Here is a 115,343-nt window from a genome sequence, read left to right as displayed (position 1 = left end):
TGCCGTCAGGCTCAGTTGCGCACCGAGGGCATCCGCGGCAGCCGTTGTGGCGCTACCACTCAGAGTCAGGTTGTTGCCCGCCTTGAGTTCACTGACCGAGGCGGCCTCGCCGGTCAGCAATGGCGTGCGCAGATTGAGATTGCCGCCGCTGTAACTGAACCCCTTGACCGCGTCATAAGCTCCTTGGGATTCGTACACCGCCAGGCTGCCCTTGTGGTTGGCGGTGATGCGCTCGCTGGCGTTGAAGTTGACGTCGGCAAATCCCAGGGCCAGTCGGTTATTGCGATCCAGGCCATTGGGCTGCGGGTTCGGGCCATAACCCAATTCGATCCGCTGCGCCTGAATATCCAGCGTGCCGTGCCCGTTGCCGGCGCCGTCGTTGACCACCGTACCCGGGGCCTGAGTCGCCCCGTTCCAGATCAGATTGCGGGTGCGGATCGTCGCGACATCGGTGGCAGCGCCCGAGCCGTAGATAGCCGGGCTACCCAACACCAGATTCTGCAAACGGCTCTGGCCGGTCTGCGGATCAATGGTGTCGAGGGTCACGCTGCCGAAAAAGTTGAACGCATCGCGGGCCACCAGACTCAGGGTTTCCAGCGCGGGGGCGCCAGATTGCGTGTCGCCCTGCAACAGGCGATCCAGCACGTTCTGGTTAAGCGTCAGGCCCGCGGGTGTGCGGCCGCTGGCTGCGGCCAGTGCTTGCGGACTGCCGGCATTGACCACACCGACTGAAAGCCCGAGTTGGCGAGTGCCAAAGCGCACGCTTTCGCCCAGTTCGAAGTTTTTGTCAGTGGCGGCGATGATGCTGCCGTTGGAGTACAGCAACGCCGCAGCGGTGCAATCGGCCGTCGGACAGTTGCCGATACGAATGCTCCCGCCCCCGCCATCGGAGGGCGCAAGCACCGGCGTCCAGCCGTTGGACACCACCAGCAGGCTGGAGCGCCCCGGTTCGTAGACGAAACCGGCTGCGGCATCATACGGGACGTTACCTCGCCCCAAGGTATTGACCCCCGCTCCCGCATCGATGGTGATGCCGCCATTGGCGCTGTTACTGCTCAACACAACCTCTGGCGCCGAGAGGATCGCGCCTTCGCGCAGACGAATCGCCGAGGTATTGCCGATCACCTTGATCGAGCCGCCCTCCGAACCGTAATACACGGTTGGGGTGCCACCGATGGTCAAACGTCCGGCATTCAAGCGGTTGAGGGTGTCGGCGTACAGCGATACACCGTCGAACCCTGGCGTTCGCGTATGCCCGGCACCGAGAATTTCAAACTCTGCGCCGGTATAACCGCCCTGAACGACCGCCGTACCAATAACCCCGCCGCTGGCAGGTTTGAACAGCACCTGCCCGTTGAAATCCAGGGCTGAGTCGTGCTCGCCGCCACTGACCATGCGCAGGTGCAGCGTGTTGCCGTCCAGCGGCGTGCGGGCGCGCGGCAGACCGCGGCGGGCAGCATCGTTGAGCACAAATTGGCTGAACCCGGTTTCGTTGTACTGTGAATAGCGCCGCAGCACATCGGCAGACGTCACGATGACCTGGCTGGGCAAACTGTCGCGGATACCGGTGTTGGCAATCGACAGCTGTCCGGCCGTGGTCCACGAGCCATTGCGCAACTTCAACGCACTGTCCATCGGCCCCGCAATCGCTTGACCATTGATTTCGACCCGGAAGGCGCCCGGTAACAAGGCAAAGGTCGATGGCAACAAGGTGTAGGTGCCGGGTGCCAGTCCGGCAACGCCGGTCCCGAGGGTGATCTGCTGGCCGATACGCGGATCGACCGCGCCGGCCTCGGCCAGCATCGGCGCATAGCGGCTCTGGTCACCGGCCACGATTGCATACACGGGGTTATTGGCCAGCCCCGGCAAACTGAAGGTGCCATCGGTGGCATTGCGTACCAGCGGATTGAAACGCGCATCGGTGGAGCCACCTCGTCCGGAGACAAAACCGGCACCGCGCAAATCGCCGCCGCCCGAAAGGTCGATCACCGCCCCGGCCTGCACATTGGTGTATTGCGCATCAAGGATGACCCCGGAGGTCGCTCCGGCGATGCCATTCAACATCACCGACTTACCGTTGTACCGATAGTCGATACCGTCGGTGGTTCCTCCATAGGGCATGACCAGTCCGGCGGCGCTGACTGAAGTCACGCTGCCCGGCAGAAGGTGAAGTTCACGGGTTTTGACAATGACGTCATCACCCAGGGATATCAGCCCCAAGGGCGCACGAATGACGCCGCCCTGCTCGATCTGTCCCGCACTGAGTGTCAGGCTGCCGAACACCGAGTAAGGCAAAGCGGTCGGCGCCGCCCCGTGATTGCCGATACGCAACGTATGCTCCGGCACCGATCCGGCCATACTTTGATAGCCCACTCGCACCTCAGCCGAGACGCCACTGGCCGGGTAGATCTGCGCAGCCCGCATGTGCATGTCACCCGCAGTCCACAGACGGCTGCGCTGCTGTTCATCGGTTGGCGCGAGGAAGCGCAGGTCGCCCTGGCTGTCGAGCGTGACCAGACCAAAGCCACGGCGGCTGACCGTCAGCGCCGGTGCGGCCGATTGCACGAGAGTCCCTTCGGTGCCGAATGAAAGCGAGTTGCCCACGTCCAGCAGGTTCGCGCTGGCGGTGAATTGCGCGCCGGACAACTGCGCTGTCGGATTGCTCATCACCCGCGGACGCACTTTGACTTCCGAGCTCAAATAGGTGCCCAGCCCTGACAGGCGCAGGTAAGGTGCGCTGAGGTTGACCCGGGCGCTGTCACTCGCCGACTCGGCCAATGAAAGAGAACCGGCGAACAGGCTCAGGCCCTGCCCCATATGCAGGTCGACATCGCCATCGAACGTCATCAGACCGTTGCTCAGCAGACTCACGCTGCCGAAGCCACCGCTCATCAGTTGATCGGCACTCAAGCGTGTACGCCCGTAGCGTAAAAGTGGCGAAGCCTCACCCGCTCGCAGCGGCTGCGGCAGTGCCGGCGCTGGCCCTTGGCCAATGATCATTTCACGCGGCACGCGCACCGCATTGCTCAAGTTCGCGGGACCGTACGCCGGTGTATCCAGAGCGATCTCCAGACGCCCGCCCGCCGCACCTGCACCGCCAGCATTGGCCTGCAGACTGCCCTCGATGAACAGACCATTGTAGGAACTCAGGGTGATCCGTCCGCCATCGGTGGCCACACGAGCGGGGCCTTGCCCACCGCTATCGAGCACGGCTTGCGCACCGGACGCTTCCAGTCGCGCACCTTGGCGGATGATGACGTAAGCATCGGCAGCGGTCGCCGTGATTTTCTTCACATCAATCTCGCCACCGACAATGATCGAGCCACCCTTGCCAACCTGGCCGTAGACGCGGCCCAGCGCATCGACAGCGGTCGCTGCCCGACCGGCAACATCGATCAAGGCATGTTCACCGATCCAGATCGAACGGTTGTGCGGGGTAGGATCGGCCTCTTGCAAGGACGTCGCCACATCAATCGCGCCGAACTGCTGTTGACGGATATCGACAATACCGCCCCAGGCGTTGAGTTCACCATCAAGCGTGATCTGGCCTGCCCCGCGCAAACCGATGCGCTGGCCGGGATCGACACTGATCCGTGAGCCTTCGCCAATCGACAACGGACTGCTGGCGGGATCAATCAAGCCAGCAAGCGTCGCGCCGGCCTGCAATGCGACAGAAGCGCCGGCCCTTTGCGTCAAGACGCCCTTGAGCGGGTCTTCCTGGAATAACGCGGGCGTCCATAGCTCCAGCGCAGCGCGCGGCGACATACCGGAGACAATGGTCGAGGCGGATTCGCCAAATCGATAGACCGGCATCTGCACATCGATCGCGCTTTGCGCGGCGACCTCCAGCCCCTTCAGACCGATGATGTTGTAGGCGCTGAACCCCGTGCGGAACAGCTCCGGCGTCAGGCGCAGGGTCTGTTCTTCGGACACTTCGCCGGAAGCGCCGATCCGCACCTTGCTGGCCTGCACGGTCAAGGTGCCGCCGCCGTTCACGCCATAGCCCTGCACCTCGCCATCGAGCACCATGCGCGACTGGCCTGGCGCACTGTTGGCGCTGGATTCAAGCGTCACGTCGCCACCCTTGCCGCCACGCATCTTGCCGTTGGCCAATACCGCACCGCCCGACGAAACATCGACCAGACTGCCACTGGCCAGCAGAATGTCGCCGGTACTGCGGATCGACACCGTCCCGCCATTGAGGTACGCCAGGCCGCCCGCGTCGTCCGGGTTACTCGACAGGTTGCGCCACAGACCGCGCGTCTGCAGCTGCACACCCTGCGCAACCGTCACTCGCGCTTGCTTGCCTGCTGAAACCTGGAGACTGGTGTCATCACGCCGATCGGTGGCGAGCTGGTTCAAAACGTTGCCCAATTGCAGGCTGCCGCCTTGCGCAATCAGATCGGCATTGACCTGCACGTCAGGGCTGAACAGGGTGATGTTGCCACCGTGATCCACCGTCACGCCTTCATTGACTTCAATCGTGTTTTTCGCCGAAATCTTCAGCGCGCCCAGCGCGAAACCATTGAGCAGCCCGGCATCGAGGAACAGTTTGCCTGCGCGTTCTGCCGCGACCGCATCGGTCAGCCCTGCGTTCGCTACGCTGGCATGCGCGCCCCCCACTTGCACCTGATCGAGCAACGGGTCGAGTTGATAGAGCAGGCCGGCACTGGCAGCGACATAAGCAGCATCGTAACTGCCAACCACCAACTGCCCTCGCCGCGCCCGGGCGGTCTGGGTCTGGGCATAGCCGTCCAGACCTGCCCGCGGTGCCTGGATTTGCCGTTCGCCCTGAAACACCTCACCCAACAGCTGGCCATCCAGCACGGCGTTGCCCGTGGCGATCACCAACTGGCCGGCATCCCGGCCAACGGTGTACCCCGCCTCCTGGCGACGCGTCGGCGCGATCAGCGGGCTATAGAAATAATCCGTCTGGCCCCAGCGCTCGCTGTGACTTTCGTAACCTTTGTAAAGACCGTTGTAGAGAATATCGCCCGGCGCACGCGACACTTCGTATAACCGCCCGTCCGCACCGCGCAGCCAGCTCTGGCGAATCTCGCCGCCCTGCACATCAAGCGTGCCGCCGGACACATTGATCAGCGAACCTTTTTCGCTGATCACGTCCTTTCCGGAAAACCGCACCTCACCGCCCTGCGCCATCCATTCACCAACGCCATGGCCCTGAGTGCCGAGGTATCCGCCGACCTCCAACAACCCACCGGCGGTGTACCAGCGGTCGGTGGCGTAACCGTTGGTGCCCGCCGGCACGAATACCAGCTCACGGACATCGACCCAGATGTCGTTACTGTTGAGCGCGCCGCTCTCGCGATTGACCGGCGCATCACGCTGCTCGTTGCCCTGGACGTTGATCTTGATGTTGTTGTTTGCCATCGCCACTTTGACGCCGAGGGCGCCGGACACGTCGATCACCGCCCCCTCGCGCAATAGACTGCGCTGTCCGGCGGCAACCGCCACCTGCCCACCGGTGGCAAGGGTGATCGAGCCGCTTTTGAATTCGACGGTGCCGCCGCTGCCGATGTCGATGCGTGACTGATCGCTGCGGATCCGGTTGTTGGCATTGACGCCGGTCAGCGCCGCCTCGCGCTGGCTGTCCAGGGCCGTGAGATCACTGCTGTCGAGCAGAATCGCACTGACGCCATTTTCGCCCAGGGTCACACGGCCTTGGGCATCGCTGGCCGGATTGAGCAGATGCACGGTGCCGCGCGTCGCCACCGAAGTGCTCGCCAGCAGCACACCGTTTTGCACAACATCGCGGCCGGTCAGGGTGATGTCGCCGGTGGATGCCTGGATCAGGCCGGTGTTGCTGACTTTGCCCGAGCTGTCAGCCTTGAAACCGGGAATGACCTCACTGCCGAAAGTGGTTGAATAACCATTGCCGTCAGTGCCCGAGCCCTTGCGGATATAGAAACGGTCCCCCGCACCCAGCACCGTCTGACCTTTGGCCGTACTGATCGAGCCGTCGTTCTGCACGTCCTGGCCGAGCAGCAAGGTATAGCCGCCGGCGTCGGTGGAGAGCGCAGGTTGATGCGTTTGTATGGTTGCGCCACGCTCCACCAGGACTTTGCCAGCAGCGTCGGTAAAGGTTGGCTGACTGCCGGTGCTGTCGAAATACAGACCCCGATCGCGAAATTGTGCATCGGTCATGTTCGCGGCTGCCGCTACCAGATTTCGTACATTGACCTGGCTGCCACCGCTGAAGACGATGCCGTTGCGGTTGATCAGCATCACCGTGCCGTCCGCTTTGATCTGCCCCTGAATCTGGCTGGCCCGTGCGCTCGGATCGTTGACGCGATTGAGCACCGCCCAGTTGGCCTGCTGGGCAAATTCCACTGTGGTATTGCGGCCGACGTTGAACGTTTCCCAATTGAGAATCGCCTTGTCGGCGGTCTGCTCGATCTTCACCGTGGTCTTGCCGTCGGCCTGGGTTTGTTGCGGGCCTTTGGCGTTCATCCAGCCCTGGCTCAGGCTGTTATCGACCTTAAGGCCGCCCTCGCCCAATCCGTCCGGAACCACTTGCAAACTGCCCAATGCGGCGGCACGTCCAGCGGCTTGTGCGGCCTGCTGAGCGGCAATCGCTGCAACGGTGTTATTGAGTGTCTGCAAAGAGCGCTGCAACTGCTGGCTGGCCCGTTGCTGCTGTGCCAGCGGTGGGGTCATCCCCGGCAGACCGCTCCCACCCGGACGCGACGCCGAAGCCTGCTGCGCTGCGCCCTTCGCGGCAAACCAGGTGGAACTGAACGCTGTCGCCGCCTCGGCACTGCCCGCCACCAGACACAAGGCGACAGCTTGCGCCAATGGCTTGAGCAGCCACTGTGCGGGATCGCCCGCGCCACGTTTGATCGGCCGGATACGGTTACTGTGACGGGAGGTGCGAGCAAGCATCACTACAGGTCCTTTTGGGTGGCAGGTCGGATCAGCCCTGCTGTTACGACATAGGCAGTTGGCGAGCCTCACGACCGAACGGATGTCACACAAACTTCATGTTCGAGGAGTAAATCGGCAAAAAAAAACAGCAGCCCGAAGGCTGCTGCCGTTTCATTGCAGTTGAGACAAGGCTTACAAAGGACGACCAATGCCGTTACAGGCGTTGGCGTTGTTGATGTCCAGGTTATTGCCCGAGGTGTTGGTGATGAAGTTGGCGGTCACAGCGGTTTTCCAGTTGTTGGGAACCGGCGTGAAGCTGTGGGCGACGGTGGCGACGTTGTTGCCCGGGTTGCTGTAGTGGGTGGTCAGGAAGTTGCGCACGGCGGTGGCCACGGCTGCATCTTTGTAGCACTGGCCGAAGATGAAGTTGGTGTAAGCCACAATCGGGTAACCGCTTGCCGGGTTAGGCACGACCGGGGCCCAGCCAGCCGGGTTGGCAGGTGCGCTTGGCACCGGTGCAGTGCTCAGCGCCAGCGTCACGTTAGCGTTGGTTGGCTGGACGCCATTGACGCGGGCAACCACAGCGTTGCTGGTGGCGTTCACGCCGTCCGGACCCACATAGCCGATCGAACCGTCCACGGCGTTCACCGCAGTGGCCACATCAGCGGTGTTGGCTACGCCGACCCAAGTCGATGGCAGCGCGGAACCGGCCGGCAAACGAGCGTTGGTGAAGGTGGAGTTGACGGCGAATTTGCCTGGGCAAACAGCGTTCAGGTGGCGACTGAGGATCTCAGTGGTGCCACTGGACACGCTGCGGTAAACCACACGGATCGGCGTGCTGTCGGCGTTACCCAGCAGAGCGCCCCAAGTGGTGGCGGTGCCCGACAGCGCATCGCACAGTTGAGCGCTGGTCAGATTGAGCGCGGTCTGACCGGTTTTTTTGTACGGAATGGCAACCGAAGTGGCCACCGATGGCAGCTGGATCAACGGGCCGTACGAAGCACCGAAGTTGCTGGTGTAGGTGCTGAGTTCCGAAGCGCTGAGGATCGAGTCGCTAGCGGCGAAGTGCACAGTACCGGTGGTGCTGAACTGGGCAGCGTTGTTGGTCAGGAAAGCGCTTTTGCCAATGCCGCTACCGGTTACGGCGTAGCTGAAGTTGGCTGGCAGGATGCTGTTGGCAGAACCTTTGTACAGAGCGGCAGGCAGGGAAGCACCACCACCGGTTACGGCCATGGCCTGGGCGGAAGCCAGAGCGGCGACGGTCAGTGAGGCGGCGATCAGAGTGCGCTTGAACATGAAGAATCTCCTTTTCAACTTGGTTTGGAACACAGGTTTCGGAAGGCTTGCATGACACCGGGAGGGTCCACCGCAGTGGAGCCGCAGGGAGAAATTCGCAGCTTCCGGTGACAGATAAAGGAAAAAACCTCGGGAGCTGCGCGGGGATTTTGGTGCGGATTTCTCGGGTGTTTGCGGTGGGTTGCGGCGCGTCTGGATCGGGGGTTTGGCTGAATCGGGCTGGAGCCGTTGGCGGATGGTTGCAGATGACAGAATGGAGAACCCGAGGACGGGCGGATTGGGGCTCGGGTGAGGGTCAGGCCGGTGCAAAATATTTGAGTTTTGTGTTGTCGGGACTGGCGCTTTCGCGAGCAGGCTCGCTCCCACAGTTGAAATGCGTTCCTCTGTGGGAGCGAGCCTGCTCGCGAAGAGGCCAGCCCGGCCAACATCAAAAGCGGCTACTGCACCAACTGGTTGATCTCAATAATCGGCAACAACACCGCCATCACGATCACCAGCACCACCCCGCCCATCACCACAATCATCAGCGGCTCGAGCAACGCGGTCATGCCCATCGCCCGCCGTTCGATATCCCGCGACAAGGTCTGTGCCGCGCGCTCGAGCATCGGTGGCAGCGAACCGGTTTTCTCGCCGCTGGCGATCAGGTGAATCAGCACCGGCGGAAACACATTCTCCACCCGCAGCGCGGCGGCGAGGTTGACGCCTTCGCGCACCTTTGCCGTGGCCTCGCTGACGCTCAGGCTCAAGCGGTCGTTGGACAAGGTCTGCCGCGCTGCTTCCAGCGCACGCAACAACGGCACCCCGGCGCCGCCGAGAATTGCCAGGGTCGAGGCGAATCGCGCGGTGTTCAGGCCGAGAATGAAACGCCCGAACAGCGGCAACTTCAGAACCCGGTGATGCCAGCTCAAGCGCGCCGCCGGATTGCGCAAATACAGACGCCAGCTCCAGAACGCCCCGGCCATCAGCGCCGCACACAACCAGCCCCAGGCGCGAATGAAATCACTGGCGGTGAGCATCGCCAGGGTCAACCCGGGCAAATCCTGCCGCGCCTGAGAAAACGCGCTGACCACCTGCGGTACCACGTAGCTGAGCAGGAAAATCACAATGCCGATCGACACCAGCCCGACCACGCCCGGATAGATGAACGCGGTAAGAATCTTGCCGCGCAGGTTGTTGCGTTCCTCGATGTAATCGGCCAGCCGTTCCATCACCTGCGCCAGATCGCCGGACTCTTCGCCAGCGGCAATCAGCGCGCGGTAAATCTCGGGAAAATCCCGTGGCCGCGACGCCAGCGATTCCGCCAGACGCATGCCGCTGCGCACATCGGCGCGCACGGCGCTAAGGGTCTGGGCGATGTGCTTTTTCTCGGCCTGCTCGACCGTGGCGCTCAGCGCTGCTTCCAATGGCAGGCTGGCACCGAGCAGGCTCGCCAGTTGCCGCGTGGCCCAGGCGAGGTCGTTGTCGGAGAGTCTGGCGCTGAACAAACCGCCGCCGCCGTGTCGGGCGACGTTGCTTTCCTCGTGCACCGACAGCGCCGTCAGGCCACGCCCGCGCAAGGCACTGAACGCCGCGCTCTGGCTGTCCGCCTCAAGGTGCCCGGACTCGATTTTCCCGGTGGCATCCGCCGCTTCAAAGCGATAGCGATTCATCAGGCGTCCCGTGTCACACGAAGGATTTCTTCCGGCGCGGTGGCACCGCTGCGAATCCAGCGCTCACCGTCCTCACGCAGGCTGAACATCCCCGCTTTCGACGCCGCCGCGCGCAGGGCCTGCTCCCCTGCTCCTTGGTGAATCAGCGTGCGGATGTTGTCGTCGATGCAGAACAATTCGTGGATGCCGGTGCGGCCGCTGTAACCGGTGTGATTGCACGCTGTGCAGCCGACCGGACGCCAGGTGCCGGGCGTGGCCGGGTCTTCCTGTTTGCACTGATTGCACAGGCGTCGCACCAAGCGCTGCGCAAGCACGCCGAGCATGGATGACGCTAGCAGAAACGGCTCAACGCCCATATCGATCAGGCGATTGACCGCCGACACCGCGTCGTTGGTGTGCAGCGTGGCCAGCACCAGATGCCCGGTGAGCGAGGCCTGCACGGCGATTTGCGCGGTCTCGAGATCGCGGATCTCGCCGATCATGATGATGTCCGGGTCCTGCCGCAGAATCGCCCGCAGTGCGAGGGCAAAGGTCATGTCGATCTTGGCGTTGACCTGAATCTGGCTGATCCCCGGCAAATCGTATTCCACCGGATCTTCCACGGTGAGGATGTTGCTGGTGCTCGCATCCAGCCGCGCCAGCGCCGCGTAGAGGCTGGTGGTTTTGCCGCTGCCGGTCGGCCCGGTGACCAGCACGATGCCGTGGGGCTGGCGAATCAAATGGTCGAGTTTGGCCAACACCTGCGCATCCATGCCCAAGGTTTCCAGATGCAAGCGCCCGGCCTGTTTGTCGAGCAGGCGCATCACCACGCGCTCGCCGTGGCCGGTAGGCACCGTCGACACACGAATATCGATCGGCCGCCCCGCTACGCGCAAAGCGATTCGGCCATCCTGCGGCAAGCGTTTTTCGGCGATGTCGAGCTGGGCCATGATCTTGATCCGCGATACCAGCGCACCGTGCAATGCCTTGCGCGGCGAGACCACATCGCGCAGGGTGCCGTCGACGCGGTAGCGCACCACCGAATGGGTTTCGAACGGTTCGATATGAATGTCGCTGGCCTCATCGCGCGCAGCCTGGGTGAGCAAGGCGTTGATCATGCGAATCACCGGCGCGCCGTCCTGGGTGTCGAGCAGGTCGGTGATCTCCGGCATGTCCTGCATCAGCCGATCGAGATCGACTTCGTTTTCCGCAGCACCCACCACCGCCGCCGCACTGCCGGTGTCGGCGTAAGCGCTGGCGAGCAAACCGTCGAGCTCGTCATCACGCACCCGCTCGACCTGCGTCGCGCCGAACTGCCGACGCACTTCGCTGATCGACCAGCCCGGCGTCGACGGGCACACCGTCAGCACATCATCGCGCAAAAGAATCCGCTGCGCCTTGGCCCATGCGTACGGCAATACACTCATCGTCCATGCTCCCCACAATCCACCGTGGCAATGAGATCCCCTGTGGCAATGAGATCCCTTGTGGCGAGGGGATTTATCCCCGTTGGGCTGCGAAGCAGACCCAAACCTTGAGAATCGGTTTTTACAGGCAAATCGCGTGTACCGGTTTTACGACTGCTGCGCAGCCGAGCGGGGATAAATCCCCTCGCCACCGTCATCATCTCAGTCAAAACCGGGTGCTCCCTTCAATCGGTACCGTGGCAATGCGATCCCCCGTGGCGAGGGGATTTATCCCCGTTGGGCTGCGCAGCAGACCCAAAACCTGAGAACCGGTTTCTCCAGGCAAATCGCGTGTACCGGTTTTACGACTGCTGCGCAGCCGAGCGGGGATGAATCCCCTCACCACAATCATCATCTCAGTCAAAACCGCGTGCTCCCTTCAATCGGTACCGTGGCAATGGGAGCCCTTGTGGCAATGCGATCCCTTGTGGCGAGGGGATTTATCCCCGCTGGGCTGCGAAGCAGACCCAAACCTTGAGAACCAGTTTCTCCAGGCAAATCGCGTGTACCGGTGTTACGACTGCTGCGCAGCCGAGCGGGGATAAATCCCCTCGCCACAGTCATCCTCTCAGTCAAAACCGGGTGCTCCCTTCGATCGGTACCGTGGCAATGGGATCCTCTGTAGCAATGCGATCCCCTGTGGCAATGCGATCCCCCGTGGCGAGGGGATTTATCCCCGCTGGGCTGCGAAGCAGACCCAAACCTTGAGAACCGGTTTCTCCAGGCAAATCGCATGTGCCCGGTTTACGACTGCTGCGCAGCCGAGCGGGGATAAATCCCCTCGCCACAGTCATCATCTCAGTCAAAACCGGGTGCTCCCTTCAATCGAGACTGTGGCAATGGGATCCCCTGTGGCAATGAGATCCTCTGAGGCAATGCGATCCCCTGTGGCGAGGGGATTTATCCCCGTTGGGCTGCGAAGCAGACCCAAAACTTGAGAACCGGTTTCTACAAGCAAGTCGCGTGTACCGGTTTTACGACTGCTGCGCAGCCGAGCGGGGATGAATCCCCTCGCCACAGTCATCATCTCAGTCAAAACCGGGTGCTCCCTTCAATCGGTACCGTGGCAATGGGAGCCTCTGAGGCAATGCGATCCTCAGTGGCAATGAGATCCCCTGTGGCAATGGGAACCTCTGTGGCGAGGGGATTTATCCCCGTTGGGCTGCGAAGCAGACCCAAAACCTGAGAACCAGTTTCTCCAGGCAAATCGCGTGTGCCCGGTTTACGACTGCTGCGCAGCCGAGCGGGGATAAATCCCCTCGCCACAGTCATCATCTCAGTCAAAACCGGGTGCTCCCTTCAATCGGTACCGTGGCAGTGGAATTCCCTGTGGCAATGAGATTCTCTGGGGCAATGCGATCCCCTGTGGCGAGGGGATTTATCCCCGTTGGGCTGCGAAGCAGACCCAAACCTTGAGAACCGGTTTCTACAAGCACATCGCGTGTACCGGTTTTACGACTGCTGCGCAGCCGAGCGGGGATAAATCCCCTCTCCACAGTCATCATCTCAGTCAAAACCGGGTGCTCCCCTTCAATCGGTACCGTGGCAATGGAATCCTCAGTGACAATGCGATCCTCTGTGGCAATGGGAGCCCTTGTGGCAATGCGATCCCTTGTGGCGAGGGGATTTATCCCCGTTGGGCTGCGAAGCAGACCCAAAACTTGAAAACCAGTTTCTACAGGCAAATCGCGTGTACCCGGTTTACGACTGCTGCGCAGCCGAGCGGGGATGAATCCCCTTACCACAGTCATCATCTCAGTCAAAACCGGGTGCTCCCTTCAATAGGTACGGCTTTGATCGTGGCGCGTGGGCCTGATGTCGGCCCCGGCCCCGCCCCCGGCGCTGGCACGCCTTGCGCGGTGCTTGGCAATTGCGGTGCCTGCATGTCGGGCATCGCCCAGCTGCGTTCCGGTTGCAAGCCGCCCTGGGCGCGGCGCATGAAGTCGTAGCGGTTGAGGGTGATGCTGCGCCCCGCTTCGCTGTCGCGGATGATGTACGGGCGCAGGAACACCATGAGGTTGGTCTTGGTGATCGCCCGGCGTTCGTTGCGAAACAGCGCGCCGATGCCCGGCAGGCTGCCCAGCCACGGCACCGCATCATTGCTCTGGCTGTAACCGTCCTGGAGCAACCCGCCGAGAACCATGATCTGCCCATCGTCGAGCAGAATGCTGGTGTCGATCGCCCGTTTGTTGGTGACGATGCCGGCGGCGGTCACGCTGTTGGACGCGCGCTCATCGATGCTGCTGACTTCCTGATAGATATCCAGCTTCACCGTGCCGCCCTCGGAAATCTGCGGGCGCACGTTGAGCTTGAGGCCGACCTCTTCGCGGGTGACGGTCTGGAACGGGTTGTTGCTGGTGCCCCCGCCGCCGGTGACGTAGCTGCCACTGACAAACGGGATGGTCTGGCCGACAAAAATGCTCGCCGCTTCGTTGTCCAGGGTCAGCAGGTTCGGCGTCGACAGCACGTTGGTGCCGCCCTTGCTCTTCAGCGCCCGCGCCAGCACTTTCAGGTCGAGAATCTTGCCGATGCCGGGGATGTCGACCGTGCCGTTGACGTAGCCGAGGTTCAAACCCTGCGGCAGCACGTCGATGCTGTTCTTGGCCCCCGTGTTGAGGCCCGCGCCACCCAGATTGGCGCCACCGATCACGCCCTTGCCGCCAAGATTGCCGGTCTGCCATTGCACACCGAATTCGCTAGCATCGTCCTCGCCAACCTCGACGATCAGGCTCTCGATCACCACTTGCGCACGGCGCTGGTCGAGCAGATCGATAACCTCACGCAGGTTGCGATACAGCGGTTCCGGCGCGGAAATCAGCAGTGTGTTGGTGGTGGCGTCAGCCTGAATCGTCACACCGCCAGCGCTGAAAGCAACGTTCTGTTCGCTGCTCTGCGTACCGCCACTGCTGCTGCCGCCGCCACTGCCCTGCGCATAGCTACCGCCGGTTGCGCCGCTGCCAGTCGTCGTTGAAGTGCCAGTGCTCGGCGTGCTGCTCTGGCCGTTCTGCCCGGCATTGCCGCCGGTGCTGCTGCCCATCGCGCTGAGCACCGACCGCGCCGCGTCGCTGCTGCCGCTATCACTTTCGCCGGTGAGCAAACCGCGCAGCGCCTGCGCCAGTTTCGCCGCTTGGGCGTTGCGCAGATAAACCACGTGCAGATTGCTCGGATTGCTCTGCGCGTTGTCGAGTTTGTAGATCAGGTTGCGCGCCAGCTCGGTACGCTCGGGGCTGCCGGCGCGGATGATGATGGTGTTGGAGCGCGGGTCGCCGATCACGGCGATTTTCTGCGTCGGATCATTGCCCGGCGCGTCGAGCAAGTCGGCCACCATCGGCGCGATATCGGCGGCAATGCCGTTCTGGATCTGCACCACATCGGTGTCGATCGCGCTCGGCGTGTCGATGCTCTCGATCAACTGCGCGACGCGGGTGAGGTTCTCGGCGTAATCGGTGATGACCACGGTGTTGTTGCCCGGGTAGGCGTTGATCGGATTGTTCGGCGAAACGATCGGGCGCAGCACCGGGATCAGGTTCACCGCGTTTTCGTATTGCAGGCGAAACGTGCGCGTGAGCATGCCGTTGCCGGCCGGTTTGTCGGCGCTGTAGATCGGCCCGCCGAGAAGTTTGGCGTCGGCCTCGGGAACCACCTGCGCCACGCCGCCGACATCGACCACGCTGAAGCCTTGCATGCGCAACGCCGCGAGCAACATGTCATAGGCCTGACGGGCCGGCACCTGACCTTCCGAGACCAACGTCAGATTGCCCTTGACCCGTGGATCGACGAGAAACTGCTGCCCGGTGGCCCGCGACAGCGCCCGCACCACCGCCTGAATGTCCGCCTCGACAAAATTCAGCGTCACCGGTTGCTCGCCCAACGGATTGCGCGCAACCGCATTGCTCGGCGCAGCGCCACCACTGCGTCCGCGCTGGCTGATATTGTGCAGCTGCTTCGGCACCGGCCGCGCCTGAGCCTGCGCCCGTTCGCGATCGGCCACCGCATCGCCGCTGCGCTGGGTGTTGGCCAGCGGCCGCCCAAGTTCGCTGTCGACCAATAGCGGCGGCTGATTCTGCGGCGCCGTGGTGCTGTTGCACGCGCTCAATGCCATCAGCAACAACGGCAGCGCCAGACGTGCCGGTTTGCAGCGTGACTCCTTCATGAAGCTTCCTTAGCGCCCTGCGCCTGATCCATGCGAACGGTGCCTGACAATGTGCCGGCGGTGACATCGGTCGAGGTTTCGTTTGCGCGTTGCAACTGCGCCTCGACCACCTGCAGAGAAAGTTGTGATGGCTGGCTGAGCAGCCAGTCGAGCAGCGCATCGGCCGGCGCGGCGTCGACATTCAACTGCCACGCGCTGCCCTCCGCCGCTTGTAATTGGTAATGCCCGGTGAGCCCCGCCGCTTGCAGACTTTGCTCCAGCGACTGGTCAACGCTCTGCCCCTGCGGCCGCACATTGACGCTGCGCAACAGCACTTCCAGCGCCTCGGTTTGCGCGCGCAACTTGGGCGTCTCGCTCTGCCAGAAAGTGATCCTGGCCAGCGGCGGCTTGACCAGCGTCAGCCAGATCAGCAGACCGACAAGCACCAGCGCCATGCCGCCGACCATGCGTTTTTCACGCAACGCCAACGGCTGCCAACGCGCCTGCAACTGACTGCTGAAGCGCTGCCAGCGTCCACGGTAAATCGCCAGCGTCGCCCTACTCATCGTCTGCTCCGCTGTCGTCGTCTGCGTTGGTGTTGGCGCTGGATTCATCGCTCGGGCGCAAGGTCCAGCCTGCGTCATCGGCAGTGACGCTGATGCCGGCCTGGGCCAAGGTGCTTTGCCAGTCCTTGTCGTTGCCGCCACGGTTTGCATCGCTGAGCAACGCCAGCTGCAAAGCGCCGTCGCGGTAACTCAGGCGCTCGACACTGCCAGCCATGAACGGCATGCCCGTGCCGGCCTGCAACACCAGTCGATTGAAATTCTGCGCCGGGTCATCGACCGCGCCTTTTTGCCGCTGCTCCAGTTGCTGACGCGCCTGTTGCAGCGGGTTGAGAATCACCGGCAATTCGGGGAACGCCTGCTTCACCCGCTGACTCATCTGCGCCTTGAGCTGCTGGCCCTGACGCGCTTCGCGGGCGGCATAAAGATTCAGGCCAATCACCCAAACGGCCACCGCCAAAGCCAGACACCCGACAGCACGACCCCAGCCACGTTGCTCGCCGCCGCTTTGCTGCAGACCACCGTGCAAACCCCAACCGGGCAAGGGGCCGATCCAGCGTTGTGTCGCGTCAGCTGCGAACGATGCCTCATCAACTTCGTCACCGAGCAACGGCTCAACCTGCGCACTGTTCAAACTCTCGCGCCGGAGCAAATGCCCGTCCGCCACACAAGCGACAACCCCCGGCAGCACTGGCAGGCTGTACGGCGCCGGATACAAACCGCGCAGCTTCAACCCCGCCTGCTTGAGTACCACAGCCAGACGCTGCAAGTGCTGCCGCGCCACCCAGGCGATTTGCACCTGCCCACTCGCATCACGAGGGCTGTGGCCGATATGCATTTGGCTGCTATCACCGAGCATCAACGCCTGCGCCGCGCACTGCACAGCGGCCGCCGTTTTGTTCGTGGGCAGCGGCGGCAGATCAATGCTGGCGAGCAGGCTGTCGGCCGGGTGCAGAAAGCACAGCAGCGGTGGTTGCTTCGGCCGTTGCCCCAACTCGCTCAGCGTAAGCCGCTCCTCACGACTGACCTGCCCCTGACTATCCAGCCAGGCGCAGCTCACTTCGCTGTGCAACTCCAGCTCCGCCAGCGGCGGCAACGCGACGCGCAACTGGCTCATGCGCCCACCCGCGACCAGATCACCTGCGGCAGCCGATCCTCGCTGCGGTGCAGCAAAGCGTCGAGACTGACCCGACGCTGATCGCGCCGCGCCTCACCACGCAAACGAAACCAGTCACTGGTGATGCCGACCTTGACGCTGCTCACTTCCAACTGCGGCATGCGCAAGCGGTTCACAAAATCGCCGCGATTGATAAACCAGCGCCCGGCGTCACGCTCCGCGATCAACGCCGTCGCCCGCTCCAGCGAAAGCCCCGGCACATACGCCGCCAGCAGCTGCGCCGTGGCGGTGTTGCCGTTGATCCACGTCGTCGCCGGAATCACCGTCACGTACGGCGCGAGTTGGCCGATCAGCGCATCGGTCACGCCTTCGACGCTGCGCAAATCATCCAGCGTGCGCAGCATCGGCACCTTCGGCGCTTGCGGTTTGTGATCGGCATCCGGCGAAGTGGCGCGGCCGCTGTCGAAACCGGCTTTGGCCGTCGCACCAATCTGCGCATTCAGCAGATGCGGATAACCGGCAATCACCCGCTGACGAATGCGCTGCCCGACAACGGCGCTCACACCGATCAACTCGCACAACCGCTCGAACGCCTGCACCTGCGCCTCATCGATGCGCTCATTGGCGACCAGATTGCGCAGGTTGAACTTGCCCTGCTCGTCCTCCAGCCGCCCGGCAAAACCCGCCGCCAGCAACGGCTGCGCCCAAGGCTGATCACGCCGGGTCAACGGATCACGCAGGCGCGCATCCCAGAGCAACTGCCGGCTGATCTCCAGACCACCCTGCGCGATCCAGCGCCCCTGCACCCGCTGCTGATCGGCCTCCAGCGCCCGGGTCGCCACGCTCTGACGCGTCAACATCCCCGCCGCAATCACCGCCACCACGGCGGCAATCAACAACGCGCTGATAATCGCCATGCCCCGTTGCTTCGCCCCGTTGAGCGAACCTGTGTTCACGGCCGGCCTTACAACTGCCAGGAACCGATATCGGCATTCACGCCATCGCCGTCAGGCTGGCCATCGGCGCCGAGGGAAAAGATATCGACCTCACCATTCGCGCCCGGGTTGAGGTACTGATAAGGCCGGCCCCACGGGTCATTCGGCAAACGCTCCAGATACGAACGCCAGTTGCTGTTCTTCGCATCCGCCGGCCGCTCGACCAACACCTTCAGCCCCTGATTCATGCTCGGATACGTGCCGTGATCGAGGCGATACAACTTCAACGCCTGCATCAACCCGCCAATATCCTGCTTCGCCGCCGTCGCCCGCGCCTGATCCGGCCGATCGAGCACCTTGGGCACCACCATCGCCGCCAGAATCCCCAGAATCACCACCACCACCATGATCTCGATCAAGGTAAAACCCTGCTGACTCCGCGGCATGCGCGGCGACTGACTGAGCGTTTTCAAAGGTGCGATATCCATCTCGACATTCCCTGGCTTGATCCGAATTCGACGCGCAGTGTTGCAAGAAGATATGTCAGGGATGTTGAAAATCCTCGGGTGTTTCCGTCGTCAAGCCGTCAAGGACGGGGGTTAGCGTCGAGGGCTGGGTTTTGGTTTTGGGCCATGTATGCGCGCGCGTTCGCGAGAGGAAGGATTCACCCTGATCGAAGTGCTGGTGGCACTGGCAATCATCGCCGTCGCCATGTCCGCCGCCGTACGTGTGGCGGGGTTGATGACGCAGAGCAGTGGGGTTTTAAGGGATCGGTCGGTGGCGATGATTGCCGCGCAGAGCCGGATGGCTGAGCTAAGGCTGGAAGGTCGATTGCCGAATGGGATGAAGGCTGTTGAATGTGATCAAGGACGGCTTATGTTGCGCTGTGAACAGATGATTGCCAGCGCAGAGAATGGGCGACTGCTCAAGGTTGGAATCCAGGTATTTGACCGCAACCAGGATGCGCCGCCGTTGGCCAGACTGGAGACCCTGTTGTCACGGCCAGGAAGCCCCTCACCCTAGCCCTCTCCCGAGGGAGAGGGAACCGATACGGGGATATTCGAGAGATACGCCGACCTGAACGCATCGCTCTGAATCCAGCATCGCTGAAGCCCAGCAAAGCCATAGCCGCTAAGGTCTTCCAGGTCGATGTATAACGCAAAACACCTCGGTCGGCTCCCTCTCCCTCCGGGAGAGGGCTGGGGTGAGGGGCTCTTCTGCCGCGGTGCATAAGCATCAAAAATCCATAATCAACACGCTCGTCCAGGTCGATGCACAACGCAAGACACCTCGGTCGGCTCCCTCTCCCTCCGGGAGAGGGCTGGGGTGAGGGGCTTTTCTGCCGCACCTAAAATCCCAAGGCCCAGCGCCGGATCAAGGCCAACGACATCACCCCGCCACCTCCAAATTATCCATCACCCGATTCACCGCCAACTCCCCCAACATGATCAGTTGAGCAACCCCTAACAACGCCCGCCGCTGCGGCGCCGGCAGCAAACTGGAAATGTCCTGAGCAATCGTCTTCGCCGAAGCAAGCGTTTCACTCGCATCCGCCAGCAGTTCTTCATTCTTGGTATCCGCCGTCACCGCATACATCCCACGCGCCTTACGCGGCGGAGGCAGGAGATTGTTTGGCGACAGGTAATGATCGAGCGCGCGGTCGGCGGCTTCGTGGAGCTTGTTTGAATCGAGGGATTCGTACGGGGATGTGGGATCGGTTTCGGGTGGGTTGGGTGTTGGTTTGATCATGAGTGAATCTCCAAATCATAGAAAAGGAGCCATCATCTTTTCGCTACCAAACGAAGGGGTGGTGGCCATACGAAGGTTGGTAGACCGGTGACTTGGAAAACCGGCGCGCCCGAAGACGCCCTGCGCATGGCCACCATAAAGACACAGCCCCAAAAAGGACTGAATCGGGTGACGCTATGCGCCAAGTCTAAACCGGGCTACCAAACCCGATCGCTGATTCGTCAGCGACCCGACCACAATAGAACCCGGCCACTAGGCACACAAGCCGGCGGATTCTGGCGTAGCTGTAGGCAAAGGCGCAAGGATGTGTAGCCTGAGAGAGTGTTTGGAGATGTCTTTTTAAACATTTGTGTTTATAGGCGCCATTGCGTCGCGTACACACCGGATAAATCCATCCCGTATCCCACCCTCTGAGCCACCTTCAACGGATGAAAACGACGATAGCTTTCGGCCAAAAGCGGACGTTCAGGTCTCGACCGTACGCCCTTCTGCAAGCTCACGCCGTGTGGATTCTATGTATATATATTGAAGATTGGTTACGGCTGGATCACTAGGGACACAACGGCAACATGATCCACCAGCGCTACGGGACGAGGTTCAGCGAGACAACCCGGTCGTTGTTGGTATGCTGCAGAACGCCTAAACCCCGTAGTCAGATGGGAAGTGCTGTGAAATGATCGAAGCTATCGACTGATACTCCAAGCGAAGGGACTGCTTATGCCTGTGATGCATTTGTTCATAGATACAAATATTTTCTTGAATTTCTATACCTACCCCGACGACGACGACGGAGTCATAGATGAATTATTAGAGAATATCGGTCCGAACAAGATAGTTTTGCATCTTCCAAAACAGGTAGAAAATGAATTTGAGCGAAACCGAGAGTCAAAGCTTCATGGTGCTGTTACAGAATTCCAGAGTAGCAAGTTCCCTAATGCGGTTCCAAACCACATGCGAGGAACGGAGGTCGCGCGAAATTATCAGGAAGCTATAAAAATTGCAGAGTCGGCGAAGAAGACTTTAATAGCGAACGCCACAGGTTTAGCACTGCAGAATGACTTACCTGTCGACAAAAAAATAACCGAAATTTTCAGTAAATCACAAAAATACGGCGAAGATGATGCCAGCTTTAAACTTGCGATTGAGCGCTCCCAACGAGGCAATCCTCCGGGCAAAGGAGAAAGCGTTGGCGACAGATACAATTGGGAGGTTTTACTTAAGCATGTGCCAGCGGGAGATCTACATATCGTCTCTAAGGACGGTGACTATGCATCACCTCTCGCAAACCTAGACAAAAGGACAGTCAAAGCCAAGCGCTACCTTGCCGAGGAGTGGTCAAAGAAAAAAGAAGATGGATCTCTCCATATCTATACAAATATCAAGTCTGTGATTGCACATTATAAAAAACTAGTACAACAGCCTGAGCTCCCAGAGCCGCCGCCGGTGGAACTTGACGCACCGCCGCCAACAATCCCAATCCCTGTTCCACCTCCGCCTCCGGTGCATGGATTGGCAGCGGCTGGTGAACTACAGAGAGCGCTGGACCAATTACAAAGCCCAGAGCATTTAGCTGTTATTAATCAGAAAAATGAAGCGATTGAATACCTAAAAGAAAGTGGCAGCTTCTCTACAACTCATATGGCCATCTCTAAACTTTCCCAATATTTTGGATATTTTGATGTGTCCGACGCAACTAAGCTTTTCAATGCGGCCTTAGAAAACGCTCAAGTGGGGTGGATAATTTCCGATGACGATGTTTATGACTTTTATGTGAAGCTAGCGAACGAGTTTCTAACAGCTGTTGAGCCTGATCTCGCAAGTCAAATTGTTGATCTGATGGGACTTGTGCCAGCCCCTCCGCCACCGCCACCCTTGCAATCGTAGAAGCGCCGCGTAATTCCTAAAGTCCAGCAAGACGTACGGCCTCTCGTTCAACTCAGAGCTGGGCTAGGCTAAGCGGCGCTGCACTTAGGCCGGCGAATTGCTAGCCGAGGTGCGTAGTCTGTATCGACCGGATTCGACTTAAAAGGCCTGATAAAAATCTGGTTAGCCAGGTCGCTCGAAGCGTCAAGGGTGGAGGCCATGCGTAAACCAGGACCCCACCTAGCGGTATGTATACTTCATGGAGCGCTTGCGTTTATTCTTGGCAAGGTCAACGTGTGACAATGCGGATAAAAATCGCTCACTGGACGCCCAAAAGCTGCGCTTTTTTCTGCTGGTTAGCTCAAAATTTGCGGTCAGCCTAGGTCGAGTTTTTAAGGAAGTCATATGAGAAAGCCAAGAATATTTATAGCTTCAGCAGTAGAGAGCTTGGATGTGGCTGATGCGTTCAACGTAAACCTAGATCATCAGGCAGAGGTAACGGTTTGGAAACATGGTTTTAACCTTTCTCAGAACACTATTGACTCTCTGGTAAAAATGGCGGAATCCGTGGATTTCGCAATTTTTATTTTTACACCAGATGATATCGCAGAAATCAGAGACCAAAAAAAGCACATCGTACGAGACAATGTGCTTTTTGAACTTGGCCTATTTGTCGGTACGCTAGGTAAAGAGAGATGCTTCATCGTTAAACCTAGAGACACCGAGTTGCATTTCCCGACTGATCTTTTGGGACTTACACCCGCGGATTACAATGGCGAAAGGTCTGATGGAAATTTGGAGGCCGCTGTAAATCACCCGTGCGTACTAATCAAGAAGGAAGTTGCAAATTTAAGCTTGCTTTCACAAGATCTAAATATTCAGAAAAAGCCGCGCAGAAAGGCTGGATACAATTATAAACTGGGTGACGTGGAACATCGCCTTTTGGCAAAAGTTCTTGAAAGTTACGCCAGCTCACCGAATGGCGTATCTGTATGGAGTACATTCAACGACCTGAAAGGTGTTGAGCAAGGGATACTGAGTTTAGCGGCGATTAAGCTAGAAAGAGTAGGCTTTCTAGATAAGAGCATCGCTATCGACGAAGAGTATAACGGCTCTGAATATTATGCATTCTCAATAACTGCCGACGGGATAGATTATCTTCTTGAAAATGAGGAGCTGCTCCACAAGGCAAATAAAAAAGTAGGTACAGTTAATTTCGACACAGATATTCCATTCTGATTTATTTGCTAGCTTTTAGCTTTCGCGGATTGCTTCTGCGGTAAAGTAAAAACAATTCGTAGTGAGTTGTATATAAAAAAACGCTCACGCGCTAACTTGCGTGAACTGAAGCGCGCCCATCACATTTAAGATTATGCAAACAAGAAGAGCACTCCAAGGGGACTGATATATTACCAGACAACAATTCAGCCTCCGTTCCCGATAGAAAAGTCTCAGTATAAAAATCTCCAAACACGTCACATTTCCTCCCAAACTCTAGATCCGAGTACAAAATGACGACAAATTACTGGCTTGTAGGTGCTACATGGGGAGGATCAAAAGACGTCCTACCTAAATTTTTACAACGGGGATACTGGTATTGCTGGGATGCAAATAAATTCGAGAATGAGGAGGCCGGAGTAGGAAACTCCATAAAAAATCAACAAGAACGATTTACGCACGTAAAGACAGGTGATCGTATTGCAGTCAAACGCTTACTAGGGAAAGGATCATCAGAAATGGCAATCCTTGCAATAGGGAAAGTTAAAGACGTAGATATTTCCGAATGGAGAATCTATGTTGACTGGATTATTTCAGACATTAGAGATCGCAACGTTCCGCTAAGAGGTTGCGCGGCCTCAATTCATGGCCCTTTCTCCAAACTTGGAAAGGATGAAGAATGGATTCAAAAAATATTTTGCCTCTAAAACGGACAACACAATAAAAAATGTGCAAATCAATTTACAGGCGTTCACTTTTCGGCAAATAAATTGACGCCAACGCGAAAGGTCTTGGATTTGCTTCCAGAGAGCAAATCCGCTCCAACCTTCTAATTTTCTTTTGATTTGCGTAATTCATTTTTTAAAGCATCGACCTGAGCGTGCAACCTTTCATTCTCATTCATTAGGAAGCTTTTCGATGGACTCTCAGGGTTATGATAAGAAGGAATATCATACAACAACTCCAACTCATCCTTATAAGGCATCAAAGGCTGATAAAGTTGATAAAAAGCACGCCCTACTGCTCTTCGAAATAGTTCAAGTATTGGCTTCCTTGCACCGACAGAAAGAATATGATCAGTAGCAATACCTGGATAGGGATCGATGTATATTATTTTAGTGACACCCAGTTGATACGCTTTTTTTGCACAAAGTTCACAGGGGCTAGCGGTAGTAAACAAAACACCCCCTATAAGTTTTTGCCCACCAAATTTTGCAATTTGCAAAAAAGCATTTTCTTCTGCATGAAGTGATCTCGTGTGAACTTGATTCTTTTCACCCTCAATTTCATTTTGTAGCGCTTTGAAGCAAAACGGGATATTTCGTTTTTGAGTGGCGCCAGTTCTTATCAAATCAAAATACTTATCACTTAAAGCTTTGCGGAACACATTATCGTTTTTTTCATACTCACTATAATCGGCACCATTAATTCCGCTCAGTAAGTCCTCGGCACTTCTTAACAGGCATGGAGTTTGTCCTTGGGGAGTGCTGTTCCAGCCGACACTCTTTACACTGTAACCAGTATCTGTTACCACAGCCCCAACCTGTCGCGAAATACAGCCAGAGCTTTGCTTGACCGTATAAGCTATTTGCATACAGTTTTCAACTGACGTCGGCATCACTAACCCAGGATGCATCATAAGCGCTAGGTACCATGCTAGCTGACTCACCAAGTCATTTTGATTGAACTCGCTAGTTTTGGAGTTGTGAATATGAATATCAGCAATCTCGATACAAGCCTGAATATTTTGCGCGATAAATTTATTCGCCCCGGAAAGTTTTCCAGGATACTCCTTGTTATCGAGATCCGAAATCTCCCTTATTGAAAGCTTTCTATATTCATGCAAACTACTCAATCTTTTCGAATTAGGCGTATTCACGGATATCAGATAGAAGTTTGCATACCTCCTTTTTAAAAAGAATGCCTCATACGGATTTCTAATCGCATCTATAACAACCCTGCACGGAACTCCTTTTGCTATTGTGGATTTTCGAACAAGCTTAATCAAAAAATTTAAATGCTTTGGAAAATTAAATATCTTGCCGGCGTCAAAGATATTACTATTTGCAAGACCTGAGGATCTAATATTGTCACCAGAGTTTTGGTAAAGCTTGGTAAAACCAGCCCCACCTAAGCTTTCCCTTAAACTCTCAGCAACACGCGGCAAGGTTGAAAAATAAAGCTCTATCCATGACTCTAACTCGCTAGGATCAACCTTCCCATTAAACGAATGAAGCCGGAGAATTTCCTCTCGCACCTTATTTGAGTCATCATAAATCGCTGCTGCGGACTCTTGCTTAATGCCTGCACCCGAGACCCCTACTAAGTACGAGACAAACGGTTCTCTTTCTAAAAGCAATAGGTGATATGTAATTAAGGATCGCACCTCAATCTTATAAAAAGAAGTCCAGTCATTACCCTTTAAGTACTTATGAATTATTTTATGTTTTTTTAACTCGTTCTCCGTGAGCCCTTCATAGCCGTCCGCAGGAAATTCGAAACTTGTGCCGCCCAGCTTGCTAGCGGCCGTAGAGCATCCTGAACCAGTACGCCCCGTCAGGCCAATTATCAGAAAGTTATTTGCGTCACTGTAAACCCCACTTATTGCTTCACCGGTCTTTATCGACATTCCCTCTCCCCTTTACCCTGTAATCTACGAACAGAAAAATGAAAAATACGTCTATCTCATTACAAATGTAGCCTGCTTTTTGGCGCACATTAAAGTTTTCCACTACGCGTTCCTCCAACCCTTCAAGGATGTTCTACTAAGAAAATGGCTGCTAAAACGCATGTAGGACTGCCTTCAAGGTCCCATCAATGAGTAGATTGCTTTTCTGTAGGATAGCGGTACGTCGTGACATGATTGCTCTTGCCGAAAGCAATCAAATGCTTTGTTTATTCACCTTACTCTCTCGTCGAGCCGCTTGAACGGGCAGGCCAAGAGGGGCAGCAGCAAAATGGCTGACTCGATCTTTCAATTCAAGGCCTCACCAACCTAGGCAAAACCACCCCCTCCCCCAACCTCTCCACCCCCAACCTCACCCTCTCCCCACCCCGCTCAATCACCACCCCATCCCCCTCAACCCCCACCAACTTCACCCCAACCCCAACCTTCTCCCCCACCAAAAAACTCCTCGGCGCGCCATCGTTCAAACTCAATATCGCCACCGTCCCACTCCCGCCCGCGATCACCCCGCTCACCTTGATATCCACCGGTGCGGTCTCATTGGAAAACCACTGCAACGCCGGGCTATCGCTCCTCGCCGCGAGTACTTGCGGGGCGGCTGCGGGTGTGTGGGATTCCGCCGTGGTCAGCAGCAGCGACGACCACGTCGCGACGCCAACCAGGGCGGCGAGCAGGGCCAGGGCCTGGACGGTTTGCGCCGGGGTGATCCGTGCGGTGAATTTCATGGGTTGTCGCTCCTTGTTGTCCCTGTTGCCAGCCTACGCGGCAATTCTCTCCGTTTTATTTCACATGCCTTACATGTTCGCCGGGCACGATGGGGTGGGACGCCAAGGAGCGCGCGGGTGATGAGCAGGCAGCAGGGTTTTACGTTGATCGAGTTGATGGTGGTGCTGGTGATTATTGGCATTGCCAGTGCGGCGATCAGTTTGAGTATCAGGCCCGATCCGTTGCAGTTGTTGCGCAAGGATGCCGAGCGGGTTGCGCAGTTGTTGCAGGTGGCGCAGGCGGAGGCTCGCACCGATGGGCGGCCGATTGTGTGGGTGGCGGATGCCAAGGGGTTTCGCTTTGGGCGGCGTGGGGATGATGGCGTGGGGTTTGAGTCGTTCATGGAGGATGCGCAGTTGCGCCCGCGTGCGTGGCAGAGCCCGAAGATCGAGGTGCGTGTGGAGCCTCGGCAGACGGTGGTGCTGAATGCCGAGTGGATCAATCCGCCGTTGCGGCTGATTTTGTCGGATGGGGCCAATCGGCTGAGTGTGCTGCGCGATGGCAGTGGGCGGATCAGTATTCAATGAAGACTCAGCAAGGGTTCACTCTGATTGAGGTGATGGTCGCGATTCTGCTGATGGCGGTGGTGAGTCTGATTGCCTGGCGCGGGCTGAACAGTGTGACGCGAGCGGACAGTCATTTGCAGGCGAGCAGTGAGCAGAGCGATGGCTTGTTGCGGGTGTTGAATCAGTTGCAGCGAGATGTGGACATGCGCGCGGGGGTGGAGTTGAGCGAGCCGCGCAAGGTCGGGGCTGAGGATGAGGCGCCGACCGCGCCGCCGGCGGTGACGGTGCGCAGTAGTGATAGCAAGGGGTTTCGGCTGGACATTATTCGTAGCGCGGCGGATCAGCCGGGGGCGTTGCAGCGGGTTCGCTGGTGGGTCAAGGGGGATACGTTGTATCGGGCGGTGGCTGAGGCGCGCAGTCGCTATCCGTTGCCGGCGCCTGGGAATGGGGTTGCGGTGTTGAGTGGGGTGAGTGATGTGCAGGTGCGGGTTTGGGAGATCGATAAAGGCTGGCGGCAGTTGAGCGGGAATCGGCGGGAGGATCCGTTGGGGTTGGAGATTAGCTTGAGTCGGCAGACGGCGCAGGGGGTTGAGCGGTATCGGCAGGTGATTGGGTTGTTGCAATAGCCGGGATCACCGCAGTTTTTTTGTAGGAGTGAGCCTGCTCGCGATTGCGGTGGGTCAGTCAATGTTGTTGTTACTGGTAGACCGCTTTCGCGAGCAGGCTCGCTCCCACAATTGAATTGGGGGCAGTCAGCTTTAGGTTGGGTGGCTGTTAGGCCGTTATCGCTGGCAAGCCAGCTCCCACAGGGATCGAGTGCGACCGGAAGATATTGGTCAGTTGGGCAACCGCTTTCGCGAGCAGGCTCGCTCCCACAATTGAATTGGGGGCGGTCTGTTAGGCCGTCATCGCTGGCAAGCCAGCTCCCACAGGGTTCGAGTGCGACCGGAAGATATTGGTCAGCTGGGAAACTGCTTTCGCGAGCAGGCTCGCTCCCACAGAAAGCAAAAGCAAGATCAGAAGATCGCAGCCTTCCGGCAGCTCCTACATTTGGATTGCGCTGGGCTTTGGTTAGCTGAGCACGACCACGCCGCCGGGGAGTTCGGTACATTTGACGCCGTAGGCGTCGCGGATCAGCAGGGCGACGCCGGCGAGTTGGTCGAGGTTGAAGCGGGCCTGGACGCGGCGTTGGCCGAGTTCGCGGTTGAGCAGCAGGAGCATGCCGGGGCGGTAGCGGTTGATTTCGTCGATCATCTGGCTGAGGGTGGCGCCGTTGAACACCAGCACTTGTTGGCGCCAGTTCATCACGGCGGCGGTGTCGACGGTTTGCACGTTGCCGATTTGCCGTGCGTCGTAGGTGACTTGCTGGCCCGCTTCGAGGCGCAGGTTGCGGCCTTCGATGGCGACGTCGACCGTGCCGTCGAGGCAGGTCACGCAGACTTGCTGGTCGGTGTTGCGTAGGTTGAAGCGGGCCTGGCTGGCGCGCAACCACCCTGCTCCGGCCTGCATTGCCAGTGGCAGGCGTGCGGTTTGTACTTCGACTTCGCCGCTGACCAGTTCAAAACCCTGCACGCCGTTTTCGACGCTGCGCTGATTGATGCGGGTTTGGGTGTTGAGTTCGAGGCTGACGCCTTGTGCCGGTTCGACCCGGCGTTGCTCGCCGACTTCAGTGATGTAGTCGGCGCCCAGTCCTTCGAAACCACCGGGAATGGTGCCGCGCACCAGCAGGAATGCGGCGGATGCGGCAATCGCGCCGCCGAGGAATGCCCGTCGACCGAAGCCGCGTCGGCCCTGCAACGCTTCGGCGGCCGGTTGCAGGTGATGCCACAGCCGCTTGGCTTCTTCGAACGCCCGGGCGTGTTCGCCACTCTGCGCGCACCATTCGCGCAGGGCGCGGGCGTCGGCGACGGTGGCGCGGCCCGAGGTCAGCAGGATCAGCCAATCTTGGGCTTCGCTGTGCAGAGACTCGGTGGCCGAAGGCTCGGCGGGTTTCAGTCGAAAGATGTTCAAACGCGCAAATTCTCAACGGATTAATCGGGTCACTATTCGCTAGACGGTTTTCCGGCCCCGCGACCGAACCGCTGAAACACTTTTCTTTCCAGTTTTGCTGCGCAGAAGCCCAGCGCGGCTTTGATTTCCTTCTCGACCATGCGCGTGGAAATGCCGAAACGCTGGGAGATTTCCAGGTGCGGCGCTTCTTCCAGCCGCGCGGCGATGAAGATCCGCCGACGTCGTGCGGGCAGTTCGTACAAGGCGCTGAGCAGGGCCTGCATTTCCTTTTGCCCGCCGACCACCCGCGCCGGGTCGAGGGCTTCGTCGCCCAGTTGCAGCAGTTCCTCGACTTCGGTGCCGGTGAGCAGGCGCGCATCGGCCTGACGGCGGTCGGCGGCGATGTTCAGGGCCATGCGATACAGGTAGGCGTTGGGCTTGAGCAGGTTCGGCGGGGTTTCCATGCGATCGACCCGCAGCCAGGTTTCGTGCAGCACGTCGTTGGCCAGGTCCTCGGAACCGAGGCGGCGGCGCAGGCGCACGCGAAAGTCCTCGTAAGAGCTGAGGAACAGCTGGCCCATCGTGCTTTGTCCGGCGTCTTTCATCCCCCGGAAACTCCTTCCCATCTCGTGCATTCCATGCGCTTCCCTGACGACTCCGGTAACAACAGCAACGTGACCGGCTGGCGCAAGGCGCTGGGCGTCGGCCGATCGATTGTGAGGTTGCGAAAACTTTCCACCAGCGCGTTATCGCGCCGTACATCGCCGGTCGAAGTAACCAACCGGTTGTGCTGCACCACGCCGTCGCGCCCGACCCACACCTGCAACACCGCGCGATAACTGCCCGGCCGTGTCAGCGGCGAGCGGCACAGCTTGCGCTCGATCGCCGCTTGCACCGCCGTCGCATAACTGCGGTTGACCGCGACAGCGGCCGGCGTGGGTTTGTCCGTCGGCACCGGCAGATCTTCCACCTGCGCCGCTTGCAGGGTGAACGCGTCGGCGCGGGCGTAACGCGCCATCAACCCGGTGCCGCCGAGCAAATGGCGCAAGGCATCGGCGGCGGTGAATTCGCCATCCACGGCGAGGGAGCGGCGGCCCCGGCTCAACTGGCTGTCGACCAGCACCGCGACGCCCGTGGCGCGGCTGTATTGATCCAGCGCCCGAGCGAGTTCCTGCGCCGGGATGTGCAAGGTCAGGCGCATATCCGCCGCCGGATCAGCATTGGCCGCGCAGGTCAGCAGACCGAGCAGCCACCCCAGACCCGCGCGGCGCACAAGCGTCGCCGAGCGCTGAAGACTGATCCGCGAACTGCCTCGCTGCACGACTGGCGCACCCCTGAAAATCGCTATCCTGCGGGGCATTTATGACTCTGGTATGACGGGCGGTGCAAAAAAACCATCACGGGTTTTGCGCCGCGCTTGCACTAGACTCAAACCCCAGAGCGGCCCATTCGGGCGGGCCAGGAGGCGGACATGAAAACGCGGTGGATGTGGGTCTTGCTGATGACGGTGGGCGCGGCGCAGGCCGAAGAGCCGCTGGGCTGTGTCGAGGTCACGGTCGGCGGTTACAAGGCGCCGAATTACGATTGCCTGAGCCAGCAGATGGGCAACAATCCCGACGGCGCGGCGGCGGCGCAGAAGAACATGGAAGCGTTGAATGTGCCGGTGCACAAGCGCGCGCCGAATCAGGTCGGACTGGCGACCCCGGCTGCGACCAGTACGCGGATGGGGAATACGTTTGGCACCTCGGTGAAACCGCAGCGGCCGGCGAATTGAATCGCACTGTGGGTGCTGAGGGATTTAGCACCTGTGGTGAGGGGATTCATCCCCGTTGGGTTGCGCAGCAGCCCCGAAGTCGCCTGACTCTGATCTGTCAGATAAACCGATTTCACCGTTTTGGCGTCTGCTGCGCAGCCGAACGGGGATAAATCCCCTCGCCACAGGGAGGGGGGCTTTTCAGTCACTCGGGGTCTGACGGAAGCTGACAGCCAAACGATTCCAGCTGTTGATGTTGCTGACCGCAACCGTCAAGTCCACCAGTTCACCTTCATCAAATTGCTCGCGCGCTTGCTGGTAGACGTCATCCGGCACGTGGCTTTCGGCCAACAGCGTCACCGCCTCGGCCCAGACCAGCGCCGCCCGTTCGCGAGGGTTGAAGAAGTTGCTGTCGCGCCACACCGCGACCGCATACAGGCGCCGATCGCTCTCCCCGGCCCGCCGCGCGTCCACCGAATGCATGTCAGTGCAGAAGGCGCAGCCGTTGAGTTGCGAGGCGCGGATCCGGATCAATTGCAGCAGCGGCGCTTCGATGCTCAGGTTGCTGGTCAGCGCCTCCATGGCAAGCATCGCTTTCATCGCCTTGGGCGAAGCGTTGTAGTAATCCAGACGCAGGGACATGGCGCGGCTCTCGGCAGGCGGAATGATGAGTTTCACGGTAAGGGCTGTGCGGGCTGTGTTACAGCCCCAATTCCATGAATTCCGGCTACACCAATGAACCTCGGCCAAACGCAATACCTGTGGGAGCGAGCCTGCTCGCGAAAGCGGTTTCCCAGACAAATATTCATCCACTGCACCACCGCCATCGCTGGCAAGCCAGCTCCCACAAGGTTTAACGTCGTTCACAAGATTTGTGCACGCCGCAAAAACTGTGGGAGCTGGCTTGCCAGCGATAGCGGAGTGTCAGACAACGAATCTGTTCAATGACACACCGCCATCGCGAGCAGGCTCGCTCCCACAGGGACTTGCGCCAATTTGCGGTTTTTACTCCACGCAACTACTGCCAAAAGCCCAACAACGCTAATCTGACCGACACTTCACTCAACACCCGGGAGCCTCGTCGGTATGGAACTTCATGTCGTGATCAACGGCCGCAAGGATCTTGCCGGTCAGTTGTATCAGCAGTTGCGCGCGGCGATTGAATCCGGGCGGTTGGCGGCGGGTACGCAGTTGCCGCCGAGCCGCTTGCTGGCCGAGCAATTGGGCATTTCGCGCAAGACCATTTCCGACACTTATGCGCAGCTGACCTACGAAAACTACCTCACCGGCGTCATCGGCAAAGGCACCTATGTCAACGCCCGCCCGGCGCAGGTGCAGCGCAAGCAGAGCCACACCGAGCTGGCCAGTGCCGAGGTGATCGAGAGCTGGCGCAATCTGCCGGTGTTCCTCCGTCACCCGACGCTGGAAGGTTCGCTGCGCTACGACTTTATCGGTGGCGCCACCAGCAAAGGCCAGTTCCCCCACGACGACTGGCGCCGCTGCGTCGCCCATGCGATGCGGCAGATGGCGCAGTCGAAAGGTTTCTACAGCGTCGCCGAAGGCTTGCCGGCGCTGCGCAATGCGATCGCCCGGCACATCGCGTTTTCCCGTGGCATCAACTGTCAGGACGAGGACATCGTGGTGTGCAACGGCGCACAACAAGCGCTGGACCTGATTGCCCGCGTATTGACCCGTCCCGGCAGTCTGGTGGCCATGGAAGACCCCGGCTACCCGCCCGCGCGCTTGTTGTTCGGCACGCATGGCGCGGAGGTGGTCGGGGTGCCGGTGGATGCCGAGGGCATTCAGGTCGAGCACATTCCCGATGGCACGCGGCTCATTTACGTCACCCCGTCGCACCAGTTTCCGCTGGGCATGGCGATGAGTCAGGCGCGCCGCGAGGCCCTGCTCGCCCGTGCCCACGAGCTCGGCGCGATCATCATCGAAGACGATTACGACAGCGAATTCCGCTACGAAGGCCGGCCTACGGATTCGCTGTACAACCTCGATCAGCGCGGCATCGTCGCCTACGTCGGCACCTTCTCGAAAACCCTGCTGCCGGAGTTGCGCCTGGGCTACGCGATCCTGCCGCCGTCGATCATCGAGGCGGTGATCCGCGCCAAACAGCTCACCGATCTGCACGCCTCGACTCTGCCGCAATGGGCGCTGGCCAAGTTCATCGCCGAAGGTTGCCTGCTCAAGCACATCCGCCGCTGCCACACGATCTACGCGCAACGCCGCGAGCGGATCCTGGCGCGCATGGCGACTGACCTTGCACCGTGGCTGCAAGCCGTGCCGGCCAGCGCCGGGTTTCACATGGCGGTGTTCTGCAAGGTGCCTATCGATTTGCCGTTGGTCATCGAGCTGGCAAAAAAGGTCGAGGTCGGCCTGTATGCGATCAGTGGTTTCTACTACCAGCAGCTGGCGAAAGAAGGCCTTTACTTCGGTTTCGGCGCCATCGAAACCCTCGACATCGACATTGCCCTCGATCGCTTACGCGACATCCTCGAACAGCTGTCATGAGCCGTTGGTATAAGGCTTTTACCGCCGATTGGTTATTGGTGATTCACGGCGGCAGGCCTATTCTGCACAGGCGTTATCCCTCAGTGAGCAGGATTCGTCCGGCCTGATTCAGGAGTGTGAGCAATGTCCAACGAAGTGATCAACACGGTTGAAGTGAAGGCTGTTGCGGGCCGCTCGGAAGAGCTTGGCAAGCAATTGCAGAAGATCGTCGATACCCTGCGCGAAACCCCGGGCTGCGATTCCTACCTGGTCGACCGCTGCCCCGAGGACAGCCACCGCTGGACGGTCAGCGCGCGCTGGCAGTCGGAAGCGGCGATGCAGGCGCATTTCAACCGGCCCGAGGCACAGGGGTTTATCGACCTGATCGATAGCCGCCTGGCCAATAGCGTCGATTTCAACAGCTTCCCTATCGTCTAAAAGCAAGATCAAAAGATCGCAGCCTTCGGCAGCTCCTACTCTGGAATGCGTTCCCCTGTAGGAGCTGCCGAAGGCTGCGATCTTTGCTTTTGAACCAGAATTGGTCACCTGATCTTCGCGAATATTGGCCGTTTGAACCGGCCACATTGCGGCCTACTGTGAGCACACCCCCACCATCACAGGTAACCCGCCATGAAAGCCCTGCACCTCGTCGCTGCCGCCCTCGCCTTCACCCTCTCCGCCTCGGCAATGGCTCACGACCCATCCGAAAAAATCACCGTCCTGCAGGACCAACTGCTGAAAAACGCCCCCGGCAAGAAAGCCATGATGATCGAAGTCGACTACCAGCCCGGGCAATCCTCGATCGCCCATAAACACGAAGGCACGGCGATGGCTTACGTGCTCGACGGCGAAGTGATTTCCCAAGTCAAAGGCGAACAGGCGATCACTTACAAAAAGGGCCAGTACTGGTACGAGCCGGCCGGCTCCGAGCATCTGGTGTCGAAAAACGCCAGCTCAACCAAGCCTGCCAGGTTGCTGGTGTTCATGGTGATGGCCCCGAACGAGCAGGTGCTGATCCCGCTGGAAAACTGATGGCTGCCTGATCACATTTGGAATGCGATCAACCGTGGGAGCGAGCCTGCTCGCGAAGGCGCCAGACCAGACACCACAAAATCCCTCAGACATTAAATCCCCGGCAAGACAGGCCATCCCGTCTTCCAAATCCACAATCATCCGCCGCTGTCCACTGTCAGGTCTGACAGTGGACAGCGCGACCGAAAGCTCCCCAAATACCAGCACTGCGTTGATTTGCCGGTCCCTATCGACTGATCGCTTTACGCAAAAACAGCGTATTCGAGGAGCAGACCATGACTGAAGTAAAAGACACCGCTGTGCATAATCTGGACCCCACTTTCGGCCCCGATAAAAATGGCCTCACCTGGTTTAAATATCCCGATCAGGAAAACGGCTTCGCCAACGCAGTTGCCGTCGCGGCGGACGGCAAGCTGCTGATCGCCGCAAGTCCGGGCAACAAGTTCGCCATTGTGCGATTGAAGCCTGATGGCACACAGGACACTTCGTTTGCCCGGGATGGCGTAGCCAGCGGGGTTTTCGCTCCAGGCTATAAATCCACGGGTGGCAGCATCAGCATCCTCAAGAACGGAAATCTGTTGCTTCAGGGTGCCTTTTATCTACACGAATACGCACAGCCACAACGCTGCCTGGCAATGTTTCGCAATGACGGAACGCCCGAGACCGCATTTGGCGTCAACGGCGTAGTCTTCGTTGATCCGATTCCGGTGCCCGCGCTCACGTCGTCCGAGATCGAACTTGGGCAAAAACGCACTACGGCATCCGATTACAGTGGCCATGCCATTGAACTGGACGACGGAAAACTGATGGTGTTGAGCAACCATCGATATTCCCCCAATGACCAATGCGGTCTTTTGATCAGACTGCAAAGCAACGGGGCTCTGGACACTGCGTTTGGCCAGGGAAAGGGTTACGTCGTGATTCGATACCTGGCCAACTTCACGTGGGCTGGCTCACTGATCCGGCTCCAGGACGGCAAATTCGCCATCGCAGGTTACGTTTCACGTGAAAACCGCTACCGCGCAATGATCGCCCTCTTCGACGCCACAGGTAAGCCTGTCAGCAGCTTTGGCGATAACGGTTTTGCCCTGTTCGACCGCCTGGACAAGCTCAGTCAGATCAACCAACTGGTCGAAATGCCTGGTGGCAACATCCTTGGCATCGGTAGCGCCACCTCGAAGGATTTTGTTCACCAGGGCGTCCTGGTTTGTGTCGACAGGAACGGGAAATACGCCATCGACTTCAATGAAGGGAGGCCTGTCCTGACGTCCTATCCAAAAGCCCTTTTCGGCATCCAATGGACTGCTGGCACGCTGAGGGACGGACACATCGTCGTGCTTTCCAGCACCCACGGCGAACAAGACTCGGAAATCGTCATTGCCCAGTTCAAATCGGACGGCTATCCAGATCGCGATTTTGCCGACGACGGTGTGCTGGTCATCAATCTGACCGGCGTGCTCGACATGGCGGGAGGCCTTGCCATTCAGGACAATCAGATTGTCGTAGCCGGAACATCCCTGCCCCGTACGGACGGCGTCGGTAGCTTCGCCTTTCGCTGCGCCGATACGTTCTGAATGACAGACAAGAAAAAGCCCCGCCTCTTTCGAGAGCGGGGCTTCTTCATTCAGCCACTACTTACGCCAGTTCAAGCTCGGCATTCGCAGTGATCGCAGGCACGATCGCTTGCCCACTCAACGCCAGATCCAGCAGCTCACGGTTGGCCACCGCGTACATGGCGTAGTCCGTACCGCTCGCAGCACGGATTTCCACCAGCATGGCGCGCCAGCGTTCGATCATGCTTTCGTGCTGGGCCATCCACAGCGCCAGGCGTGCTTCCACGTCCTGCGAGCCGTCGCCCTGTTGCAGGACGGAGATGGTGATCGCCCGTTGCTGCCAGTCGACGTCATCACGGAACGCTTCACGGGCCAGAGCCTGCCAGTTGTTTTCAACCGGCAGAGCGCTGATCTGTTGCAGGTACCAGGTGATGTCCAGCGCAGAGCCGACGGCGAAGTAGGCCTTGGCCACTTCGGCCGGGTTCTGCCCGGTGACGTCTGCGGCTTCGATGATCGGCAGCAGCGTGTACAGGTGCGAAGTGCCCGCAACCATACGCGCCAGCAGTTCCGGCACACCGGCTTCGACGTACGCTTGATAACGCGACTGCCAGTTCTCGCGGATTTCGCCGCTGAGCAGCTCGTCGAGTTTCAGGCCCAGTTCTTTCAGGTGCGGACCGAAATGCGCGACGTCACGGGCAGCGTTCTGCTCGTTGCGGCGGGCACGCAGGAACCAGCGCGTGGCGCGACGGCCCAGACGCATCAGCTCGTCCATCAGCTCCAGCTGCACGTCAGCGGAAACCTGGTAGTCCAGCGCTTCGATCTGACGGAACCAGTGCGGGAGGTGGAAGATGTCGCGCACGATCACGTAAGCGCCAGCCACGTTTGCCGGGCTCATGCCGGTCGACTCTTTGAGTCGCTGCACGAAAGTGATGCCCATGTGGTTGACCAGATCGTTGGCGATCTGCGTGCTGACGATCTCGCGCTTCAGACGGTGGCGACGCATGGCTTCGGAGAACTTGCTGACCAGGGTCGGCGGGAACGCCGTTTCCATGTCGCGGGTCAGGTAGTCGTCGTCCGGCACCAGCGAGCCCAGCAGCTGCTCTTTCAGGTCGATCTTGCTGTAGGAAATCAGCACCGACAGCTCAGGACGGGTCAGGCCGTGGCCCTCAGCGACGCGCTCGGTCAGTTGCTCTTCGGTCGGCAGGAACTCGATGGCACGGTCCAGCTTGCCACGGCCTTCCAGATCGCTCATCAGACGCTTGTACTCAGCGATGCGCGCGTAAGCACGGCGCGCCGCCAGGGACAGGGCCTGAGTCTGCTTGTAGTTGTTGCCCAGCACCAGATTGCCGACTTCGTCGGTCATGCTCGCGAGCAACTGGTTGCGTTGCTTGTCGGTCATGTCACCGGCCTGAACCACTTCGTTCAGCAGGATCTTGATGTTCACTTCGTGGTCGGAGCAGTCCACGCCACCGGCGTTGTCGATGAAGTCGGTGTTGGAACCGCCGCCATTGAGACCGAATTCCACACGACCCAGTTGGGTCATGCCGAGGTTACCGCCCTCGCCCACGACTTTGCAGCGCAGCTCGTTGCCGTTGACGCGCAGTGCATCGTTGGCCTTGTCGCCGACATCGGCGTGGCTTTCGGTGCTGGCCTTGACGTAGGTGCCGATACCGCCGTTCCACAACAGATCCACCGGCGCCTTGAGCAAGGCATTGAGCAGTTCGGTCGGGGTCAGCTTGTCAGCCTGGATGTCGAAGCGTTCTTTCATCTGCGGCGAGATCGCGATGCTCTTCGCGCTGCGCGAGAAGATACCGCCACCTTCGGACATGATGCTGGTGTCGTAGTCGGTCCAGGCCGAACGCGGCAGGTCGAACAGACGCTGACGCTCGACGAAACTGGTCGCCGGGTTCGGGTTAGGGTCGATGAAGATGTGCATGTGGTTGAACGCAGCGACCAGTTGCAGCTTGTCGGACATCAACAGGCCGTTACCGAACACGTCGCCGGCCATGTCGCCGACGCCAACCACGGTGATGCTGTCTTCCTGAACATTGATGCCGCGCTCGCGGAAGTGGCGCTGTACGCCGACCCACGCGCCCTTGGCGGTGATGCCCATTTTCTTGTGGTCGTAACCGGCCGAACCACCGGAGGCAAACGCGTCACCCAGCCAGAAGCCGTAGTCGATGGCGATGCCGTTGGCGATGTCGGAGAAGGTCGCAGTGCCCTTGTCCGCCGCGACCACCAGGTACGGGTCATCATCGTCATGACGCACGACGTTGACCGGCGGTACCAGGGCGCCGTCCTTCAGGTTGTCGGTGATGTCCAACAGACCGGAAATGAAGATGCGGTAGCAGGCGATGCCCTCGGCCGCGATCTCGTCACGGCTGCCGCCCAGTGGCAGGCGACGCGGCAGGAAGCCGCCCTTCGCACCCACCGGCACGATGACCGAGTTCTTCACTTGCTGGGCTTTTACCAGGCCGAGCACTTCGGTACGGAAGTCTTCTTCACGGTCAGACCAGCGCAGGCCACCACGAGCAACGTTGCCGAAGCGCAGGTGCACGCCTTCGACGCGTGGCGAGTAGACGAAGATTTCAAACTTCGGCACTGGCTTGGGCAGCTCAGGGATCGCATGCGGGTTGAACTTGAAGCTGAAGTACGACTTGTTCTGGCCGTTGGCGTCAGTCTGATAGAAGTTGGTGCGCAGGGTGGCTTTGATCAGGTCGAGGTAACGACGCAGGATGCGGTCTTCGTTGAGCACCTGAACATCGTCCAGTGCAGTCAGAATCGCTTGTTCCAGACGCAGCTGCTTGTCTTCCAGATCATCGCTGCCGAGCTTGCGTGCCAGGTAGAAACGGGTCTTGAACAACCGGGTCAGCTCGCGAGCGATGTCGGTGTGGTTGTTCAGGGTGCTGGCGATGTAACCCAGGTCGAAGCCCAGACGAATCTGCTTCAGGTAACGGGCGTAGGCACGCAGCAGCGCGACGTCGCGCCATGGCAGACCGGCGGTCAGCACCAGACGGTTGAACGCATCATTCTCGGCATCGCCGCGCACGATGTGCACGAACGCGTCCTGCAGCGTGTCGTTGAGTTGCTGGATGTCGAGGTCCAGACCTTCAGCGGCGGTGAAGGCGAAATCGTGAATCCAGAATTCGCGGCCGTTGGTGTGGCGCAGGCGGTACGGGAATTCACCCAGTACACGCAGGCCGAGGTTTTCCAGAATTGGCAAGACGTCGGACAGCGCCAGCGGCGTGTCGGCGTGATACAGCTTGCAATGCAGCTCGCGCTGGCCGGAGACCTGACCGAGCGGCTGATAGAAGCTCATCACCAGCGGATTTTTTTCGTTGAGGCTCAGCAGGTGCTGCATGTCGACCACGGCCGAATGCGCGGCGAAACGCTCGCGGTAACCGGCCGGGAAGCCTTTCGGGAAGTCGGCCAGCACGTTGGTGCCGTGGGCTTCGCCGAAGCTTTCGACGGTCAGTGCGGCGTAATCGTCCTGCCAGCTGCGGCAGGCCTGAACCACTTCTTTTTCCAGCAGCAGCGGGTCGATGTCGAGACGGTTCTTCGGATCGACGCGCAGGATCAACTGCACGCGGGCCAGCACGGATTCCGAGAAGAAGGTCCAGAATTCGCAATCGGACGCCTTCAGGCGCTCCATCAGCACTTGCTGGATCTTCTGGCGAACTTCGGTGGAATAGATGTCGCGCGGCACGTAGGCCAGGCAGTAGCAGAAGCGACCGTACGGGTCTTTGCGCAGGAACACGCGGATCTTGTTGCGTTCCTGGATCTGCACGATCGACATCACGGTGGTGAACAGTTCGTCGACCGGGGTCTGGAACAGGTCGTCACGCGGCAGCACTTCGAGGACCTGTGCCAGTTCCTTGCCCAGGTGAGCCTTGGACTGGAAGCCGGAGCGGCGCTCGATTTCTTCGACCTTGCGGCGGATGAACGGGATGACCCGCACGCTCTCGCCGTACACCGACGAGGTGTACAGGCCCATGAAGCGGTGTTCCTTGATGACTTTGCCGTCGGCGTCGATTTCACGGATCGACACGTAGTCCGGGTAAGCCGGACGGTGCACACGGCTCGGGTGCGCAGCCTTGGCGAACGACAGCAGGGTCGGTTCGCGCAGATAGGACACGGCGTAGTCTTCGATGCGCAGGTCTTCGTAGGTCAGGCCGGTGCGCAGCAGTTTCGTCAGGCCGAGGAAGGAGTTCCGGTCGTACTCGATGTGGCCGCCATCGGCCTGATCGGTGACCACGAACTCTTCGTAGCCGAGGAAGGTGAAGTGGTTGCCCACCAGCCATTCCAGGAAGCTCTTGATTTCGTTCTTTTCGTCGGCATCGACCGGATAGGCGCTGTTGTCGAGCTGGGTGAGGATGTCCTGCACCTTGGCTTTCATCGGCTCGAAGTCAGCAACGGCGACGCGCACTTCACCTAGCACCTGCTCAAGCTCTTTGCTCAGCACATTCAGCTCGGCCGCGTTGGCGCAACGGTCGATTTCCAGGTACATCAGCGATTCGTGCAGCACGCCTTCGCCGGTGCTGCCTTTTGGCAGGATTTCCAGCAATTCGCCCTTGCTGCCACGACGCACGCTGAGCACGGTGGTCTGCAGGGTGTGAATGCTGTAGCCGCGACGGTTCAGCTCGGTACGCACCGAGTCGACCAGAAATGGCAGGTCGTGGTGCAGCACTTCGACCGCGGTGTGGGTCGACTGCCAGCCGTGGCGTTCGTAATCGGGGTTGTAGACACGCACTTGCGGTTGCGCGTGATCGAAGCGCTCAAGCAGGCGCCACGCAGAGAGAGTACAGCCAGCGAGGTCGGAGAGACGACGTTGAGTCAGCTCGTCCAGGGAAATGATGCCGAAGAATTGTTCAGCGAACAGCGCCACTTGTGGCAGTGCCTGTTCACTGATGTGCTGCGCCAGTGCCGCTTGCAGTTGGTGCTGGAAGTCGGCTTTGCTGGCTGCGGTGAAGAACGCCATCTGTGGTACTCCGCTTAAGCTTGTTATTGATGGAAAGCGTCGCGTGCAACACCCCTTTCGGGGCTGGTGTCGCCCTGTTCCTGATTCTCGGGCAGAGGAAACAGGGAGACAGGTGGGTGAAGCTGGACGGGACACTCAGGTCACATTCACCTTCCATGAATGAGCATCTGCAAAAGCGACTGCCAGCACTGCCGACAATGCCTTTCCGGGTGCTCATCCGTTGCGCAGCTTAATGGGTGCGACAATGTGTCTGCTTGCGGTGCTGCGACATATTCGGTCATTGGCACGTAAATGCAGGGTTTCGCCTGCTTCAACACTAGCAGGCGTGAGCTTAAATGCAGGCTCGACACCCCGGTTTCACGGGACTTTCGTGCCAGGACAATCCTTGGGAACGTTACATATCCGGAAACGAAAACGCCCAAGGCCCTGTTATCGACCCTGAGCGTGGCATCCGGTCCAGCGCTGGCGGTTGACGCGGATCAGTCCGGCAGTTCCTCAAAGGCTCTGAATTTGCTCACCGTGGCGCAGTCGTAGCACATCGTCTGCAGGATCTGCTTGTCCATGCTGGCGTCAATGTTGCTCGAATCGCATTCGCGGCAGAACAGGCGCAGATTGCCCAGCAAGTCGCTGTCGAACGCTACGGCGCTGAAGAATTGCGGAACCAGTTCGTCGCGCCAGTACATGCCCGGCGACTTTGAGAATCCGGCGCCGCTGTCCTTCAGCACTACGTCGTAAAGCAGTCGCTGCAAGGCTGTCTGCGGCACCCGCGCATCACGATGGCCGTTCTTGCGCCAGTTACGGACGAGCGCGTCCTGCGCCGTGCCCAGCATGTTGCGCGGAATGGTGTTGGAGGCGTGACTGCGCCCTTTGGAATTGCCGGTGGCATAAAAGTGCGCGGCGTTTCGTACCGCCAAGCGGGCGAAGTAATACAACTGACTCACCGAGAAGTCCTGCAACAACTGCCCGACCACCTCATCGGCACGGGCTTCGGCCGTGAAGGCGAAATCCACCTCACTGGCCAGCACACGAATGTATTGAAGCGACTCTTCGCGGGCGAGACTGAAGACCAGCGAATAGATTTCGCTCTTCCAGGCAGCCTTTACGCTGCCCGACAATTCCTGATACAGCGCCAGATACAGATTCTCTCGGTTACTGCGCGCCGCGCCATCCAGCGTGACGTTGGGCAGCCAGCGCACGGCGCTGTACTCGCGAATACTGCAACCCTCGCTGCGATCGAAGGCGTTGATATCGGATTCGGTGGAAACCGCCAGCACCCCGGCTTCGTGCAGGTCTTTGAGCAACTCTTCCCGCGCCTCGAAGGTCAGGGCGAGCAGCTCCTCTCGGGATGGCGCGTTCAACGGCGCAATCCATTCAACGTTTGCGCCGTAGCCATCATCGAGCAAGGCAAGCAACGTCAACTTCTGCACAAAGCCCAGATTGGCGTAAGGCACTGCAGGGAGTTGCGCGCCATATCTGGCCTGCAACTCCAGACGGTCCCGCGCTGCCCGGGCGGCCATTTGTTGCTGGCGAACCTTGAAACATTCTGTGCAGTTGCACGCTGCGTGGCGGCCATTGGCGCCGGGGACACTGTGCTGGTGCTCACAGCGGACGCATTTGAATGCACTGCGCAACGAAAGCGGAGTTCCCCTGGCGTAGCGGCGCATCCACATCGGCAGTTCACAGTAAGGACAGGTGAGGTCTGTGCTGACGATCGGTGGCAGAACTTTTAGCAGACTGCGCACCGTGGAAGGAATCTGGAATTGCTCCATCAGCTGCGAAGTTTTCTCACCTTCCAGATAGCGCTTGTAGATCTCCTCGATCTGTTCGTCAGACAGGTGGCGAATTTCTTCGGCGCGTTCGAAATATTGAGTCATGGCAAAGGTCCTTTTTCGGGGTTTTGGTAACGCACTCCGTTGCGCAAGAGCGGCGAAACTAACGGCAAAACGGTGGCGATCACAAGCGAAAAATCGCAATTTCGGGTGGATTTTGCGCATCCGGTAATTGCCTTACGCTGGCGTCGGATTTTCCCTTCTCGCTACTCGGAACCGGGCGACGGAAATGTCCTGCTTTGCGACTTTTTGCCGATGCAGGCAGCGCGAACGAGCAGAGACTGGCAAAATCGCGCCTTCGAACAGATTCACCGCCGCCACTGCCCAGGATTTCACCCATGCAAATGACCACCGCCCTACTGATCGTCAACCCGTGCGACGACGAAGAAGACAACATGGCCATGCTCTGCTGCCACAGCGACAAGGGTGAGATGTTCCTGATGAGCCGTTATCCGGATGAGGATGAGCTGGAGATCACCCTGGATGGCGAGCCGTCGACGCTTGACGGCGTGAAGGTCACGCTGACGTCGGAACTGCTGAAGATCGAGATTGCTGCGGCGGATGCCGATGCGTTGAATGGGGATGATGTGCTGGAGATCGCTTTCAACCCGGATATGGCGGATATGGAAGAGGTTGTTGAGACCTTGAAGAATATTCTCGATGGGACAGGAACTTTTGTAATTAATCTGGAATAACCAGGTCGGCTCGCATGACAAGATAAATGACGACGGCATTTGATCGCCCCTTATGCCATCGTCATTAATTCCACGCTGATCGATACCTCTACAAGCTCTAAACACCTGAAAACCATAATTCGCGCTAATTTTCCGCATAGAACGCCGCTGTGTTTAACAGCACGAAGCTCGATCCTACTACTCCTCAAGAAGTGCCCTACGCAATCATCGGAAGCCGTCTGATTGCGGGCCCACCCCTCCCTTGTTATTACTCGTTGCGCTTGCAAAAAAACATGCAAGCTCGGCGCACAAAAAAGTGCCGACAACGTGATATTCAATGGAGTCATATGTAATGGGTAGAAAACGTTCTGAAATAAACACCTTCGAGGATTTGCCTTATGGCTCGGGCCACTTTGAAGGTTTCCTGGCGACGGAACTGGACTTCTTCGCCTCACTGACCCGCTGACTCGGCCTCCCGATCAGCCAATCCTGAAAATGCCGAAAGTCGATCTTTCGGCATTCAAGCCTACGAGGCTCACCATGTCAGAGCGTGAGATTTCATCCAGCGAAGCGTTTGTCCGAATAAACAATGTTATTCAGACACTGGGTTTGAAAGCGCGAGTGCGCTATGTCGATGACGGTAATCTGGTCGCTACTGCCGAACTCTATAACGAATACGACACGCTGATTGAATCAGGCGCAGGCAAAGGTCCCGACGCGCTTGTAGGTGCACTTGCTGAAAGCCTTGAGCACTACGCGATGTTTCACGCCGAGCCGCCATTTTGCACAACGCTTGGTTGCAGTGACATCGCTTCGCAGAACGGGGTCGAGTCGGACGGCATTTTCACAAGTCTGCGAAAAAACATCGAGCCTCTACAGTGTCTGCAGCTTGCAGCACTCGACGGCTGCGCCGGGCTTTTTGTGCCATGCGCCCTGCTGTATCCGGTCAAAGATGAACGTAAAACAACGAGTCAACCGACGCGCTTTTTAAATCGCTACGCCTCTAACTCAGGAACTGCTTTCGGCTGCACGAAATCAGAAGCACTGCTGCACGGTACCCTGGAACTGATTGAGCGACACCTGTTGTCCCGGTTTTTCATGGCCGTCTGCAGACTGATACCTGCGATAGATCTCTACTCACCGTCGGCGCCCCTGCTTGCGCAAGCCCTGTTCAACAACTCATACGCGCTACGGGCTGCCGAAGCTTTGCAGATCATCATTATCAAAGACGAGTCAGAAGTTTATCTGGCGGTTGCATTCCCACGAACCGGCCCCGGCGACCGACATATATCCGCAATCGGCTCCGGCTGTTCTTTGGACATATTTATCGCCATCCAAAGAGCGGTAACGGAGCAATTCCAATCAAACGCCTTATACGACGCCAACGATGAAATCGCGGACCGAAAGGTACTTGATGTGCTTTGTCAATCCGAGAAACTGAAACAGCTGATAGACTTTGCACCCGTTAAAAACTTGAAACTCAATACCCTGGCGCCGCCAAAAAGCCTGCTTGCACTCTCTGTTCCTGAACAACTTGCCTTGCTCCGAAAAAACCTGAGCGGTATGAACAAAGTCCTATTGTTCAGAACAGTCATGGAGTACCCGGGGACCAACGTAGTTACCCAGACTTATATCCCGGGTCTCGACCGATTCAACATAATCAGAAATGGCCAACCCGTAGCTCCTCAGCACATTTTGCTCGGCACCAGGAGCACGCCAACGGCGTGATCCAAAACGACCACAGGCCCATACTCATGCAGACATTTATAAGAACAGCCTGCGAGAAACATCGACTCCTGCTGGTGATGACAATAGGCGCGACCATCACCCTGAAAATCCTGGCCCTGGCCCCTCCTTTGTTATTGGGCAAGATCGTCGATTCACTAAACGATGCCGATCACACAACGCTGCGTACGCTGCTTTTTTTCACCGCAGCTTTTACGCTGGCCGGTTGCATTCAGTCGATGACCACCCCCCTGCAAACGCTGCTGCTCTCAAAGCTCGTCCAGCGAATTGTCATGGATGCTTCCATCAATTGGATGGCGCGGTTGATGGGCAAGGATTTTTCCCAGTTTGGCACGTGGCGAGTAGGACACTTCATCAAGTCGGTCGAGCGCGGAATCACTGCCCACGAACAGTTGCTGATGTTCTTCGTCACTACGGGTTTTCCCCTGTGCCTGGAATTTCTTATTGTGGCCGGCGCATTCTGGTATATGGGCGGAGCCTGGGTTTTCTGCGCGCTAGCTGGCCTCGGTGGCTGTTATCTCTATGCAACTCACCGGATCATTCAATGGCGCAGAAAACACATCGATGCTGTTAATGACCAGGAGGATGAGCTGAGTGCAACCTTGGTCAATACTTTGAGGGCTGGTAAATCGATAAAACTGGAACGCGCCGAACGCACGGCCCTGCAACTCTTGAACCGAGCGTTTGAGCGCTACGCCAATGCTGCGGTGACCGTAGCAGGCTCGGGCGGACTGTTGAGCGCGGCGAAGATTTTGTTTATCAGCCTGTCCACCGGCGGTTTGTTGGCTTGGGGAGTCATGGATCAGACGTCCGGACAAGCAAGTATCAGCGTCGGTCAGTTGGTGGCCATTTCCTCTATTGCTGGTACGTTCCTGTTGAATGTATCGGCGCTGACCGAAGGCTATCGGGTGCTGGATCAATTTTCGGCTGATCAACGGCGACTCAAAGAATTACTTGCAACTGCTGACTTCGATAACGATCGCCGCAATGACTCTGATGCGTTGCATAACCTATCAACATTACGGCTCGAGCCCTGCGAGATCACCCATAACGGTGTTGCGCAGCTATCAATTGCCAGCCAGATCAGCTTCCGACAGGGCCAATCCGTTGCGATCATCGGGCCCAGCGGCGCTGGCAAATCGACGTTACTCGAAGCGCTGGCAGGACTGGATTTTTCGGTGCGGCCCCGGCTGTTCATCGACGAGCTGTGCATAGATCGCTTAAATGCTCGCGTTCATCTGGAAACGGTGCGTTACAGCCCCCAGTCTCCGCAGTTCTTGGAAGGAAGTTTTGAACAGTCCGTACTTTTCGGTGTTGAGCAGTCGAAAACATTGAACGAGGCAATTCAATGCCTCCAGCTTGATGAAATCATTGGCCGAGGTCACATCGCTGAAAACGCCACCAATATCTCCGGAGGTGAAGCGAAGCGGCTTTCGTTGCTGCGACTTCTGAATCGACCGGGCAAATTCAATCTGTTTGATGAGCCGAGTGCTTCGATTGAACCGAAACTCGCTACACCAGTGTGGGATTTGCTATTCAAGACATTCGCTGGACAGGGCCTTATATGTGTCACCCATGATGTTGAACATCTCCATCGTTTTGACCGCGTGCTCGTCATGCAGCAAGGCGCCATCGTTGATGAAGGCAAATGGTTCGAACTGCTTGAGCGCCCCGCCATCAAGGTCATATTGCACAGCTTGCACACGCAGACCTGAATCGCAAAAACGTCCAGAAACGGCCCCACGCAGTGCAAACGAGGGCCGATACTGACAAATCGCGCAAATGCCGTTAGTCGCCGCCCCCCACGATGGATTAAAGTAACGCCCCCAGCCCCGGCGTTATCCGAACGCCCCGGCCACCCCCTTTCCAGGAACAGTCACCGATGGAACATCGTGAAGCGCTGCTGGCGCTGCGAACCTTTCTTTCAACGCAGATTCTCGGCCAGGAAAAACTCATCGAGCGTTTGCTCATCGCCCTGCTCGCCGACGGCCATATGCTGGTCGAGGGCGCTCCCGGTCTGGCCAAGACCAAAGCGATCAAAGAACTCGCCGAGGGCATCGAAGCCCAGTTCCATCGAATTCAGTTCACCCCCGACCTGCTGCCGGCTGACATCACCGGCACCGAAATCTACCGTCCGGAAACCGGCAGTTTCGTGTTCCAGCAAGGGCCGATCTTTCACAACCTGGTGCTCGCCGACGAAATCAACCGCGCGCCGGCCAAGGTGCAATCGGCCTTGCTCGAAGCGATGGCCGAGCGTCAGGTCAGCGTCGGGCGCAGCACCTATGAGCTGTCGCCGCTGTTTCTGGTGATGGCCACGCAGAACCCGATCGAACAGGAAGGCACCTATCCGTTGCCGGAAGCCCAGCTCGACCGTTTCCTCATGCACGTCAAGATCGGCTTCCCCGACGCCGCTGTCGAACGGCGCATCCTCCAGCAGGCGCGTGGCGAGGCGTTGAACGGCGAGACCAAGCCCGAGCGCCGGGTCAGCCAGCAGGCGATTTTCGCCGCGCGCAAGGAAATCCTTGGTTTGTACATGGCCGACGCCGTGGAGGAATACCTGGTGCAACTGGTCATGGCCACGCGCAACCCGGCCAAGTTTGATCCGGAAATGGCCGAATGGATCGCTTACGGTGCCAGTCCGCGCGGTTCGATTGCCCTCGATCGCTGCGCCCGCGCCCACGCTTGGCTGGCCGGTCGCGACTTCGTTAGCCCGGAAGACATTCAGGCCGTGCTGTTCGACGTGTTGCGCCACCGCATCATTCTGTCGTTCGAAGCCGAAGCCGCTGGCATCGATCAGGATCGCGTGGTGCAGCGGATTCTCGACGTCGTCGCCGTCGCTTGACCCCCATGAACGCCGCCCTGCCCTCCGAACCCGGTATCCGCATCAGCCTCGCCGAGCTGATCGAGATGCGTCACCGCGTGCGCGAGGTGCAACTGTTTTCTACGCCGAGTCAGCGCAGCCCGCTGATCGGCCTGCATCATTCGAAATTCCGTGGCCGTGGCGTCGACTTCGATCAGGTGCGGGTCTATCAGGCCGGTGACGACGTGCGCACCATCGACTGGCGCGTCACCGCGCGCACGCAGGAGCCGCATACCAAGCTGTTCCACGAAGAGCGCGAGCGACCGATTTTCATCATGGTCGAGCAAAGCACGCGGTTGTTTTTCGGCTCGGGGCTGATGTTCAAGTCGGTGCTGGCGGCGCAGGTCGCGGCGTTGATCGGCTGGGCCGCGCTGGGGCACAACGACCGCGTCGGCGGATTGGTGTTCGGCGACAACGAGCACTACGAAATCAAGCCTCGCCGGAGCAAGCAGAGCCTGCTGCAATTGCTCAACCGGCTGGTCAAGGTCAATCAGTCGCTGCACAGCGAGCGCGAGCCGGATCGCGATGCCTTCGGCGTGGCCCTTCGCCGCGCGCGGGAAGTGCTGCGCCCGGGCAGTCTGGCCATCGTTATTTGCGATGAGCGCGCGTTGTCCGACAGCGCCGAGCAGCAATTGAGTCTGCTGGCGCGGCATTGTGATCTCCTGATGTTGCCGCTGTCCGATCCACTCGATCACGCCCTGCCCGCCGCCGGCCTGCTGCGCTTCGCCGAACGTGGCGCGCAACTGGAGATCGACACGCTGAACTTCGACCTGCGCCAGACCTACCGCGCCCAGGCCGAAGCGCGCATCGCTCGCTGGGAGCTGCTCGCACAAAAGCTGCGGGTGTTGCTGATGCCGCTGAGCACGCAGAGCGAAATGGTCGAGCAGATGCGCGAGTTCCTTAACCCGCAGCGTCCGGGGAAAGGTCGATGAACGGCCTCGAACAACTGCAACCGCTGATCTCGCCGCCGCCGATCGCCTTCTGGCCGCCGGCGCCCGGCTGGTGGCTGCTGCTTCTGCTGTTGCCGCTGCTGGGTTTTGCCGTGTGGAAGCTGCGCCGCTTCATTCCGATGAAGAAACGCCCGGTGGTGCGCGCCGAGCAGCCGCTGGATCCGGTGCGCATCGCCGCGCTCGCCGAACTGGCGCAAATGCCCAAACCCTACGACGGTGCACCAGCCGGCGCTTGGCTGCAACAACTCAACGGCCTGCTCAAACGCCTGTGCCGCAACCACTATCCGTACAGCCAGAGCCACACCCTCAACGGCCGCAAATGGCTGGCCTTCCTCGATAACCGCTGCCCCGCTGCCGGCCTGACGCGCTGGATGGTGCTGGTTGAAGGCGCGTACAAACCGGAATGCAAACTCGACGACAAAGCCATCGCCGGCCTGACCCAAGCGGTCGACACGTGGATTCGCAAACATGTTTGAGTTCGCCTGGCCTTGGATCTTTGTGCTGTTGCCGCTGCCGTGGCTGATGCGTCTGATCCTGCCGGTGGCCGACAGCGGCGAGCCGGCATTGAAAGTCAGTTTCCTCGCCGACCTCGAAGGCCTCGCCCGCCGCCGCGCCCGCGCCAACTTGCCGGCGTGGCGGCAGCAGGCGCCGTTTATCTTGCTGTGGCTGATCTTGCTGATCGCCGCCGCGCGCCCGCAATGGCTCGGCGAACCGCTGCCGATTGCCGCCAGTGGCCGTGATCTGCTGGTGGCGGTGGACGTGTCCGGTTCGATGGATTTTCCCGACATGCAATGGCAGGACGAAGAAGTCAGTCGTCTGTCGCTGGTGCAGCACTTGCTCGGCGATTTCCTCGAAAGCCGCGACGGCGATCGCGTCGGTCTGATCCTGTTCGGCAGTCAGGCCTACCTGCAAGCGCCGCTGACCTTCGATCGGCGCACCGTGCGCGTCTGGCTCGACGAGGCGCGGATCGGCATCGCTGGCAAAAACACCGCGATCGGCGATGCCATCGGTCTGGCCCTGAAACGCCTGCGTCTGCGCCCGGCGCAAAGTCGCGTGCTGATTCTGGTCACCGACGGCGCCAACAACGGCGGCGAAATCAATCCGCTGACCGCCGCAAAACTGGCCGCCAGCGAAGGCGTCAGAATCTATCCGATCGGCATCGGCGCCAATCCCGAGGACAGCGGCTCGACCGGCCTGCTCGGGGTCAATCCGAGCCTCGATCTGGATGAGCCGGCACTCAAGGCCATCGCCGAAATCACCGGCGGCCAGTACTTCCGCGCCCATGACGGCAAAGAGCTGCAAGCGATCAAGGACACCCTCGATCAGCTCGAACCGGTGACTCAGCAACCGACTCAGGCACGCCCGGCGCAAGCCTTGTATCACTGGCCGCTGGCGCTGGCGCTGTGGTTGAGTCTGTTGCTGGTCGTCCGCGAACTGTGGCCGGACAATCCGCTGCTACGCCTGTTTACCAAACAACTGTATTTACAAAGTCCGCTGCCGGACTGGCGTGAGCGCTTGCAGCGTTTGCGCCTGCGGAGGCGCCGATGATCGCGCTCTGGCCGCACTGGTTCCGCCCTTGGTGGCTGCTGCTGTTGCCGCTGCTCGGCTGGCTGCTCTGGCAACTCTGGCACCGGCAGAAACGCGCCGGGCGCTGGCAGATGATTCTGCCGCCGGCATTTCACGCTGCGCTGCTCAGTGGCGGCAGCGGTCGCCAGAGCAAACTGCCGTGGATCGCCCTAGGCGTGGCGTGGTTGCTGACCATTCTGGCCTTGCTCGGGCCGAGCTGGGAGCGCGTCGAACAGACCAGCCAGAAACCCGCCGATCCGCTGGTAGTCGTGCTCGAACTGACCCCGGAGATGCTCGCCACCGACTCGCCGCCGACGCGTCTGGAACAGGCGCGGCGCAAGCTGTTCGACCTGTTGCAGGCGCGCAGCGATGCGCAGACCGCCATCGTCGTTTATGCCGGCAGCGCGCACACGCTGGTGCCGCTGTCGGATGATCTGGCAACCAGTCGCAACCTGCTCGACGCGCTCAAGCCATCGCTGATGCCGGAAGCCGGCCACCGCGCCGATCTGGCCGTGGACGAGGCGCTGGCGTTGCTCAAGCAAGGTGCGCTGGGACAGGGACGGATTCTGTTGATCGGTTCGTCGCTCAATGAAGAGGAACGGCGCGGCATTCGCCGTGCGCTCAATGGCGAGTCCACGCAACTGCTGATGCTCGGCATCGGCACCGCTGAAGGTGCGCCGATTGCCCAGGAAGACGGCAGTTTCCTCAAGGACGAGCAAGGCGCGATCCGCGTGCCGCAACTCGACAGCCCTGGTCTCGCGACTTTCCTCAACAGCGTGGGCGGCGAGTATCACCCGGCGCGTCTTGACGAAGCTGATCTTGGCGCTCTTGGCCTGCTCAACGGCCCGCGCAGCCTGCGCGACGACGGCCAGACCGTGCGCTTGGATACTTGGGCCGATCAGGGTTACTGGCTGCTGTTGCCGTTGCTGTTGCTGGCTGCGTGTGCCGGGCGCCGTGGCTGGCTGTTCTGCCTGCCGCTGCTGTGGTGCCTGCCGCAACCGAGCTACGCTTTCGACTTCGAAGACTTGTGGTTGCGACCCGACCAGCAAGGTTTGCACCTGCTCAAGCAGAAACGCCCGGCCGAAGCCGCGCAGCATTTTGACGATCATCAATGGCAAGGGGTGGCGTTGTACGAGGCCGGCGACTACAGTGGCGCCGCTCAGCGTTTTGCCGAGGGCAGCGATGCCCGCGCCCACTACAATCGTGGCAACGCCCTGGCCAAAAGCGGTGAGCTGGAAGCAGCAATCGACGCCTACGAACAGGCGCTGGAACTGCAACCGGATCTGCGTCCGGCGCAGACCAACAAGGCGCTGGTGGAAAACCTGCTGAAGCAGAAAAACGCCCCGCCGCCGCCCGAACCGGACAACCAGCCGAACGAACAAAGTCTGCCCGGCGATGAGCCATCGCCCACTACCGCGCCCCCTCCGGCGGTGAGCAGTGAAACCCAGAGCGAGGCGCAACCGGCCGAGTCGGCCAGCGAACCGCCGCCAACCGCCCCGCCGCTGCCCGGCCCCAATGAAATCCCCGGCAGCAACGAGGAAGAGGAAACCGACACGGTGCCGACCCTGCGCCCGAGCGAGAACAACCTCGAAGGCGAGCAGCGTCAGGCGCTCGAACAATGGCTGGGCAAGATCCCGGACGACCCGGGCGAACTGCTCAGGCGCAAATTCTGGTACGAACAGCAACAACATCAGGATCAGGAAAACAATCGATGACCCGCTTCACCGCTCTCTTGCTGCCCCTGCTGATCTGCACGGCCACCGCTCAGGCGGCCGAGCTGACCGCCAGCGTGGATCGCAGTCGCCTGAACTCCGGCGAGACGGTCGAGCTCACCCTCGAAACTGACGACGTCACCCAGTTCGGCAAGCCCGATCTGTCGGCGCTGGAAGCGCTGTTCGAAGTGCGCGGCACGCGCCAGGTCAACCAGCTCAACACCCTCAACGGCGACAACCGCGCGACCACACGCTGGATCATCACCCTGCTGCCGAAAGAAAACGGCAGCGTCGTGATTCCGCCGCTGCAACTGGGCGAAGCACAGAGCCAGCCGATCACCGTGCAGGTGATCGCCAGCGACAACCGCGAAGACAACAACAGCCTCGATCCGGTGTTCATCGAAGCCAGCCTCGACCAGACCAGCGTCTACGTGCAGGCCCAGGCCATCCTGACTTTGCGCATTTATCACTCGGTTTCGCTGTACGACGACAGCAGCCTGAGCCCGCTGCAAATCGCCGATGCGCGCATCGAGCAGCTCGGCGACACGCGCACCTACGAGAAAGACATCAATGGCCTGCGCCACGGCGTGATCGAGATGCGCTACGCGATCTATCCGCAACACAGCGGTCTGCTGACAATCGCCCCGCAGACGTTCAGCGCCACGCTGGTCGATACCGCACCATCAGCAGACGCCTCGGGGCCGAAACCCGGCAAACTGATGCGCGTCAGCTCGGCGTCGATTCCGCTGACGGTCAAACCGAAACCGCTGACCTACCCGGTCGATGCACCATGGCTGCCGGCGCGCAACCTCAGCCTCAGCGAAAGCTGGAGCCCGGAACCGGATCACACTCAGGTCGGCGATTCCCTCACCCGCAGCCTGACCCTGAAAGTCGAAGGCCTCGCCAGCTCGCAACTGCCAGCCCTGCCCGCCACCGACGTCAACGGCCTGCGCCGCTACCCCGACCAACCGGTGCTGAGCAACCAGAGCAGCGACCGCGGGATCATCGGCAGCCGCGAAGAACGCGAAGCCCTGGTGCCAAGCCGCAGCGGCGCGATCGACCTGCCAACCGTCGACGTGGTCTGGTGGAACACCTTCGAAGACCACCTCGAACACAGCAGCCTGCCCGCGCGCACCCTGCAAGTGGCGAACAACCCCAGCCTGCAGATCGACACCCCGGCCGGCACCCTGCAACCGAGTACGCCCGACAACGACACCCTGTGGTGGTGGAAACTCAGCACCCTGATCCTCGCCTGCACCACTCTGCTCGGCTTCGGCCTCTGGTGGCGCGCCCGCTGGCAACCGGCAATCCACCGCGCCGCCCAAACCGGCCCGAGCCCACGCACCCTGCTAGACGACATCAAACGAGCCAGCCAGGCCAACGACCCCCACGCCACCCGCCAGGCGTTGGATGCGTGGGCGCGGCAACAGCCGGAGACACTGGCAGATATGGCCGCGCGGTTTGTGCCGTTATCGGACGCGTTGGATGGGCTGAACGGCGCGCTGTACAGCGAGACCGGGCAGCATTGGCAGGGTGAGGATTTGTGGCGGGCGATTCGAACGATTCCGGCGGCGGAACGGGTGCAGGATCCGGTGGGTGATAGTGGATTGCCGCCGCTTTATCCGAAGTAGATTTTGCTTTTAGATTGTGTCGCGAGTTTGATAATCGAATTTCATCTTTACTTGTTCGCCTTCGCGAGAAGACAGGACAAAGCATGTCCAAGGCTCGCCACGCGCGACTGCGTTCTCGTGCAGTTTTTCTACAAGCGCATAGACCTTCGAATGATTGAAATCAGTTTCAGCGTCCCAAATTTCGGAGCCATGTATTTCGACGGCGAGGTCGGACTCCATATAATTCCCTCCCCATTCGACACTGTACCGGAACGCGTCATAACCATGAACGACGCCTGATTCGATCAATTGGAAAATTTCCTGGACGATTTTAATGTCCTCAGTGGTCAATCTTCATTTCCCGTGGAAGAACCCATTTACCCTACTCCGTTGAGAAAGAAATAGATTGCGCACGGTTTCCATGTCCGCCTGAACGGCTTTCAGTTCCTCGCCATCGGCTCCCGCCTCAACCAGACTCTCTGGGCTGCACTGTTCGTACGTAAGGGTCAAAATATCCAACATGTCTGATGCGTAAAGGCTGTCCCCCAACTTCAAACCATGTCGGCTACCTTCCATATAAATGGCGGTTTGCAAAATTGCGTTCGGGCCGGGTGCGTCTTTGCGCATCAAGCGTTCCAGCTCATCCTGAGCATAGGCAAAAGCTTGCTCCGGACGAAACCCAAGCTCCTCCATCGCATGAAAATACAGCCCTTTGGCCATGGCTTTGGCCTGATTGAACAAGCTTTCAACCCGCATTTCTGTTCCCCCGGCGATTCCACCTGCTATCCAAAAATGAGGGCAGATTTATTTCCTTAAATAACTCTGCTCGCCATTTCCATGTCCCATATCCGACTTCTTTCGCATTTCTGCGCTTCTTCTAAAGAATGTCTAGCGAGTTGTCAGCTCCGTTGGCACCTCTATCGAATCAAACAAATAAACATCTTCAACTGAGCAGTCTGGATATATCCATTTCTCCCAATTCGAAATAACCCACTCCCTTGAAATTCCGTGTTCATCGGATGCGCAGCTTTCCAATGGCAAGTGCACCAATACCAAGCCTGATTTATTCCCGGAAGCCACCACCAGTGAATGGCCAAAGCTATCATCTGGTATATCGACCACCATGAAATCCACTATTGACTCATACGGCCAACTGGCAGGCACCCGAAAAACTTGCCCCCTGGCAATAACGGAATCTGAGCATTCGACAAGTTTGATACTATTCATCACTTCATCCTCAAATCATGTTTACCCGAGTCATCTTTAGATTTAGGAACAGGTATCAAATCAAACTGCACCTCTCCTTGATGTTTCCCTCGGCTATTCACCTGTTCCAACCTACCGTGCTGACTGTCAACTGCGTAAAAATATCCATCGGATCCAGCATAAACATCTCTGCCATTCAATTTCGTCAGGAAATTGTCTTTAGGCCAACCCAGGGAATCGGCTAACTCCCTTGCTCTGGTTTTTACAATTGCGACTCGTTCACCTGAAGGGAGGGTAACCAAAGACTTCTCAAATTCCGACGCAGACTGCCCCCACGGCAGGCTATAAACGTTCCCCAACGAAGGGTTTTCTACGATAGGCGTCGTGTACGTACCGTCTCCCGTCTCAACGACAGGGCTTCCGCCCGTGTCGGTGGGCAAAGAGGGCTGCATCACGAAACCGCCGATGCTTACAGGATGCAGGGTGTCAGTATCTACGGCTGGATTCGTCAATATTCCATATTTTGGGTCCAGTAGCGTGACCGGGAAGGTCGTACCCAGCATTAATGCCCACAATTCAGCCGAAATGGATAACTGCTGAGATCCGCTATAACCCGCCTCACCGGCAGACGCAACTAGCGCATTAACTGCATCTCGTGTGTTCTCCTGATTTTTTGTTCCGGCGGCAGCCGTAAGAAGCATTGTCCCTAACGCTGCAATTGCACCACCAGCCAAAGCCAAGGGCACAAAATTCAATCTTTCTGGATGAGGATCTTGCAAGCGTCTGAGCAGAACGAGCATGCCAAGAGCCTTGTCAGGATCGCTACCGGCAATTTGAGTAATGCGGTCTATCAACGCTTGAGTTTCGGGACTGTTATCACCATTGGTCATGTTTTTGATTGCAGCATTGACTGCGACCGCTCGAGCCCCCTCATTTTTACTATTTAACTGCCTTACAAAAACACGAAGAAGTGTGACCTGATCAGCAACCTCAAAACCCCGACCACTTAAGATGTTCACCGCACCAAAGAGCAGATCGGTCAGTGAGTTCAACGCCTCAAGACTATTTTCCCCGTACTTCTCGACATCCATTTTCCATTTTTCAAGCGTTTGTTTCGGATTCATCACCGCCTTGACTGAAGAGCTACTCACATACAGATCAGTACGGTGTTCCTCATCTCGAGTGACTTCGTAAGCCTGATTCAGATCTCGATTTAGGCCAAGCGTCGAGTCCTGCCCAGTATCCTTGTCATTACGTACTGTGATAGCGCCGGCACCCACGGTTGCCCGGAGGATCTGCTCGCGATCCTTTTCGTAGTTGTAACCCTCAACCGCCCAACTGGTACTCCCTTGGCCTTCCATACCCTTATTAGGCTTATCTGCCTGAGAACCGCTACTTGAGCCATAGCTACCACTTACATTCAAGTAGTAACCGTGTTCATTATCCTCCCCGGTGATATTACGAAACCCCAGCGTGTCGGTATCTAACTTCAGGTTCCCGTTCTCGGCGGACAAGACTGCCCCATCGATCTGAGTGTGCTTCTCGGTGCGTATATCCACCTTACTCTTGCCGCTGATTACAGTCTGACTTTCAACCCAATTAGTCTGACCTGTCGTTCGCCCGTAACCTACCGAACCGCTTGCTCCGTAGAAGGAACCTGTAATACTAAGATCGAGCTCCTTTCCATTGACCTTTCCAGTATCAGGCACAGAGATGACCGTTAGATCACGACCGACCTCACCAATTACTTCATCTGCGCGGAGTGTGGCACCGGCAATAGTGGTGTCACGGCCACTTTCAAAGTTCAGACTATTCCCTGCGTACAAATAGGCTTCTTGTTGATGAACACCATCGCGTTTCAGATTTCCTGTTCCGTAACTCGCACTTCCGTAGATTCCGAAGCCATCCTTCCCCGCAATCAGTCCTCCCTCGGCACCCCAGTTCCGACGGGTATTTTCGCTATTGGATACATTCTGGGCAGATAGGATTTTTAGATCGTTAGCGGCCTTGAGCGTGATATTCCGGTCGGCGTCAACCTCGGCGCCGACCAGAGTAAGGTCATTTTTGGCATCCAGTTTGACGCTACCACCTGCGTTAAGGCGGGTAACCGTGGACGTCCCCTGACTCGACTCGTCCTTCGCTCCGGAATTACTGACTCCCACACCAATTTTAAACCCGCCGGTCGTTCCGCCCTTGAGGCCGCCCTTGCTCTGCGTATTACTGCCGTCACTGCTATCATCGCCATGCGCAACATCGAACGTAATATTGCGCCCAGTAACATTGATATCGCGGCCCGATTCGAACTGGCTGCCTCTCACATTGATGTCGTTGCCGGCGTCAAGAATAATGTCATTCCCCGCACCCAGACTGGATGGACGCTTCGTCAGGGAAGTATGTGTATTAGTTTGACTAGTGCTTGATGCCCCGAGGTGCCCATCAAATTTTGGGCCGCTGAAAAAATTATCCAGAGTATCAACACTTTTTAAAACACTTGACCCCTTGCTGACCCTATCTTCACCTTTGCCGGTACCTTTAAGTCCGTTGATCGTATTGCCGATATTATAAGCAATAGTTGTCGTAGTACCGTTGCGTTTTACGCTGTTTTGACGGGTAACTTCATTAGTTTCATCTGCCGCGTCAATATTGATATCTCGGCCGGCTTTCACCCTGATATCGTTATCCGCCAGCAGGCCAGACCCTTGCTGATTGATATCACGATCCGCATTAATTTTTACATCGTGCCCCGCTTTGATATAGCTGCCTGCCGCCGTTCGGGCGGTTCTATTGATACCTTCCTTGATCGTTTCATCACCCACGAACGTGGTAAAGCCATTACTATCAATATCCTGCTTGATACCGTAACTTTTATTCGTTTCCCAACTATTACTACGTTGTTGATTTGCTCCCGCAAGAATATTCACATCACGACCAGCATCCAACGACGCGTTTCGTTCGGCGTTGATTCCGCTTCCAATGATATTAATATCTCGTGCGGACTTCAGGCTCACATCGCGGCCTGCATTGACTTGGCTGCCAACACTCGTGGACGTCGCGACTTCACGCCCACCTTTGTGTGACGCAATCGCGGTTATATCAGCGCCGGCGCCAGGTGTGCCGGCAAAGAGGCCAATGGTGTCCTTGAGCGACAAGCCGATCTTTTTCTTGAATGCTTCTGCACGACTGAAGGCCTCATCCTCACCCGCCGCGAGACTGATATCGCCTGACTGATCAATCAATCCAGCATGCAGTTCGGCGTCGTTTTCGGCATTGACTACGCTGGCATTCATTCGCACATCGTGACCGGCTACGACCACTACGTCGTGCCCGGCCGCCATGGAACTTCCAATCTGAGTCACGTTTGTCTGGAGTTGACTGCTTCCGCTTTTCGACATACCAAACAACCCGGTTTTTGTCTTTTTGCTGTAAGCACCGCTCTCCTCGATACCGGCAAGCATCGCCACATCGTTGCTTGCACCCACGACCAGATCATTACCTGCCTTGAGTTGGCTGCCTATGGTCGTTACGTTACGCCCCCCATTCAAACTGACGCTACCATCCTCTTCTTTGGTGGTATTGACTGTCAGATTTCGCCCAGCCTCAATCACCGAGGCAACGTTCTCGCTTTCATAACTTTCCGACTGAGTGGTTTTGCTTCGTCCGAACGAACCCTTTTTCTTCTTGTAGTAATAAGACGAACTCTCATCCTTCGCCGAAGCTACGGTGATGTCCTGTTCTGCATCGAGGCTGATGTCCTCGGTCGCTTTGATGCGGCTGGCAATGATGCCCAGGTCGTTGCCGGCGTTCAGCGCGATGTCGCGACCGGCGTTCAACACTGATGATTGCTGCGTGATGCTGTGAGTTTCGTTCGCGCGTTTTTTGCTGCGTGAAACGTAGTCGCTCTCGTCGGCGGCCGAGGTGATGACGATGTCATTGCCCGAATCGACGCTGAGATCGCGCTTGGCATCCAGCCGACTGGCCACGATTGCAACGTCGCGATCGGCACTGATCGACAGATCCCGTCCGGACGTTACTTCGGCGCCGTGCTGGGTGATGCTCTGATTGAGGAAACTGGTACCGCGCGCATTCGTGCTCCGGTTCTGGACCGAAGTGATATTGACGTCGCGATCCGCATCAAGCGTCATGTCCTGACCGCTTATGAGCACACCGCCGATGTTATTGATATCGAGGCCGGCCTTGATCGTCAGATCGTTGGCTGCTTCGATTCGCGCGGCGTTGTCCAAGTAGTCACGATGGATCACGTTGCCACCCCGGCTGACATCTACGCTGTTGACGTCGCGCTGGTTGATCACGCTGCCGTTGGTGGCTGTCAGGCTGACATTCTTGCCGGAAATGATGCCGCCGGACTTGTTGATGATGTCGTTGCCGGCCTTGAGCGTCAGGCGCTCGCCCGCTTCGATCAAGCCGCTGTTGGTGAGGTCATTGCCTGCTTCTGCCCAGAGGTTGTTCGAGGCGCGCAGCGTACCCGCGTTATCGAGGTTGCCGCCGGCGATCAGGGTCACGTCTCCACCTTGAATCAGTGCCCCATTTGGCGCCAACCGGTTATTGGCCTGCGCCAGATACAGCACCGGCACCAGCACTTTTTCGCCGTTCACTTCGTGCTCTTCGAGCCAGACGATGTCATGGGTCAGTGCTGCCACTTGCTGCGCGGTCAAGGTGACGCCCATCGACAGGTTGAGCTGGTCCTTGCTGGCGATGGCGTTGTTCATCAGGTACTTGAACATCGCTTCGTCAGAGGTCTGGCCGTCGATGAAGCGCTGACCAGTACGGGCGACCACGGCCTGCTGCACCAAGCGTTGTTCAAACAGGCCGTCGCCCAAGCGCTTGGCGCTGGTGTCGGGGTCGTAGCCGAGCTTCTGCAGCAGGTAATCCGAACTCTCGAATTTTTTCAGGTCGGTGAGTACTGGATTGGTTTCGATCAGGTATTTGTGTGGGTTGGAGCGCACGCTGGTGTCGGGCAGACCCTGTACGAGTGGCACGTCAAAGGAAACATTGCCACGATCAGGCGCTGAAACCCGAACAAGTCCGCCGCTCTCGGCGGCATTGACGCTGATCATTGCGGTCTTGTCGTTGAGATTCAGCGACTGACGATCAGCCAGTGCCAGTTCACGGTTTTTCACCGAGACCGGGGCGTCGTCGTCGATCTTGAACTCGGTAGCATGTCGGACCGGCATCCCGCCCGCGTGTGTCGAGGGTGCGGCGCTGATAGAGCTGATCTTCCAGCCTTCGGCGGCCACCATCGCCGGTTCGCTACCGTCCTTTTTGCTCAGACGGAACAGGCCGTTGTCGCCGCTCGGCAAGGTGAAGCCCGGCAAGGCCAGGGGGTTGACCTGCTGTTGGGCCAGGTCTGGAGGTAGCTGCGCGTTGATGCGAATGACGGTTGGCGTGACCTGGCCGGCCAGTTGGGTGGACCCCAGGCGCGATGCTCCCCCGACCGATGCGTTGCCGTTGCGAACGACGCCGTTGTCCAGTTTGTTGGTTGCGTTTATGTAGACGGTGCCGCCTGCCTGAACGACTGCGTTGGCATTTGTAGTCGGGCTGCGCTCAACGATGCTATCTCTGAAGAACGCTGCGTTCTTGACGGCGTCAGGTGCCTCTACTCGTACGCCGTCATTGTAATGGGGGGCTGGAATATAGAATTTGCCGTCGTAATCGAGATGGATTGAACCGAATGCGATATACCGATCAGCCTCACCACCGGACATACGACTGCGCACACGCGTCAACGATTCGACCTCATTGGCGTTCCAGACATGCAAGTTGGGTCTGGCAAATGCACCTTGTCCCGCGATATAGCCGAGCGCTCCGGAATCGTAATCCGGATCGTTAGCCGCGTTATAGCTCAGAACTTCTTCCCAGAATCTCGGGCCCTTGGGAGCATTGAACCAACGGGTAACGGTGTATTCACCTACAGACGCCCCTTGGTTGGTGAAGTTCTGCACATTAAGTGTCAGATTGCTGCCCGCACTGACCGCGGAGGCGTTGTTTAAAAACTCGCGGCCAATGCCAGTTAAGTTTCGGCCCGCCGTCAAAGTGCCCGAAGCTGAATCTCGAACAATGGTTGACTTGTAGTTTTCAACCCACACCATGTGACTCGGGGATGCATCTCCTTGACTGAAGTCACCGAAAGAAATACAGCTATAGCACCGAACGCCAATCGCTCCGGAAATCAGACCTCCTCCCGCAGCCACTTCAAATACATCCTTGCGATTCTCGATGCGTTCCGCCGCCAGACTCAGATCACCCACACTTTCGATGGTCGCCGAAATGTTATTGATCGAAGAGCTCCAGCCGTTGCTGTCGTCGCGGGCAATACTGATATTGCCCATGCCATAGATGTCGGCGTAACGGTTGGTAAGCGACCCGACGCGCAGGTTCATGTCACGGCCGCTGAAGATCAGACCGTTCTCGTTGAGCAATGAATCACTGGTGATCCGCAGATTGCCAGCGCTGCCCAACGTCCCGTTGTTGACCAGCGACGCGGCATTAACGGTCAGGCTGTCGGCGGAAGTGAGCCGGCCCAGATTGGACAGGGTGCCACGGCTGGTGACCGTGGCGGTCGATGCACCGGTGATGCTCGCCACGCTGCTCAAATCGATGCGCGAAGCCAGCAGCCCCAGATCGCCGACACTGCTCACCCGCCCATTACCGCCGTAAGTCCCACTCAACTGAATATCAAGCCCGCCATCACTGGCAATCAACCCCTCGTTCGTCCAGTTCCCGCCACGCCCCACCAACTGATTCGAAGCCAGCAATTGCCCACTGGCCGTCTGCACAAAATTGCCGACATTCAGCGTCAAGCGCCCCGCCTGAATCACGCTGCTGTTGGTCCAGCTGTCCGCGTTCAGGGTCAGGCCGCCACGGGTCACCAGTGAGCCGCCGGCGTTCATTACGTTAGTGGTGGAGATGCCGAATTCACCGAGGCCGACATGGGTTACCGTGCCGCCGGCGTTGAGCAAGCTCGGTGCGGCGAGGGAGAAGTCGGTGTTGGCGGTTTCCATCAGGCCGTTGCGGTTGTCGAACTGGCTGCCGATCTGGAAATCGGTTTTGCCGCTGCCGCCGAGGGCGCGTAGTTTGCCGCTCTGGTTGTTGAGGTTGGCGGCGCGAATCGCCAAGGTGCTGGCGCTTTCAATCAGGCCGCCGTTGTTGGCGAGATTACCGCCGAGGCCAATGTCGATGAGGCTGCCGCTGACCTGGCCGGCCGTGTTGTTCATCGAGCCGGCGATGACGTTCACCTGGCCGCGGGCATAGATGCCGCCGCCGCTGTTGTCGAGGGCGTTGCCGCCGGCATTGAGCAGGATGTCGCCGCTGTTGGCGGCGATGCGCCCGCCGTCGCTGTAGATGCCGCCCAGTGCGCGCAGGTCGAGGCGACTGCCTTCGATCTTGCCTGACTGACCGTTGCGCAGGACACCGGTCAGACGGGTTTGCAGCAGACCTTTGAGGCTCGACAGCACGCCGCCTCGGCTGTCGAGGCTGGCGGCAGTGAGGTTCAGGTCGCCGTTCTGCGCAATGATCTTGCCGCCCTGGTTGTCGATTGCGCCGTTGCCCGTGTTGACGGTTAGCGCGGTCATGCTTTGCACCGCGCCGCCGGCGTTGTTCAGAGCGGCTGCGGTGAGGATGGCGTCGGCGCCGCCGCTGGAAATCAGGCCATCGCCGTCGTTGCGCAGCAGGCCGCCGGCGGTGAGATTCAGTTGGCCGCTGGCGGCGATGGTGCCGCGCTGGCTGTTGTTCAGATCGCCGCTGGTGAGCAGGCTCAGCAGGCTCTGGCTGATCATCTGGCCGCCACGGTTGTCGATGCTGGTCGAACGCGTCAGCACCAGCGGCCCGGTGCTGCCGAGCGCGCCGTTGACATTGGTCAGCGCACCGAGCAGGTCGAGTGTGACGCGGCCGTCGCCGACCAGGCTGCCGCCGTTGTTGTTCAACGCACCGCCGGTGAAGGTCAGGGCTTTTTTCGCATTCAGGTTACCCGAGGCGTTGTTCAGGCTCGCCGCCCGGATATCGAGGGCGTCGGCGCTTTTGATCAAACCACCGGAGGCGTTGTTGAGTTCGCCGCCGAGCACGGTCAGGGTTTGCTTGCCGTCGCTGGTCAGTGTGCCGGCGCTGTTGTTGAGGCTGGCGGCCTTGATGTAAAGCTCGCCCTTGCTGCCGACGCCTCCTTGGGTGTGGTTGATCAGCGCGCCGCTGAGGTCAATGCTGACATTGCCGAGCTGGCTGGAGATCGCGCCGCCGAGGCTGTTATCGATAGTGCCGCCGGCCAGGGTCACGCCGGTCCAGCCAGAGACCAGTCCGCCCTGATTTTTCAGCTCCGCCGCCGTGAGGGTCAGTTGCTGATTGCTGATCAGATTGCCGCCGCGATTGTCCAGACTGTTGGCGTTGAGGCTGAAGCTGTTGACGCTGGAAATTTCACCTTTCTGGTTGTTCAGGTCACGCAGGGTGGCGATGCTCAGCACGCCTTTGCTGTTGATCACGCCGTCCTGGTTATTGAGGTCGCGCAGGTGCGCAATGCTCAGCGCGCCTTTGCTGCTGATCACCCCGCCCTGGTTGTTGAGGTCCTGCGCGGTGGCGCCGAGGTCGATGGCAAGGCCAGCGGCACCCACCAGCGTGCCCTCCTCGTTGTTCAGGCCGGTGCTGTTGAGGGTCAGTTGTTGCGCGGCGCGGATGCTGCCTTTGTTGTGGTTGTCGAGCAGGCCATCGACGGTCACCGAGATATCGCTGTCACTGAGCAATACGCCGCCATCGCTGTTGTCGAGACTGGCCGCGCGAACCTGCAACGCTGCTGCCGCGATCGTGCCTTTGATCGAAGTCAGAGCCTTGTCGAGGGTCAGGCTCAGTTTCTGATTGCTCAACACTTGGCCGCCGCTGTTGTCCAGCGATTTGGCGATCAGTTCAAAGGCCTGCTCGCTGGAAATCTCGCCGCCACGGTTGTTCACCTCAGCGAGATTTTTCAGCAGCAACTGTCCCGGCGCAGTGATTACCCCGCCCTGGTTGTTCAGCGCACCACCGTGCAGGTCGACGCTGACGCTGGCGTGGCTGCTGAACAGCTTGCCGCCCTGCTGATCGAGGCCCTGAACATCTGCGATCAGCGCATTGCCAGCGCCGAGGCTGCCAGCCGTGTTGGTCACTTTGCCGGCGCTCAACTCAAGCTGATCGGCGGCGTAAATACTCGCCTGACTGTTATGGAGTTCGCCGGTAGTGATGTGCAGATTGCTTTTGCTGCTGATCACGCCTTTCTGCTGGTTGTCCAGCGCGCTGCTGGTGAGCGTCAACGCTGCATCGGTCAACAACTGGCCGCCCCGGTTGCTGACCGCACCGCGTGTGTCGACGCTGAGCGCTTTGGCGCTGGACAGCGTACCGCCATCGTTATTGAGATTTTGCGCATCGATCGCCAGCGCACCTTCGCTGAACAGACTGCCCTGCGCGTTGTTCAGCTCGCCAGAGAGGGTAATCGCGAGGTCTTGTTGCGTGGTCAGGCGAGCGCTGTTTTCCAGACTTTTGCCGACCAGCGTCAGGCCGGTAGCGCCGGACAGCACGCCGTTGTTGCGGTTGATCACCTCGTTGACGGTCAACGCCAGATTGCCGCCCGCCAGCATGTAGCCGCTGTCGCTGTTGTCGAGCCAGGCACCGATCAGGCTCACGCCGGCCTTGCTCGACAGTTCACCGCTGCGGTTGTCGACACGGTCGACGACCAGTTGCAGCGCTTGGGTCGAACCGACCAGGCCCTCGCGACGGTTATCCAGACGCGCCGCCGTGAGCGTCAGGCCCTCGTCGGCGATGACCACGCCAGCCTGGTTGTCGAACAGATCAGTGACGGTGAAATCGACCGCGCCACGCCCACGAATCTCACCGCCGCTGTTGTCGAGGCTGGCGCTGCGCGCTTGGAGGCCAGCAGAGGCGATCAGGCCTTTCACGTTGCTCAGCGCACGGTCGATGACCAGGGTGAGTTTTTCATTGCTGAGCAGCTTGCCGCCGTCATTGTTCAGGCTTTGCGCGCTCAGATTCCAGGCTTTGGCAGCGGAGATTTCCCCGGCGCTGTTGTTCACATCCTTGAGATTTTTCAGCAGCAGTTGGCCCGGCGTATGAATGTTGCCGCGCTGGTTATCGAGCAGGCCATTGTTGAGGTCCAGGGTCAGATCGCCGTTGCTGAACAGCTCGCCGCCGTCCTGCTGCAGCGAGGTGACGGAAGCCTGCAGGGTTTTCTGGCTGCCGATAATCCCGCCGGAGTTATCCAGATGCGCGGTGGTCAGCAGCAGCGTGCCGTCCGTGGCGAGGCTGCCGCCCTGCCGGTTCTTGAACTCACCGGTGGTCAGGGTCGAATCGGCCTTGGCACTGAAGATGCCGTCGTCGCTGTTATCGAGACTGCCGCTGGTGAAGGTCAGGCCCTTTTGCGAGGCGATCAGCCCGCCCTGATTCTGCACCCCGGCGACGCTGGTCAGTGCCATCGCTTCCAGGCTCGACAGCTTGCCCAGGCGATTGTCGAGGCTGCCGAGATTCAGGGTCATCTGCCCTTCACTGCTGATCAGGCCTTGCTGGTTGTCGAGGGCATTGTCGAAGGTCAGGTCCAGTGTGTTCTGGCTGACGATCCGCCCCCCCACATTGCTCAAACCGATGCCGCTGAGCGTCGCCGCGCCTTTGCTGAAAATCAGGCCATTGGTGGCGTTGATGATCTGCGCGACTTTCAGGCCCAGCGTGGTGTCGGACAGCACCTTGCCGCCCTCGCTGTTGTCCAGGCGTGCGCCATTGATATGCAGGTCGAGTTGACTGGAAAGCGTACTGGCGCGGTTGTCGATCTGGTCGACATTGACGGTCAGGGTCTTGAGCGACCCGACCAGGCTGTCCTGGCGGCTGTTGAGGGTTTTGCCGGTGAGTTTCAGATTGCCTTCGGCAACCAGTTCGCCGGTTTGCTGAGTCAGGTTGTCGATGCTGGCGTCGATATCGCCCTTGCCGGAAATCCGTCCGGCATCGTTGGTGACATCCCGGGCTTTGAGGCTCAACAGTCCGGTCGAGGTCAGCAAACCGCCGTTGCTGTTGTTCAGCGTGCTGCCTTCGAAGGTCAGCGCTGCCTTGCTCTCGGCGCGGCCCTTGTCGCGGTTATCCAGATTATCGATCAGCAGCGTCGTCGCTTTGTCGGCGCGCAAAACACCCGCACGGTTGTCGGTGGTCGCGCTGCTGACGGTCAGGGTGTCGAGACCGGAAATCTTGCCGGCGCGGTTATCCAGGCGCGTGGCCTGCACGTCCATCGCACCGTTGGCCTGGATCAGGCCCTTGTTCTGGTTGTTCAACTGGTCGCTGATGCGCGTGGTCAGTGTGCCTTCGCTGGTCAGCTGGCCTTGCTGGCTGTTGTCCAGTTGTTGCGCTTTGATCGCTACGGCCTGTTTCGCGCCGATCCGTCCGGTGCGATTGTTGATGGCGCCGAGGGCGGTGATGTCGAGCAAACGGCCAGCGGTGATCAGTCCGGCGACGTTGTCCAGCGAGGTGACCATGAGCACTACGTCACTCTGGCTGCCAAGTTCACCGTTGCTGTTGATCAACTGACCGATGTTGCCGGTGAGTTTGCCATTGCTGGTGAGCGTGCCTTGATTGTTCAGCACCTGATTGGCAGTGAGGGTCAGGCTGTTGTTGCCCAGCACTTTGCCGGCGTTGCGGTTGTCCAGCGTGCCGGCGGTGATGCTCGTGGTCTGGCCACTGAGCAGGCCATTCTGGTTGTTGAGGGTTTGCGCGGCGTTGACGGTCAGGTTGCGGCTGGCGCTGAGGCTCTTGCCACTGTTGTTCAGATTCTGTGCGCGAAGGCTCAAATCACCGTTGCTGTTACGGCTGCCGTCAGCATTGACGCCGGCTTCGATGGCGCCGGCATTGGTCAGTTGCCCACCGGCGCTGAGCACCACGCTGTCGCGGGCGGCCAAGGTCTGGCGGTTGGTCAGGTTGCCTTGGGTCTGTACGTTGAGCGACGTGCCGGCGTAAACCGGAGCTTGCGCGTCGAGGCTGGCAGCCTTGACGTTGACCGCGCCGGTAGCCGAGGTGTCGGCCAGGCTCAGTTGCCCGTTCGCATCAAGCTGAATATCGCCGCCGCTGGCGATCAGTTTGCCGTCGAGTTTCACCCCCACGCCGGCCTCGGTGCCGACCAGTTTGATCGCCCCGGCGTACATGCCGCCGAGGGCCGAGGAGTCGATGGCCAGTTGCGGTTTGGCGCTGCCGTCGTCGGCGCGGGCAGTGGCGTTGAGGGTGTCGGCGTTGACGTCGTTGCGACCGGCGACGATGGTCAGGTTCTGCGCTTGAATCTGCGCATTGATCTTGGCGCTGCGGGTGATGATTTCGAAACGGTCGATATTGGTCGCGTTGATGCCCGCGCCTTCGATAGCCACGCTGCCCTGATCGACCTGAATGCGATCCAGCCGACCGTTTTCCAGCACTGGTTTACCGGTAGTCAGCGTCACCCGTGGTGCGTTGATGAAACCGCAGCCATTGCAGGTGATGCCGTAGGGGTTGGCGACGATGACCCGCGCCGACTGCCCGGCCACTTCGGTGTAACCGCGCAACTGACTCGGGTTGCCGCTGATGACTTCGTTGAGAATCGCCTGCGCCGAACCGCTGTTTTTCAGGTTCGGGTTGCCGACGACATGCCCGCCCAATTGCGTGTACGTGGTCTGCGCCGCGCCGTTGTTGAGGATGACGCCCTGTGCGCCGACGTTGTAGTCGTGGAACTGGTTGTGCGACAGGCCGCTGGCGTTGGGCGTGGCGATGTTGACGATCGGCACGCCGTTGCCGGCACGGTCCAGCGTGGTATTCGGGTTGGCCACGACGATGCCGTCGGCTTGCGCCCACAGCGGTTGCCAGAACATGACGTTGGCCAGCAGGAAGGCCAGTCCGCGCTTCGGCATGCCGAGGAACTGCTCGCGTTTGGCCGTAGCGGCAGAAGGCTGGCGAGCGAGGAATGCGTACTGGCGAACGTCCATGTGAAGATCCTGCAACGGGCAATAATCGGTCTGATCAGGTGCCATGCTCCGCAGGTAAGCGGCGCGGATGAGCGCAAAGAGTCGCTGGCATCCCTGCAATAGCGCACTAGTATCAAAATAGTGGCGCGATATTAGATGGCCACTATTTTGGCGTCAATTAATGGATGCGTTGAAAAATCGATTTCGATGAGCGGTACGGCTCAAATCCGTAGGCAATGAGCTTGTTAACGGATCTATTTATCAGCGTAGGTTTGCGAGCGCGGGTACGCCTTCAGGGTTACTCACGATTCATCCGAAGCAACCTCTGTAAGATTTCAGACGATCCCTTGTAGGCTTCATCCCGAGTGTTCGATTCCTACGCAAAACACAGAAAGATCTGACTGCTGTCGTTTTCCAGATACACGCACATTTCTCTGTCACAAACAGACACAGGGAAATGTGCTCAATGATGCACCCCGCCAACCTCGCGGCAGCCGCAGCGTCCAAAGCCCCGATCATCGGCCCCGCCGCCTGCCCCTTGCGCAACACCCACGTGCAACTGTTGCCCCTCGCGTACGGCCTGGTGGAAAAACCCTTCGACCCCAGCACCGAAATCACGCTGCCGTACACCCTGACCACGCGCCCCATGGGCATCCGCCGCCTGCGCGACGGTTGGTTGTACATCGTCGACAGTCTCAGCGGCGAGCTCTACGAATACCGCGTGCTTGAAGGCGTCATCAGCGCATTGCTGCATCGCGGCAAAAGCGTCAGCGAGGATCAGCGCAGCGCCATCGAAGAACGTCCGGCGTTGATCTTTTCGCGCAAAAGCACCCTTTACGTGACCTTTGCCGACGTGCAGTTGAGCGCGGCGAAATGCCGACAGGTGCTGGACAGCGCGGAGGAACGCGAGCACTTCATGCAGGCGGTCGATCTCGGCCCGGTGCATTGTCTGATCGGCGGCGAGCATCTGCTCACCGTGGCCCAGGCCAGACAGTGGCTGGCGGAAGTTGCCTGCACAGCGAAACCGCTGGCCGGGGCGGACGCCACGCGGATGCCGACGGTGCAGGTCAGCGATGCGCCGGAGCACGAACGCGAACCCTATCTGTGGGAAAACCCGCGACGTTTTCGCGAGGCGCATATCGGCGAATTTCTCGGGCGGGTGCGCGGACCATATCAGGACGACACGCTGTTTCTGCTGGTCAACGACGACCTCGGCGTGATGCGCGATCTGGCTGATTATCAGGACCTGGTGGTCGGCTGGATCGAGCAGTGGAGCAACACCGACAACAACGAGCGCGACTATCTGCTGGCCAGTTACATCGAGTCGCTGAGCCAGCTCGGATCTCAGGACTTCGACACTTTGGCCAAGGCCAGCGATGATCCGCGCGCCCAGGCATTGTTTGCTGAACTGGAGCAATTGCCCGAACCGGATCGGGAAAATACCCGGCAGGCGCTGCTCGATTATCTGAACAAAGGTGGTGAGGTCGAGCCAGCTGCAGTCGAAGCCACGCCTGAGTTGCAACAGCTTCGCGAAAAGGCACTGGATGAGTCATTGGCGCTGAACCGTTTCGACGGCGTCGCCCCGGATTTCACCGCGCACGCTCGCGTCACCGCCGAGGCGGATCGACGCTTTTATACCCGCGAATATTTTCTCGAAGTAGCCCCCGCCGAATTCGTCGAGCGTCATCTGAGCACACTGGTCGAGCTCGGCAAGGATCAGAGCCGACGCATGAAAGACGTGCTCGACGGCCCGCTGCTCAGCGGCAAACGCGGCATCAACGACCTGATCGACCGCCCGGCGATGGACGAGGTGCTGAACAATCATCGCGACAACCTCGGACGCTGGAATCGCCTGCTCGAACGCATCACCGCCGATCGCGCGCAATTGCTGTGCGCCGGGCGTTTCCATCGCTCGGCGTGGTATTTCGACGGGCAAGTGCAGATCGATCAGGCGCTCGCCAGCGAATACGCCTGCCTCAAGGACATCGGCCGCAGCGACGCGGCCAACGAACAAATGCTCGGTTACCTCGAGCAACACCCGCAACTGACCCGCCCGCTGTTCTACACCTTGCCGCTGCGCTTGCAGACCGAACAGGCCGGGCAATATTCAACGCTGTTCAACGCCGGCATGGCGATGTTCAACAACCTGCCGGACTGGCTGGCCAAATTGCAGAGCATCGAGCATCCGCAGTTGCCGGCCCTCGACGATCTGCCGGCACACAGCCGCGTCCTCGCCGATGCGGTGCAGGACACCTACAGCCCGGCGCTGAACCTCGGCCTGAGCCGGGCGCTGGAAGGCTTTGATCTCGCCGGCGAGAAAATCCCCGACCTCGACGAACTGTTCCAGCGCCTGCCCAAAGCCCTGCGCCTGCGCGTCTTCGACGCCGCGCGAACCAGCGGCGTGACCTTCACCGTATCCACCCCGGCGGAACAAGCGGCGCTGCAAGCCACGATCAAGGAAGTGCTGCGCGAACGCGACTACCTGAAAACCCTCAACCGCGAACGCAACCAGCTCACCCACAATAAAAACCGCCAAGGCCACAAAACCGCCCGGGCGATGGAATTGCAGGAAGAAATCGTCCGCGTGCGCACGCAACTGGCCTTGTTCGAAGGCCGCCTTGCGGCAGCGCTAAGCCCGATTGACGAACTGCCGGATCGCTCGGCACGGCTGTATGGCGCCACCCCGGCGAAAGCGGGCGTGACGGTGGTGTTTCCGCCGGCGCAGCACGGGGAATTGCGAGGGTTGCTGGAGAACATTCGCGCGGGAGTGGCGGGGGTTTCGAAGGCGAGTCTGGTGCGGACGGAGGGGATGGGGTTGTTGGTGGTGATGGTGCAGGTGGTGAATTTGGTGGGGGTTTATCGGGAGCTGCGCAGGCAGGCTGTAAATGAAAGAGTGTGGACCTCGTTGATGAATTCAGTCGCTGCAACGGGAGCGGCGGGATTTAGTGCCGCACAAAGTCTTGCTGATACGGCGTTAAAAGTTCGCTGCGCTTCTCTAGTGGCAAGCGTTCAGCTCCATGCCTTGCAGACCGTGCACGTGCAGATGGGGAAATTGCATGTGGGATTGGGTTTTTTTACATATTTGTCAGGGTTGGCTTCTTCTACGAACAGTTTTGTCACGCAGCGCAAAAACTGGGAACAGGCGGTTCGCAGTGGAAATCATTCGGCGCAAAGCGCAGCTGCATTGGCGACGATGGGAGCTGGTGGCATGACATCAACTACTAGCTATGGTTTGACCAACACTGTCCACTCCACATTCAAGGTATTGAAGGCGTCAAGTAATGCCGCTCGAAGAGCTGCTTGGGCCGCTGCTGGCACACGTTTATCCACCGTCTTTTTCCGCTTCAATCTCGCTGGAGCACTTTTTACCGTTCTAGAGCTGGGCGGCAGCTGGCTGTACAGCCGCTACAACATCAGTGCTCACGATAAATGGTTGAAAATCACACCGTGGAGTAGGGATAGCGAGATGCGTGGCGACCACTCACTTGATGACTATCAAAGTTATCTGGCTTTTTTAATTCACGCACCTTACGCGCAGCTTGGCCCAAATCTGTACGACTCTTGGCTGAAGGATCTGTTATTCAAAGCCAAACCCAGCGATATTCACTTAGCATTGCCGACCCTAACGCTGAATGATCTGCTGCCTCCGTTTGGCGGCAACCCAACCTCCCGTTTAGGTATCGGCGCGCACCGCATTTCAATTCCGCTGCACAGTCGAGGAGCACCACGAGAGCAGCGAGATGTCATTAGTGACGAGATTTTAAGCAGCCTGCGCATCGTGAAGTCCAGCCCAGAAGGACTGATACTTTGTCTCCAGTATCCAGCGGGCCTCGGGTCGGAATTTGTTCCCGCGAAAGAAACGCTGGAATTGGCTGTGTGCGTTCAGACATTGAATGAAAAAGGTGAATGGGCATCTCGAACTCGCGTCATTCACCTAGATCCGCGTGGTGAGGGTCATTTTGGGGTTGTTACTCCTCAACAGGTCAAAGAAAAACCTCCAGTTTTGCTGGTTGAGGCTCACCTGTTAGAAAGAGCTGACCATGCTGAATAATCACGATGATCCATTAACAATTCGCCCGCTTCAACAGCCTAGAAAGGCCGGTGACATTGAGGCGTTTCCGAGCGGAAAAATTACCTATCTCGCGCCCTTGCCATTACCAACATCAATGCCAGCTTACGATCGGCATATTGGTGAACTGAATGACGTTTATATGGATTTCGGTTTAGGGACACTGGAGGTTTTTTCTTGGCAAGTCATTTTAGGCGGACCATTCAGCGGCACATTAATGATCGCGTTCCTATATCCACTGATGGGAGGGTTTATAGGACTTCTGTTAGGTGATAGCTGGGAGTTCATTGAAGAAGTCATTGAGGGTATTTTTTTTGCCATTTACAAATTGGCTTTCTCAACGGGTTTAATTGCCTTGTTTATTGGCCTAGGCGTCTGGCACCACGTCCACAAAACCCGCGCCACCCTCATCCCAACCCGCTTCAACCGTCAACGCCGCGAAGTCTGCTTCATGCGCGAAGGCGCCACCGAACCTGTCTTCGTCCCATGGGAATCGCTGTCCGCCTGGATCATCGAAGCCAAGGGTGCCACCCAGTTCGGCATCCATCGCCAATACGGCATGGGCATCGGTTTCTACCAAGGTGAAACCCTCATAAGCCAGGAATTCCAATGCGCCGGCCTGGAGCTCGCGATCAGCCATTGGGAGGCGATTCGCGGTTACATGGAGTACGAAGTCAACGACCTCAAATCGATTCAGGACCTGCAAGACCTGCAAGGCCCGGACGACCCGCCCCACGAAGGCCTGCACACTTTTCGTAACGCCCGGGCGCGGATGCATCAGCAGATCCGTGAAGGCCGCCGCTCGCGGTTGTCGGGATTTTTTTGGTACCTGTATCACGTCATGACTTTATGGACGGTTCCCAACCGTTTGGTCGAATGGGAAGTGCGCCGACTCGAAAGAATCGGCAAGCAGGCGCTGCCGGAAGTCATGCGCGCCTGGTCCGAGCCGCTGCCTAAAGAGCAATGGGCCAAGCCCAGTGAAGAGCTGTTGCGACTAAGCGAACAAGTGCGGCAGATGCACAAGCGCCAGCCGCATCGGCCGATTACGCAGATTTTCGCTGAGGTTTGCAGGCGGGCTGTGGACTGATGCAGAGCAGTTTTGTGACCAGAGGGAGGGAGGTTTTTTGCCTGTTTGCGCGCCTTCGCGAGCAGGCTCGCTCCCACAGAGGACCGCGTTGGATGCGGATGTTTCGGTTGATGTTGGCCGAGGCGAGAGACCCTCGGGGTGACGGCCATTTCGCAGTTGTTGCTCCCGGCTCGTTCAAGGAAAACCCGATGGTTCTGCTGGTTGAAAATCAATACCTCGAAAGGGCTGACCATGCTGAATAATCACAATGAGCCTCTTGTTGATGCGCAATGTGAGGTGATCAGAAAAGCGGGCGATGTAGAGCCGTTTCCGAGTGGAAAAATTACCTATCTCGCGCCCTTGCCATTACCAACACAAACGCCACCCTACGGGCCTCATATAGGGGTACTAAACAGTGTTTACATGGACTTCGGGTTGGGAAACCCGCAGGTATTCATGTGGCAGATGACTTTAGGAGGACCGTTCAGTGGCACATTCATGATCGCGTTTCTATATCCACTGGTGGGAGGCTTAATTGGGCTCATGTTTGGAGATAACTGGGAGTTCATTAAGGAAATTATTGAGGGTGTTTTTCTTGCCCTTTACAAATTGGCGTTATTAACGGGTTTTATGGCCTTGGGTATCGGCCTGGCCGTCTGGCACCACGTCCACAAAAAACGTCTCTCCCTCATCCCAACCCGCTTCAACCGCCAACGCCGCGAAGTCTGCTTCATGCCCGAAGGCGCCACCGAACCAGTCTTCGTTCCATGGGAATCGCTCAGCGCCTGGATCATCGAAGCCAAAGGCGCCACCCAGTTTGGCATTCACCGCCAATACGGCATGGGCATCGGTTTCTACCAAGGTGAAACCCTCATAAGCCAGGAATTCCAATGCGCCGGCCTGGAGCTCGCGATCAGCCATTGGGAAGCGATTCGCGGTTACATGGAGTACGAGGTCAACGACCTCAAATCGATTCAGGATTTGCAGGATCTGCAAGGCCCGGACGACCCACCCCACGAAGGCCTGCATACATTCCACAATGCCCGCGCGCGGATGCATCAGGAGATCCGTGAAGGCCACCGCTCGCGGCTGTCGGGGTTCTTTTGGTACCTGTATCACGTCATGACCTTATGGACGATTCCCAACCGTCTGCTCGAATGGGAAATTCGTCGGCTGGAAAGAATCGGCAAGCAGGCGGTGCCGGAAGTCATGCGCGAATGGTCCGAGCCATTGCCGAAAGAGCAATGGGCCAAGCCGAGCGAAGAGTTGTTGCGACTGAGTGAACAAGTGCGGCAGATGCACAAGCGCCAGCCGCATCGGCCGATTACCGAAATATTCGCCGCTGTCGGTGCAAGCAGACACACGACAAGGCAAGGGGCGTGATTTGCCAGTAAACTCCCCTCCTCTCGCCGCCCGTTCTTCTTCGCGGCCACCCTCTTGATCAAAATGCGGAGTCCACCTTGCGTCTGTTCCACACCTCCGACTGGCACCTTGGGCAAAACCTGCACGGCCAGGAGCGCGATTTCGAGCACGCGTGTTTTCTCGAATGGCTGCTGCGCCAGTTGCACTTGGCGCAACCGGATGTGCTGCTGATTGCCGGCGATATCTTCGATACGGTCAATCCGCCGGTCAAAGCTCAGGAACGCCTTTACGACTTCATCGTCAGCGCTCACGAACAGCAGCCGTTGCTGACCATCGTGATGATCGCCGGCAACCATGATTCCGGCTCGCGGATCGAGCTGCCGGCGCCGTTGATGCGGCGTTTGCGCACTCACGCGTTGGGTCGGGTGCTGTGGCTGGATGACGGGCAGCTCGACGCCGAACGTTTGTTGCTGCCGCTGCCGAATGCGCGGGGAGAAATCGCCGCGTGGTGTCTGGCGCTGCCGTTCTTGCGCCCGGCGGAAGTCACTGGCGCGCATCTGGGTGACAACTATCTGCGCGGCATCGGTCAGGTGCATGAATGGCTGATCGCGGCGGCGAATGCCAAGCGTCAGCCCGGGCAGGCGTTGATCGCTATCAGCCACGCGCACATGGCCGGGGGCTCGGTGTCGGAGGATTCCGAGCGCAGCCTGATCATCGGCAATGCCGAAGCGCTACCCGCCAGCCTGTTCGGCGAAAGCATCAGTTACGTCGCCCTCGGCCATTTGCACAAGCCGCAGAAGGTCAACGGCGAGGAGCGCATCCGCTACAGCGGCTCGCCGATTCCGCTGTCGTTCTCCGAAATCGGTTATCAGCATCAGATTCTCGATGTGGTCCTGGACGGTGAAACCCTGGTCAGCGTCGAGCCGAAACTGATCCCGCGCTCGGTCAATCTGCAGCGCATCGGCCCGGCGCCGCTGGCCGAGATTCTGCTGCAACTGGCCGACCTGCCGAACATCGATCTGCTCGCCGAAACCCAGCGCCAGCCCTGGCTCGAAGTGCGCGTGCGTCTGGATGAGCCGCAGCCGGATCTGCGCCATCAAGTGGAAACCGCACTGCAAGGCAAAGCCGTGCGACTGGTGCGCATCGCCGCTGAATACGCCGGCAATCGTGGTGCCGATGGCAGCGATGACGGCAGCACGTTGATCGAACTCGACCAGCTCACCCCGCAGGAATTGTTCAGCCGCGCCTGGCTCGACAATTACGGCAGCTTGGTCGACGAGCAGACGCTCAAGGACTTCGCCGAACTGCTGCAGGACGTGCAACTGGAGGGCGAGCAGCCATGAAGATTCTCGCCATTCGCTTGAAAAACCTCGCCTCGCTGGCCGGTCCGTTCGAGATCGATTTCACCGCCGAACCGCTGGCCAGCGCTGGTCTGTTTGCGATCACCGGCCCCACAGGCGCTGGTAAGAGCACGTTGCTTGATGCGTTGTGTCTGGCGCTGTTCGGCGCCGTGCCGCGCCTGAACAACACCGGTCGCGATGCGAAAGTCCCCGACGCTGACGGTGAAATCGCCACTGGTGACCCGCGCACCTTGCTGCGACGCGGCACCGGTGAAGGCTATGCCGAAGTGGATTTTGTCGGCGTCGATGGCCGCCGCTATCGCGCGCGCTGGGAAGCCAATCGTGCTCGCGAGAAGGCTGGTGGCAAACTCCAGGCCAGTCGGCAGAGCCTGCGCGACATCGATCAGGATCAACTGCTCGCCAGCCAGAAAGGCGAATACAAAACCCAGCTGGAAGCCGCGCTGGGCCTTAACTTTGAACAGTTCACCCGCGCGGTGCTGCTGGCGCAGAGCGAGTTCAGCGCGTTCCTCAAGGCCGACGACAACGACCGCAGTGAACTGCTGGAAAAACTCACCGACACCGCGCTGTACACCCGTCTCGGCCGCCGCGCCTTCGACAAGACCAAAGAGGCCCGCGAAGCGCACAAGCTGCTGCAGGATCAGGCTACCGGAGTGACGCCTTTGGCGCCGGAAGCCCGCGCCGAACTCGACGAGCGTTTCAACACCGCGCAGCAACAGATGAAGGCGCAACAGGCGCAGCTCAAACAGCTTGAGCAACAACACGGTTGGCTGAAGGATTTGCGTCAGTTGCAGGACGCGCAAAAGGCCGCCAGCGAACAACTGCAAGCCGCGCAACAGCAATGGCAGGCACTGGCCGGCGAGCGGGTAAAACTGACGCGTCTGGAACAGCTTGGCCCGCAACGCCATCAGTTCGCGCGCAAGGCCGAGCTTGATGCGCTGCTGACGCCACTGGCGACGCAGATTGCCGCGCACACCCAACAACACGCTGCGTTGGGCGAGCGCCAGACGCAACTGGCGCAAAACCTCGATGCAGCAAAAGTCGCCCTGAGCGAAGCGCAACAGCGCCAGAGCGAAAACGCACCGTTGCTGCGTCAGGCATTCGAAGAGCAAAGCACCCTCGCCCGTCTGATCAAGGACACTGCCAGCAGCGCCGAAGCCCGACAAACCGCCGAGCAAGCGTTCAAGGATGGCCAGAGCGCGATTCAGGCCTTGCAGGAAAAACAGGCTGAAGTCGCCGCACGCTTGCAACGCATCGCCACCGAGCTTGAGCAGAGCGCCCATCTGGCGCCCTTGAGCGATGCCTGGAGCGCCTATCGCGACCGTCTGCAACAGTTGATGCTGATCGGCAACCGCTTGAACAAAGGCCAGAGCGAACTGGCGTCCCTCGAACAGAACGCCGCGCGCAGTGCTGAGCAACTGGCCTCGCACAAGCAACAACTGGAAGTGTTGTTCAAAGAGGCTGGCGCCGAGCCCGATGCGGTGGCCGAACAGATCGGCCTGCTCGGCACCTTGCTGCAGGACAACCGCAAACAGCTGCGCGCAATCGAAGACCTGTCGCGTTTGTGGGCGACTCAGCAGGATCTGGACAAGCGCAGCGCCGAGTTGCAACAACGTCAGCTCGACGCGCAGCAGCAACGTGAACGTCTGACCCAGGACGGTGTGAAAACCAAGGCCGAACTGACCGTCGCCGAGCAGACCCTCAATGTCACTCGCGAACTGCTCGAGCGTCAGCGGCTGGCGCGCAGTGCCAGTGTCGAAGAGTTGCGCGCGCAGTTGCAGGACGATCAGCCCTGCCCGGTCTGCGGCAGCAACGAGCATCCCTATCACCAGCCCGAAGCGCTGTTGCAGAGCCTTGGCCGTCACGATGAAAGCGAACAGGCCAACGCCCAGCAAGTGGTCGATCAGCTCAAGGAAAAACTGATCGAGCTGCGCGGCGAAGTCGGTGGCGTGATCGCGCAACAGAAAGAATTGCTCCAGCAACAGGAACAACTGGCGGCGCAACAACAAGCCCTGGCCCCGAGCCTCGACGCGCATCCGCTGGCCGCGCAACTGTTCAATCAGAACGCCGACAAACGCGACGCCTGGCTCAGCCGCCAGACCGAGCAGTTGAACCAGAGCATCACTCAAGACGAACAACGGCAAAGCGCCCTGCTCACCTTGCAACAGGACGCGGCGCGTTTGTCGCAACAATTGCGTCAGGCCGAAGTGGCTCACCAGCAAGCGACGCAACAGCTGAGCCATCAGCAGCATGAACTCAACAGCGACCGTCAGCGTCTTGAAGAAGAACTCGCCGCGTTTGGCCCGCTGCTGCCCGCCGACACGCTTGAGGCCTTGCGCCTTGAGCCGGCGGCAACGTTCATGCAGCTGGATCGGCAGATCGCCGAGCGTCTGGCCCAGCTCGAACAGCAAAAGGAAGAGCTGAGCGAACAGCAGCAACGCCAGCAGACGTTGGAGAAAGAACAGGATCGCCAACAGCTGCGCACTCAGCAACTGCACAGCGCCGAGCAACAATTCACGGCGCTGACCGAGCAGCAGCAAAGCTGTCAGGAAAAACTCGCGCAGTTACTTGGCGAGCACAGCAGCGCCGAGCATTGGCAGCAGCAGCTGGAACACGCGGTGGAACAGGCGCGCGTCGCCGAAACCAGCACCGCTGAGGAGCTGCAAAGCGTGCGCACGCAGCTGGTGCAGACCGCAGCCGAACTCAAGTCTCAGCAGGATCGCCTGCAAGCATTGGAGGCTGAAGAACAGGCACTCGCCGGCAAGATCGCCGATTGGCGCGCCAGCCACCCGGAACTGGATGACAGCGGCCTGGAAGACTTGCTGCGCTTCGACGACGCGCAAGTCGCCGACCTGCGTCAGACCCTTCAGCACAACGAAAAAGCCATCGAACAGGCCCAGGTCTTGTTGCAAGAGCGCGATCAGCGCCTGCTCGATCACCAGGCCCGGCAGGACGGCAATCTTGACGCCGAACAGCTGGACAGCGCCCTCGCCGAGCTGCAAAACCAGTTCGCCGTCAGCGAACAGCAGTGCGCCGAACTGCGCGCCGAACAGGCGGAAGACCAGCGCCGACAGAACGCCAATCAGGCGTTGGCCCGGCAGATCGCTGACGCCTACGCCGAGTATCAACGCTGGGCGCGACTCAGTGCCTTGATTGGCTCGGCCACCGGTGACACCTTCCGCAAGATCGCCCAGGCGTACAACCTCGACCTGCTGGTGCACCACGCCAACGCGCAGCTGCGCCAACTGGTCAAACGCTATCGCCTCAAACGTGGCGGCAGCATGCTCGGCCTGCTGGTGATGGACACGGAAATGGGCGACGAACTGCGCTCGGTGCATTCGTTGTCGGGCGGCGAGACGTTCCTCGTATCACTCGCCCTTGCGCTGGGTCTGGCCTCGATGGCGTCGAGCACGCTGAAAATCGAATCGCTGTTTATCGACGAAGGTTTCGGCAGCCTTGATCCGGAATCCTTGCAACTGGCCATGGACGCGCTCGATGGCTTGCAGGCACAGGGACGCAAGGTGGCGGTGATTTCCCACGTGCAGGAAATGCACGAGCGGATTCCGGTGCAGATTCAGGTGCGGCGCCAAGGCAATGGTTTGAGCACGCTGGAGGTGAAATGAACACGCTGTATTCCTTCCGCCGCTGCCCTTACGCCATGCGTGCGCGAATGGCGTTGCGTTATGCGGGCGTGCCGGTGGAGATTGTCGAAGTCAGTCTCAAGGACAAACCGGCGCAGATGCTGGCGCTCTCGCCCAAGGGCACCGTGCCGGTGCTGAATGCCGATGGCGTGGTGATCGATGAGAGTCTGCAGATCATGTGCTGGGCGTTGGCGCAGAATGATCCGGATGATTGGTTGCTGGCCGGTGATTCGTTCGCGGCACTGTGGATGGAGAAACTGATTGAAGGCAATGATCAGATTTTCAAATCGGCTTTGAATCGCTACAAGTACGCCGAGCGTTACCCTGAGCAGCCGATGGAAGCTTATCGGGCTGAAGGTGCGTTATTTCTGCAGAAACTGGATGAGCTGCTTGAAGGACGTGACTACTTGCTGGCCGATCATCCGAGCCTCGCCGACATCGCCCTGCTGCCCTTCGTCCGGCAGTTCGCTCACGTTGATCGCGAGTGGTTCGCGCAGACGCCTTATGTTCGCTTGCAAGCCTGGTTGCAGCGCTTGCTCGAATCCGAACTGTTCACCTCGATCATGAAGAAGTAACTCTCTCTCTTGATCGTTCCCACGCTCCGCGTGGGAATCGCTCTGCGTCCCAGTGGAACGCGGAGCGTCCCTTGAGGCATTCCCACGCAGAGCGTGGGAACGATCATTAGGCCAGTGCTTGGCACATGCCCAGCGCCATGCAATCCACTTCAAACGGCCCGAGAAAATCCACCGCGACCTTGACCGGTGGATTGCCGGCCATCAGGCCCAGCGTGTTGGCTCGTTCAATGTTGTGCGCGATGTTGTGGTTGGCCTCTATGGCCCGGGCCAAACCGCCCACCGAGCCCTGGCCAAACCCCAAGAGTGAGGCGCCGTTGGTCATCAGCGCGAGGCTGGCGATGACCCAGAGTCTGTAGCCTTTCATGCGCCGCCGACTCCTGCGAGTTCGGCCCTGTCGACCATCGCGCTTTGCGAGCGCAGTTCGAACTGGATGCCGGGGTGGGCGACGTCGATCGGGGCGTCGAAGCTGTGTTCCATTTGTGCGCCGATGCTGACAAACAGCACCACGGCCAGGTACAGACCGATGGCCAGGTAGGCGCCGCGTTTGGCGGAAGTGAGGATTGCGCTGGCCATGGTGTTCTCCGTGGGCAAAGGTTTCGATGGCCACAGAATCAATCAAAAAAGCCGAAGCAACCACTCAGGGTTTGCAATGGTGAATATCAGCTTCGTTGATTATTTAGCGGCTCTATTTGCCCGCGAGAGAAAACCTATGAGTGGAGAACGCGTACGCGCACAGGAGCTGCCGAAGGCTGCGATCTCTTGTTTGATCGTTCCCACGCAGAGCATGGGAACGATCAAGATCGCAGCCTTCGGCAGCTCCTACAGGAGAACGGTGCGCTCAGGCTTGGGTTTTGTGATCCAGCGCGGCGTAGAAGTTGGCGCTTTGTTGCAGGTATTTCTGGGTGTAGCTCTGGGTGTGGGATTTTTTGCTGGCGATTTCGACGTTGGCACCGGCTGGCAATACCACGGTGGCAGAAATGGCGGAAGCGGCGATGACGGAGAAGAGATTGAAATTCATGGCGGTAACCCTCGTGTTCGTTTGCTTGGTTTGCCCGGTCGGGCTGTGAAACAAACGTAACGCTCGAGGGTTGCTCGCTTGAAATCTTTTGTAGCATTAGCCGATATCAGTGCAATTAATACAACGATGCAGGCCCCGCAGACCGGGGCCTGTGGCTTATTGTCGCACTACAAACTTCAGATCGCTTGGCGCGTCCATCGGCAGTTTTTGCACGGTTTTGCCGAGCAGACCGGTCTTGGTATCGCGCTCGACGACGACAATCTGGTTGCTCTTCTGGTTGGCGATCAAGACGAATTTACCGCTCGGATCGAGAGCAAACTCGCGCGGGTGATCCCCCTCGACCGAGCGCTTTTGCAGCTCTTTGAGCTGACCGGTCGCAGGATCAATGCCGAACACTACGAGTTGATTGGCCGTGCCGCGATTGCTCACGTAGAGAAACTTGCCGTCAGCCGAAGCATGCAGCGCCGCGCCGGCTTTGTCCGAGGTTGGCTGGCCCGCTGCCAGATCGACCAGTTGCGTCTGGGTCAGTACGCCGTCGTTGTAGTCGAACACCGCAACCTGCGCGCTCATCTCCATGGTCAGCCAAGCGTGTTTGCCATCAGCGCTGAACAGCAGATGACGCGGGCCACTGCCGGCCGGCAAGGCTACCGAGGCGGTTTTTGCCGGGGTCAGCGGCAGGTGTGGATTGGCCTTCGGGTCGTACTGATAGATGAAAACCTTGTCCGCTCCCAAATCATTGGAGAACACATAGCGCCCGTCCGGCGACGACACCGTCGAGTGCACATGATTGGAAGCCTGACGCTCAGGGTTGACCCGACTGGCCGGGTGGCCGCTCATCTGCACCACCGGTTTCAACTGGCCGTCGGCATCGACCGGCAATACCGCCAGGGTGCCGCCCGGATCTTCCATCACTGAGTAGTTGCTGACGAACAGGTGTCTGGCATCAGCGCTGAGGCTGGAATGGGTCGGCTCGTTGCCCAGGCTCTGCACCTGATTGATCAGGCTCAGCGCATGGGTCTTCGGGTCAATGGCGAAGCTGCTGACGCGGCCGACCGGATCGGTCTGGCCCGGGCCGTTTTCGTTGACCACGAACAAACGCTTCTGGTCTTTCGAGAGGGTCAGCCACGAAGGGTTTTCGGTCTTGACCACTTGCAGCGGCTTGGCGTCGATCTGGCCGGTGGCGCTGTCGAACTGCATGCGGTAGATGCCCTGGCTGGAACCGGCGGTGTACGAGCCGACCAGCAACTGCAAGGTGTCGGCGCTGGCGCTGGAAAGCCCCATCGCGCCGACGCTGCCGGCCATCAGCAAAGGCCAGAAATTACGCATCTTCATTATTGTCATCCTCATCGTCGCTGCTGCTGACTACGTCGCCGAGGCACACCAGACGATGCTCGCCCGTGGTCTTGGTGTCGCTGGCGTAACCGACGATCAGCCAGCTCTGCAGCGTCTCATCGAACGTCGCTTGCGCGACCTGCGCCGGGGTGAATTCCCAGTGCTTGGCTGCACGGCCATCAATGCATTCGATGTGCAGGTTATCGTCCTCGTCGAGGGCGAATTCGAAGGCGTGCAGGCCATCGATTTCGACCATACCGCAGTGTTCGAGGGCGTTGAGAAGGGTTTGGGCAGTCATGGCAAACAGTCTTTCTAGGGGGAAAGGGCCAATGATAGCCCAATGTGATCCAGAGGCCCCTGCTGGAATCTCTGTCTGATCGTTCCCACGCTCCGCGTGGGAATGCCTCAAGGGACGCTCCGCGTTCCAGTGGGACGCAGAGCGTCCCGGGCTGCATTCCCACGCAGAGCGTGGGAACGATCAACACAAAAAATCGCGGTGTTGGCTAGATCGCCTCACGCGATGGCTTGCCATCCACCAGTCGCTGAATCCGCAGCGGGTTGGCGTTTTTCAGTGGTTCGGGCAGCAAGCTGTCCGGGTAGTTCTGGAAGCACACCGGGCGCAGGAAGCGATCGATCGCCAGCGTGCCCACTGACGTGCCGCGCGCATCGGACGTCGCCGGGTACGGGCCGCCATGCACCATCGAATCGCATACTTCGACACCAGTCGGATAACCATTGAGCAGGATGCGCCCGACTTTCTGTTCCAGCAGCGGCGTCAGTTCGGCGAATTGCTCGAAGTCAGACGGCTCACCAATGATCGTCGCGGTCAGTTGACCGTGCAGGCCGTGCAGCGCTGCGCTCAGTTGTGCCTGATCGGCCACTTCGACGATTACTGTGGTCGGACCGAACACTTCTTCCTGTAGCACTTCGTCGCCGTTGATCAACAGGCTGACATCGGCCTTGAACAACTGCGGCTGCGCCTGATTGCCCTGCTGCGGATTACCGGCCAGATGCTCAATGCCGCTGTGCGCCAGGAGCTTTTCCAGGCCTTTACCGTAGCTGCCGAGGGTGCCGGCGTTGAGCATGGTTTGCGCCGGTTGATCGCCGATTGCAGCGGCGACTTGCTCTACAAACGCGCTGAACTGCGGTGAGCGAATACCGATCACCAGACCTGGATTGGTGCAGAACTGACCGCAACCCTGCACCACCGAAGCGGTGAGGTCGCGCGCGACGGTTTCCGAACGCGTGGCCAGTGCCTGCGGCAAGACGATCACCGGGTTGATGCTGGACATCTCGGCGAACACCGGGATCGGTTGCGGACGTGCAGCGGCCATGTCGCACAAAGCGCGACCGCCCTTCAGCGAGCCAGTGAAACCAACGGCCTGAATTGCCGGATGCTTGACCAGCCATTCGCCGACGCCGCCACCGTAAATCATGTTGAACACGCCAGCGGGCATACCGGTTTTTTCTGCGGCACGAATGATCGCGTCGGCGACCAGTTCAGCGGTGGCCATGTGGCCGCTGTGGGCCTTGAACACTACCGGGCAACCGGCGGCCAGTGCTGCTGCGGTATCGCCACCGGCAGTGGAGAATGCCAGCGGGAAGTTGCTCGCACCAAACACCGCGACCGGGCCGAGGCCGATGCGGTACTGACGCAGATCCGGACGTGGCAGCGGCTGACGATCCGGCAGTGCCAGATCGATCCGTGCGCCGTAGAAATCACCGCGACGCAGGACTTTGGCGAACAGACGCATCTGCCCGCTGGTGCGACCACGCTCGCCCTGAATGCGTCCGGCCGGCAGCGCGGTTTCGCGGCAGACCACGGCGACGAAATCGTCGCCAAGCGCATCCAGCTCATCCGCGACTGCGTCGAGGAACTGCGCGCGACGTTCGGCGCTGAGGCTGCGATACGTCGGGTAAGCCGCAGCGGCGGCCTTGGCGGCGGCGTCGACTTCTTCGGCCGTGGCCTGAATGAAATCGTGCGGCAGGGCCTCGCCCGTGCTGGCGTCGACCGAGTGCAGTTTGACGCTGCCGGCGGCGCTGCGCTGACCGCCGATGTAGTTGTGACCGAGAATCTGAGTCATGGGATCTCCTTAAAGGGTGCCGATGCTGTCCGGTTCAAAAGCCGCCTGAACCGGTGCGATACCGTTGACCAGCGCAGCGCCGAAGTCGGCCTGGCTGATCTCGAACGTGTCGCCCGGCTGGGTGCGGATGCCGTCGGCAAACGACAGGGTCGCAGTGCCGAAAAAGTGAATATGCACGTCGCCCGGACGCAGGAACTGACTGTATTTGAAGTGGTGGTACTCAAGGTTCGCCAGGCTGTGGCACATGTTGGCCTCGCCACTGAGGAACTCGTTCTGCCAGAGCACTTCGCCGTCACGCAGGATTCGGCTGGTGCCGGCAAGGTGTTGAGGCAATTCACCGGTACGAAGTTCCGGGCCATAACTGCAACTGCGCAATTTCGAGTGCGCCAGGTACAGGTAATTCTTGCGCTCCATGACGTGGTCGGAGAACTCGTTGCCCACCGCGAAACCGAGGCGATACGGCTTGCCATCGTTGCCGATGACGTACAGGCCGGCCATCTCTGGCTCTTCACCGGCGTCTTCGGCGAACGGCGGCAGCGGGAACGCCTGCCCCGGACGCACGACAATGCTGCCGTCGCCCTTGTAGAACCACTCTGGTTGCACGCCGGCCTGCCCCGCCGCTGGTTTACCGCCCTCCACGCCCCATTTGAAAATGCGCATGGTGTCGGTCATCGCCGCTTCATCGCCGGCCTGCTGGTGCATCTTGTCCCGCGCCGAAGCACTGCCCAGATGGGTCAGACCAGTACCGCTGACCAGCATGTGTGCCGGGTCCGGGTGATCGAGTGGCGGCAGGATGCGCAGGTCTTTGAGCAATTGCGCGTAGTCGTGGCTGGCGCCGAGGCCGAGGCTTTGTACTTGCTGCTCAAGGGAGCTGCCGGCCTCGATTGCCGCCAGGGCCAGATCACGGACACTGCGGGCGTCCTCGACTTCGCGGACCTGACCGTTGTCGACCACGCCGACCCGGCGCTCGCCGTTGGGTAATTCGAATTGAACCAGATGCATGATTTTCTCCTGTTCCATCAAAAACGCCGCTATCCCCTGTGGGAGCGAGCCTGCTCGCGAAAGCGGTGTACCGGTCACCAGCAGTGTTGAATGTGATGGCCTCTTCGCGAGCAGGCTCGCTCCCACAGGGGCCAGTGTTGTCAGTCAGATGCGGGTCGCGCCACGGGCGCTGGCTGCGAACTGGTCGACGGGCAGCACGTGCTTGCGCTCCAGCACGCGATAAACAATGCCGGTCAGAATCAGCCCGAACACCATCACGCCCGAGAGGAAGTACAACCCCGAAGCCAGATTGCCGGTGTATTCCTTCAACGCGCCGATCACGAACGGCCCGATGTAACCGCCGAGGTTGCCCACCGAGTTGATCAAGGCAATCCCCGCCGCGGCACTCGCGCCAGCAAAGAAGCGACCGGGCAAGGTCCAGAACACGGCGGTGCACGAGAACAACGCGAACGCCACCAGACACAGCGCCGCCAGTTGCGCCACCGGCAGCGACAGCCAGGCACTGAGGAACAGGCCCAGCGCACCGAGTACATAGAGCACCGCCAAGTGGCCGTAGCGATCATTCAAGCGGTCGGAACTGCGCGGAATGATCAGCAGGCCGATGATCCCGAAAATGTATGGCACCGAAGAAACGAACCCGGTCACCAGATCGCTGCCGCCGAACTGTTTGATCAACGTCGGCAGCCACAGGCCCAGACCATAAATGCTCAGGGTCACCGGCAGATAGAACAGCGCCAGCAACAACACACGTTTGTCTTTCAGCGCATGCAGCGGATTGCCGTGACGGGTCTGGCCGTATTCCTGCAAGTCCTTTTTCAGTTCGCCGGTCAGCCAGTCTTTTTCCGCCTGATCCATCCACTTCACTTGCTGCGGGCCGTCCGGCAGCCAGCGCAGGACCGGCCAGGTCAGCAGGATCGCCGGGGTGCCGATGACGATGAACAGCCACTGCCAGCCATGCAGACCAAGGATGCCGTCCATGCCCAACAAACCGCCGGACACGGGACCGGTGATCATCATCGCGATCGGTTGCGAGAGGATGAACAGGCCAAGGATCTTGCCGCGATGGCGCACCGGGAACCATTGGGTGATGTAGTACAGCACGCCGGGGAAGAAGCCCGCCTCGGCCGCGCCGAGCAGAAAGCGCATCACGTAGAAGCTGTGCGGCCCTTGCACGAAGGCCATGCCGATGGTGATCGCGCCCCAGGTGATCATGATCCGCGCGAACCAGCGCCGCGCGCCGAAGCGTTCGAGCATCAGGTTGCTGGGAATCTCGAGAAGGAAGTAACCAATGAAGAACAGCCCGGCACCGAGGCCATAGGCCGCATCGCCGATGCCGATGTCGGCGCCCATGTGCAGCTTGGCGAAGCCGACGGCGGAGCGATCCACATAGGCGATCAGGTACAGCAGGATCAGGAAGGGAATCAGTTTCAGTGTGATGCGCCGGACAAGCCGCAATTCCTGGCTCATGAGATCGGTCTCCGATTGTTGTTTTTATAGAACCTCGGGGGACGCCTCTCGCCAAAACAGCCAGGGCCACCCCTCCGTCGAAAACGACTATATAGTAATACTAATTACCCAACAACACTTCCAAAGCGCGGATTTTGAGCTTAGATTAAGCGTCAGCTCGCAAACAATAGTCTTACAATAAGAGAATCGATCATGTCTGATAAGAAACCCACCCTGCGCTCCGCCCAATGGTTTGGCACGGCCGACAAGAACGGCTTCATGTACCGCAGCTGGATGAAGAATCAGGGCATCGCCGACCATCAGTTCCATGGCAAGCCGATCATCGGCATCTGCAATACCTGGTCGGAACTGACACCGTGCAACGCGCACTTCCGCCAGATCGCGGAGCACGTCAAACGCGGGGTGATCGAGGCCGGTGGTTTTCCGGTGGAGTTTCCGGTGTTCTCCAACGGCGAATCGAACCTGCGCCCGACCGCCATGCTCACCCGCAACCTGGCGAGCATGGACGTCGAAGAAGCGATTCGCGGCAACCCGATCGACGGCGTCGTGCTGCTCACCGGTTGCGACAAAACCACTCCAGCACTGCTGATGGGCGCGGCCAGTTGCGACGTGCCGGCCATCGTCGTCACCGGCGGGCCGATGCTCAACGGCAAGCACAAGGGCAAGGACATCGGTTCCGGCACCGTGGTCTGGCAGCTCAGCGAACAGGTCAAGGCCGGCACCATCACCATCGATGACTTCCTCGCAGCCGAGGGCGGCATGTCGCGTTCGGCGGGCACCTGCAACACCATGGGCACCGCGTCGACCATGGCGTGCATGGCTGAAGCGCTGGGCACTTCGCTGCCGCACAACGCCGCGATTCCGGCTGTGGATGCACGCCGTTATGTGCTGGCGCACATGTCCGGCATGCGTGCGGTGGAGATGGTTCGCGAAGATTTGAAACTGTCGAAGATCCTCACCAAGGAAGCCTTCGAGAACGCTATTCGTGTCAACGCTGCCATCGGCGGTTCGACCAACGCCGTGATCCACTTGAAAGCCATCGCCGGGCGCATCGGCGTCGAGCTCGACCTGGACGACTGGACCCGCATCGGTCGCGGCATGCCGACCATCGTCGACCTGCAACCGTCCGGGCGTTTCCTGATGGAAGAGTTCTACTACGCCGGTGGCTTGCCAGCGGTACTGCGTCGCCTCGGTGAAGCCAATCTGATCCCTAACCCGAACGCACTGACCGTCAACGGCAAGTCCATCGGCGAGAACACCAAGGACGCGCCGATCTATGGCGAAGACCAAGTGATCCGCACCCTCGACAATCCGATTCGCGCTGACGGTGGCATCTGTGTGTTGCGCGGCAATCTGGCGCCGTTGGGCGCGGTGCTCAAGCCGTCCGCCGCTAGCGCTGAACTAATGCAGCATCGCGGTCGCGCGGTGGTGTTCGAGAACTTCGACATGTACAAGGCGCGGATCAACGATCCGGAGCTGGACGTCGATAAAGACTCGATTCTGGTGATGAAGAACTGCGGGCCGAAGGGTTATCCGGGCATGGCCGAAGTCGGCAACATGGGCCTGCCGGCCAAGCTGTTGGCAGAAGGCGTGACCGACATGGTGCGCATTTCCGATGCACGCATGAGCGGCACCGCGTACGGCACGGTGGTTTTGCACGTTGCCCCGGAAGCCGCAGCCGGCGGGCCTTTGGCGGCAGTAAAGGAAGGCGACTGGATCGAGCTCGATTGCGCCAGCGGCCGTTTGCATCTGGACATTCCGGATGCTGAACTGGCCGCACGCATGGCCGACCTGCAAGCACCGCAGCAGTTGCTGGTGGGCGGTTATCGTCAGCTGTACATCGATCACGTGCTGCAGGCGGATCAGGGTTGCGACTTTGACTTCCTGGTGGGCTGCCGAGGTGCCGAGGTTCCGCGCCACTCTCACTAACAGCGCAATTCCCCTGTGGGAGCGAGCCTGCTCGCGAAGAGGGAGTGTCAGTCGACATCTATTTGACTGATATGCCGCCTTCGCGAGCAGGCTCGCTCCCACAGTTGCTTTTGCGTATCGCCTCAAATCTGTGCCGTGCCTGCTATGATGCGCGGCATCTCCATCGCTCAGGATCGCGCCACTCCCCATGGATTACCGCAAACCTTCCGACCGTAAAAGCATGCACTCGCGCATCGTCCAGGAACTGGGCATGCAGATCGTCTCCGGACGCTTTTTGCCCGACGACAAACTGCCCGCCGAAGCCCTGCTGTGCGAGGAGTACGCGGTCAGTCGGCCGGTGTTGCGCGAAGCCACGCGGGTGCTGGTGGCCAAGGGGCTGGTGTATTCCAAGCCACGCGTCGGCACCGTGGTCAAGGCGCGCCGCGAATGGCACATGCTCGACCCGGACGTGCTGCACTGGTTGATGCAGAGCAGCCCGCAGAATGAATTCTTCAACGTGCTGACCAGCGTGCGCAGCATCATCGAACCGGCAGCCGCCGCCCTCGCCGCCCAGCATGCAACCGATGCCGACATCGCCGCGATCAACGAAGCCTACCAACGCATGGAAGCCGCGCCGACCCCGGAAGCGCTGTTGCAGCCGGACCTGGACTTCCACAGCCGCATCGCCGATGCGACGCACAACGACCTGCTGGCGAACCTGTGCAATATGTTGGCGGTAGCGATTGCCGAGGCGTTGAAGCATTCCAATCAACGGCCGAATCTGCATGAACTGGCGTTGCCGCGACACAAGGCGATTCTGACGGCGATCGAGAATCGTGATGCCCTGGGCGCCCGGCATGCGACGCTGGTGCAGCTGGATGATGCGCGCAGTGCGTTGAGTGTGGTGCTTGGCGCTGAGCTTTCTTAGGGCTTGAGACCGCTTGCCCTCACCCTAGCCCTCTCCCAGAGGTAGAGGGGACCGATTGGGGAATATTTGAGATTTACGCCGGCTTGAACGTTCTGCTGTGAATCCATAACCGACTCGGTATTTCAGGCCGATATATCTAGCCGCACCCCTCGGTCAGTCCCCTCTCCCTCCGGGAGAGGGCTAGGGTGAGGGGCTCTTGATGTTGATTCACAAAAAAAGCCGCAACCCCTCAAGGTTGCGGCTTTGTCGTTTCAGCCTGTCAGATCAGTGGGCAAACAGCGAATTGCCCTTCTGCCCCGCCAGCTTCTCAGGCTTGATCAGGAACTTGGCCAGCGCCGGCAGCAGCCACAGCGCACCGAACATGTTCCACAGCAGCATGAAGGTCAGCATCAGGCCCATGTCGGCCTGGAACTTGATCGCCGAGAAGATCCAGGTGCACACGCCGATCGCCAGGCACAGGCCGGTGAACAGCACCGCTTTACCGGTCGACTTCAGCGTCTGGTAATAGGCTTCCTGCAACGGCAGCCCGGCACGCAGGAAACTTTCCAGGCGGCTGTAGATGTAGATGCCGTAGTCCACGCCAATCCCCACGCCCAACGCCACCACTGGCAGCGTCGCGACTTTCACGCCGATGCCCATGAACGCCATCAGCGCGTTGCCGAGTACCGAGGTCAGCACCAGCGGCAGGACGATGCACAGGGTCGCTGCCCATGAGCGGAAGGTGATCATGCACATCACTGCCACGCAGATGTACACCAGGATCAGGATGGTCAGCTCAGCCTGTTTGATGACTTCGTTGGTGGCTGCTTCGATCCCGGCGTTACCGGCAGCGAGGATGAATTCCAGGCCGTCCTTGTTGTTTTCCTTGGCGAACTCCTGCACCGCGTTGACAGCACGATCGAGGGTTTCAGCTTTGTGATCGTTAAGGAACACCAGTACCGGTGCCAGCGAGCAGCTGTTGTTGTACAGGCCATCGGCGCGGGCGATCGAGTTGTTCAGTACGTCCGGGTTGCGCGACAGGGTTTCCCATTTCAGGTTGCCCTCGTTCATGCCCTTGATCATCTGCTTGGACACGGTCACCAGCGAGATCGCCGACTGTACGCCCTCGGTGTTCTGCATCTTCCACATCAGCTGATCGATCGGCGCCATGGCTTCGTAGCGCGAGCAGCCTTCAGCCTTGGTCTTGACCATCACCACCAGCACGTCGGAGCTGGTCGAGTAGTTGCTGATGATGAAGTTGTTGTCCTTGTTATAGCGCGAGTCCGGACGCAGTTCCGGCGCGCCCTGGTCGAGGTCGCCGATCTTCAGGTTCTGGCTGTACCAGAGGCCACCACCGAAGGCGATCAGCGCCAGCGCTACCGAAATCGGCGCGACTTTCGGGCTGGCGAAGTTCGACAGCAGGCGCCAGAACGGGTGTTCGCGGTTCGCATCTTTCTTGCTCTTGGCAATCGCGCGCTTGCTGATGCCGACATAGGAAATCGCCACCGGCAGCAGGATCAGGTTGGTGAACACGATCACCGCAACGCCGATGGACGCGCCGATGGCCAGTTCACGGATCACCCCGATGTCGATGATCAGCAGGGTAATGAAGCCCACCGCGTCGGCCAGAATCGCGATCATCCCCGGCAGGAACAACTGGCGGAAGGTGCGCCGAGCAGCGGTCAGCGCGTTATCGGCCTCGCTGGATTGCAGGGCGATACCGTTGATCTTCTGCACGCCGTGGGAGATGCCAATGGCGAAAATCAGGAACGGCACCAGCATTGAATACGGGTCGAGGCCGAAGCCGAAGAAGTGCATCAACCCGAGCTGCCAGACCACCGCCACCAGCGTCGTGCTCAACACCGCGATGGTGCTGCGCAGGCAGTTGGTGAACCACAGCAGCAGTATCAGGGTGATGACGAAGGCGACACCGAAGAACAGCACCACCATCACCAGACCGTCGATCAGGTCGCCGACCTTCTTGGCGAAACCGACGATGTGGATCTTGATGTTGGGGTTCTGCGCTTCGAACTTGTTGCGGATCTTGTCTTCCAGCTCATGGGAGAACTGGCGATAGTCCAGCGCCAGCAACTTGCCCTGATCCTGCGGGTCCGGGTAGGCCTCCAGCAGCGGGATGTCGACGATGCTCGACTTGAAATCGTTGGCCACCAGACGCCCGACCTGGCCGGACTTGAGCACGTTGTTGCGCAGCAGATCGAGACTGTCTTGAGAGCCGTTGTAGCTCTGCGGAATCACTTCACCGCCGGCGAAACCCTCTTCGGTCACTTCGGTCCAGCGTACGCTCGGGCTCCACAGCGATTTGAGGCCGGAACGATCGACGCCGGAAATGTAGAACACTTCGTCGTTGATCTGGCGCAGGGTCTCCATGTACTCCTTGGAGAAGATGTCGCCGTCGGTGGCTTCCACCGAAATACGCACGGTGTTGCCGAGGTTCGCCAGATCGTTGCGGTGTTCCATCATCTTTTCGATGAAGGGATGCTGCAGCGGGATCATTTTTTCAAAACTGGTCGACGGCCGGATCAGCGTGGCCTGCCAGAACAGGAAAATGCTCACCACCAGGCAGATCAGGATCACGGCCGGACGGTTGTTGAAGATCAAGCGTTCAAGAAACGTCGCCTTGTCTTGCTGAGGAGTGATCAAGGAAGTCATAGCCCCGCCTTCTTGTTATTGGTCTCGGCACCGTTTGGCTGGGTGATGTGCAAGCCACCCTGCCCGGTCAGAATCAGGTTGCCGTTGCCGGCGGCGGTGACCGACGACAGCGAAATGCGATCCGGGCGGTTGAACACGCTGAAGCTCTCGCCATTGTCGCTGCTGCTGATCACCGAGCCGCCGTTGCCGACGATGACGATCGAGCCGTCTTCCAGCAGCGTGCCGCCGGACAGGCCGAACTCCAGCGCACCGCGTGCGGCTTTGAGTTCGACCTGCTCCCAGTTGCTGCCGAAATCAGTGGAGCGATAAAGATTGCCGCGCAAGCCGTACGCCAGCAGGGTCTGCGGCTGCGCCGTGCCGATCACACCGAACAGCGAACCTTCGTACGGGCCTTCGAGCTTTTCCCAGGTCTGGCCGTCATCGGCGGAGCGGAACATGCTGCCGGACTCGCCGACGATGAACAGCCCGGCGTCTTTCACGGCGGCGATGGCGTTGAGGTGGAACTGGTCTTCGTTGTCGAGGCGATCGCTGACGTCTTCCCAGTTCTTGCCGCCGTCGGTGGTTTCCAGCAGCGTGCCGTAGGCGCCCACGGCAAAGCCGCTGCTGGCGTCCTTGAACCAGACGTCGAGCAGCGGCGATTCGCGTGCGAGGTCTTCGAATTGTTTGGTCCAGGTCAGACCGCCGTCTGCGCTGGCGAGAATCTGTGCGTCGTGGCCCACGGCCCAGCCGTTTTTGTCATCGACGAAATACACGGCAGTGAGCAGTTGCCGGGTCGGCACCTTGGCCTGGGTCCAGGTTTTGCCCTGGTCATCGGAATAGACGATGTGCCCGCGATCGCCGACCGCGACAAGACGCGCGCCAGCGTGGACGACATCAAGAATCAGGCTTTTTGCGGCCTTGGCCGATTCGGTGGCATAGACCACGTCAGCCGGGGCCTCGGCGGCAATCACAGGTGCCGATAACGTGGCAAAGCCCAGCAGCGAGAGTGCTGTGGCCAGCAACGCGGTGTTGCGTAACGCCGGCGGGCGGCAACGACTCATAGACCTTCCCCTATTTATTATTGTTGGGCCATCGGGCCTTCAAGGGCGCCGCAAGGGTGCTCGGCTACTGGCGTTTCAGAAGCATAGTCCTGAAACCCGCAATCCAGAGCCCCTTCGGAAGCTGGCTCATCCTATCGGGCTTTGCAAATGTCTGACAATCGGCGCCGCGTTATCTTTTGTTAACCGAAAGCGGCTCTCTGTAACCCATCATTTTCCCTGTGGGAGCGAGCCTGCTCGCGAATGCGGTGTATCAGTCACCCTGTTTATTGGCTGACCCACCGCTTTCGCGAGCAGGCTCGCTCCCACAGGGTTTGTAGTGATGGTTGGTTTTGCGACAAAGGGTGAATGCGCAGCCATTCGTAGGATGGATGACGCAATTGTTGCGGAGGGGACTTGCAGGATCGGTATTATGGTATACCATCAGACGCACAGACACTCTCAATCCCCCAAACGGAGCAGCTCATGAGTTTCGAAATTCGCAAGATCGTCAGCTATGTCGAAGAAACCTTCATCGAAGGCGGCAAGGCTACTGACAAGCCGGTGACCATGGTCGGCCTCGCCGTGGTGATGAAGAACCCGTGGGTGGGCAATGGTTTTGTCGAAGACCTCAAGCCGCAGATCCGCGCCAACTGCTCCGACCTCGGCGCCATGATGGTCGAGCGCCTGGTGGGCATCATTGGTGGCGCCGAGAAGATCGAGGCTTACGGCAAAGCCGCCGTGGTCGGCGCTGACGGCGAGATCGAACACGCCTCCGCGGTGATCCATACGCTGCGCTTCGGCAACCACTATCGCGAAGCGGTGAAAGCCAAGAGCTACCTGAGCTTTACCAACAAGCGCGGCGGTCCGGGCACGTCGATTCAGATCCCGATGATGCACAAGGACGACGAAGGCCTGCGTTCGCACTACATCACCCTGGAAATGCAGATCGAAGACGCGCCGCGTGCCGACGAAATCGTCGTCGTGCTGGGTTGCGCCGACGGTGGCCGCCTGCACCCGCGTATCGGCAACCGCTACATCGATCTGGAAGAACTGGCCGCCGAAAAAGCCCAGTAATCACAACAAGAAAGGCATTGCAGGAGCGCTCCATGATTCGGCTCACCGCTGAACTCACCCCGGCTGGCACCAGTTACCTGGCGACCGGCCAAGGCCAGCCCGTGGTCTTGATCCACGGCGTGGGCCTGAACAAAGAAATGTGGGGCGGGCAGATTGTCGGCCTCGCCAGCCAATATCAGGTGATCGCCTACGACATGCTCGGCCACGGCGCCAGCCCGCGCCCGGCCAGCGGCACCGACCTGCTCGGTTACGCCGATCAGTTGCTCGAGCTGCTCGATCACCTGAATCTGCCCCAGGCAGCGGTGATCGGTTTCTCCATGGGCGGCCTGGTCGCGCGGGCCTTCGCCCTGCATTACCCGGAGCGCCTGCAAAGCCTGGTGGTGTTGAACAGCGTGTTCAACCGCAGCGAAGAACAGCGTGCCGGCGTGATTGCCCGCACTGCCCAGGCTGCCGAACACGGCCCGGACGCCAATGCCGAAGCGGCGTTGTCGCGCTGGTTCAGCCGTGAATATCAGGCGGCCAACCCGGCGCAGATCGCCGCGTTGCGCCAGACTCTGGCCAACAACGATCCGCAGGGCTATCTGACCACCTACGAATTGTTCGCCACCCAGGACATGTACCGCGCCGACGACCTGAACAGCATTCAGGCGCCGACGCTGATCGCCACCGGCGAACTCGACCCCGGCTCGACGCCGGAAATGGCCGAGCAACTGGCCCGACGCATCCCCGCTGCGAAGGTTGCCGTGCTGCCCGAGCAACGGCATATGATGCCGGTAGAGTCGCCACGTCTGGTTAATCAGATGCTGCTGGAATTTCTTCAATTCGCACACTCCCGACAAAACCATATAAAGGGGATCGTTGCATGACACTCGCACGCTTCCAGATGTGCATCGGCGGAGACTGGGTCGACGCCCTCTCCGGCAAGACCTTCGAAAGCCTCAACCCGGCCTCCGCGCAAGCCTGGGCGGAACTGCCCGACGCCGATGAAGCGGACGTCGAACGCGCCGTGCAAGCAGCGCAAACTGCTTTTGACAGCCCGGCGTGGCGCGGTCTGACCGCCACTGCGCGCGGCAAACTGCTGCGCCGCCTCGGTGATCTGATCGCAGAAAACAAGGAACACCTGGCGCAGCTTGAAAGCCGCGACAACGGCAAGCTGATCCGCGAAACCCGTGGCCAGGTCAGCTATCTGCCGGAGTTCTTCCACTACACCGCAGGCCTCGCCGACAAGCTTGAAGGCGGCACCCTGCCGCTGGACAAGCCCGATCTGTTTGCCTACACCGTGCACGAAGCCATGGGTGTGGTTGCCGCGATCATTCCGTGGAACAGCCCGCTGTACCTGACGGCGATCAAACTGGCCCCGGCCCTGGCCGCCGGCAACACGATTGTGATCAAGCCGTCCGAGCACGCCTCGGCGACCATTCTCGAGCTGGCGCGTCTGGCCCTCGAAGCCGGAATTCCGCCGGGCGTGGTCAACGTCGTCACCGGTTACGGCCCGAGCACTGGCGCCGCCCTCACCCGCCATCCGCTGATCCGCAAGATCGCCTTCACCGGCGGCGCGGCGACGGCACGGCATGTGGTGCGCAGCAGCGCCGAGAACTTCGCCAAGCTGTCGCTGGAGCTGGGCGGCAAGTCGCCGAACATCATTTTTGCCGACGCCGATCTCGACAGCGCGATCAACGGCGCGATTGCCGGGATCTACGCAGCGTCCGGGCAGAGTTGCGTGTCCGGTTCGCGCTTGCTGGTGCAGGACGAAATCTACGACGAATTCGTCAATCGTCTGGTCGAGCGCGCCCAGCGCATCCGCATCGGCAACCCGCAGGAAGACCACAGTGAAATGGGGCCGATGGCCACCGCGCAGCAACTGGCGGTGGTCGAAGGTCTGGTCGCCGATGCGATCGCCGAAGGCGCGCGTTTGCGCACCGGTGGCAAGCGTCCGGCGGATCTCGGCGAAGGCTGGTTCTACGAGCCGACGCTGTTCGAGTGCGACCGCAATTCGATGAAGATCATGCAGGAAGAAGTCTTCGGCCCGGTGGCTTCGGTGATTCGTTTCAAAGACGAAGCCGAAGCACTGGCGATCGCCAACGACTCGCAGTTCGGCCTCGCCGCCGGCATCTGGACCCGTGACCTCGGCCGCGCCCATCGTCTGGCGCGTGATGTGCGCTCGGGGATTATCTGGGTCAACACTTACCGCGCAGTGTCGGCGATGGCGCCGATCGGCGGCTTCAAGAACAGTGGCTATGGACGCGAAAGCGGCATCGACTCGGTGCTGGCCTACACCGAACTGAAAACGGTGTGGATCAACCTCTCCCAGGCGCCAATGCCTGATCCGTTTGTGATGCGCTAGGAGTCCTGCGAAATGATCGAACCCGGCATTTACAAAGACGTCATGAGCTCGTTCCCGTCCGGCGTCACGGTGGTCACCACCCTCGACCCGGACGGCGGCATCGTCGGTATCACCGCCAGCGCGTTCAGCGCGCTGTCGATCGACCCGGCGCTGGTGCTGTTCTGCCCTAACTATGCGTCCGACACCTACCCGGTACTGCGCGACAGCAAGAAATTCGCCATCCATTTGCTCTCCGCCGAGCAGACCGCCGAAGCCTACGCGTTCGCCGGCAAGGGCAAGGAAAAGGCCAAGGGCATCGAGTGGCACTTGAGCGATTTGGGCAACCCGATTCTGGCCAAGGCCACGGCGATCATCGAGTGCGAGTTGTGGCGTGAATACGACGGCGGCGATCACGCGATCATTGTCGGCGCAGTGAAGAACCTGATCCTGCCCGAGCAACCGGTGACGCCGATGATTTATCACAAAGGCAAGCTCGGCCCGTTGCCGACTCTGGCCTGAAGCGACAATGCAAAACCCTGTGGGAGCTGGCTTGCCAGCGATGGCGACGGAACATTCAACATCAATGCTGACTGAACTACCGCTATCGCTGGCAAGCCAGCTCCCACAGGATTGAGGTGAGGCGAAAGAAATGAGTAACGAGAAGTATGAAAAAGGTCTGAAAATCCGCACCCAGGTATTGGGCGAAGCCTACGTGCAGCGCTCGATAGACAACGCCGACGATTTCACCCGTCCGCTGCAGGAAATGGTCACCGAATACTGCTGGGGACATGTCTGGGGGCGTGAGGGTCTGTCGCTCAAGGAACGCAGCATGATCAACCTGGCGATGATCTCCGCGCTCAACCGCCCGCATGAACTCAAGCTGCATGTGCGTGGCGCCTTGCGTAACGGCCTGAGTCGTGAGCAAATACGCGAAATTCTGCTTCAGGTCGGCATTTATTGCGGCGTTCCGGCGGCCGTGGACAGTTTCCGGCTGGCCCGTGAAGCCTTTGCCGAAGCCGACGCCGAGGCCTCCAGTTAACCCTCGGCTGTTTTGATGCCCGTCTGGCATGGACAGCCAAGCTCAAGAGCGGACCCCATGAAACGCCAGCCACTCGACGACAGCTTCAAGGTCAATCGCAACCCCGTTACCCTGCGCGAAATCGTGCTGGACAAACTGCGTAGCGCGATCATGAATTTCCAGCTCATGCCAGGCGATCGCCTGGTCGAACGCGACCTCTGTGATCGCCTCGGCGTCAGCCGCACTTCGGTGCGCGAAGCCTTGCGTCACCTTGAATCCGAAGGTCTCGTCGAATTCGCCGACGCCAAAGGCCCGCGCGTAGCCATCATCACCCTCGACGACGCCGTCGATATCTACGAATTGCGTTGCGTGCTCGAAGGCTTGATCGTGCAGTTGTTCACCCTGCGTGCCAAAGCCAAGGACATCAAGGCCCTGGAAAAAGCCCTCGATGACAACCGCAAGGCGTTGAAGGACGGCGAGCTGCAACAGGTGATCGACTCGGTGCAGGGCTTCTACGACGTGCTGCTCGAAGGCTCGGGCAACCATGTCGCCGCCACGCAATTGCGTCAGTTGCAGGCGCGCATCAGCTATCTGCGCGCGACCTCGGTCTCCCAGGAAAACCGACGCGGCGCGAGTAATCACGAGATGGAAAAAATGGTCGAGGCGATCAAGAGCGGCGATCCGCTGGCGGCGCATCAGGCCTGTGTGGATCACGTCCGCGCGGCGGCTGCCGTGGCCCTCGATTACCTCAAGCGCAAACAGGAAGAAACCGGCGTCGCCGTCAAAGGCACTCCGGCGATCACCCTGCCGATCGCGCTGAAAGAACCGCGCATAGGTCAATGACGTGTTCAGCCCGAGCTTTTGCCCGAAATGCGGTGGCCCTGACCTTGGTCAGCAGACGCCGCCGGGCGATACGCACGAGCGCCTGATGTGCCGCGGCTGCGGCTATATCCACTACGTCAATCCGAAGATCATTGCCGGCTGCATCATCGAGCAGGACGGCAAATACCTCTTGTGCCAACGGGCGATTCCCCCGCGCCCCGGCACCTGGACGCTGCCGGCCGGTTTCATGGAAAGCGGTGAAACCACCGAGCAGGCGGCGCTGCGCGAAGTCTGGGAAGAAAGCGGCGTGCGCGCGGAAATCGTCTCGCCGTATTCGATTTTCAGCGTGCCGAAGATCAGCGAGGTGTACATCATCTTCCGCGCCATCGCCCTGGAGATCACCGGGCAGTACGGACCGGAGACCATGGATTACAAGTTCTTCGCCCCTGAAGACATTCCTTGGGAGCAGATCTATTACCCGGCGATCCGGCAGATTCTCGAGCGCTATATCGAAGAGCGCCAGGCTGGGGTTTACGGGATCTACATGGGTAATGATGACAGCGGCAAGATCCATTTCATGCGCTGATCACCACCTATACCCCTGTGGGAGCGAGCCTGCTCGCGAAGGCGTCGTGTCAGTCGATACAAATGTTGAATGATCGAACGCATTCGCGAGCAGGCTCGCTCCCACATAGTTTGGTGGTGTGGCTCAGTTCGGGGCGATGCCTTCTACGATGATGATCTCCGCCCTCGCCCATTCTTCGCGGTAACTTTTCGCCTCCTGATACGCCGCCGAGCGATAGCACGCCACGGCCTGTTCGTAGCTCGCGAACTCGATGATCACGGTGCGCTGTGGCGTCTGCCGCCCTTCCAGCGCTTCGCTGCGCCCGCCTCTGGCGAGAAACTTGCCGTCGAATGCGGCAATCGCCTGCGGGGTGCGCTGGGTGTATTGGCTGTAGTGCTCGGCATCGGCTATATCCACATGTGCAATCCAGTACGCCTTCATAGTGACCTCTTTGTTGATTTTGTATTATGGTATACCAATATATTTCCAACGAACCCTGAGAGTCCAGCATGGCCTTCAACAGCATCGAAGAAATCATCGAAGATTATCGCCTCGGCAAAATGGTCCTGCTGGTCGATGACGAAGACCGCGAGAACGAAGGCGACCTGCTGCTGGCCGCCGACCGTTGCACGCCGGAGGCTATCAGCTTCATGGCCCGCGAAGCACGCGGGCTGATCTGCCTGACCCTCACCGACGAACATTGCCAGCGTCTGGGCCTGGAGCAAATGGTACCCGCCAACGGCAGTGTGTTCAGCACTGCATTTACCGTGTCGATCGAAGCGGCGGTCGGCGTGACGACCGGCATTTCCGCAGCAGATCGCGCGTGCACCGTGGCCGCCGCCGTCGCGCCAAATGCCCGCGCCGAAGACCTGGTGCAGCCCGGCCACATCTTCCCGCTGCGCGCCAAGGAAGGTGGCGTGCTCACCCGCGCCGGGCACACCGAGGCCGGTTGCGATCTGGCGCGCCTGGCCGGGTTCACCCCCGCCTCGGTGATTGTCGAAGTGATGAACGACGACGGCACCATGGCGCGCCGCCCGGATCTGGAGCAGTTCGCACGCAAACACGGGATCAAGATCGGCACCATTGCTGACCTGATCCACTATCGCCTGAGCACCGAGCACACCATCGAACGCATCGGTGAACGTGAGCTACCGACGGTGCATGGCACCTTCCGTTTGATCACCTTCGAAGATCGCATCGAAGGTGGCGTGCACATGGCGATGGTCATGGGCGACCTGCGCCGCGAAGAGCCGACGCTGGTGCGCGTGCATGTGATCGATCCGCTGCGCGATCTGGTCGGCGCCGAGTACAGCGGGCCGACGAACTGGACGCTGTGGGCAGCGTTGCAACGGGTCGCGGCGGAAGGTCATGGAGTTGTGGTCGTGCTGGCCAATCATGAATCGTCGCAGGCATTGCTCGAGCGCGTGCCGCAGTTGACCCAGCCGCCACGGCAGTTCAGCCGTTCGCAATCGCGGATTTATTCCGAGGTCGGGACTGGGGCGCAGATTCTGCAGAACCTTGGGGTTGGCAAGCTGCGGCACCTCGGGCCACCGCTGAAGTATGCGGGGTTGACCGGGTATGACCTTGAGGTGGTTGAGAGCATCCCTTTCACCGAATGACGCCGCCCTCACCCCAGCCGTCTCCCAAAGGGAGAGGGAGCCGACCGCGTTGACCGGTCGCTATACATCGACCTGGGATACCGAGTCGAACTCAGCTTTGAGCAGCATACGGATCCACTCCTTTCCCATTAGCGAATCGGGCTCGGTTTTGAACAGCATGAAGATCGGCTCCCTTTCCCCCTCTCCCCTTGGGAGAGGGCTGGAGTGAGGGGCTGGATCTCACATTCACAAAATATCTCAGGCCGAACGGCTCAAAAAAACCAACCGGCCAGATAACCGGTAAGGCAAAGTGCTTGCACAAAGTTTGGAATACCATAATATGATATTCCATAGACCGGACGACGTGAAAAAGCGTCCAGCTACTGCTCCCGACAGGCGGGCAACAACGCAAGGCCCGCTCAAAAACACAACAATGAGGGCGTGAACATGGTGTTGAACAAAGCTGCAACCGCGATCTTTTTCGCGGGACTGCTCAGCGTTACCGGCCAGGCTGCAATGGCTGCCGAAAGCGTGAATTTTGTCAGCTGGGGCGGTAGCACCCAGGATGCGCAGAAACAGGCCTGGGCCGATCCGTTCAGCAAGGCCAGCGGCATCACCGTCGTCCAGGACGGCCCCACCGACTACGGCAAACTCAAGGCCATGGTCGAAAGCGGCAACGTGCAGTGGGACGTGGTCGATGTCGAAGCCGATTTCGCCCTGCGCGCCGCTGCCGAAGGCCTGCTCGAACCCCTCGATTTCAAAGTGATCCAGCGCGACAGGATCGACCCGCGCTTTGTCAGCGATCACGGCGTCGGTTCGTTCTTCTTCTCCTTTGTCCTCGGCTACAACGAAGGCAAGCTCGGCGCCAACAAGCCGCAGGACTGGAGCGCGCTGTTCGACACCAAGACCTACCCGGGCAAGCGCGCCCTGTACAAATGGCCAAGCCCCGGCGTGCTCGAACTGGCGCTGCTGGCCGACGGCGTTGCGGCTGACAAGCTCTACCCGCTGGATCTGGATCGCGCCTTCAAGAAACTCGACACCATCAAGAAAGACATCGTCTGGTGGGGCGGCGGCGCGCAGTCGCAGCAACTGCTGGCGTCCGGCGAAGCGAGCATGGGCCAGTTCTGGAACGGTCGGGTGCACGCCTTGCAGGAAGACGGCGCACCGGTCGGCGTGAGCTGGAAGCAGAACCTGGTCATGGCCGACATTCTGGTCATTCCCAAAGGCTCGAAAAACAAAGATGCGGCGATGAAGTTCCTCGCCAATGCCAGCAGCGCCAAAGGTCAGGCCGACTTCTCCAACCTGACCGCCTACGCGCCGGTCAACCTCGACAGTGTGGAGCGTCTGGATTCGACGCTGGCCCCCAACCTGCCGACGGCTTACGCCAAGGATCAGATCACCCTTGATTTCGCTTACTGGGCCAAGAACGGTCCGGCTATCGCGACACGGTGGAACGAATGGCTGGTCAAATGAAAATCGCGGCCACTGCGCCCCGTCCTTCCACTGCCACCGGGAGCGCCGCCGGCGCTGCCGGTTCGGCTTTCAAGCAACGCTGGCGCGGCGCCGGCAACCTCGTCCCGGCACTGCTGTTCCTCGGCCTGTTCTTTCTCGCGCCGTTGATTGGCCTGCTGTTGCGCGGTGTGCTGGAACCTGTGCCTGGTCTCGGCAACTACGAACAGTTGTTCGCCAACTCGGCCTATGCACGAGTGCTGCTCAACACCTTTTCGGTGGCCGGGCTGGTGACGCTGTTCAGCCTGCTCTTGGGCTTTCCGCTGGCCTGGGCGATCACCCTGGTGCCGCGCGGCTGGGGGCGCTGGATCCTCAACATCGTGCTGCTGTCGATGTGGACCAGCCTGCTCGCCCGCACCTATTCTTGGCTGGTTTTGCTGCAAGCCTCGGGCGTGATCAACAAGACCTTGATGGCCATGGGCATCATCGATCAACCGCTGGAGATGGTGCACAACCTCACCGGCGTGGTGATCGGCATGAGCTACATCATGATCCCGTTCATCGTGCTGCCGTTGCAGGCAACCATGCAGGCCATCGACCCGATGATCCTGCAGGCCGGCTCGATCTGCGGCGCCAGTCCGTGGACCAACTTCTTCCGGGTGTTCCTGCCGCTGTGCCGGCCGGGTCTGGCCTCCGGCGGTTTGATGGTGTTCGTGATGTCGCTCGGTTACTACGTCACCCCGGCACTGCTCGGCGGGGCGCAGAACATGATGCTGCCGGAGTTCATCATTCAGCAGGTGCAATCGTTCCTCAACTGGGGCCTGGCCAGCGCCGGCGCCGCGTTGCTGATCGCAATCACCCTGGTGTTGTTCTACTTCTACCTGAAGCTTCAACCGGAATCCCCGGTTGGCGCCAGTAACGCGAGGTAAGCCGACATGCTCCTGACCCCCAATGCCATGAGCCGGCGCATGCGTTTCGGCCTCTACGCCACTACCGGGCTGATCGGTCTGTTCTTGCTGTTGCCGATCGTGTTCATCGTGCTGCTGTCGTTCGGCTCCTCGCAGTGGCTGGTGTTCCCGCCACCGGGCTGGACGCTGAAATGGTACGGCCAGTTCTTCTCCAATCCCGACTGGATGAACGCCGCCGCCGCCAGCCTAAAAGTTGCCGTGCTGACCACCATCTGCGCTGTGGCGCTCGGTTTGCCGACCGCGTTTGCGCTGGTGCGCGGACGCTTCCCCGGCCGCGAGATGCTCTACGGCCTGTTCACCCTGCCGATGATCGTGCCGCTGGTGATCATTGCCGTGGCGGTGTACGCGCTCTTTCTCAAGCTCGGCTACACCGGGACGATGTTCGCCTTCGTCGTCAGCCATGTGATCGTCGCGCTGCCGTTCACCATCATCTCGATCATCAACTCGCTGAAGCTGTTCGATCAGTCGATTGAAGACGCGGCGGTGATCTGCGGTGCCTCGCGCTTGCAAGCGGTGTTCAAGGTGACGTTCCCGGCGATTCGTCCGGGCATGGTCGCCGGCGCCCTCTTCGCCTTCCTCGTTTCGTGGGACGAAGTGGTGCTCAGCGTGATGATGGCGAGCCCGACTCTGCAAACCCTTCCCGTGAAAATGTGGACCACCCTGCGCCAGGACCTGACCCCGGTGATCGCCGTCGCTTCGACGCTGCTGATCGGCCTGTCGGTATTGGTCATGGTGATCGCCGCCGCCCTGCGCCGGCGCAACGAAATCAGCGCCTGAGCGCCCAGGAGTACGACATGAGTGCCGTGATCAAAGACGCATCCCAGCAGAACGACAAACCCCTGGTCAGCCTGCGCAACCTGAACAAGCACTACGGCGATTTTGCTGCAGTCGATAACATCTCGCTGGACATCAAGGACGGTGAATTCCTCACGTTCCTGGGCTCCAGCGGCTCGGGCAAAAGCACCACGCTGTCGATGCTCGCCGGGTTTGAAACACCGAGCAGCGGCGAGATCCTCGTCAACGGCCAGTCGCTGGTCAACGTGCCGCCGCACAAGCGCGACATCGGCATGGTTTTTCAGCGTTACTCGCTGTTCCCGCATCTGTCGGTACGCGACAACATCGCCTTCCCTCTGGCCATTCGCAAACTGGCTGCGGCCGAGCGCGAAAAGCGCGTCGATGCGATGCTCAAACTGGTGCAGCTCGAACAGTTCGCCCATCGCCGCCCTTCGCAACTGTCTGGCGGCCAGCAACAACGGGTTGCCATCGCTCGCGCCTTGGTTTACGAGCCGCGCATTCTGCTGATGGACGAACCGCTCGGTGCGCTGGACAAGAAGCTGCGCGAAGACTTGCAGGATGAACTGCGCCAGCTGCACCGGCGCCTGGGCATCACCATCGTCTACGTGACCCACGACCAGGAAGAAGCCATGCGTCTGTCGCAACGCATCGCGATTTTCAGCCACGGCAAAATCGTTGGTCTGGGCAGTGGTTATGACCTTTACCAGAATCCGCCCAATGCATTTGTCGCGTCGTTTCTGGGCAATTCGAACTTCCTCAAGCTCAAGGCGCAAGGCAATGCAGCAGCGAGTTTCGAGGGCCAGTCGTTGTCGATTCGGCTGACGTCCGGGTTGCACACTGATCAGGATGTGCTGCTGATGGTGCGTCCGGAAAAGGCCTTGGCGCTGAGCACGCAGCAGGCGCTGGATGAGCCGCTGGCGGCGGGCTGGAATGAAGTATCGGCGAATGTTGTGGAGGTGCTGTTTCTCGGTGAGAGCCAGACGTGCAGCGTGGTGACTGCGGGCGGGACGTCGATGACGGTGAAAGCGCTGTCGGCAGCGGGCATGCCACTCAAGGCCGGCGATCCGGTACGGGTGCGCTGGGCGACGGCGGATGCTTGTGTTTATACCGAGTGGACCGAGAGCGACTTGAACAAGGCTGCCGGTGCTCACTGATTGCGCTGAGTCAGTTGGATCTACTCCCTCTCCCCCAAGGGGGGCGAGGGGGAAAGGGAGCCGATCTTCATGCTGTTCAAAATGTAAGTTCGACTCGGTATCGCACGTCGGCGTATCTCGCAACAACACCTCGGTCAGTCCCCTCTCCCATTGGGAGAGGGCTAGGGTGAGGGCAAGCAGGCGACACGGTATTAGCCAATGGCCCGGTACCCTTCAATCTCATCCGGCCAAGCCGTCAGCACTTCGAACCCGCTCTCCGTCACCGCGACCATATGCTCCCACTGCGCCGACAACGAGCCATCCTTGGTCAATACGGTCCAGCCATCCGGCATGTTCTTCACATGGCGTTTGCCGGCATTGAGCATCGGTTCCACGGTGAAAATCATCCCGGCCTTAAGCTTCAGGCCCTGATTGGGAAAGCCGTAATGCAGGATCTGCGGTTCATCGTGATAGACCTTGCCGATGCCATGGCCGCAGTATTCGCGTACCACACTGAAGCCCTCCGCCTCCGCCAGGCTCTGGATCGCGTGGCCGATATCGCCCAGCGTTGCGCCCGGCTTCACTGCACGGATGCCTGCGCACATGGCTTCGTAGGTGGTCTTGATCAGGTGCTGCGCTTCAGGAGTCGCCTCGCCCACCACATACATGCGACTGGTATCGCCGAACCAGCCGTCCTTGATCACCGCGATGTCGAGGTTGACGATGTCGCCGTCTTTCAATGGCGTACCCGATGGAATCCCGTGGCACACCACATCGTTGACCGACGCGCAGACGGTTTTCGGAAAGCCGTGATAACCGACATTGGCTGGCACCGCCTTCTGCACATTGACGATGTAATCGTTGCACAGTCGATCCAGCTCATCGGTGGTTACGCCAGCCTTCACATGCGGCACCAGCATTGCCAGCACTTCAGCGGCGAGTTTGCCGGCGGCGCGGGATTTTTCGATGTCGGCCGGGGTGTTGATCTTGATCTGGTTTCTCATGCGCTGACGGCTTCCTGAGTCAGTTGTTGCAGATCCAGCCCACCATTCTGTTCGGCGCGGATCAGCAGGCGGCAAATGGCGCTGTGGTCGAGATTGGGATGCAGCTCGGCGAGCATGCCGATGCGCATCCAGTGCTCGGCCTGCGCGTTGATCGAGCGACTGAGCGCGTTGCTGGAGATGCGCAGATTCTCGTGCATGTCCTCTGAAATCTTTACGATGCCCATATATGAATCCGATACGATGTGTATATGAATCGTATATTAGCCAAGGCATATGACAGATTGCAATGCCGACGACAAGATCGACGCTGTGGCAGATTCGCCTCCCCCTCCACCGCGCAAATCGACTACCATGCCGCCGCCGGTTTCCACACGGAATTAATAGGGAATCCGAAATGCTTGCACAGCATCAATCGGAACTGCCCCCGCAACTGTAGGTGCCGAGCCTGCTCCTCGACTGCCACTGGGTGAATCCCGGGAAGGCCGGAGCGTGGCGATGACGCATCAGTCAGGAGACCTGCCGGCACAGTGACTGACTAACCGGCGGGGTGTCCGGGAAGGACATCGTGCCGTGCGCATTTTCCCCGTGCCGGCCTTGCGCAGTTTCCACGACCGCGCCCGAGGTGTGTTTCCAACCGTACCCGCCCGCTCCCGTACGGTTCTCTTGGAGACTGCCCCATGCTGCTGCCCCGCATTGCCACACTGCTCACCGCTCTGAGCCTTTGCGCCCTGGCGCAAGCGGCGCCGACTGCGTATCCGCTGACCGTCGAAAACTGTGGCAGCAGCCTGACCTTTCAACACGCACCCGCTCGCACGGTGACCATCGGTCAGGCCGGCACGGAAATGCTCTACGCCTTGGGCCTGGGCGACAAAGTCGTTGGCACTTCGCTGTGGTTCAACGACGTGCTGGGCACATACAAAGCACAGAACGACAGGATCGAGCGCCTCGCCGATAACGAGCCGAGTTTCGAAGCGGTGATCGCTAAACGCCCGGAGCTGGTTGCCGTCGAGCTGGAATGGATGGTCGGCCCGCAAGGCGCGGTCGGCACTCGCGAGCAGTTTCATGAACTGAAGATTCCGACCTATCTGCTGCCCTCCGATTGCGAAGCCAAGGACAACCTCGTCGGCTCGGACGGCACGCGGCTGGCGCCGTTTCGCATCGACAGCATCTACAAAAGCGTGAGCCAACTGGCGGCGATTTTCGACGTGCAGGCGCGTGGCGAACAGCTCAATGAGCAGCTCAAAGCCAGCCTCGCGCAATCGATCGCCACCGCGAAAAACCAGCAGCGCAAAGACGTCAGCGCTCTGGTGTGGTTCTCCAGCGCCGAGATGGACATCGAGCCGTTCGTGGCCGGGCACAAAGGCGTTCCCGATTTCATGCTCAGCACCCTCGGCGTGCGCAACGTCGTCGAGTCGGATGAAGAATGGCCAACCGTCGGCTGGGAAACCATCGCCAAGGCCAACCCGACGTTTCTGGTGATCGCGCGCATGGATCGTCGACGTTTCCCGGCGGACGACTATCAGAAGAAACTCGCCTTCCTGCGCAGTGATCCGGTGACGCGCAACATGGACGCGGTCAAGCACAACCGCATCATCATCCTTGACGCCATGGCCATGCAGGCCAGCCTGCGCACCTTCGATGGCCTCGCACAATTGGCCAGTGCCATCAACGGCTACGACCTGTCGCAATGAGCAGACGCCTGATCCGTTTGCTGCTGGTGCTGTTGACGCTGTCGGTCGCGCTGATTGGCGGCGTGGCCATTGGCGAGACTTCGATCGAGCCGAGCGTGGTGTTGCAGGTGCTGGCCAACAAGCTGTGGGGCGCCGGTTATGTGCTCGACCCGATCGACGAAGGCATTGTCTGGAACTATCGCCTGACCCGCGCTTTGGTCGCGGCGGCCTGCGGCGCCGGTCTGGCGACGTGCGGGGTGATCCTGCAATCGCTGCTGCGCAATCCGCTGGCCGATCCGTATCTGCTGGGAATTTCTGCTGGCGCCTCGACCGGCGCGGTGATGGTCGCCCTGCTCGGCGTCGGTGCCGGGGCGATTTCATTGTCGGTCGGTGCTTTTGCCGGCGCGGTGACCGCTTTCGCACTGGTGATCCTGTTGGCGCGAGTCAGCGGCTCGGCCAGCGGCACCGGGCAGATCATTCTTGCCGGGATTGCCGGCTCGCAGCTGTTCAACGCCCTCACTGCTTTCCTGATCACCCGCTCGGCCAGCTCGGAACAGGCGCGCGGGATCATGTTCTGGCTGCTCGGCAATCTCGGCGGCGTGCGCTGGCCGTCGGTGTGGCTGGCGGTGCCGGTAGCAGTGTTGGGGTTGGTCGTTTGTCTGTGGCATCGGCGGGCGCTGGATGCGTTCACCTTTGGTGCGGACTCGGCGGCGTCTCTCGGCATTCCAGTGCGACGTGTGCAGATTCTGTTGATTGGCTGCGCCGCGCTGGTGACGGCGGTGATGGTGTCGATTGTCGGCTCGATCGGCTTTGTCGGTCTGGTGATTCCCCATGCCGCGCGGTTGTTGCTCGGCACCGGCCATGCGCGTCTGTTGCCCGCCAGTGCGCTGGGCGGCGCGGTGTTTCTGATCGCCGCCGATGTGCTGTCGCGCACCCTGATCAAGGGTCAGGTGATCCCGGTCGGCGTGATCACTGCGCTGGTCGGCGCGCCAGTGTTCGCGCTGATTCTGGTGGGCCGGAGATCGGCGCGATGAACACGGTTCTGAGCTGTGCTGGGTTGAGCTTCAAGGTGCGCGGTGCCGAGTTGCTCAATGGTGTCAGCCTCGACGTTCAGCGCGGCGAGACCCTGGGCATTGTCGGGCCGAACGGTTCGGGTAAATCCACGCTGCTCAAATTGCTGGCCGGCCTGCGCGAACCGAGCGCGGGCCATGTGCAGCTCGGCGGTCAGGCGCTGGGCAAAATGTCGCGGCGCAGCATCGCGCAGACGCTCGCGGTGGTTGAGCAACAGGCCGATACCGACGATGGCATTCGCGTGTTCGACGCGGTGGCGCTGGGGCGCACGCCGTGGTTGTCGGCGCTGCAACCGTGGTCGCCCGCCGATGACGCCATCGTCGAGCAAGCGCTGATTGACGTCGACGCCGTGCACCTGCGCAACCGCCTCTGGCGCAGCCTCTCCGGCGGGGAACGCCAACGCGTGCACATCGCCCGCGCACTGGCGCAGCGCCCGCAGATCCTGCTGCTCGACGAGCCGGCCAACCACCTCGACATCCAGCATCAGTTGAGCATTCTGCACGTGGTGCGCGCACTGCCGGTGACTACGTTGATCGCCCTGCACGATCTCAATCAGGCGCTCAAGTGCGATCGCCTGGCGGTGCTGGAGCGCGGGCGTCTGGTGGCACTGGGCGAGCCGCTGCACGTGCTGACGCCGGAGCGGTTACAGACGACTTTCGGGGTCAGGGCGCACTATCTGACAGACCCGTTCGATGGTGCGCCGATATTGCGCTTCCTTGCCTGATGCATGGGTGGCTGACACACCGCTTTCGCGAGCAGGCTCGCTCCCACAAAGGATTTGTGTGTTGCCGTGAATGACGGGGAGAACGCGAATTCTGTGGGAGCGAGCCTGCTCGCGAAGGCGTCAGGTCATCCAACATTGATGTCGATTGACACACCGCTTTCGCGAGCAGGCTCGCTCCCACAAAGGTTATGTATTCCAGGGCGGTAGAGGATCAGGCCCACTCTTTGCGCAGTTGCCGTGCGGCGCTGACCATGTGCACCAGCGCCGCCTCGGTCTCTGGCCAGCCTCGGGTTTTCAAGCCGCAATCCGGATTGACCCACAGCCGCTCCACCGGAATACGCTGCGCCGCCTTGCGCAGCAAGCCAACCATTTCCGACACATCGGGAATGCGTGGCGAGTGAATGTCGTACACGCCGGGGCCGATGTCGTTCGGGTAGGCGAACGCTTCAAACGCTTCGAGCAGTTCCATGTCCGAACGCGAGGTTTCGATGGTGATGACATCGGCGTCCATCGCCGCGATCGACTCGATCACATCGTTGAACTCGCTGTAGCACATGTGCGTGTGGATCTGCGTTTCGTCGCGCACGCCGGAGGCGCACAGGCGGAACGCTTCGCTCGCCCAGTGCAGATACGCCGGCCATTGCGCCCGGCGTAACGGCAAGCCTTCACGGAACGCCGCTTCGTCGATCTGCACGATTTTGATTCCCGCCGCTTCCAGATCATTCACCTCGTCACGAATGGCCAGCGCCAGTTGTTGAGCCTGCACCTCGCGGCTGACGTCTTCGCGCGGGAACGACCACATCAGCATGGTCACCGGGCCGGTCAGCATGCCTTTCATGACCTTGTCGGTTAGGCCTTGGGCGTAGCGGATCCACTCGACCGTCATCGCCTGCGGGCGGCTTAGGTCACCGAAAATCACCGCCGGTTTGACGCAGCGCGAACCGTAGCTCTGCACCCAGCCAAAGCGGGTGAAGGCATAGCCGTCGAGCTGTTCGGCGAAGTATTCGACCATGTCGTTGCGCTCGGCCTCACCGTGCACCAGCACATCCAGGCCGAGGCGTTCTTGAATTTCCACCGCGTGGCGAATCTCCGTGTGCATCGCATCGGTGTAATCGGCCGCGCTGAGCTTGCCTTGCTTGTAGGCCTGACGCGCCAGACGGATCGCCGCCGTTTGCGGAAACGAACCAATGGTGGTGGTCGGGAATAACGGCAGGTCGAGCTTGCCGCGCTGTTTGGCAATACGCTGGGCAAACGGCGATTGGCGTTGCGCATCCTTGGCAGTGATCGCCGCGACCCGCGCTTGTACCGCCGGTTTGTGAATACGCGGCGAGGCAGCGCGGCTGGTCTGCACCGAACGGCTTTGCGCGAGGGCACGCAGTACCTTCGGCGCTTCCGGTTCGCTGACCGCTTGAGCGAGCACGGCGACCTCTTCGCACTTCTGCACGGCGAACGCCAGCCAGCTTTTCAGTTCGGCATCGAGCTGGTCTTCGCGGCCCAGATCAACCGGGCTGTGCAGCAATGAACAGGACGGTGCTACCCACAAACGATCACCCAGACGCTCATGAGCATGGCGCAGCGTCGCCAGCGCGTTTTGCAGATCGCAGCGCCAGACGTTCCGACCGTTGACCACACCCAGCGACAGCACCTTATAAGCCGGCAGACGATCCAGAATGGTCGGGTACTGATCCGGCGCGCGCACCAGATCGATGTGCAAGCCATCGACCGGCAGGTTCGCCGCCAGACCGAGATTTTCTTCCAGGCCACCGAAGTACGTGGCGAGCAGTTTTTTCAGCGGATCGCGCTGGATCTGGTTGTAGGCGCGCTCGAAGGCATTCTTCCAGTCCTGCGGCAAATCGAGCACCAGAATCGGCTCATCGATCTGCACCCACTCCACGCCCAATGCCGCCAGCCGCGCGAAGATCTGGCCGTACAGCGGTAGCAGGCGATCAAGCAAATCGAGTTTGTCGAAATCGGTGCCTTTGGTTTTGCCGAGCCACAGATAGGTCAGCGGACCGATGATCACCGGTTTGACGTTGTGCCCTAGCGCACGGGCCTCTTCGGTTTCCTCAAACAACTGCTCCCAACCCAGCTGAAATTGTTGATCGACACTGAATTCCGGTACGAGGTAGTGATAGTTGGTGTCGAACCACTTGGTCATTTCCTGAGCGTGGCCTTCGCCGCAGCAAGTATTGCTGACGCCACGGGCCATGCTGAACAGGGTCTGCAGCGTGGCTTCGCCGTCATGGGGGCGGAAGCGCTCGGGGATCACGCCGAACATCAGCGAGTGGGTCAGCACTTGGTCGTACCAGGCGAAATCGCCAACCGGCAGCAAGTCGATGCCGGCGTTTTTCTGCAAGTCCCAATGGACCTTGCGCAGCTCACGCCCGACGTCACGCAGGCCCGCCTCGTTCAGTTCTCCTTTCCAGAACGCCTCTTGCGCTTTCTTCAGTTCGCGGTCGCGACCGATGCGCGGAAATCCAAGGGAATGGGCCAGTGCCATGACAAACAACTCCAGATGCTTATTCGATGGCGGGTATTGTCGGGAACCGGACTTGATGAAACAAACTCAATAAATTCTAGATCATCACAAGTTCTACTCATGCACAGGCGCGCCGTGGGAGCTGCCGAAGGCTGGGATCTTCTGGCCGTAGGGACGCAGAGCGTCCAAGGCTGCATTCCCACGCGGAGCGTGGGAACGATCAGAACACGTCAGGGCAACATGCAAGTTTTCGTTCTATCGTTAGATCCAAATGGCTGGATTTCCCAAGGATTAGAGGTTGCGAGAGAGGATGTCTGCGCCTAAGTTGCACGCGAGTCTTTTCCCCGCGATTGGAACGCGATCAACACCATAAAGAGGTGAAGAAATGTCAAAGGAATCACGCCCTGCCGTGCTTGGGCTGATAGGCAATACTCCGCTGGTGCAGGTCACCCGCTTCGATACCGGACCGTGCACGCTGTTTCTCAAACTCGAATCGCAGAACCCTGGCGGCTCGATCAAGGACCGTATCGGTCTGGCGATGATCGACGCTGCCGAACGTGACGGCCGCCTGCAACCGGGCGGGACGATTGTCGAGGCCACTGCCGGCAATACCGGTCTGGGTCTGGCGCTGGTCGGTCGCGCCAAAGGCTATCGCGTAGTGCTGGTGGTACCGGACAAGATGTCCACCGAGAAAGTCCTGCACTTGAAGGCCATGGGCGCCGAAGTGCACATCACTCGTTCTGACGTCGGCAAGGGCCATCCCGAGTATTACCAGGACGTCGCCGCCCGCTTGGCCAAGGACATTCCCGGCGCGTTTTTCGCCGACCAATTCAACAATCCCGCCAACCCGCTGGCCCATGAATGCAGCACCGCGCCGGAAATCTGGGCGCAGACCGAACATGATCTGGACGCCATCGTCGTCGGCGTCGGATCGGCCGGCACGCTGACCGGGCTGAGTCGTTTCTTCAAGCGCGTGCAGCCGGATCTGGAAATGGTCCTCGCCGATCCGATCGGCTCGGTGATGGCGCAATACAGCCGCGACGGTACCTTGCCGACGCCCGGTTCGTGGGCGGTCGAGGGTATCGGCGAAGACTTCATTCCGTCGATCACCGACCTCTCCAGCGTGCGTCACGCCTACTCGATCAGCGACGCGGAAAGCTTCGATCACGCGCGCCAGTTGCTCAAGGCCGAGGGCATTCTCGGCGGCTCATCGACCGGCACCCTGTTCGCTGCCGCGCTGCGTTATTGCCGCGAACAGACCGAGCCGAAACGCGTGGTCAGCTTTGTCTGCGACACCGGCACGCGTTACCTGTCGAAGGTCTACAACGACCAGTGGATGACCGATCAAGGCCTGTTGCAACGCAAAGGCTACGGCGACTTGCGCGACTTGATCGCACGGCGTTTCGAGGACGGCCGGGTGATCAGCGTCGGCCCTGACGACACCCTGCTCACTGCGTTTCAGCGCATGCGTCTGGCGGATGTTTCGCAACTGCCGGTGCTGGTCGAAGGCAAGCAACTGGTGGGCGTGATCGACGAGTCCGACATCCTCCTCGGCATCCACGAAGATGCCGCGCGCTTCAGCCAGTCGGTGTCCAGCGTGATGACCGACAAACTGCAAACCCTCGCCCCGGCTGCGAGCCTGGCCGAGCTGGAATCGGTGCTCAGCCGTGGCCTCGTCGCGATCATCGCCGACGCCTCAGGCTTCCATGGTCTGATCACCCGCACCGACATGCTCAACCAATTACGGAGATCCCTTGCATGAGTCAGCACGACGCCAAATCCCAAGGCTTCGCCACCCGGGTGATCCACGCTGGGCAAGAGCCGGACCCGACCACCGGCGCGCTGATGCCGCCGATCTATGCCAACTCCACCTACCTGCAAGACAGCCCCGGCGTGCACAAGGGGTTCGACTACGGCCGCTCGCACAACCCGACGCGCTTCGCGCTGGAGCGCTGCGTCGCCGACCTCGAAGGCGGCACCCGCGCGTTCGCCTTCGCCTCGGGGCTGGCGGCGATTTCCACGGTGTTGGAACTGCTCGACGCAGGCTCGCACATCGTTTCCGGCAATGACTTGTACGGCGGCACCTTCCGCCTGTTTGACAAGGTCCGTCAGCGCAGTGCCGGGCACCGTTTCAGCTTCGTCGACCTGACCGATCTGTCGGCGTTCGAAGCCTCGCTGCAGGACGACACGCGCATGGTCATGGTCGAAACCCCGACCAACCCGCTGCTGAGCCTGTCGGATCTGGCCGCCATTGCGCGCATCTGCCGCGCGCGGGGGATCATCTGCGTCGCCGACAACACTTTTGCCAGCCCGTACATCCAGCGCCCACTGGAGCTGGGCTTCGACATCGTCCTGCACTCGACCACCAAATACCTCAACGGCCACTCCGACGTGATCGGCGGCATTGCCGTGGTCGGACAGAACGACGAGCTGGCGGAAAAACTCGGTTTCCTGCAAAACGCCGTCGGGGCGATTTCCGGGCCGTTCGATGCATTCCTCACCCTGCGCGGGGTGAAGACTTTGGCGCTGCGCATGGAACGTCATTGCAGCAACGCCCTGGATCTGGCGCAGTGGCTGGAACAGCAACCGCAGGTCAAACGCGTCTACTATCCGGGCCTGACCTCGCACCCGCAGCACGAACTGGCCAAGCGGCAAATGCGCGGTTTTGGCGGGATGATTTCCGTGGATCTGAACAGCGACCTGGCCGGTGCGCGGCGCTTTCTGGAAAACGTGAAGATCTTTGCGTTGGCCGAAAGCCTCGGTGGCGTGGAAAGCTTGATCGAGCATCCGGCGATCATGACCCACGCGACGATTCCACCGGAGACGCGCGCCAAGCTTGGTATTGGCGATGGCTTGGTGCGGTTGTCGGTCGGAGTTGAAGACGTTGAAGACCTGCGCGCCGACCTGGCTCAGGCGCTGGCAAAAATGTAAACAGCTCCACACAACGAAGCCCGCACGATGCGGGCTTCGTCTTTTTTTGTCCGTCGATCTCCCCGCCGTGGCAGTTCCCGAGGCCGATCCTATACTCAATCGGCTCGATCAAAATTATCTCGACACCCGCACGCCGTTCGGTGTGCCCGTGCCTTTCGCCAACCAGGTAGAACCCAAGCCAGTGAGTCGTGGCGTCTGTATGCATCGCGCGCGATTGATCGCTGTTTGGCAACGGGTCGTGGAGAAAACCATGAAATACAAGTTGTTGTCAGGCGTGCTTCTTGCGGTAGCGGCCAGCGTTGTGGTGCCGAATGTCTTGGCGGCGCAACCGCAGGCGTTGGCTTCGGATGGGGCTGATCATGTTGGCGCCGGCGCAGTGGCTGCCGATGGCGCCGATCGTGTCGGTGCCGGCGCGGTGGCTGCCGATGGCGCTGATCGTGTCGGTGCCGGCGCGGTGGCTGCCGATGGCGCTGATCGTGTCGGTGCCGGCGCGGTGGCTGCCGATGGCGCTGATCGTGTCGGTGCCGG

General features: G+C 59.7%; 82 protein-coding genes, 1 pseudogene and 1 riboswitch (1 of these 84 running past the window's edge). Of the genes and pseudogenes, 46 read left to right on the top strand and 37 right to left on the bottom strand.

Translation table 11 applies throughout. From position 1 onward, the window contains the following. The 9 genes from AC0Z5Z_RS03940 to gspG all read right to left on the bottom strand — a co-directional run. Positions 1-6,903: the 5' portion of a filamentous haemagglutinin family protein gene (locus AC0Z5Z_RS03940; RefSeq protein ID WP_485610722.1), read on the bottom strand. The gene continues 5,583 nt to the left of window position 1, outside the view; the window shows 6,903 of its 12,486 coding nt (coding positions 1-6,903); its start codon is at positions 6,901-6,903; its stop codon lies off the left edge, out of view. Positions 6,904-7,077: 174 nt separating this feature from the next. Next, positions 7,078-8,181, bottom strand: a complete 1,104-nt coding sequence (locus tag AC0Z5Z_RS03935; RefSeq protein ID WP_460095252.1) for a substrate-binding domain-containing protein — start codon at positions 8,179-8,181, stop codon at positions 7,078-7,080. A gap of 437 nt (positions 8,182-8,618) precedes the next feature. Continuing rightward, the gene (gspF, locus tag AC0Z5Z_RS03930) at positions 8,619-9,830 is read right to left on the bottom strand and encodes a type II secretion system inner membrane protein GspF (RefSeq protein ID WP_041480124.1); all 1,212 of its coding nucleotides are present in this window, start codon (positions 9,828-9,830) and stop codon (positions 8,619-8,621) included. Next, entirely contained in the window at positions 9,830-11,236 is a 1,407-nt protein-coding gene (gspE, locus tag AC0Z5Z_RS03925) for a type II secretion system ATPase GspE (RefSeq protein ID WP_485610721.1), read from the bottom strand. Before gspE ends, gspF begins: the two co-directional genes overlap by 1 nt. A 1,798-nt stretch (positions 11,237-13,034) precedes the next feature. Next, on the bottom strand, positions 13,035-15,428 hold the full coding sequence (gspD, locus tag AC0Z5Z_RS03920; RefSeq protein WP_485610720.1) for a type II secretion system secretin GspD: 2,394 nt from the start codon (positions 15,426-15,428) through the stop codon (positions 13,035-13,037). Continuing rightward, positions 15,425-15,973, bottom strand: coding sequence for a type II secretion system protein GspM (gene gspM, locus AC0Z5Z_RS03915; protein ID WP_485610719.1), 549 nt, complete (start codon positions 15,971-15,973; stop codon positions 15,425-15,427). The genes gspD and gspM overlap by 4 nt, the downstream gene beginning before the upstream one ends. Then, positions 15,966-17,087 (bottom strand): type II secretion system protein GspL, encoded by a 1,122-nt coding sequence (gene gspL, locus AC0Z5Z_RS03910; protein WP_485610718.1) that lies wholly within the window; start codon positions 17,085-17,087, stop codon positions 15,966-15,968. Before gspL ends, gspM begins: the two co-directional genes overlap by 8 nt. After that, a complete protein-coding gene (gene gspK / locus AC0Z5Z_RS03905) occupies positions 17,084-18,004 on the bottom strand; it encodes a type II secretion system minor pseudopilin GspK (RefSeq protein WP_485610717.1) in 921 nt (306 codons plus the stop codon). Before gspK ends, gspL begins: the two co-directional genes overlap by 4 nt. 47 nt (positions 18,005-18,051) lie before the next feature. Next, positions 18,052-18,510: a type II secretion system major pseudopilin GspG gene (gene gspG / locus AC0Z5Z_RS03900; RefSeq protein WP_042606813.1), complete on the bottom strand. Its 459-nt coding sequence runs from the start codon at positions 18,508-18,510 to the stop codon at positions 18,052-18,054. A 148-nt stretch (positions 18,511-18,658) separates the two neighbouring features. On the opposite strand from gspG, the gene gspI reads away from it, so the two are divergent. Next, complete coding sequence (gene gspI / locus AC0Z5Z_RS03895) at positions 18,659-19,045, top strand: type II secretion system minor pseudopilin GspI (RefSeq protein WP_485610716.1); 387 nt, start codon at positions 18,659-18,661, stop codon at positions 19,043-19,045. A 366-nt stretch (positions 19,046-19,411) separates the two neighbouring features. On the opposite strand, the gene AC0Z5Z_RS03890 is transcribed toward gspI, so the two are convergent. Continuing rightward, positions 19,412-19,771, bottom strand: coding sequence for a DUF6124 family protein (locus AC0Z5Z_RS03890; RefSeq protein WP_016774969.1), 360 nt, complete (start codon positions 19,769-19,771; stop codon positions 19,412-19,414). Positions 19,772-20,488: 717 nt separating this feature from the next. Here AC0Z5Z_RS03890 and AC0Z5Z_RS03885 point away from each other — a divergent pair. The 3 genes from AC0Z5Z_RS03885 (at position 20,489) to AC0Z5Z_RS03875 (ending at position 23,559) form a co-directional block, all read left to right on the top strand. Further along, the gene (locus AC0Z5Z_RS03885; RefSeq protein ID WP_457262947.1) at positions 20,489-21,655 is read left to right on the top strand and encodes a PIN domain-containing protein; all 1,167 of its coding nucleotides are present in this window, start codon (positions 20,489-20,491) and stop codon (positions 21,653-21,655) included. Positions 21,656-22,039: 384 nt separating this feature from the next. Beyond that, a complete protein-coding gene (locus tag AC0Z5Z_RS03880) occupies positions 22,040-22,873 on the top strand; it encodes a TIR domain-containing protein (protein WP_123442312.1) in 834 nt (277 codons plus the stop codon). A 272-nt stretch (positions 22,874-23,145) separates the two neighbouring features. Then, the gene (locus AC0Z5Z_RS03875; RefSeq protein ID WP_485610715.1) at positions 23,146-23,559 is read left to right on the top strand and encodes a hypothetical protein; all 414 of its coding nucleotides are present in this window, start codon (positions 23,146-23,148) and stop codon (positions 23,557-23,559) included. A gap of 122 nt (positions 23,560-23,681) precedes the next feature. Here the strand turns inward: AC0Z5Z_RS03875 and AC0Z5Z_RS03870 are convergent, their stop codons facing one another. Both AC0Z5Z_RS03870 and AC0Z5Z_RS03865 read right to left on the bottom strand, forming a co-directional pair. Next, positions 23,682-25,481 carry a hypothetical protein gene (locus AC0Z5Z_RS03870; RefSeq protein ID WP_485610714.1) on the bottom strand — a complete coding sequence of 600 codons (1,800 nt, stop codon included), beginning with the start codon at positions 25,479-25,481 and terminating at the stop codon, positions 23,682-23,684. A gap of 350 nt (positions 25,482-25,831) precedes the next feature. Then, positions 25,832-26,263, bottom strand: a complete 432-nt coding sequence (locus AC0Z5Z_RS03865) for a type II secretion system protein N (protein WP_485610713.1) — start codon at positions 26,261-26,263, stop codon at positions 25,832-25,834. A 120-nt stretch (positions 26,264-26,383) separates the two neighbouring features. On the opposite strand from AC0Z5Z_RS03865, the gene AC0Z5Z_RS03860 reads away from it, so the two are divergent. After that, positions 26,384-26,830 (top strand): GspH/FimT family pseudopilin, encoded by a 447-nt coding sequence (locus AC0Z5Z_RS03860; protein ID WP_485610712.1) that lies wholly within the window; start codon positions 26,384-26,386, stop codon positions 26,828-26,830. Then, positions 26,827-27,435 carry a prepilin-type N-terminal cleavage/methylation domain-containing protein gene (locus AC0Z5Z_RS03855; RefSeq protein ID WP_485610711.1) on the top strand — a complete coding sequence of 203 codons (609 nt, stop codon included), beginning with the start codon at positions 26,827-26,829 and terminating at the stop codon, positions 27,433-27,435. Before AC0Z5Z_RS03860 ends, AC0Z5Z_RS03855 begins: the two co-directional genes overlap by 4 nt. A 445-nt stretch (positions 27,436-27,880) precedes the next feature. On the opposite strand, the gene AC0Z5Z_RS03850 is transcribed toward AC0Z5Z_RS03855, so the two are convergent. Genes AC0Z5Z_RS03850 through AC0Z5Z_RS03840 form a run of 3 tightly spaced genes read right to left on the bottom strand, consistent with a single transcriptional unit; the run spans position 27,881 to position 30,119 of the window. Then, positions 27,881-28,819 (bottom strand): FecR family protein, encoded by a 939-nt coding sequence (locus AC0Z5Z_RS03850; protein ID WP_485610710.1) that lies wholly within the window; start codon positions 28,817-28,819, stop codon positions 27,881-27,883. A 32-nt stretch (positions 28,820-28,851) separates the two neighbouring features. Then, positions 28,852-29,403, bottom strand: a complete 552-nt coding sequence (locus AC0Z5Z_RS03845) for an RNA polymerase sigma factor (RefSeq protein ID WP_041480103.1) — start codon at positions 29,401-29,403, stop codon at positions 28,852-28,854. Then, positions 29,400-30,119: a secretin and TonB N-terminal domain-containing protein gene (locus tag AC0Z5Z_RS03840; RefSeq protein WP_485610837.1), complete on the bottom strand. Its 720-nt coding sequence runs from the start codon at positions 30,117-30,119 to the stop codon at positions 29,400-29,402. The genes AC0Z5Z_RS03845 and AC0Z5Z_RS03840 overlap by 4 nt, the downstream gene beginning before the upstream one ends. A gap of 150 nt (positions 30,120-30,269) precedes the next feature. Between AC0Z5Z_RS03840 and AC0Z5Z_RS03835 the strand changes: the two genes are divergently transcribed. Next, positions 30,270-30,572 (top strand): hypothetical protein, encoded by a 303-nt coding sequence (locus tag AC0Z5Z_RS03835; protein WP_041480100.1) that lies wholly within the window; start codon positions 30,270-30,272, stop codon positions 30,570-30,572. A 180-nt stretch (positions 30,573-30,752) separates the two neighbouring features. On the opposite strand, the gene AC0Z5Z_RS03830 is transcribed toward AC0Z5Z_RS03835, so the two are convergent. After that, complete coding sequence (locus AC0Z5Z_RS03830; protein WP_485610709.1) at positions 30,753-31,193, bottom strand: carboxymuconolactone decarboxylase family protein; 441 nt, start codon at positions 31,191-31,193, stop codon at positions 30,753-30,755. A 444-nt stretch (positions 31,194-31,637) separates the two neighbouring features. Between AC0Z5Z_RS03830 and pdxR the strand changes: the two genes are divergently transcribed. From pdxR to AC0Z5Z_RS03810, 4 genes are all read left to right on the top strand, one after another. Then, a complete protein-coding gene (gene pdxR / locus AC0Z5Z_RS03825) occupies positions 31,638-33,071 on the top strand; it encodes a MocR-like pyridoxine biosynthesis transcription factor PdxR (protein WP_485610708.1) in 1,434 nt (477 codons plus the stop codon). Positions 33,072-33,194: 123 nt separating this feature from the next. Next, entirely contained in the window at positions 33,195-33,488 is a 294-nt protein-coding gene (locus AC0Z5Z_RS03820) for a putative quinol monooxygenase (protein ID WP_016774982.1), read from the top strand. Between the two features lie 192 nt (positions 33,489-33,680). Beyond that, positions 33,681-34,082 (top strand): cupin domain-containing protein, encoded by a 402-nt coding sequence (locus AC0Z5Z_RS03815; protein ID WP_252884338.1) that lies wholly within the window; start codon positions 33,681-33,683, stop codon positions 34,080-34,082. A gap of 275 nt (positions 34,083-34,357) precedes the next feature. Then, positions 34,358-35,656, top strand: a complete 1,299-nt coding sequence (locus AC0Z5Z_RS03810) for an NHL repeat-containing protein (RefSeq protein ID WP_252878331.1) — start codon at positions 34,358-34,360, stop codon at positions 35,654-35,656. Between the two features lie 61 nt (positions 35,657-35,717). Here AC0Z5Z_RS03810 and AC0Z5Z_RS03805 read toward each other — a convergent pair whose 3' ends face one another. From AC0Z5Z_RS03805 to AC0Z5Z_RS03795, 3 genes are all read right to left on the bottom strand, one after another. Further along, positions 35,718-40,613 carry an NAD-glutamate dehydrogenase gene (locus AC0Z5Z_RS03805; protein WP_095180183.1) on the bottom strand — a complete coding sequence of 1,632 codons (4,896 nt, stop codon included), beginning with the start codon at positions 40,611-40,613 and terminating at the stop codon, positions 35,718-35,720. Between the two features lie 479 nt (positions 40,614-41,092). Then, the gene (locus tag AC0Z5Z_RS03800; protein WP_485610707.1) at positions 41,093-42,487 is read right to left on the bottom strand and encodes a hypothetical protein; all 1,395 of its coding nucleotides are present in this window, start codon (positions 42,485-42,487) and stop codon (positions 41,093-41,095) included. A gap of 79 nt (positions 42,488-42,566) precedes the next feature. Then, positions 42,567-42,782 carry a hypothetical protein gene (locus AC0Z5Z_RS03795; RefSeq protein WP_252876435.1) on the bottom strand — a complete coding sequence of 72 codons (216 nt, stop codon included), beginning with the start codon at positions 42,780-42,782 and terminating at the stop codon, positions 42,567-42,569. Here AC0Z5Z_RS03795 and AC0Z5Z_RS03790 point away from each other — a divergent pair. The 9 genes from AC0Z5Z_RS03790 (at position 42,781) to AC0Z5Z_RS03750 (ending at position 53,581) form a co-directional block, all read left to right on the top strand. Next, positions 42,781-43,137, top strand: coding sequence for a hypothetical protein (locus tag AC0Z5Z_RS03790; protein WP_485610706.1), 357 nt, complete (start codon positions 42,781-42,783; stop codon positions 43,135-43,137). The two genes, AC0Z5Z_RS03795 and AC0Z5Z_RS03790, sit on opposite strands and share 2 nt — an antisense overlap. 519 nt (positions 43,138-43,656) lie before the next feature. Next, positions 43,657-44,844: a YcaO-like family protein gene (locus tag AC0Z5Z_RS03785; protein ID WP_485610705.1), complete on the top strand. Its 1,188-nt coding sequence runs from the start codon at positions 43,657-43,659 to the stop codon at positions 44,842-44,844. Positions 44,845-44,870: 26 nt separating this feature from the next. Next, on the top strand, positions 44,871-46,577 hold the full coding sequence (locus AC0Z5Z_RS03780) for an ATP-binding cassette domain-containing protein (protein WP_485610704.1): 1,707 nt from the start codon (positions 44,871-44,873) through the stop codon (positions 46,575-46,577). Between the two features lie 167 nt (positions 46,578-46,744). Next, on the top strand, positions 46,745-47,704 hold the full coding sequence (locus AC0Z5Z_RS03775; protein ID WP_007913915.1) for an AAA family ATPase: 960 nt from the start codon (positions 46,745-46,747) through the stop codon (positions 47,702-47,704). A gap of 5 nt (positions 47,705-47,709) precedes the next feature. Next, positions 47,710-48,654, top strand: coding sequence for a DUF58 domain-containing protein (locus AC0Z5Z_RS03770; protein ID WP_016774988.1), 945 nt, complete (start codon positions 47,710-47,712; stop codon positions 48,652-48,654). Continuing rightward, complete coding sequence (locus tag AC0Z5Z_RS03765) at positions 48,651-49,148, top strand: DUF4381 domain-containing protein (RefSeq protein ID WP_042606790.1); 498 nt, start codon at positions 48,651-48,653, stop codon at positions 49,146-49,148. Before AC0Z5Z_RS03770 ends, AC0Z5Z_RS03765 begins: the two co-directional genes overlap by 4 nt. Then, positions 49,141-50,220: a vWA domain-containing protein gene (locus tag AC0Z5Z_RS03760; RefSeq protein WP_252876438.1), complete on the top strand. Its 1,080-nt coding sequence runs from the start codon at positions 49,141-49,143 to the stop codon at positions 50,218-50,220. Before AC0Z5Z_RS03765 ends, AC0Z5Z_RS03760 begins: the two co-directional genes overlap by 8 nt. Next, positions 50,217-51,953 carry a vWA domain-containing protein gene (locus AC0Z5Z_RS03755; protein WP_056789457.1) on the top strand — a complete coding sequence of 579 codons (1,737 nt, stop codon included), beginning with the start codon at positions 50,217-50,219 and terminating at the stop codon, positions 51,951-51,953. Before AC0Z5Z_RS03760 ends, AC0Z5Z_RS03755 begins: the two co-directional genes overlap by 4 nt. Beyond that, the gene (locus tag AC0Z5Z_RS03750) at positions 51,950-53,581 is read left to right on the top strand and encodes a BatD family protein (RefSeq protein WP_252876439.1); all 1,632 of its coding nucleotides are present in this window, start codon (positions 51,950-51,952) and stop codon (positions 53,579-53,581) included. The genes AC0Z5Z_RS03755 and AC0Z5Z_RS03750 overlap by 4 nt, the downstream gene beginning before the upstream one ends. A 9-nt stretch (positions 53,582-53,590) precedes the next feature. Here the strand turns inward: AC0Z5Z_RS03750 and AC0Z5Z_RS03745 are convergent, their stop codons facing one another. From AC0Z5Z_RS03745 to AC0Z5Z_RS03730, 4 genes are all read right to left on the bottom strand, one after another. After that, positions 53,591-53,911, bottom strand: coding sequence for a hypothetical protein (locus AC0Z5Z_RS03745; RefSeq protein ID WP_151550880.1), 321 nt, complete (start codon positions 53,909-53,911; stop codon positions 53,591-53,593). A 3-nt stretch (positions 53,912-53,914) separates the two neighbouring features. Further along, a complete protein-coding gene (locus AC0Z5Z_RS03740; protein WP_252876440.1) occupies positions 53,915-54,316 on the bottom strand; it encodes a hypothetical protein in 402 nt (133 codons plus the stop codon). 132 nt (positions 54,317-54,448) lie between these two features. Then, entirely contained in the window at positions 54,449-54,787 is a 339-nt protein-coding gene (gene imm45 / locus AC0Z5Z_RS03735; protein WP_252876441.1) for an Imm45 family immunity protein, read from the bottom strand. Continuing rightward, positions 54,787-67,734, bottom strand: a complete 12,948-nt coding sequence (locus AC0Z5Z_RS03730) for a hemagglutinin repeat-containing protein (protein ID WP_485610703.1) — start codon at positions 67,732-67,734, stop codon at positions 54,787-54,789. Before AC0Z5Z_RS03730 ends, imm45 begins: the two co-directional genes overlap by 1 nt. A 436-nt stretch (positions 67,735-68,170) precedes the next feature. On the opposite strand from AC0Z5Z_RS03730, the gene AC0Z5Z_RS03725 reads away from it, so the two are divergent. From AC0Z5Z_RS03725 to AC0Z5Z_RS03700, 6 genes are all read left to right on the top strand, one after another. Next, complete coding sequence (locus AC0Z5Z_RS03725) at positions 68,171-71,764, top strand: toxin VasX (protein WP_485610702.1); 3,594 nt, start codon at positions 68,171-68,173, stop codon at positions 71,762-71,764. Then, entirely contained in the window at positions 71,754-72,869 is a 1,116-nt protein-coding gene (locus tag AC0Z5Z_RS03720; protein ID WP_485610701.1) for a hypothetical protein, read from the top strand. The genes AC0Z5Z_RS03725 and AC0Z5Z_RS03720 overlap by 11 nt, the downstream gene beginning before the upstream one ends. Before the next feature lie 201 nt (positions 72,870-73,070). Next, positions 73,071-74,231: a hypothetical protein gene (locus AC0Z5Z_RS03715; RefSeq protein ID WP_485610700.1), complete on the top strand. Its 1,161-nt coding sequence runs from the start codon at positions 73,071-73,073 to the stop codon at positions 74,229-74,231. 77 nt (positions 74,232-74,308) lie between these two features. After that, positions 74,309-75,553: an exonuclease SbcCD subunit D C-terminal domain-containing protein gene (locus AC0Z5Z_RS03710; RefSeq protein WP_485610699.1), complete on the top strand. Its 1,245-nt coding sequence runs from the start codon at positions 74,309-74,311 to the stop codon at positions 75,551-75,553. Beyond that, complete coding sequence (locus AC0Z5Z_RS03705; protein WP_252876448.1) at positions 75,550-79,191, top strand: AAA family ATPase; 3,642 nt, start codon at positions 75,550-75,552, stop codon at positions 79,189-79,191. The genes AC0Z5Z_RS03710 and AC0Z5Z_RS03705 overlap by 4 nt, the downstream gene beginning before the upstream one ends. Continuing rightward, entirely contained in the window at positions 79,188-79,784 is a 597-nt protein-coding gene (locus AC0Z5Z_RS03700) for a glutathione S-transferase (protein ID WP_485610698.1), read from the top strand. The genes AC0Z5Z_RS03705 and AC0Z5Z_RS03700 overlap by 4 nt, the downstream gene beginning before the upstream one ends. 106 nt (positions 79,785-79,890) lie before the next feature. Here the strand turns inward: AC0Z5Z_RS03700 and AC0Z5Z_RS03695 are convergent, their stop codons facing one another. The 8 genes from AC0Z5Z_RS03695 to AC0Z5Z_RS03660 all read right to left on the bottom strand — a co-directional run bounded on the left by AC0Z5Z_RS03695 (position 79,891) and on the right by AC0Z5Z_RS03660 (position 86,687). After that, positions 79,891-80,148 carry a hypothetical protein gene (locus tag AC0Z5Z_RS03695; protein ID WP_016775000.1) on the bottom strand — a complete coding sequence of 86 codons (258 nt, stop codon included), beginning with the start codon at positions 80,146-80,148 and terminating at the stop codon, positions 79,891-79,893. Then, positions 80,145-80,357 (bottom strand): hypothetical protein, encoded by a 213-nt coding sequence (locus tag AC0Z5Z_RS03690; protein ID WP_039763920.1) that lies wholly within the window; start codon positions 80,355-80,357, stop codon positions 80,145-80,147. Before AC0Z5Z_RS03690 ends, AC0Z5Z_RS03695 begins: the two co-directional genes overlap by 4 nt. Before the next feature lie 265 nt (positions 80,358-80,622). Then, a complete protein-coding gene (locus tag AC0Z5Z_RS03685) occupies positions 80,623-80,802 on the bottom strand; it encodes a hypothetical protein (protein ID WP_016775003.1) in 180 nt (59 codons plus the stop codon). A 156-nt stretch (positions 80,803-80,958) separates the two neighbouring features. After that, positions 80,959-82,134: a lactonase family protein gene (locus tag AC0Z5Z_RS03680; protein WP_236169619.1), complete on the bottom strand. Its 1,176-nt coding sequence runs from the start codon at positions 82,132-82,134 to the stop codon at positions 80,959-80,961. Further along, positions 82,121-82,432, bottom strand: coding sequence for a DUF5629 family protein (locus AC0Z5Z_RS03675; protein WP_110645651.1), 312 nt, complete (start codon positions 82,430-82,432; stop codon positions 82,121-82,123). Before AC0Z5Z_RS03675 ends, AC0Z5Z_RS03680 begins: the two co-directional genes overlap by 14 nt. A gap of 205 nt (positions 82,433-82,637) precedes the next feature. After that, positions 82,638-84,218, bottom strand: a complete 1,581-nt coding sequence (locus AC0Z5Z_RS03670; RefSeq protein ID WP_353189068.1) for an aldehyde dehydrogenase (NADP(+)) — start codon at positions 84,216-84,218, stop codon at positions 82,638-82,640. Positions 84,219-84,227: 9 nt separating this feature from the next. Then, positions 84,228-85,220 carry an AraD1 family protein gene (gene araD1, locus AC0Z5Z_RS03665; protein ID WP_252867747.1) on the bottom strand — a complete coding sequence of 331 codons (993 nt, stop codon included), beginning with the start codon at positions 85,218-85,220 and terminating at the stop codon, positions 84,228-84,230. A gap of 144 nt (positions 85,221-85,364) precedes the next feature. Further along, positions 85,365-86,687: an MFS transporter gene (locus AC0Z5Z_RS03660; protein WP_056789414.1), complete on the bottom strand. Its 1,323-nt coding sequence runs from the start codon at positions 86,685-86,687 to the stop codon at positions 85,365-85,367. Between the two features lie 192 nt (positions 86,688-86,879). Here AC0Z5Z_RS03660 and AC0Z5Z_RS03655 point away from each other — a divergent pair, with 192 nt between their 5' ends. Together AC0Z5Z_RS03655 and AC0Z5Z_RS03650 are read left to right on the top strand one after the other, a co-directional pair. Further along, on the top strand, positions 86,880-88,616 hold the full coding sequence (locus AC0Z5Z_RS03655) for an IlvD/Edd family dehydratase (RefSeq protein WP_071172698.1): 1,737 nt from the start codon (positions 86,880-86,882) through the stop codon (positions 88,614-88,616). A gap of 187 nt (positions 88,617-88,803) precedes the next feature. Then, a complete protein-coding gene (locus AC0Z5Z_RS03650) occupies positions 88,804-89,523 on the top strand; it encodes a FadR/GntR family transcriptional regulator (protein WP_024013185.1) in 720 nt (239 codons plus the stop codon). Positions 89,524-89,787: 264 nt separating this feature from the next. Here AC0Z5Z_RS03650 and AC0Z5Z_RS03645 read toward each other — a convergent pair whose 3' ends face one another. Both AC0Z5Z_RS03645 and AC0Z5Z_RS03640 read right to left on the bottom strand, forming a co-directional pair. Further along, positions 89,788-92,172 carry an efflux RND transporter permease subunit gene (locus tag AC0Z5Z_RS03645; RefSeq protein ID WP_076562517.1) on the bottom strand — a complete coding sequence of 795 codons (2,385 nt, stop codon included), beginning with the start codon at positions 92,170-92,172 and terminating at the stop codon, positions 89,788-89,790. Continuing rightward, positions 92,169-93,212, bottom strand: coding sequence for a WD40/YVTN/BNR-like repeat-containing protein (locus AC0Z5Z_RS03640; RefSeq protein WP_423662151.1), 1,044 nt, complete (start codon positions 93,210-93,212; stop codon positions 92,169-92,171). The genes AC0Z5Z_RS03645 and AC0Z5Z_RS03640 overlap by 4 nt, the downstream gene beginning before the upstream one ends. A gap of 462 nt (positions 93,213-93,674) precedes the next feature. Between AC0Z5Z_RS03640 and AC0Z5Z_RS03635 the strand changes: the two genes are divergently transcribed. The 7 genes from AC0Z5Z_RS03635 to AC0Z5Z_RS03605 all read left to right on the top strand — a co-directional run bounded on the left by AC0Z5Z_RS03635 (position 93,675) and on the right by AC0Z5Z_RS03605 (position 99,014). Continuing rightward, positions 93,675-94,265, top strand: a complete 591-nt coding sequence (locus AC0Z5Z_RS03635) for an amino acid synthesis family protein (RefSeq protein ID WP_007968626.1) — start codon at positions 93,675-93,677, stop codon at positions 94,263-94,265. Between the two features lie 32 nt (positions 94,266-94,297). Beyond that, entirely contained in the window at positions 94,298-95,131 is an 834-nt protein-coding gene (locus AC0Z5Z_RS03630; RefSeq protein ID WP_315434756.1) for an alpha/beta fold hydrolase, read from the top strand. Next, positions 95,128-96,609, top strand: coding sequence for an aldehyde dehydrogenase (locus AC0Z5Z_RS03625; protein ID WP_042606772.1), 1,482 nt, complete (start codon positions 95,128-95,130; stop codon positions 96,607-96,609). The genes AC0Z5Z_RS03630 and AC0Z5Z_RS03625 overlap by 4 nt, the downstream gene beginning before the upstream one ends. 12 nt (positions 96,610-96,621) lie before the next feature. Continuing rightward, complete coding sequence (locus tag AC0Z5Z_RS03620) at positions 96,622-97,107, top strand: flavin reductase family protein (RefSeq protein WP_071172702.1); 486 nt, start codon at positions 96,622-96,624, stop codon at positions 97,105-97,107. Positions 97,108-97,237: 130 nt separating this feature from the next. After that, positions 97,238-97,627, top strand: coding sequence for a carboxymuconolactone decarboxylase family protein (locus tag AC0Z5Z_RS03615; RefSeq protein WP_027613073.1), 390 nt, complete (start codon positions 97,238-97,240; stop codon positions 97,625-97,627). Positions 97,628-97,684: 57 nt separating this feature from the next. Then, a complete protein-coding gene (locus tag AC0Z5Z_RS03610; protein WP_016775014.1) occupies positions 97,685-98,449 on the top strand; it encodes a GntR family transcriptional regulator in 765 nt (254 codons plus the stop codon). A 1-nt stretch (position 98,450) separates the two neighbouring features. After that, entirely contained in the window at positions 98,451-99,014 is a 564-nt protein-coding gene (locus AC0Z5Z_RS03605) for an NUDIX hydrolase (RefSeq protein WP_150635080.1), read from the top strand. Between the two features lie 123 nt (positions 99,015-99,137). On the opposite strand, the gene AC0Z5Z_RS03600 is transcribed toward AC0Z5Z_RS03605, so the two are convergent. Beyond that, positions 99,138-99,434, bottom strand: coding sequence for a DUF1330 domain-containing protein (locus AC0Z5Z_RS03600; RefSeq protein WP_252886344.1), 297 nt, complete (start codon positions 99,432-99,434; stop codon positions 99,138-99,140). A 68-nt stretch (positions 99,435-99,502) separates the two neighbouring features. Here AC0Z5Z_RS03600 and ribBA point away from each other — a divergent pair, with 68 nt between their 5' ends. The 5 genes from ribBA (at position 99,503) to AC0Z5Z_RS03575 (ending at position 104,957) form a co-directional block, all read left to right on the top strand. Continuing rightward, on the top strand, positions 99,503-100,612 hold the full coding sequence (gene ribBA / locus AC0Z5Z_RS03595) for a bifunctional 3,4-dihydroxy-2-butanone-4-phosphate synthase/GTP cyclohydrolase II (RefSeq protein ID WP_016775017.1): 1,110 nt from the start codon (positions 99,503-99,505) through the stop codon (positions 100,610-100,612). A 426-nt stretch (positions 100,613-101,038) separates the two neighbouring features. Next, a complete protein-coding gene (locus AC0Z5Z_RS03590) occupies positions 101,039-102,064 on the top strand; it encodes an ABC transporter substrate-binding protein (protein ID WP_016775018.1) in 1,026 nt (341 codons plus the stop codon). Continuing rightward, a complete protein-coding gene (locus AC0Z5Z_RS03585; RefSeq protein WP_056789380.1) occupies positions 102,061-102,969 on the top strand; it encodes an ABC transporter permease in 909 nt (302 codons plus the stop codon). The genes AC0Z5Z_RS03590 and AC0Z5Z_RS03585 overlap by 4 nt, the downstream gene beginning before the upstream one ends. A gap of 6 nt (positions 102,970-102,975) precedes the next feature. Next, complete coding sequence (locus tag AC0Z5Z_RS03580; RefSeq protein ID WP_007918021.1) at positions 102,976-103,785, top strand: ABC transporter permease; 810 nt, start codon at positions 102,976-102,978, stop codon at positions 103,783-103,785. Between the two features lie 17 nt (positions 103,786-103,802). Further along, positions 103,803-104,957, top strand: coding sequence for an ABC transporter ATP-binding protein (locus AC0Z5Z_RS03575; protein ID WP_071172706.1), 1,155 nt, complete (start codon positions 103,803-103,805; stop codon positions 104,955-104,957). 191 nt (positions 104,958-105,148) lie between these two features. Here AC0Z5Z_RS03575 and map read toward each other — a convergent pair whose 3' ends face one another. After that, on the bottom strand, positions 105,149-105,940 hold the full coding sequence (gene map, locus AC0Z5Z_RS03570) for a type I methionyl aminopeptidase (protein ID WP_122704021.1): 792 nt from the start codon (positions 105,938-105,940) through the stop codon (positions 105,149-105,151). Further along, on the bottom strand, positions 105,937-106,164 hold the full coding sequence (locus AC0Z5Z_RS03565) for a ParD-like family protein (RefSeq protein WP_007918027.1): 228 nt from the start codon (positions 106,162-106,164) through the stop codon (positions 105,937-105,939). Before AC0Z5Z_RS03565 ends, map begins: the two co-directional genes overlap by 4 nt. A 120-nt stretch (positions 106,165-106,284) precedes the next feature. Continuing rightward, a riboswitch (cobalamin riboswitch) is annotated at positions 106,285-106,478 on the top strand. Positions 106,479-106,617: 139 nt separating this feature from the next. Between AC0Z5Z_RS03565 and AC0Z5Z_RS03560 the strand changes: the two genes are divergently transcribed. The 3 genes and pseudogenes from AC0Z5Z_RS03560 to AC0Z5Z_RS03550 form a co-directional block, all read left to right on the top strand. Next, positions 106,618-107,631, top strand: coding sequence for an ABC transporter substrate-binding protein (locus AC0Z5Z_RS03560; RefSeq protein WP_252876452.1), 1,014 nt, complete (start codon positions 106,618-106,620; stop codon positions 107,629-107,631). After that, the gene (locus tag AC0Z5Z_RS03555; protein ID WP_041480056.1) at positions 107,628-108,644 is read left to right on the top strand and encodes a FecCD family ABC transporter permease; all 1,017 of its coding nucleotides are present in this window, start codon (positions 107,628-107,630) and stop codon (positions 108,642-108,644) included. The genes AC0Z5Z_RS03560 and AC0Z5Z_RS03555 overlap by 4 nt, the downstream gene beginning before the upstream one ends. A gap of 92 nt (positions 108,645-108,736) precedes the next feature. Continuing rightward, a pseudogene (locus AC0Z5Z_RS03550) lies at positions 108,737-109,405 on the top strand (ABC transporter ATP-binding protein); the annotation flags it as partial. Positions 109,406-109,616: 211 nt separating this feature from the next. On the opposite strand, the gene metE reads toward AC0Z5Z_RS03550, so the two are convergent. Then, the gene (gene metE, locus AC0Z5Z_RS03545) at positions 109,617-111,905 is read right to left on the bottom strand and encodes a 5-methyltetrahydropteroyltriglutamate--homocysteine S-methyltransferase (protein WP_252876454.1); all 2,289 of its coding nucleotides are present in this window, start codon (positions 111,903-111,905) and stop codon (positions 109,617-109,619) included. 364 nt (positions 111,906-112,269) lie between these two features. Between metE and AC0Z5Z_RS03540 the strand changes: the two genes are divergently transcribed. The 3 genes from AC0Z5Z_RS03540 to AC0Z5Z_RS03530 form a co-directional block, all read left to right on the top strand. After that, complete coding sequence (locus tag AC0Z5Z_RS03540; protein WP_252876455.1) at positions 112,270-113,646, top strand: pyridoxal-phosphate dependent enzyme; 1,377 nt, start codon at positions 112,270-112,272, stop codon at positions 113,644-113,646. Then, on the top strand, positions 113,643-114,815 hold the full coding sequence (locus tag AC0Z5Z_RS03535; protein WP_252876456.1) for a cystathionine gamma-synthase: 1,173 nt from the start codon (positions 113,643-113,645) through the stop codon (positions 114,813-114,815). Before AC0Z5Z_RS03540 ends, AC0Z5Z_RS03535 begins: the two co-directional genes overlap by 4 nt. A gap of 250 nt (positions 114,816-115,065) precedes the next feature. Further along, positions 115,066-115,343 (top strand): hypothetical protein (locus tag AC0Z5Z_RS03530; protein ID WP_485610697.1); only part of this gene is annotated, 278 nt, incomplete at its 3' end.

This window comes from Pseudomonas sp. 1L-E-NC-VB-C3 (genome assembly GCF_057291535.1).
Note: the sequence above shows the minus strand (reverse complement) of the source record. Positions and strands in the feature narration are given on the sequence as shown.

Excerpts from the sequence above, each read along its gene's own strand:
- AC0Z5Z_RS03935 (WP_460095252.1), bottom strand. The coding sequence starts at position 8,181 with ATGTTCAAGCGCACTCTGATCGCCGCCTCACTGACCGTCGCCGCTCTG.
- gspF (WP_041480124.1), bottom strand. The coding sequence starts at position 9,830 with ATGAATCGCTATCGCTTTGAAGCGGCGGATGCCACCGGGAAAATCGAG.
- gspE (WP_485610721.1), bottom strand. The coding sequence starts at position 11,236 with ATGAGTGTATTGCCGTACGCATGGGCCAAGGCGCAGCGGATTCTTTTG.
- gspD (WP_485610720.1), bottom strand. The coding sequence starts at position 15,428 with ATGAAGGAGTCACGCTGCAAACCGGCACGTCTGGCGCTGCCGTTGTTG.
- gspM (WP_485610719.1), bottom strand. The coding sequence starts at position 15,973 with ATGAGTAGGGCGACGCTGGCGATTTACCGTGGACGCTGGCAGCGCTTC.
- gspL (WP_485610718.1), bottom strand. The coding sequence starts at position 17,087 with ATGAGCCAGTTGCGCGTCGCGTTGCCGCCGCTGGCGGAGCTGGAGTTG.
- gspK (WP_485610717.1), bottom strand. The coding sequence starts at position 18,004 with ATGGCGATTATCAGCGCGTTGTTGATTGCCGCCGTGGTGGCGGTGATT.
- gspG (WP_042606813.1), bottom strand. The coding sequence starts at position 18,510 with ATGGATATCGCACCTTTGAAAACGCTCAGTCAGTCGCCGCGCATGCCG.
- gspI (WP_485610716.1), top strand. The coding sequence starts at position 18,659 with ATGCGCGCGCGTTCGCGAGAGGAAGGATTCACCCTGATCGAAGTGCTG.
- AC0Z5Z_RS03890 (WP_016774969.1), bottom strand. The coding sequence starts at position 19,771 with ATGATCAAACCAACACCCAACCCACCCGAAACCGATCCCACATCCCCG.
- AC0Z5Z_RS03885 (WP_457262947.1), top strand. The coding sequence starts at position 20,489 with ATGCCTGTGATGCATTTGTTCATAGATACAAATATTTTCTTGAATTTC.
- AC0Z5Z_RS03880 (WP_123442312.1), top strand. The coding sequence starts at position 22,040 with ATGAGAAAGCCAAGAATATTTATAGCTTCAGCAGTAGAGAGCTTGGAT.
- AC0Z5Z_RS03875 (WP_485610715.1), top strand. The coding sequence starts at position 23,146 with ATGACGACAAATTACTGGCTTGTAGGTGCTACATGGGGAGGATCAAAA.
- AC0Z5Z_RS03870 (WP_485610714.1), bottom strand. The coding sequence starts at position 25,481 with ATGTCGATAAAGACCGGTGAAGCAATAAGTGGGGTTTACAGTGACGCA.
- AC0Z5Z_RS03865 (WP_485610713.1), bottom strand. The coding sequence starts at position 26,263 with ATGAAATTCACCGCACGGATCACCCCGGCGCAAACCGTCCAGGCCCTG.
- AC0Z5Z_RS03860 (WP_485610712.1), top strand. The coding sequence starts at position 26,384 with ATGAGCAGGCAGCAGGGTTTTACGTTGATCGAGTTGATGGTGGTGCTG.
- AC0Z5Z_RS03855 (WP_485610711.1), top strand. The coding sequence starts at position 26,827 with ATGAAGACTCAGCAAGGGTTCACTCTGATTGAGGTGATGGTCGCGATT.
- AC0Z5Z_RS03845 (WP_041480103.1), bottom strand. The coding sequence starts at position 29,403 with ATGAAAGACGCCGGACAAAGCACGATGGGCCAGCTGTTCCTCAGCTCT.
- AC0Z5Z_RS03835 (WP_041480100.1), top strand. The coding sequence starts at position 30,270 with ATGAAAACGCGGTGGATGTGGGTCTTGCTGATGACGGTGGGCGCGGCG.
- AC0Z5Z_RS03830 (WP_485610709.1), bottom strand. The coding sequence starts at position 31,193 with ATGTCCCTGCGTCTGGATTACTACAACGCTTCGCCCAAGGCGATGAAA.
- pdxR (WP_485610708.1), top strand. The coding sequence starts at position 31,638 with ATGGAACTTCATGTCGTGATCAACGGCCGCAAGGATCTTGCCGGTCAG.
- AC0Z5Z_RS03820 (WP_016774982.1), top strand. The coding sequence starts at position 33,195 with ATGTCCAACGAAGTGATCAACACGGTTGAAGTGAAGGCTGTTGCGGGC.
- AC0Z5Z_RS03815 (WP_252884338.1), top strand. The coding sequence starts at position 33,681 with ATGAAAGCCCTGCACCTCGTCGCTGCCGCCCTCGCCTTCACCCTCTCC.
- AC0Z5Z_RS03810 (WP_252878331.1), top strand. The coding sequence starts at position 34,358 with ATGACTGAAGTAAAAGACACCGCTGTGCATAATCTGGACCCCACTTTC.
- AC0Z5Z_RS03805 (WP_095180183.1), bottom strand. The coding sequence starts at position 40,613 with ATGGCGTTCTTCACCGCAGCCAGCAAAGCCGACTTCCAGCACCAACTG.
- AC0Z5Z_RS03800 (WP_485610707.1), bottom strand. The coding sequence starts at position 42,487 with ATGACTCAATATTTCGAACGCGCCGAAGAAATTCGCCACCTGTCTGAC.
- AC0Z5Z_RS03790 (WP_485610706.1), top strand. The coding sequence starts at position 42,781 with ATGCAAATGACCACCGCCCTACTGATCGTCAACCCGTGCGACGACGAA.
- AC0Z5Z_RS03795 (WP_252876435.1), bottom strand. The coding sequence starts at position 42,782 with ATGGGTGAAATCCTGGGCAGTGGCGGCGGTGAATCTGTTCGAAGGCGC.
- AC0Z5Z_RS03785 (WP_485610705.1), top strand. The coding sequence starts at position 43,657 with ATGTCAGAGCGTGAGATTTCATCCAGCGAAGCGTTTGTCCGAATAAAC.
- AC0Z5Z_RS03780 (WP_485610704.1), top strand. The coding sequence starts at position 44,871 with ATGCAGACATTTATAAGAACAGCCTGCGAGAAACATCGACTCCTGCTG.
- AC0Z5Z_RS03775 (WP_007913915.1), top strand. The coding sequence starts at position 46,745 with ATGGAACATCGTGAAGCGCTGCTGGCGCTGCGAACCTTTCTTTCAACG.
- AC0Z5Z_RS03770 (WP_016774988.1), top strand. The coding sequence starts at position 47,710 with ATGAACGCCGCCCTGCCCTCCGAACCCGGTATCCGCATCAGCCTCGCC.
- AC0Z5Z_RS03765 (WP_042606790.1), top strand. The coding sequence starts at position 48,651 with ATGAACGGCCTCGAACAACTGCAACCGCTGATCTCGCCGCCGCCGATC.
- AC0Z5Z_RS03760 (WP_252876438.1), top strand. The coding sequence starts at position 49,141 with ATGTTTGAGTTCGCCTGGCCTTGGATCTTTGTGCTGTTGCCGCTGCCG.
- AC0Z5Z_RS03755 (WP_056789457.1), top strand. The coding sequence starts at position 50,217 with ATGATCGCGCTCTGGCCGCACTGGTTCCGCCCTTGGTGGCTGCTGCTG.
- AC0Z5Z_RS03750 (WP_252876439.1), top strand. The coding sequence starts at position 51,950 with ATGACCCGCTTCACCGCTCTCTTGCTGCCCCTGCTGATCTGCACGGCC.
- AC0Z5Z_RS03740 (WP_252876440.1), bottom strand. The coding sequence starts at position 54,316 with ATGCGGGTTGAAAGCTTGTTCAATCAGGCCAAAGCCATGGCCAAAGGG.
- imm45 (WP_252876441.1), bottom strand. The coding sequence starts at position 54,787 with ATGAATAGTATCAAACTTGTCGAATGCTCAGATTCCGTTATTGCCAGG.
- AC0Z5Z_RS03730 (WP_485610703.1), bottom strand. The coding sequence starts at position 67,734 with ATGGACGTTCGCCAGTACGCATTCCTCGCTCGCCAGCCTTCTGCCGCT.
- AC0Z5Z_RS03725 (WP_485610702.1), top strand. The coding sequence starts at position 68,171 with ATGTGCTCAATGATGCACCCCGCCAACCTCGCGGCAGCCGCAGCGTCC.
- AC0Z5Z_RS03720 (WP_485610701.1), top strand. The coding sequence starts at position 71,754 with ATGCTGAATAATCACGATGATCCATTAACAATTCGCCCGCTTCAACAG.
- AC0Z5Z_RS03705 (WP_252876448.1), top strand. The coding sequence starts at position 75,550 with ATGAAGATTCTCGCCATTCGCTTGAAAAACCTCGCCTCGCTGGCCGGT.
- AC0Z5Z_RS03700 (WP_485610698.1), top strand. The coding sequence starts at position 79,188 with ATGAACACGCTGTATTCCTTCCGCCGCTGCCCTTACGCCATGCGTGCG.
- AC0Z5Z_RS03695 (WP_016775000.1), bottom strand. The coding sequence starts at position 80,148 with ATGAAAGGCTACAGACTCTGGGTCATCGCCAGCCTCGCGCTGATGACC.
- AC0Z5Z_RS03690 (WP_039763920.1), bottom strand. The coding sequence starts at position 80,357 with ATGGCCAGCGCAATCCTCACTTCCGCCAAACGCGGCGCCTACCTGGCC.
- AC0Z5Z_RS03685 (WP_016775003.1), bottom strand. The coding sequence starts at position 80,802 with ATGAATTTCAATCTCTTCTCCGTCATCGCCGCTTCCGCCATTTCTGCC.
- AC0Z5Z_RS03680 (WP_236169619.1), bottom strand. The coding sequence starts at position 82,134 with ATGAAGATGCGTAATTTCTGGCCTTTGCTGATGGCCGGCAGCGTCGGC.
- AC0Z5Z_RS03675 (WP_110645651.1), bottom strand. The coding sequence starts at position 82,432 with ATGACTGCCCAAACCCTTCTCAACGCCCTCGAACACTGCGGTATGGTC.
- AC0Z5Z_RS03670 (WP_353189068.1), bottom strand. The coding sequence starts at position 84,218 with ATGACTCAGATTCTCGGTCACAACTACATCGGCGGTCAGCGCAGCGCC.
- araD1 (WP_252867747.1), bottom strand. The coding sequence starts at position 85,220 with ATGCATCTGGTTCAATTCGAATTACCCAACGGCGAGCGCCGGGTCGGC.
- AC0Z5Z_RS03660 (WP_056789414.1), bottom strand. The coding sequence starts at position 86,687 with ATGAGCCAGGAATTGCGGCTTGTCCGGCGCATCACACTGAAACTGATT.
- AC0Z5Z_RS03655 (WP_071172698.1), top strand. The coding sequence starts at position 86,880 with ATGTCTGATAAGAAACCCACCCTGCGCTCCGCCCAATGGTTTGGCACG.
- AC0Z5Z_RS03650 (WP_024013185.1), top strand. The coding sequence starts at position 88,804 with ATGGATTACCGCAAACCTTCCGACCGTAAAAGCATGCACTCGCGCATC.
- AC0Z5Z_RS03645 (WP_076562517.1), bottom strand. The coding sequence starts at position 92,172 with ATGACTTCCTTGATCACTCCTCAGCAAGACAAGGCGACGTTTCTTGAA.
- AC0Z5Z_RS03640 (WP_423662151.1), bottom strand. The coding sequence starts at position 93,212 with ATGAGTCGTTGCCGCCCGCCGGCGTTACGCAACACCGCGTTGCTGGCC.
- AC0Z5Z_RS03635 (WP_007968626.1), top strand. The coding sequence starts at position 93,675 with ATGAGTTTCGAAATTCGCAAGATCGTCAGCTATGTCGAAGAAACCTTC.
- AC0Z5Z_RS03630 (WP_315434756.1), top strand. The coding sequence starts at position 94,298 with ATGATTCGGCTCACCGCTGAACTCACCCCGGCTGGCACCAGTTACCTG.
- AC0Z5Z_RS03625 (WP_042606772.1), top strand. The coding sequence starts at position 95,128 with ATGACACTCGCACGCTTCCAGATGTGCATCGGCGGAGACTGGGTCGAC.
- AC0Z5Z_RS03620 (WP_071172702.1), top strand. The coding sequence starts at position 96,622 with ATGATCGAACCCGGCATTTACAAAGACGTCATGAGCTCGTTCCCGTCC.
- AC0Z5Z_RS03615 (WP_027613073.1), top strand. The coding sequence starts at position 97,238 with ATGAGTAACGAGAAGTATGAAAAAGGTCTGAAAATCCGCACCCAGGTA.
- AC0Z5Z_RS03610 (WP_016775014.1), top strand. The coding sequence starts at position 97,685 with ATGAAACGCCAGCCACTCGACGACAGCTTCAAGGTCAATCGCAACCCC.
- AC0Z5Z_RS03600 (WP_252886344.1), bottom strand. The coding sequence starts at position 99,434 with ATGAAGGCGTACTGGATTGCACATGTGGATATAGCCGATGCCGAGCAC.
- ribBA (WP_016775017.1), top strand. The coding sequence starts at position 99,503 with ATGGCCTTCAACAGCATCGAAGAAATCATCGAAGATTATCGCCTCGGC.
- AC0Z5Z_RS03590 (WP_016775018.1), top strand. The coding sequence starts at position 101,039 with ATGGTGTTGAACAAAGCTGCAACCGCGATCTTTTTCGCGGGACTGCTC.
- AC0Z5Z_RS03585 (WP_056789380.1), top strand. The coding sequence starts at position 102,061 with ATGAAAATCGCGGCCACTGCGCCCCGTCCTTCCACTGCCACCGGGAGC.
- AC0Z5Z_RS03580 (WP_007918021.1), top strand. The coding sequence starts at position 102,976 with ATGCTCCTGACCCCCAATGCCATGAGCCGGCGCATGCGTTTCGGCCTC.
- AC0Z5Z_RS03575 (WP_071172706.1), top strand. The coding sequence starts at position 103,803 with ATGAGTGCCGTGATCAAAGACGCATCCCAGCAGAACGACAAACCCCTG.
- map (WP_122704021.1), bottom strand. The coding sequence starts at position 105,940 with ATGAGAAACCAGATCAAGATCAACACCCCGGCCGACATCGAAAAATCC.
- AC0Z5Z_RS03565 (WP_007918027.1), bottom strand. The coding sequence starts at position 106,164 with ATGGGCATCGTAAAGATTTCAGAGGACATGCACGAGAATCTGCGCATC.
- AC0Z5Z_RS03560 (WP_252876452.1), top strand. The coding sequence starts at position 106,618 with ATGCTGCTGCCCCGCATTGCCACACTGCTCACCGCTCTGAGCCTTTGC.
- AC0Z5Z_RS03555 (WP_041480056.1), top strand. The coding sequence starts at position 107,628 with ATGAGCAGACGCCTGATCCGTTTGCTGCTGGTGCTGTTGACGCTGTCG.
- metE (WP_252876454.1), bottom strand. The coding sequence starts at position 111,905 with ATGGCACTGGCCCATTCCCTTGGATTTCCGCGCATCGGTCGCGACCGC.
- AC0Z5Z_RS03540 (WP_252876455.1), top strand. The coding sequence starts at position 112,270 with ATGTCAAAGGAATCACGCCCTGCCGTGCTTGGGCTGATAGGCAATACT.
- AC0Z5Z_RS03535 (WP_252876456.1), top strand. The coding sequence starts at position 113,643 with ATGAGTCAGCACGACGCCAAATCCCAAGGCTTCGCCACCCGGGTGATC.